Origin of the sequence: Terrabacter sp. Soil811 (genome assembly GCF_001429655.1) — a bacterium.
Classification (GTDB): domain Bacteria; phylum Actinomycetota; class Actinomycetes; order Actinomycetales; family Dermatophilaceae; genus Terrabacter.
This window is the reverse complement of sequence record NZ_LMSX01000012.1, coordinates 113,237-228,579: the sequence shown is the minus strand read 5'-3', so window position 1 is coordinate 228,579 and position 115,343 is coordinate 113,237. Positions and strand designations below refer to the sequence as shown.

Sequence of the window (115,343 nt, the reverse complement as noted above, 5' to 3'; positions counted from 1 at the left end):
CGACCCCGATGGCCACCCACTTGCCCGTGGGCAGCTCCACCCCGTAGCGCCAGCGGTCGATGAGGACGAGCCCGACCTGGAGCATGACGACCCAGCCCATCGTCACGAGAGCCAGCTCGGCGTACCTCAGCGACGACGCATACACCCAGAAGAGGACGAGGAAGGCGCCTGCGCCGAGCACGAGCGCCCGCACGCTGCCGTTCTCGGCCCACTCCTTGGCGAGGACCGCCCCGAGCAGGTCGAGCCCCGCGAGGCAGACCATGGCGACCGTCGCGACGACCGGCACGGGCCAGGCATCTGGTGCCTTGATCAGCGGGAAGACGTCGGTGACGCTCATGGGTCGTCCTTCGGGGAACGGGCCCGCTCGAGCCACGGACCCCTACGCCTCAGAGGGCGCCGGTCCCGCCGCTGATACCCCTCAGGCCTGGCCGCCCTCGAACCAGGCGACGAGCGCGGGGTCGAGCGCCGGCACGTCGACCGCGCCACCGCCGGTGCGCAGCGACGTCGTCGCCGAGGCCCCGGCCGCCACGGCCTCACGCGCCGCGACGGGCGAGGTCATCGTCGGGCCGCCTTCGCGGGCGAAGCGGACGAACTCGGCGATGAGCAGCGGGTCGGCGCCGCCGTGACCCGTCGTGTCGGCCGCCGGGATCTCGATGACCTCGTCGGCGTCGTCGCGGTAGGTGTCGGTGCGGCGGGTCCACACCTTGACGAGCGCGCCGGGGCCGTCGCCGAAGTTCTCGAGCCGGCCCTTCGTGCCGATCACGGTGTAGTTGCGCCAGTAGTCCGGCGTGAAGTGGCACTGCTGGTAGCTGGCGAGCACCCCGCCCTCGAGGACGAGGTTCGCCATCGAGATGTCCTCGATGTCGACGACCGGGTTGAGCTCTCGCTGCTCGGTGGGCGGCCAGTTGTCGAGGGAGTACCAGTCGGCCATCCGCCGGTCGGAGTTGTCGCGGTGGTCGGTGACGTCGCCGTAGACCGCGAGGGCGCCGACCGCGCTGACCCGCCGCGTGTAGGCGCCGGCGAGCCAGTGGATGACGTCGATGTCGTGGGCGCCCTTCTGCAGCAGCAGACCCGTCGTGTTGCGCCGGTCGGCGTGCCAGTCCTTGAAGTAGTAGTCGCCACCCGCCGAGACGAAGTGCCGGCACCAGACCGCCTTGACCTCGCCGATCGTTCCCGCCTCGATGACGTCGCGCATCGCCCGGACGACCGGCATGTGCCGCATGTTGTGCCCGACGTAGAGGCGCGTGCCCGTGCGGTGCGCGGCCTCGAGCACCCGGTCGGCGTCGGCGACGCTCGTCGCGAGCGGCTTCTCGACGAACGTCGGTATGCCGGCCTCCAGGGTGCGCACGGCGTGCTCGGCGTGCGCGTGGTCGGGCGTCAGGACGAGCACCGCGTCGATGTCGGCGCGCACGTCGGGAGCGAGCAGCTCCTCGACACCGTCGACGAGGCGTACGCCGTCGATGCGCTCCGCGGCGTCCGCGCGGCCCCGCTCGGCCGGGTCGCAGACGACCGTGACGCGGCTGCCCTCACCGGGACGGTGGGCGTACCTCGCGAGGCTGGCGCGCAGGCCGAAGCCGATGATCGCGATGCGGAGGTCCGGCTGGTCGGTCTGGTCGGTCATGGGTGGGGCACCTTCCGGGTGGTGGTGGTTCGAGGGTCTCAGCCCTTGGAGCCGCTGAACGCGATCCCCTGGATGAACTGCTTCTGGAGCACGACGAAGAGGAGGAGCACCGGCAGCGTGGCGAGCACCGAACCTGCCATGAGCGTCGTCGTGTCGACGGAGAACTGGCCGATGAGCGAGGCGAGCCCGACCGACAGCGGCATCTTCGTCGGGTCGTTGTTGACCACGAGGGGCCACATGAGGTCGTTCCACGACCAGAGCACGTCGAGCACGGCGAGCGCGATGAGGCCCGGCTTGGCGAGCGGCAGCATGATCCGGGTGAAGATCTGCCAGTGGTTCGCGCCGTCGAGCTTGGCGGCCTCCTCGAGCTCGCGCGGCAGGCTGAGGAAGAACTGGCGCAGCAGGAACGTGCCGAAGGCGCTGAAGAGGCCGGGGACGATGAGCGCCTGGAGCGAGTTGAGCCAGCCGAGGCCCGACACGATCTCGTACTGCGGCAGCAGGAAGAGCTGGCTCGGGACCATGAGGACCGAGAGGAAGAGGCCGAAGAGCAGGCCCCGGCCGCGGAACTCGAAGCGCGCGAAGGCATAACCGGCCATCGAGCACAGCACGAGCTGGCCGAGCACCCGCCCGAGCGTCTGGATCGTGCTGTTCCAGAACATCTGGCCGAAGGGGAGCGTGTCGAAGACGTCGCCGTAGTTGCTCCACCGGGGCGAGCGGGGAAAGACCGTCGGCGGCACGGTCAGCGTCTCGCCGAGGGTCTTGAGGGAGGTCATGACCTCCCAGAAGAACGGGCGGATCATGACGACCGAGCCGAGGATGAGGACGGCGTGCACGCCGAGGTGGTTGCGGCGCAGACGCTTTCGCCCCCGCGCGCGAGGGAGCCGGGTCGCGAGCTCAGACATAGTGCACCCACTTCTTCTGGAGCCGGAACTGCAGGGCGGTCACCGCGACGATGACGACGAGGATGACGAGGGCGATCGCAGCGGCATACCCCTGCTGGTTCTCGACGAAGCCCCGCTGGTAGAACTGCGCGACGATCGTCTCGGTCTGCGGGTAGGCCGGGTTCGTCGGCCCGGTCATGACGAAGATGAGGTCGAACGTCTGCAGCGCGCCGATGACGGCGAGCACCGAGATGAAGAAGACGCTCGGGCTGATCTGCGGGAGCGTGATCGACCAGAACTGCCGGATGCGGCCCGCGCCGTCGAGCGCGGCCGCCTCGTAGAGGTCCTTCGGCACGCCCTGGATCGCGGCGAGGAAGATGACGATCTGCGTGCCCAGGCTGAGCCAGATGCCAACTGCGGCAATGGCATACAGCGCCGTCGCGGGATTGGAGAGCCAGTTCGTGCCTTCGATGCCGACGAGACCGAGCAGGGCGTTGATGACGCCGACGTCGCCGTTGTAGAGCGTGCGCCAGATGAGGCCGACCGCTGCCGGCATCGTCACCACGGGCAGGAAGAAGAGGACGCGGTAGATCCGCACCCCCCGCAGGCCCTCGGTGCTGAGCAACGCCGCGATGACGAGCGCGACGGGGATGCCGAGCAGGGCGACGACCGTGAACTTCAGGGTGTTGAGCATCGTCCCCCACAGCCGCGCGTCGCCGAACAGCTCGCGGTAGTTGGCGAGCCCGACGAACTCCGACCCGCCGAACGGCCCGGTCTCCGTGAAGGAGATGAGCAGCGTGCGCATGACCGGCCACAGGTAGAAGACGACGAGACCGAGCAGGGTCGGGAGGATGAAGACCGCCGCCCAGAAGAGGTCGTTGCGCCGCATCCGCGACATGCCGCGACCGGTTCCGCCGGATCGACCGGATAGACCGGGCCGGCGGCCGGGGGCCGGGGTGTCGCCCCGGCTCCCCGACCCCGACGGGGCGCCGCCGGGCGCGGTCGCGCCGACGGATCCCGACGCCTGCTCCCTACCGGTGAGCACGCCCGCCACGGTCACTTCTCCTTGGCGAGCGCCGCGTTCATCTGCGTGGCGAGGTCCTTGAGGCCCGTCGCCGCGTCGGCCTCGCCGTTCCACACCTTCGTGAGGAGGTCGGTCTGGAGGGTCGTCCACGCCTTGGTGTTCTTCGACGCCGGGTAGGGCACGGCGGTCGCGACCTCGTCGACGTAGGCCTTGAGGTTGAACTGCGGCATCGCCTTGACCCACGCCTCCTGGGTGCCCTCGTAGGCGGGGATGACCGCGCCGGCGTCGGCCTGGATCTGCGCGGCGCGCTCTCCGCCGAGGAAGCCGACGAACTTCTGCGCGGCGTCCTGGTGCTTCGTCTTGGCGTAGATGACGTTGCCGAGGCCGTGGATGACCGAGACCTGGCCCTTGGGCCCGGCGGGGACCGGCGCGACGTTCACGGCGTCCTTGAGCTCGGGGACGCCGTTGTACTCGACCGCGGCCCACGAGCCGTTCCAGTACATCGCGACCTTGCCGGCCTTGAACATGTCGCCGGGGCTCGTGTCGGTCATCTGCTGGACCGTCGGCGACGCCCCGTCCTTGACGAGCGAGGTCCAGAACTCGATGCCCTGGAGCGCCTCGGGGGAGTCGAAGCCGCTCTTGGTGCCGGCGGCGTCGATGACCTGGCCACCGGCCGAGGGGATCGTGTCGTAGAAGCCGGCCTGGTCCTCGACGGGTGCCGCGGCCCCGTAGACGCCCTTGGTCTTGTCGGTGAGTGCCCGCGCCGTGGACTGGAAGTCCGCCCAGGTCCAGTCGTCCTTGGGGTAGGCGAGCTTCTTCGCGTCGAAGAGCGCCTTGTTGTACCAGACGCCGATCGTGTCGAAGTCCTTCGGGATGCCGTACCTCTTGCCGTCGTAGGTGTAGAGGTCGACGAGGGCCTCGGGGTACTTCGCGAGGTCGAGCTTGGCGCGGCTGATCGTCTGGTCGAGGGGCAGCAGCTGCTGGTTCGCGGCGTACAGCTTGACGTTGGGGCCGTTCATCCAGAAGACGTCGGGGGCGCCACCGCCGGCGGCGGCCGTCTGCAGGGTCGTGAAGTACTGCTTGAACGGCGTCACCTGGATCTTGACCGTGACGTTCGGGTTCGCGGCGTGGAACTCGTCGGCGATCTTCTGCATGGCCGGCATCTGGTTCTTGTCCCAGATGCCGTAGGAGATCGTGACCGGCCCCGACTCGGGCTGGGCGTCGGCCGTGGCGCCGCCGGTGGACTGGCCGCACGCGGCGAGGCCGAGCACGAGCAGCGGGGTGAGCACGGCCGTGGCGGCCAGCGTGGACGTTCTGCGCATTCGCGACTCCTTGGGTGGGGGGTCCGCGGCTGGCGGGAGGCCGCTGCGGTCCGGTGCACGTCATCGGGCAACCCAAGCCTGATCGCTCGTTTGTGCTTGGGCGGGACTACAATCGATCACATTCGATCACCTGTCAATCCGTAGGACAGGTCGGATCCAGACCCGGGACAGGCCTGCAGAGCAGACCGCCGCGGGTCCATGTGTGTTGCCCGGAGGCATCCCTGACGGCGTGGGGCGTCGCGCCCGGAGGTCCGCCATGCGGACTCCCCGAGGGGGGGCCTCAGCCCGCCAGGACCTCGCGGAGGCGCTGCGAGACCGGCCACGCGACGTCGCTCCGGTTGGCCAGGACCGACCACGTCAGGTCCCGCGACGGCTCGTGCCGGGTCACCGCCGAGACGCCGGCGTCGTAGCCGTTGAGCACCACCCCGTCACCCGTCCCGTCGAGCCAGACACCGAGGCCGTAGCGCCGGCCGTCGTCCATGACGTCGGTGCGCGGGCGCAGCATCTCGGCGACCCAGGGCGGGTCGACGATGCGACCGCCGAGGAACGCGTCCCACAGCGCGTGGAGGTCGTCGGCCGTCATGTACATCCCACCGTCACCGCTGCCACGGACGGGAAGGTGCAGCACGTTGGTGCGCAGCCCGACGGCGTCGAGGTAGCCGAGCGCAGCGCGCCCCGGCAGCTCGTCGGAGCGGAGGTATGCCGTGTCGACCGTCCCGGCGCGGGCGCAGACTCGCTCCTCGACCGCCTCGTGGAAGCTCGTGCCGGTCAGCCGTTCCACGACGAGGGCGAGCACGACGAAGCCGCTGTTGCAGTACGAGAAGCGTTCTCCCGCAGCGAACTTCGCCGGTCGTCCGCGGAGGGCCGGCAGGTAGCCCTCGGTCGTGGCGAGACGGTGCACCGGCAGGGTCATGACGTAGTCGGAGGCGTCGAGGTCGGCGTCCTGGTCGAGGTAGTCTCCGATGCCCGAACGGTGGGAGAGCAGGTGCTCGATCGTGACGTCCTCCCCGATGTCGGGCAGGTCGTCGCCGACGACCGCGCGCACAGGGGTCTCGAGGGCGACGCGACCCTCGGCCACGAGGCTCACCACGGTGAGCGCGGTCAGGCCCTTGCAGACGCTGGCGGTCCCGAACTGCGTGTCGAGCGTGTTGGGCAGGTCGTGGGCACGGTCGGCGAGACCGTGTGCCGAGGCGTGCACGACCTCGCCGGCGAGGTCGACGCGGACGACACCCGAGAAGCCGTGCTCGCGCACGACATCGGCGACCGCGGCGTCGAGGTCCACGGCGCGCGCCCGGTCAGGCCCCGACGTAGGCGGCGAGGTGCTCGCCGGTCAGCGTGGGGCGGTCGGCGACGAGGTCGGCCGGTGTCCCCTCGAAGACGACGTTGCCGCCGTCGTGACCGGCCCCCGGTCCGAGGTCGATGATCCAGTCGGCGTGCGCCATGACCGCCTGGTGGTGCTCGATGACGAGCACCGACTTGCCCGACTCGACGAGCCGGTCGAGCAGGCCGAGCAGGTTCTCGACGTCGGCGAGGTGCAGGCCGGTCGTCGGCTCGTCGAGGACGTAGACGTCGCCCTTCTCGGCCATCTGGGTGGCCAGCTTGAGGCGCTGGCGCTCCCCGCCGGACAGCGTCGTGAGCGGCTGGCCGAGCGTGAGGTAGCCGAGGCCGACGTCGGCGAGCCGCTCGAGGATCGTGTGGGCGGCAGGGGTGCGCGCCTCGCCTGCGTCGAAGAAGTCGAGCGCCTCGGCCACCGGCAGTGCGAGGACGTCGGCGATGTTGCGCCCGCCGAGCTCGTACTCGAGCACCGCGGCCTGGAAGCGCCGGCCCTCGCACTCCTCACACGTCGACTCGACCGTCGCCATGACGCCGAGCTCGGTGTAGATGACGCCGGCGCCGTTGCAGGCCGGGCAGGCCCCCTCGGAGTTGGAGCTGAAGAGCGCGGGCTTGACGCCGTTGGCCTTGGCGAAGGCCTTGCGGATCGGCTCGAGCAGTCCGGTGTAGGTCGCGGGGTTGCTCCGGCGCGAGCCGCGGATGGCACCCTGGTCGACGACGACGACACCGTCGCGCTTGGCGACGGACCCGTGGATGAGCGAGCTCTTGCCCGACCCGGCGACCCCGGTGACGACGCAGAGCACCCCGAGCGGGATGTCGACGTCGACGTCGCGCAGGTTGTGGGTCGACGCGCCGCGGACCTGCAGCGCCCCGGTCGCCTGGCGCAGCGAGGCCTTGAGGTTGACCCGGTCGTCGAGGTGGTGGCCCGTCGTCGTGTCGCTCTTGCGCAGTCCCTCGACGGTGCCCTCGAAGACGACCTCACCGCCCGCGGTGCCCGCGCCCGGGCCGAGGTCGACGACGTGGTCGGCGATGGCGATCGTCTCGGGCTTGTGCTCGACGACGAGGACGGTGTTGCCCTTGTCGCGCAGCTGGAGCAGCAGCTGGTTCATCCGCGCGATGTCGTGGGGGTGGAGCCCGATCGTCGGTTCGTCGAAGACGTAGGTGACGTCGGTGAGCGACGAGCCGAGGTGACGGATCATCTTGGTGCGCTGGGCCTCACCACCCGACAGCGTGCCCGCGGGCCGGTCGAGCGAGAGGTAGCCGAGTCCGATCTCGGCGAAGGAGTCGAGCAGGTGCTGCAGCCCCCGCAGGAGCGGTGCGACCGACGGGTCGTCGACGTCGCGGAGCCACTCGGCGAGGTCGCTGATCTGCATGGTGCACAGCTCGGCGATGTTCTTGCCCTTGATCTTCGAGCTCAGCGCCTCCTGCGACAGTCGCGTGCCCTTGCACTCGGGGCAGGTCGTGAACGTGACCGCCCGCTCGACGAAGCGGCGCACGTGCGGCTGCATCGCGTCGAGGTCCTTGGACAGCATCGACTTCTGCACCTTCGACAGGACGCCCTCGTAGGTGAGGTTGACGCCCTCGACCTTGATCTTCTCGGGCTGTCCGTAGAGCAGCTTCTGGAGCTGGCGCTCGGTGAACCTGCCGACCGGCTTGTCCATGGGCAGTCCGGCGCCGCTGAAGATCCGGCCGTACCACCCGTCCATGCTGTAGCCGGGGACGAGCAGCGCGCCGTCGGCGAGCGACTTGCTCTCGTCGTAGATCGCGGTGAGGTCGAAGTCGTTGACCGACCCCATCCCCTCGCAGCGCGCGCACATGCCGCCCTGGTAGACCGCCTCGCGGACGATCGAGGTCTCCTGGCGGTTGCCCTTGTCGGTCTTCATGACGCCGCTCGCGACCCGCGTCGGCACGTTGAAGGCGAAGGCGGTCGGCGGCCCGATGTGGGGGGTCCCGATGCGGGAGAAGAGGATCCGCAGCATCGCGTTGGCGTCGGTCGCGGTGCCGACCGTCGAGCGCGGGTTGGCACCCATCCGCTCCTGGTCGACGATGATGGCCGTCGTCAGGCCGTCGAGGTAGTCGACGTCGGGGCGCGCGAGCGACGGCATGAAGCCCTGGACGAAGGCGCTGTAGGTCTCGTTGATCATCCGCTGCGACTCGGCGGCGATGGTCGCGAAGACGAGCGAGCTCTTGCCCGAGCCGGAGACGCCGGTGAACGCCGTGAGCCGGCGCTTCGGCAGGTCGAGGCTGACGTCCTTGAGGTTGTTCTCGCGCGCGCCCTGGACGCGGATCATGTCGTGGACGTCGGCCGGGTGGGACCCGGCGGAGGGGCGCGACGCGGTCTTCGCAGCGGTGCTCTTCGACTCCATGCGACGTACGCTACGGCCCCGCGCCCACCCCGGGCCTCCCGATTCCCGACGACCTCACGCGTGACCGAGCGGCCCTCGACCGGGAGAGAGGGCGTATGCCGTCAGGGGAGGAGGTCGTCGAGGTAGAGCGGGAGCATCGCCCACCACGTCGGCCAGTCGTGGTCGTAGGCCGTGCCCCAGTCGTCGACGCGGTTGGGGATGCCCTTGCTGCCGAGGAGGTGCGCGACGGCACGGGACTCGCCGACGTCCTCCCAGCGGCCGCTGCCCGAGGCGAGCACGATCATCCGCGTGCGTAGAACGTCGAGCGCCGGACCCTCGAGACCGGGCAGGAAGCGCAGCGGCGAGCTGAAGTAGAGGTCGTCGTTGACGTGCCCGCCGAGGAACTGCTCGATGGCGTAGGTGCCGCTCATGCACACGGCCGACTGCACGAGCTCGGGGTAGCGGCACGTGATGGCGAGGGCGTTGAAGGCGCCGATCGAGGCGCCCGCGACGGTGACCGGGATCGGCTGGCCGCCGAGGTCGGAGTGGATCGCCGGGATGACCTCGCGGGCGATCGCCTCGTGGAAGCCGTTGAAGAGGGCGAGCTGGTGGTCGGGCGTGCCGCGCCCCTCGGCCAGGGCCCGCCCCGCGACGCTGTCGACGGAGTAGACCTTGGCTCGGCCGGCCGCGATGAGCGGCTCGAGGTGCGCGATCATCTTGTGCCGCTCGACCTCCTCCGCGTCACCCCCCGCGGTCGGGAAGAGCAGCACGGGCGCGCCGTAGGAGCCCCACCTCGCGACGCTGATGTCCTGGCCCAGACGGTCGGAGTACCACCGGTCGGTGACCTTCATGGGTGACCTGCCTTCTCACTTGCGCTCGTCACTCGTAGACGAACTTCTGGGGTCCGGGGAAGAGCCACGCGAGTCCGTCACCGAGACGGTCGCGCCAGTTCTCCCAGTTGTGGCCGTCGCGCGACTCCGTGTAGCGCACCGTCATGCCGGCATGGCGGAAGACCGGGACCATCGACCGGTTCGGGGTGATGAGCGGCTCGTAGACGCCGCACGACATGAAGAGGCGGTCGACGACCGCCGACGGCTTCTCGCGGAAGCGGTTGACGAACTTCACGACCGGGTCGAAGGCCGGGCCGCCGCCGTGGTCGAAGCCGATGTCGGTGAAGACGAGCGAGGCGGACTGGAGCATGAGCGAGCCGAAGAAGCCGGGGTAGCGCACCGCCGTCGACAGCGACGCGATGCCGCCGAAGGAGCTGCCCATGAGGCAGCGCGCCTCCGGGGTGTCGATGAGGGGGAGTCGCTCGGTGAGCAGCGGCACGAGCTCGCGCGCGATGAACCGGGCGTGCGGCGCGTGGTTGGGGTACTCCTTGAGCCGGTCCCGAGGCGGCACGAAGACCGCGACGAGCGGGTCGACGTCGAGCCGGTGGATGAGGTTGTCGAGGACGGTCTTCATCGCGGCGAACTGGAGGTAGTCGGTGCCGTCGTGGACGACGAGGAGCGGATAGCGCTGCGCCCGGTTGAAGCGCGCCGGCAGGTAGATCTGCACCGGCTGGTCGCGCCGCAGGGCCTTGCTGTGGACCTGCTCCTCGACGAGGGTGCCGGGGCGGGCCTCGGGGTCGTGGGCGACCCAGTCGGGCACGCGGTAGCCGATGGCCGCGCACACCGACGACGACCCCATCGGGCTGTGCGCCAGGCGCGGGTTGAGCGGGTCGTTGAAGCGCTCGTAGTGGTCGCCCTTGCGGATCTCGATCTGGTACTCGACCCGCGACCCCTCGGGCAGCACGGTCGTGACGGCCCAGAGGTCGGACTCGCCGATCCGCTTGAGCGGCAGGGGATCCGGCAGGCCGACGACGCGGTGGCGCACCCACACCTCGTCGACGTCGCCCCGGTAGAGGAAGGTCGCGCGCTCGCCCTCGATGATCGGGCACCCGTAGCGCTCGACGAAGCGGTCGATCGTCGGGCCGTCGAGCGGCAGTCGCTCGCGGAGGCGGTTGACGGCGAGGCGTTCCATGGCGCTCACGCGACCCCCACCACCGAGACGTGACCGGTGCGGTCGATGACGCGCGCACCGACCGGCAGCTCGGTCGCGCCGTCGGGGAAGCGCACGACGGCCCCGTCGTCGAGCAGGAGCAGCCGGTGCTCGGCGAAGCGCCGGGCCAGCACCGACATGCGCTCGTGGTCGTCGAGGAGCAGCCGCCTCTTGGCGTGCGGCAGCGCGACGATCCCGGGCAGCCGACCCAGCCCCCGGTCGTGGAGCTCGGCCGCGGCGACGCCGTGGGGCGTGAAGTCGTGGAAGAGCACGACCTCGTCGGTCAGGGCCATCGCACCGGCCGACCACGCGACCACGGACTGCTCCGGCCGGAGGGTGACGTCGAAGACGCGCAGCGTGCGCAGCAGGGTGCGCACGTTGCCACCCGCGATGACGACCGCTTCGCACTCGTCGAGGAGCGCACCGATCTCGCCCCGGTGCCAGCCGATGGTGCCGCTCTCGTCGAGCGGCGCGGTGGCGCGGACCGAGCCGTAGAGCTCCTCGAGCTCGGCGGCATACCACCGGTCGACCTCGCGCACGGCCTCCATCGCGGACTCCTCGGCGATGGGGCCGACGGCGTGGATCGAGGTCCGGTGCGCGACGGCGTGCACGGCGTCGATCGCCGCCTGGAGCCGTATGCCGTAGAAGGCGCGCAGCTCGTCCATCCGGTCGCGGAACGCGACCGCCGCCGCCGCGAAGTGCTGGTCCTTGGCCAGCACGTCCATCATCCGGTGGTGCAGGCGCAGGTTGACGCCGCGCCCGTCGAGGTGGCCGGCGAGCTCGGCGTCGTCGGACTCGCGCTCCTCCCAGCCGGAGTTGACCATGGCGATGCGGCCGGTCACGCCGAGGGAGCGCACGGTGGCGCCCACGGTCGTCGTGAACCGCTGGGGGCCGAGCAGGATCGTCGTCGACATCAGGACAGGGCTCAACCGCGCTCAGCCCGCGTGCACGTGGATCGTGCGGCCGACGTCGTCGAGCATGGCGCGCGCCGTGTCGAAGTCGGGGTGGCGCAGTCGCACCCACGCGTTGGCCATGTAGCCGGCCTCGACGCCCTGGGTGCCGTGCCCGACCGGCGGGAAGTGGCCGTCGATGACCCACTCGCCGTAGCGCGACTGGATCTCGTCGATGCCGGTGTAGCCGGTGATCGACCCGTCGTGGTCGGGGCGGAGCGCGACGATGCCGGCGGCATACGTGCGCTGCATCTGGCGCTCGGGCGCGCGGTGGGTGATGACGTGCGCCCACTCGCGGTAGACGTCGACCTCGTTGGCCGCGGAGTAGACGTCCCAGGCGCCGACACCCGGGGGGCGGGCGCCGATCTCGCTGAACTTCAGGCCCTTGGGGCCATAGAACCACTCCATGTGCGTGGCCGACGTCTCGATGCCGAGCGCCTCGATGACGCGGCGCCCGAGCTCACGCACCTCGGTGTAGAAGGCGTTGCCCGGCTCGTCGATGCGGTTCGTCGTGATGAACTGCGGGGAGATCCAGCGCTGGCGCATCGCCTCGAGGACGTTGGGGTAGTAGTGCGTCGCCCAGTCGTGCACGACCCGGCCGTCGAGGCTGATCGTGTCGTAGAAGCCCTCGTGACCTTCGACGAACTCCTCGACGGCGATCGAGCTCGCACCCTCGCGGGCGTAGCCCTGGAGCGCCTGCTCGAGCTCGTGGTCGGAGTCGACGCGCACCGTGCCCTGCGCGCCGGCGCCCGCGCGCGGCTTGAGGATGAGCGGGTAGCCCTCGCGCTCGGCGAACGCGCGCGCCTCGGCGGCCGAGTCGACGGCCGCGCTCGCCGCGGTGGGCACGCCCGCCTGGCGCAGCGCCTCCTTCATCGACGGCTTGTCGCGGCACAGCCAGGTCGTGCGGACGCTCGTGCCGGGGATGCCGCACGCCTCGCGGACCTGCGCCGCCGGCATCGTGTGCGCCTCGACGGTCGCCTCGAGCGCGTCGATCCAGACCTTGTCCTGGAAGTAGCGGACCGCCTCGACCATCTGGTCGACGTTCGTCACCGAGCCGACGCGGTAGTAGCCGCGGAGCGCGCCCAGCACCTCGTCGCCGAGGTGCGCCTCGTCGGACTCACCGATGCCGTAGACGTTCGCGCCCACCGAGGCGAGCGCGTGCACGAAGCGACGCTGGTTCGCCGGGAACGACGGCTCCACGAAGATGATGTTCACGGCGTCGACGCTATCGGTCCACCGGGGGGCCCGCCACGGACGGCCACTCGCCCCGTGTGCCGCCGCGCGGGTCGCGGGGCAAAAGCGAGCACCGGGGGCTGATCGGGACGAGACTGGTGGTGCCGCACCTCGGGCAGCACCTCACCCCTTACGGAGGAAGCCATGTCGAGCACCGTCCCGAACGCAGCGTCACCCGACCCGACCGACCCCGCACCCGACGCACCGAGGACGCGCCGCGAGGCCGCCGCGACGTGGGCGTCCCCGGCCACCTCGTCCGGATGGTCGGGCGCCCTCATCGCCATGGGCATCCTGTCCGTCATCCTCGGCATCATGGTGCTCGTCTGGCCCAAGGCGACCCTGCTCATCGTGGCCATCATGTTCGGGCTGCAGCTCATCGTCGCCGGGGCCGTCCGCCTGTCGGTGACGCGCGACCTGCCGAGCGACCCTGGCTGGCTCAAGCCCGTCTCCATCGGGCTCGGCGTGCTCTCGATCATCGCCGGCATCATCTGCCTCTTCCGACCCGGCACCTCGCTCGCCGTCATCGCCATCTTCATCGCGATCGGCTGGATCGCCGAGGGCATCGCCGCGCTCGTCCAGGGCTTCGGCTCCGACCGGACGACCGGCACCCGCGTCTTCCTCATCGTCAGCGGCGTCGTCTCGATCCTCGGCGGCCTCGTCGTCGCGATCTTCCCGGGCTCGTCGCTCGTCGTGCTCACCCGCATCGCCGGCATCGCGCTCATCGTCATCGGCATCGTCGAGCTCGTCGCGGCCTTCATGGCGCGCCGGGCCGCCGGCAGCAGCAGCACCCCGGCGCCGGCCACCGCCTGACCCGCTCGCGCCACCGGACGGCACACGACAGCGTGGAGGTTCGCACCCCGTCCGAGGGGTACGAACCTCCACGACGTCGGTCGGCTCAGGACGGCTGCGGCAGGTCCTCGAACTCGTAGACCCGGCGGACCTCGACCGACACCTCGTCGAAGAGCGAGGCGAACCTCCCGGCCAGCTCGAGCGCCTGCTCCTTGCTCTCGACGTTGACGAGGGCGAAGCCGCCGATGACCTCGCGCGCCTCGCTGAACGGGCCGTCGGTCACCGTGACGCCGGCGCCCTCGGTCTTGCGGAGGATCGCGCCGTCCTTGCTCTGCGTCACGCCCTCGGCGGCGAGCAGGATGCCCGACTCGGCGTACTCCGACATGAGCGCGCCCATCGCGTCCTGGAACTCCTGGCTCGGGTTCCAGGCCTCGGGGCGGGACTCGTCGATCTTGTGGATCATGAGGTAGCGCATCGGTCTCTCCTTGCGTCTCGTGCCGGGTCCGTCCCAGCCTCCACCACGACGTCGAACGGGGGCGACCCGACTCGACACTTCGATCCTCGAAAGATCGGTCAGAGCCAGCCACGCTCCTGGGCCACGCGGGCGGCCTCGGCGCGCGTCGACGTGCCGGTCTTGCCGATGGCCGCGCTGAGGTGGTTGCGAACCGTGCCCGGCGACAGGTGGACGACCCCGGCGATGGCGGCGACGGTGCCACCGCGCAGCGCGACCCCGAGCACCTCGCGCTCGCGCTCGGTCAAGGGGTTGGCTCCGTCGACGAGCGACTCGGTGGCGAGTGACGGGTCGACGACGCGGAGCCCGGCGTGCACGCGCCGCACAGCCTCGGCGAGCTGGCGGGCCGGAGTGTCCTTGACGACGAACCCGGACGCGCCGGCCTCGAGCGCCCGACGCAGGTAGCCCGGGCGGCCGAAGGTCGTGACGACGAGCGTGCGTACGCCGGGGAGCGCGTCGCGCACGGCGGCCGCGGCGGCGATGCCGTCGACGCCCGGCATCTCGATGTCGAGGAGGCAGACGTCGGCGGCCGAGGCACGTGCGGCGTCGACGACCTCGTCACCGCGCCCCACCTCGGCCACGACCTCGAGGTCGGGCTCGAGCGCGAGCAGCGCCGCGAGCGCCCCACGCACCAGGGCCTGGTCGTCGGCGAGCAGCACCTTGATCGTCGTGCTCACAGCACCACCTCCAGCACGGTCCCGTGGCCCTCGGGGCCCGTCTCGATCGAGAGCCGACCTCCCGCGGCCTCGACCCTCTCACGCAGGCCGCGTATGCCGTTCCCCTCCGGCCGCTCGCCGAGGCCGCGACCGTCGTCGCGGACGGTCAGACGGTTCGACTCGAGCTCGACCCAGCAGGCGTCGGCGTCGCTGTGGCGCACGACGTTGGTCGTCGCCTCGCGCAGCACCCAGGCGAGGACCGTGCGGTGGCGGGGGTCGACCGCGCTCGGGTCGTCGGGCACGTGGCCCTCGATGCCGGCGCCGGCGAGCGCCGTCCGCGCCGAGGCCAGCTCGTCACCGAGGCGGGCCACCCGCAGGCCCCCGACGGTCGCCCGGATCTCGGCGAGCGCCTGACGGCTCAGGGCCTGGATCTCGGCGAGCTCGCCCTTGGCCCGCTCGGGGTCGAGGTCGACGAGACGCTCGGCCAGCTCGGCCTTGACCGTGACGACGGTGAGCGAGTGACCGAGCACGTCGTGGACGTCGCGGGCCACGCGCTCGCGCTCCTCGACGATGGCGAGGTCGCGCGAGATCCGCTCGTAGTCCTCACCCCGGTCGGTCATGAGCCGGACCGCCCCGGTCATCGCACCGACGGCGAAGACGATGATGGCCACGACCCAGGTGCCCTCGTCGGGGTCGACGAAGACCGCGACCGCCGTCGCGATCGCCACGCACGCGATGCCCAGGGCGATCGACCACGCGAGCGGCAGCGCGAACATCCCGAACGACACGACGAAGGGCAGGAAGCCGAGGCTGCCGGCGCCGATGAGTGGAACCAGCCCGACCGCGCAGCCGGCCAGCACGAGCAGGTAGCCGACACCCCGACGCTGCGTCGGCGCGCACCTCCGGTGCAGGCGCTGGAGGTGCTGCGCGCCGAGGCCGTAGACGACGGCGAAGGTCAGCACGAGCGCCAGCCCGAGCACGACCTGCCAGGCCGGCAGACCGCTCGAGACGATCGCGATGACGGGGAAGACGAGGAAGACCAGCCACACCGACTGGACGACCCAGCCGAAGCGCTCCCACGGGTTGCGCCCCGGCGCCGGGTCGGTGGCCGGGCCACCCGGGGCGCCCGGGACGCCGGAGACCGACGCCCGCTGGGTCACTGGCGCTCCCGGCCGCGGCGCACGAGGAGCACGGCGGCGGTCCCGAAGATCGCGAGCCAGGCGAGCACGTTGACGATCGGCACCCACAGCGGGTCCTGCGACCCGTCGGGCAGGTAGCCCTCGGTGAGCGGATAGCGCGCCAGGGCGGCGTACCCGTAGAGCGGCGTGAACTTCGCGAAGGCCAGCAGGGCCCCGGACAGCGGGATGAAGACGTTGCCGAGGAAGGCGAAGATCACCATGGTGCCGCTCGCGGCGCCGACCGCGGCCTCGGAGCGGAACGCCGTGCCGACGAGCAGGCCGTAGACGGCGAAGACGGCGGACCCGACGAGGCAGAGCACCGCGCTGAGCACCCAGGCCTGCGCCGAACCGCGAGCGCCGGTCGCAGCACCGAGGGCGAAGGTCAGCAGGATCGGCACGGCCGCCACGGTCATGGCGATGAGCGCCTTCATGGCGATGTAGGACGAGTCGGCGAGCGGCGTGAGCCCGAGCTGGCGCCCCCAGCCCTGCTGTCGCTCGACGGCCGCGTTGCCGCCGATGCTCGTCGTCGCGGTGACGGCGCCGTAGGCGGCCATGCTGATCATGACGTACATCGCGACGTTGCCGTTGCCGATGGTGGCGTCCTTGGCGTCGACCGTCGCGCCGAAGATGAGGTAGAAGAAGGCGGGCAGCACGGCGGTGAAGAACATGCCCGCCCAGTCGCGCGTGATCCGGCGCATCTCGAGCAGCGTGAAGGTGGCGTTCATCGGACGAGCTCCTCGTCGGGGGTCGTGGCGTCGCGGGCGTCCCGGGCGTCGCCGGTGTCACGGGCGTCACGGGCGTCGCGGCCGTCACCGGTCAGGGTCATGAAGGCCTGCTCGAGGCCGGCGGTGACGATCTCGAGGTCGGTGCCGCCGAGCTCGAGCAGGAGCAGCCGGGCGACGGTGTCGGAGTCGCCGGCCGTGACGACGACCCGGTTGCCGCGCTCCTCGACCTGGTGCACGCCGCCGACCGTCCGCAGCCTCGCGACGGACTCGGCGACCGAGCCCGGCGGCAGCGTCGCGGAGACGGTGCGTCCGCTCGCCTGCGACCGGATCTCGGCCGTCGTGCCGTCGGCGACGATGCGGCCGCCGGCGATGAGGACGATGCGGTCGGCGAAGGCGTCGGCCTCCTCGAGGTAGTGCGTGGCGAAGACGACGGTGCGGCCCGCGCTGGCGTCGGCGTGCATCGTGTCCCAGAAGTCGCGCCGGGCCGTGACGTCCATGCCCGCCGTCGGCTCGTCGAGGACGAGCAGCCGGGGGTCGGGCAGGAGCGCCAGGGCGAAGCGCAGCCGCTGCTGCTCGCCGCCCGAGCACTTGGAGACGCGGCGGTCGGCGAGCGACCTCAGCCCGGCACGGTCGATGACCTCGTCGACCGGGGAGTGGACGGCATACGTCGACGCGATCATCCGGACCGTCTCGCGGACGGTGAGGTCGCGCAGGAGCCCGCCCGTCTGGAGGACGGCGGACACGTGCCCGCCGACGACGGCCTCGCGAGGACGCCGGCCGAAGACCTCGGCCGTGCCGCTCGTCGGCTCGGTGAGGCCGAGCACCATGTCGAGGGTCGTCGTCTTGCCGGCACCGTTGGGTCCGAGGAAGGCGACGACCTCGCCGGGCTCGATGCGCAGGTCGATGCCGTCGACGGCACGGACCTCGGCATCCTGGGACCCGCGTCGGGAAGGGAAGCTCTTGATGAGCGAACGCAGCTCGATCGCCGGCGCCCCCGAGGCGCCGTCGACCGGACGAGGTGTGGTGGTCATGACCCAACTCTCCCGCTCGGCGATGCTCCGCGTCAGCAGCAGGCGTCACGTCCTGCGCGTGACAGGTGTCACGGGGCGCCGGACCGGACAGACTGACCCCATGGCCGACTTCGAGGTGCACCTCGACTCCCCCCTGCCCGCACCCGAGGCGTGGCGGCGGATCCTCGACCTGCGCGCGCACACGGCCGTCATCCCGCTCACGACCGTGACGGGCGAGGCGATGGGCGCGAGCGAGCTCGTCGAGGGGTCGCGCTTCGTCGCGCGGACGGGCGTCGGGCCGGTGGGTTTCGACGACGTCATGGTCGTGCAGTCGGTGGTCCAGCCGACGACACATTCGGCCGGGAGCGCCCGGATCCGCAAGGAGGGCAAGGTCGTCCGCGGACGCATCGACCTGCTCGTGACGCCCACGGCCGCCGGGTCGACGGTCCGGTGGACGCAGCACATCGGGGTGCGAGGCGTGCCCACGCTCCTCGACCCCGTCGTCGCGAAGGTCGCCGGGGCGGCATACGGCTCCACCCTCCGCAAGCTGCTCGCGCGCGGCTGAGGGGAGCGCGGCGGTCAGCGCCAGCCGAGCTCCGGAGCGACGTGCGTCAGGAGGCTCTCGATGACGTGGGCGTTGTAGTCGACGCCGAGCTGGTTGGGCACGGTGAGGAGCAGCGTGTCGGCGGCGGCGATCGCCTCGTCCTCCGCGAGGTCACGGACGAGCTGGTCGGGCTCACCGGCGTACGTCTTGCCGAAGCGGGCGGTCCCGCCGTCGATGTGTCCGACCTGGTCCTGGCTCGCCGACTCGCGGCCGAAGTACGCGCGGTCCCAGTCGTCGACGATGGGGAAGACGCTGCGGCTCACGGAGACTCGCGGCTCCCGCTCGTGCCCCGCCGCCGTCCACGCGTCGCGGAAGCGCTGGATCTGCTCGGCCTGCAGCTGGTGGAAGGGCACGCCGGTGTCCTCGGTGAGGAGGGTCGAGCTCATGAGGTTCATCCCCTGCTCGGCCGTCCACTCGGCGGTGGCCCGGCTGCCGGCGCCCCACCAGATGCGGTCGCGCAGCCCCGGCGCGTGCGGCTCGATGCGGAGCAGCCCCGGCGGGTTGGGGAACATCGGGCGCGGGTTCGGCTCGGCGAAGCCCCGGCCGGACAGGACGTCGAGGAAGACCTCGGTGTGCTGGCGGGCCATCGCGGCGTGGTCGCCGTCGGTGGGCTCGTAGCCGAAATAGCGGAAGCCGTCGACGACCTGCTCGGGTGACCCACGGCTGATGCCGAGCTGGAGCCGCCCTCCGGAGATGAGGTCGGCGGACCCTGCGTCCTCGGCCATGTAGAGCGGGTTCTCGTAGCGCATGTCGATGACGCCGGTCCCGATCTCGATCCGGCTCGTGCGCGCCCCGACCGCGGCGAGCAGCGGGAACGGCGACGCGAGCTGGCGTGCGAAGTGGTGGATCCGGAAGTAGGCGCCGTCCGCGCCGAGCTCCTCGGCGGCCACCGCGAGGTCGATGGACTGGAGCAGGGCGTCCGACGCCGACTGCGTGCCCGAGTGCGGCGACGGGTTCCAGTGCCCGAACGAGAGGAATCCGATGTTCTTCACGTGCGGTCAACAACGGCGGCGCCCGTGCTCTTCCCACCGCCGCACGCCCGCCGGCGCCGGGTGACCGACAATCCGGATCGCCCTCTCGCGCCGAACCACGAGTCATGACGCGCCTACGATTTGCCCTCAGCGGGATCCTCGCCGCGGTTGCCGGGATCGCTGCCGGCCACCTCGTCGCGGGCTTCCTCGCCCCCGCATCCTCGCCGGTGCTCGCCATCGGGTCGACCGTGATCGACCTGACCCCCACGCCCGTCAAGGAATGGGCGATCGCGACCTTCGGCACGAACGACAAGCTGATCCTCCAGGGGTCGGTGCTCGTCGTGACGCTCGTCCTCGCCGCTGTGGCCGGCCTGCTCGCCCGCCGCCGGATGCCCGTCGCCGTCGGCTTCATCGTGCTGCTCACCGGCCTCGCCGGCGCCGCCGCGCTGCTGCGGCCCGCGGCCCGCCCGCTCGACGCGCTGCCCGCCGTTGCCGCGATGGCGGCCGGTGTCGCCACGCTCGTCTGGCTCGCCCGTCTCGCCCGGACCGCCTCGGGCGACGTCGTCCGGGAGACCACCGGCCCCCGGGACGCGGTCATGACGAACGCCACCGGGCCCGACAGCTCGACGGCCGGCTCGAAGGCCGGACGCCGAGGCTTCCTCTTCGGCGCACTCGGCGTCACGGCCCTCGCCGCGCTCGCCGCCGTCGGCGGCCAGCTGCGCGCCGGCGCCCAGTCGGTCAAGAAGGTCGTCCTGCCCGCCGCCGCCGACAAGGTCAAGGCGCTGCCGAAGGGGCTCGAGACGACCGTCTCCGGCATCTCACCACTGCGCACCCCGACCGACAAGTTCTACCGCGTCGACACCAACCTCGTCGTGCCCCAGGTCGACGTCGACACGTGGACGCTCGAGGTCGACGGCATGGTCGAGAAGCCCTTCACGATGACCTTCGCCGAGCTCGCCGCCATGCCGCTCATCGAGCGCGACATCACCATGACGTGCGTCTCCAACGAGGTCGGCGGCGGCTACATCGGCTCCGCCCGCTGGCTCGGCGTCAAGCTGACCGACGTCCTCGACCGGGCCGGCATCACCGGCAGCCCCGACCAGGTGCTGAGCACCGCCGTGGACGGCTTCACCATCAGCACCCCGCTGGCCGTCGTCCGCGACGGACGCGACGCGATGATCGCCATCGGCATGAACGGCGCCCAGCTCAGCGACACCCACGGCTTCCCCGCGCGCCTCATCACGCCCGGCCTCTACGGCTTCGTCGGCGCGACGAAGTGGCTGACCAAGCTCACCCTGACGACGTATGCCGCCGACCAGTCCTACTGGACGAAGCGGCAGTGGGCGACGGACGCCCCGATCAAGACGAGCGCGCGCATCGACACGCCCGCGCCCCTGTCGACGATCAAGGCCGGCACGACCGCCATTGCCGGCGTCGCCTGGGCCCAGCACCGCGGCGTCGGCACGGTCGAGGTCAAGATCGACGACGGCCAGTGGCAGAAGACCAAGCTCGGCCCCGACGTCGGCATCGACTACTGGCGCCAGTGGTACCTCCCGTGGGACGCCAAGCCCGGACTGCACCGCATCGCGGTGCGCGCGACCGACCTCGAGGGGCAGGCGCAGATCACCGAACGCGCCACGCCGTTCCCCAGCGGGTCGAGCGGCATCCAGGAGGTGGTGGTGACCGTCGCGTGAACGCATACGGCCAAGAACCCGCGAAAAAACTTCTCCGACAAGCAATCCGGAGCCACAGCGGCACCGAATCCCAGATGACCGTGCACCACACAGCCACAAGGAGTGACTGACATGAAGAGCATGAAGACCCGTACCGGCCTCGTCGCCCTCGCCATCGCCCTGCCCCTGAGCCTCGCGGCCTGCGGCAGCTCCAGCGACAACACCGCCGCCGCCGGTGGCAGCACGCCCGCCGCGACGTCCTCGGACGCCATGACGAGCACGCCGTCCGACACGATGACCTCGTCCGAGTCGATGGACGCCGCTGCGGCCGTCTTCGGTGAGGGCTGCGCCGCGGTGCCGAAGGACGGCGCCGGCTCGTTCAACGGCATGGCCACCGCGCCGGTCGCGACCGCCGCGAGCGCCAACCCGCTCCTGTCGACGCTCGTCACCGCAGTCAAGACCGCCGGCCTCGTCGACACCCTCAACTCGGCTCCCGAGATCACCGTCTTCGCGCCCGTCAACGACGCGTTCGCCAAGATCCCGGCCGCCGACCTCAAGAAGGTCCTCGCCGACAAGCCGACCCTCACCAAGATCCTCACGAACCACGTCGTGGCCGGCAAGCTCTCGCCGGACCAGCTCGCGGGCGACCACAAGACGCTCGCCGGCACCACGATCACGGTCAAGGGCTCTGGCGAGAACTTCACCGTCGGCAAGGCCGACGCCAAGGTCATCTGCGGCAACGTCCCGACCGCCAACGCCACGGTGTACATCATCGACGGCGTCCTGATGCCCTGATCGTCACCTGACCAGGCTGACGCAGACCACGACGACGGGCGACACAATGGACCCCATGTCACGGTTCTCGGTGGTTCCCTCCGGCGATGAGTCGCCGGGGGGACCCGCCCGCCCAGTCACCCTGGAGCAGCTGCTCCGCCGAGCAGCGACGGGAGACGAGACGGCCTTCGCAGAGCTCTACGACGCCGTCTCCTCCCGGCTCTTCGGTCTCGTCCGCCGGGTCGTGCGCGACCCGGCCCAGTCAGAGGAAGTCACCCAGGAGGTCTTCCTCGAGATCTGGCGGCACAGCGCACGGTTCGACCCGAGCAAGGGTGCAGCTCTCTCGTGGATGCTCACCATCGCTCACCGCAAGGCCGTCGACCGGGTCCGGTCGGCGGAGGCAGCCCGTCACCGCGACGAGGGATACGGCGCCAGCAACCAGGACGTCACCCACGACTCCACAGCGGAGGCCGTCGTCGAACGGCTCGATGCGGAGCGGGTTCATCGGGCGCTAGAGACGCTCACACCGGTCCAGCGGCAGGCCCTCGAGCTGGCCTACCTCTCGGGATACACCCATACGGAGGTGGCCACCATGCTCGACCTGCCACTCGGGACCGCGAAGACACGCATCCGTGATGGACTGATCAGACTACGAGACACGTTGGGGGTGACACTGTGAGCGAAGACATCCACGCACTCTCGGGTGCCTACGCCGTGGACGCCCTCGACGACGTCGAGCGTGCGCGCTTCGAGCGCCACCTCGCCGGCTGCACCGCCTGCCAGGCCGAGGTCGAGAGCCTCGTCGCCGCGGCGTCGGAGCTGTCGGTGCTGACCGAGGCCGCTCCGCCGGCCTCGCTCCGGGCCAAGGTGCTCGCCGAGATCGCGACCGTCCGCCCACTGCCGCCCCTCACGGCACCGCAGCACGAGTCCGTCGACGAGGACGTCACGTCGTCCACGCCCCCGGAGCCCGTGCAGGCTCCGGCCGCCACCGCAGCCCCGGCCACCCAGGTCGAGCACGCCGACGACCTCACCGAGCGTCGCCGGTCCCGCTCCACCCGGGGGCTCGCCCGCGGCTGGCGGGTCGTCGTCGCCGCCGCCACGGTGGCCGTGCTCGCCATCGGCGGGTTCACGGTCTGGAAGCAGATCGACAAGGATCCGTCTCGGGCCATCGCCGACCAGGTGCTCGCGGCCCCCGACGCCACGCGCTACGGGCAGCGGCTCGCCGGCGGCGCGACGGCCACGGTCGTCCGCTCCAACTCGCTCCACAAGGCCGTCATCGTCACGTCCGGCATGTCGCAGCCGCCCTCGGGCAAGGTCTTCCAGCTGTGGCTCCAGGACGCGACGGGTCACATGACCTCGGCGGGCCTGATGCCCGGCGGCGGCGACCAGGTGGTCGTGCTGAGCGGCGACGCCAGCCACTCGAAGGGCGCCGGCATCACGGTCGAGCCCGACGGCGGGTCCGACCAGCCGACCTCCGACCCCGTCGCGTTCATCGCCTTCGCCTGAGACAACCGGTCGCCCGGACGTCGGGCGGTCACGAGCTCGCTCCCGGCTTCCCCAGCTGGAGCTCGTGACCGCCCGACTTCCGCGCTCCGGCGGGAATCGCTCCGACCACTCCCGGATCGGTCACCCCAGGTACGGCGGCGCGACGCCCCAGCCCCACCGTGGAGTGGGAGCGCGTTCGACCGGTTCGGCGCCGGGCTGGGAGTTCTCCATGGCGAGCCGGGTGCCCCACTCGAGGTAGCCGATGATCGCGGCCCGGAACTCCGGGTCGGCGGGCAGCTCGGCGTCGTCGGTCGCCAGACTCATCGTGGCTGCGAAGCGGTGCCGTTGCGCTGGCGTGATGGCCAGCCCGAGGTGGTGGCGGAGCATCGACTCGTACCCCCCGTGCCGCTCCGTGTAGGTCGCAGGACCGCCGAGCACCTCGGCCCACCAGTCCGCGACGTGCGCTCGATGATGCTCCGACACCCCGCCCGGGAAGAAGCCCGACAAGGCCTCGTCGAGCTCGACCCGGTCGTAGAAGCAGTCGATCATCCGGCGCAGCGGCGCGAGACCGCCCGCCCACTCGTACAGCGTCGGCAACTCCGGTTCGTGGACTCCACCCATGACGCCAGTGCACCCCACCCGGCGGCCTGCCGCACCCGGATTGATGATCGTGGGCCGTCGGTTGCCGCGATGTCGGGACGTCGGCCGACGTGAGCAGCCGGCTCCGTCGGCGACTCCGGGCCGGTCGTCCCGGTACGTTCTCCTGCCATGGACCGGATCGAGGTGGCGGGCTTCCCCACGGGTGCCGTATGCGTGGCCCTCGTCGTGCGCGGACGATGACCGGGCGTCACGGGCACGGGCTCGTCATCGGGAAGTTCTACCCCTTCCACGCCGGCCACCAGGCGCTCGTGCGGGCGGCGACGAGCTCGTGCGACCGCGTCACCGTCGAGGTCATGGCGCACACCGTCGAGTCGATCCCCGTCGAGGTCCGCGTGGGCTGGGTGCAGGCCGAGCACCCGACGGCCCGCGTCGTCGCGGCCCCGGACGACCACGACGTCGACTTCGACTCGCCGGAGGTCTGGGACCTGCACATGGACGTCATCGAGTCGCACCTCGACGCTCCCGTGGACGCGGTCTTCACGAGCGACGCGTACGGCGAGGAGATGGCCCGCCGGCTCGGCGCGACATGGGTGCAGGTCGACCCGGGACGGGCCTCGACCCCGATCTCGGGGACCGCGGTGCGTGCCGACGTCGCCGGCTCCTGGTGGGCGCTGCCGTCGCCGGTCCGGGCGTGGTTCGCCAAGCGCGTCGTCGTCGTGGGCGCCGAGTCGACAGGCACGACGACGCTGGCCGACGCCCTGGGCGCGCACTACGGCACGACGGTCGTCCCCGAGTTCTGGGGTGAGTGGACCGACCGGCGAGCCGGCGGGCTGACCGGGCCGTGGCACACCGCCGAGTTCGAGCTCGTGGCCCGCGAGCAGGCCGCCCTCGAGGACGCGGGGGCCGCCGCCGCACCGCGACCACTGCTCGTCTGCGACACCGACGCCTTCGCGACGACGCTCCTGCACGAGCGCCACGTCGGCACCCCGTCGCCCAGCGTGCGGGCCCTCGCCGACGCCCGCCCGACTCCGGCCCTCTACCTCCTGTCTGGCGACGAGATCCCCTTCGTCCCGGACGGCATTCGCGACGGCGAGCACGGGCGCGCGTGGATGCAGGGTCGGTTCCGCGAGGAGCTCACGGCCCGCCGCGTGCCGTGGGTCGAGGTGCGGGGCACGCGCGACGAGCGACTGGCCGCGGCCACCGCCGCTGTCGACGAGGTCGTCGCCGAGGGCTGGGACCTCGCCGACCCTGGGCTGACGGGTGGGTTCGCGACCCGGCTGGCGCATCCGCGTGGATGACCACGTCAGGGGAGCAGGCACACACGGGGCTCGGCCACGTCTCGAGCCAGCACGTCGTCGTCGAGCCGGTGCCCGATGCGGCCGCCTTCGGTCCGGGCAAGCCGCGGCGGTTCGCGACGGCCACCTGAGGCGACTCGTCCACCCGAGGTCGCGGACGGCATACGCCATCGGTCGACGCGCGTCAGTGCGGTGGGCCGGCCGCGTCGGCCCAGATGTCGAGCGGGACCGAGCGGACGCTGCGGCCGTCGAGGTCGAGCTCACGACCCATCCGTTTGACTGAACGGAGCACCATCGACCGGTCGTGGATCGTCATCTGCGGCACCTCGGCCGCGAGCCGGGCCTCGACGTGCGACAGCTCGGTCAGCGAGTGGGTCGTCAGGGCGATCATGAGGTTGGGGCGGCCACCGGAGATCCGCCAGCACACGCGGATGCCCGGCAGCCGGCGCAGGGTCGTGGCCACCGCGTCGATGTCGCCGGCGTCGGCGTAGGCCCAGAGCCAGCTGATGACCGGCCACCCCGAGTCCGGCAGAGCCATGTCGCACCGGAGGACGACGCGTCCGTTGCCGACGAGGTCGGCGAGCCGGCGCCGGACCGTGCTCTCGCTGAGCCCCGCCCGCGCTGCCATGGTGGCCACCGGCATCCTCCCGTCCTCGCCGAGCAGCAGGATCAGCTGACGGTCGACGGCGTCGTAGCCCCGGGCGAGGTCGGTCTGCTCGGACGTCAGGCCGTCGAGACGCGGCTGCGGCGCCCGCATCATGACGGCGCGCTGCGAGGCGTCGAGCACGTGCAGCTGCCAGTGGTCGCCCATCGAGTAGACCTTCGTCACCGCATGGCTGCTCGTCGCGACGACGCCCGGGATCGTGCCGACCGACTCGAGGAGGAAGCGGGAGAGGAACGCGAGGTCGCGCACCTCGACGAGGATCGTCAGGGAGCGGGGCCCGCTCGTGTGCTCGACGCTGAGCACGTGGGGCAGCTCGGTGACCTGCCGCGCAATGGCCAGTGTCTGGGCAGCGCTGCAGCTCAGCTCGACGACGGCGAGGCACGACTCGGGGCGCCCCTGCCCGGTCGCCCGCCCGGACACCCAGGCGATGCCCGCCGACGAGAGTCGCTGCCAGCGTCGGGCCACCGTCACCGGGTCGACGTCGAGCGCCTCGCCGACGAGCGTCCACGACGCGCGAGGCTGCAGCTGGAGGCAGTTGACGATCGCCAGGTCCAGCTCGTCGGCGCGTGCGGCGGAATCCTGCGGAATCTCAGCACTCGTCGCGAGATCCTGCGCATTCCGGGCTCTTCGTGGCATGGCTGCCATTCTCGGTCACTGGTGCGGCCCGCTCAAGGCGGCCCGACGCCACACCGTCCTCAGCACGCACGACCGACACAGGAGCGACGCATGCCGCCCGAAGGCGCGACCCGCGAGATGACGCGACCGACCCAGCCGGCCGGTCTCGACTGGACCACGCGGCTCATGGAGATCGACACGACGAGCCGCGACAGCAACCTGCCGCTCATCGACCTCGTCGCCGCGCACCTGCGGGAGCACGGCGTCGAGCCCGTCCTCATCACGAACGACGACGGGACCAAGGCCAACCTGCTCGCCACCATCCCGGCGGCGGACGGCACGACCACCGGGGGCGTGGTCCTGTCGGGGCACACCGACGTCGTGCCGGTCGACGGGCAGGACTGGGCCAGTGAGCCGTTCGTCCCCGAGATCCGCGACGGCCGTCTCTACGGCCGCGGCTCCTGTGACATGAAGGCCTTCATCGGTTCGGTCATGGCCACGGTGCCGGCCCTGAGCACGACGCCGCTCCGTGAGCCGGTCCACCTCGCCCTGTCCTACGACGAGGAGGTCGGCTGCGTCGGCGCCGTCTCCCTCGTCGACGCGATCGTCGAGCGTGGGCTGCGCCCCCGGGCCTGCATCGTGGGCGAGCCGACGAGCATGCGGGTGATCCGCGGCCACAAGTCGCTGACGATGCTGCAGGTGACCTTCCACGGAGTCGCGGCCCACTCCTCGCGGACGCCCTTCGGTGTCAATGCGATCGAGTATGCCGCCCAGCTCGTCCGCTTCGTCCGTGGCGTCGCCGACGGCTTCCGCACCGACGGCCCGTTCGACGAGCACTACGACGTGCCCTTCACGACGGCGACGGTCAACCAGATCGAGGGCGGCATCGCCGTCAACACCGTCCCGGCCGAGTGCTCGCTCACCTTCGAGTTCCGCGCCGTCGGCGCGGTGGACGTCGACGCGACCGTCGAGACCTTCCGCGCCGAGGCGCGCCGCATCGAGGCCGAGATGCGCCGCGAGAACCCTGACGCCCGCGTCGAGGTGTCGATCGGCGCCCAGGCACCGGGCCTCGAAACCGCGGACGACGAGGACGCCATCGACCTCGTGACGAGGGTCGGTGGCGAGGCCTCCACCGAGAAGGTGGCCTACGGCACCGAGGCCGGCCTCTTCCAGCGCGCCGGCATCCCGACCGTCGTCTGCGGCCCCGGCGACATCGCGCAGGCCCACGCGCCGGACGAGTTCGTCGCGATCGAGCAGATCGAGCGCTGCGACACCCTCCTCGCCAACCTCCTCAGCCACCTCAGCGCCTGACGCGCCCCGACCTCCCACGCCGTCCCGAAGGAGCACCATGACCCTGACCGCCACACCGACAGACGTGACTCCCGAACGCTTGGCCGAAGCCCGCAAGGCGGTGCTGAGCAGCTCCATCGGCGCCGCGCTCGAGTGGTTCGACATCATCGTCTACGCGTCGTTCGCCATCGTCATCGCCGAGAACTTCTTCCCGGAGGGCGACCAGACCCTCGGCCTGATCCTCACGTTCGCGACGTTCGCCATCTCCTACCTCGTCCGTCCGCTCGGCGGGATGCTCATCGGCGGTTACGGCGACCGGCACGGGCGCAAGAAGGCGCTGACCCTCACCCTCCTGCTCATGATGGTCGGCACGGTCCTCATGGCGGCCGCGCCCACCCACGCCATGGTGGGGGCGTGGGCCGGGGTCATCATCCTCGTCTCACGGCTCGTCCAGGGCTTCTCGGCGGGCGGCGAGTTCGGCTCGGCGACGACGTTCCTCGTCGAGACCGCGCCGCACCGCAAGGCCTACTACGCCTCCTGGCAGGTGGCGAGCCAGGGCCTCTCGATGTTCCTCGCGTCGGCGTTCGGCTACGTGCTGTTCACCCAGCTGTCCAAGGAGGACCTCTACTCCTGGGGCTGGCGCATCCCGTTCGTCATCGGGTGCCTCATCGGTCCGGTCGGCCTCTATGTCCGGGCTCGCCTCACGGAGCCCAAGGAGTTCACCGAGAGCACCCCGAACGAGGCACCGATCCGTGCGACGTTCACCGAGCACCTGGGTCGGGTGGTCACCGGCTCGGCCTGCGTCGGCGTCGCCACCATCTCGGTCTACCTCATCCTCTTCATGCCGACGTATGCCGTGAAGAACCTCGGCGTCCCCGCGAGCGCCGCGTACCTCGGCGGCGTGGTCGCGGGCGTGGTGACGATGGTCGGAGTCCCGCTCGTCGGTCGGCTGGCCGACCGCGTCGGACCGGCCCGGGTCATGGTGTGGGCCGCCGTGGGCGCGCTCGTGCTCGCGTGGCCGCTCTTCGCGATCGTCATCACCTCGCCGACCGTCCCGGTCCTCGTCGTGTCGATCGGGCTCCTCGGCGTCATCATGGCCTTCTACTTCGGCCCTCTGCCGGCCCTGCTGACCACGCTCTTCCCGAGCGACGTGCGGGCCACCGGCGTCTCCGTCGCCTACAACGTCGGCGTCACGGTCATGGGCGGCATCGCCCCGCTCGTGCTGACCTGGCTCATCGGCCTCACCGGCTCGCTCAACGCCCCGAGCGTCTACTACATGGTGGTCGCCGTGATCTCGCTCGTCGGCCTGACGGTGGCCCGCCGACGCTACGGCGCCGCCTGAGTGCCCGCCGTCCGCGGCGTCGGCGTGCTCGCCCGACGTCGCGGACGGCATACGCCCCCGGTCCGGCGGGTGTCAGACGGAGGCCGGCCAGCGACGGGCGCGCCACTCCGCCCAGGAGGCGAAGCCCGCCGGTGGGTCGTCGACGGGTTCGCTGCCGTCGAGCTCACCGGGCGTCGGGACCTCGATGCTCGTGGCCCACGCGTCGAGCTCCTCGTCGGACATGTGCCACGTCGTGTGCGACGCCTCGGCCAGGCGCAGCTCCAGACGACGACGCTGCTCGCCCCGGGTCAGCTCGAAGTAGTGGATCTCCACCCGTGCACCCCGGTCGGCTGCAGCCTGCCGCAGGGCGGAGCGCTCGTCCCGGCCCCACAGGCCGTAGTCGATGACGACGTTGGTGCCGAGCTCGAGGGCGCGCAGGCCGACCTCGATGAGCCGGCCCTCGATGACGTCCTGGGCCGACGGCGGGTTGTCTTGCCCGTAGAGCGCCTTGACCCACTCGTCCTTCGTCAGTCGGAGGGCCCGCTGCTCGACCTCGAGGCGCCGGGCTGCGGTGGTCTTGCCGGTGCCGGGCAGTCCCACGGTCAGGAACAGGGTCGGGGGGCTCATCGATCACCTTCCGTGCGAGCGTTTCGCCCCATCATCGTCGACCTCTCGCCGGGGTCGGCCCTGTCCGGTCCGTCGCCGACGACGTCGACGACGTCTCTCCCTCCGCGAGCAGCGACTCGTGGCTAGTGTCGACATCGGAGCACTGCCAGCGTCGAAGGAGGCCGCGATGAGATTCATGCTGATGATGCACGTGGGGCACGACGGCGGTCGCGAGGTGCTGGAGTGGAGCCAGACAGACATCGCGAACATGATCGAGTTCCAGCGGTCGTTCGACCGGGAGCTCGAGGAGAACGGCGAGATGGTCTTCAACGCCGGGCTCGCGTGGCCCGACCAGGCACGGATCGTGCGCCACGCCGACGGGGCGCCCGCCGTCAGCGACGGGCCGTTCCCCGAGGGTCGGGAGTTCCTCATCGGCTTCTGGGTCGTCGAGTGCGACAGCGAGGAACGGGCGTATGCCATCGCGGCGAAGGCGTCGTCGTCACCCGGGCCGGGTGGGGCGCCGACCGGCGTCCCGATCGAGGTGCGTCCGCTCGCCGGGCCTCCGCCCGTCGACGCCTGACCGACGGGCGGACCACGGACGACACGTGGACGTCCTTCCCGCACTGACGCTCGGGCAGTCCACCGTGCCTTCCGGGCGCTGACGATCCCGCCGGGGCGCCGGGTCGCGAGGTACGTTGTCGCCATGAGCGACACCCCCGTGTCAGGCGGGTCCACCGGGCCGACGGGCCCGGACGAGCAGTTCACCGTCCCCGTGCCCAACCTGCCGCGCGGTCCGGGGGCCGGCGCGGCCGGACCCACGACACCTGCGGCCGCGGCGCCGACGCAGGCCATCCCCGTCTTCGAGCCGACGCGTGAGCCGCCGACGGCCGACCCGTCGTGGCCCTCCCCACAGCCGTCTGCTCCCCCCGTGCCGCCGAATCCGTATGCCGGACAGCCGGTTTGGCCGGCCACCTCAGCTCCCAGCCAGGTCACCGACGAGACCGTCGACCCGCTGCTCGGGCAGATCGGTGTGGCGCTCTTCTGGATCACGGTCGGCTGGTGGCTCTTCGTCGTGATCCGCGTCCTCGGCTTCCTGACCCGTCACGGCGTCACCGACACGATCCTCATCCGGACCATCGACCTCGGCGCCGAGGAGACGGTCGTCGCAGCCGTCCTGTCGGTCCTCGCGGCGCTGCTGCTCCTCCTCGGTCGCGGGCGATCCGGCCGATCGCCCCTCGGCTGGGCCTCCCTCGCTCTCGCCGTCGTCACGGTCGGCGTCGCCGTCTGGCGCCTCCTTCCGTGACCGGGATCGCCTGAGCGCGAACGGGATCCGATGCTCACCCCTACAGCGGCCCGAGAGGTCGCAGACGCCTACGGTCTCGACGGGACCGCGAGCCTGACCGGCCCGGTCGCGCGCGGTCAGCTCGGCCAGGTGTGGCGGCTCGACACCGGTCACGGCAGCCACGCCGTCAAGGAGTGGTTCGCCACGCCCGACCTGGACGCAGCCTCGAGGGACGCCGACCTTGTCGCGGCGGCCCGAGAGCAGGGCGTCGTCACGCCGCGGATCCTGCGCACGACCAGCGGCGACGTGGCCACGACCGTCGACACCACGGACGGCGAGACGGCCGTCCGGGTCTTCGAGTGGGTCGACCTGCAGCCACGGACCCGCCGACTCGACCCGGTCGCGGTCGGGCGCACGCTCGCGGGACTGCACCGGGCGGGCGCGCCGTCGGACGAGGCCGTCGACAACTGGTTCGCGACGGGCTTCGGCGAGCAGCGGTGGCGCGAGCTGCACCAGCGGGTCCTCGAGGAGGGTGCACCGTTCGCCGGGCAGCTCGGCGCGCTCGTCGACGAGCTCGTCGCCGTCGAGTCGGTCGTCGAGCCGCACGAGTCGCCCATCGTCTGCCACCGCGACCTCTGGGCCGACAACGTGCTCGCCACGTCCGGCGGTGACGTCTGCGTCATCGACTTCGAGAACCTCGGCCCGGCCGACCCGAGCCAGGAGCTCGCCATGGTGCTCTTCGAGTTCGGCGACGACGACCCGGCCCGCGCGCGGCGGCTGCACACGGCATACCGCGAGGCCGGCGGACCGGGGCGGGTCACCCGCCGCGGGCACTTCACGATGCTCGTCGCCGAGCAGGCCCACATCGGCCAGCTCGCCTGCTCGCGCTGGGTCGGTGCGAGCAGCGAGCCGGAACGCGAGCGCCTCGCCGCCTGGTTCCTCGAGATCCCCGACGACCCGGTGACGCTGCCGCGCATCGACCGGGTGCTCGCCGCCGTCACCTGACGTCGGAGAGCACCGCTCCGCGGCTGGGCTCAGGCCCGGACGACCCGCAGGGTCCGCACCTCGAAGGCACCGAGCTCCACCTGCACCGCGCCATCGACGACCGGGACCTCGCCGTCGTCCAGCGGCTCCTCGAGGAGCGTCGCCGTCGTCACCGAGCCGACCGGGAGGTCGAGTCGCACCGTGCCGCGGGCCCGTCCACCGAGCGACTCGTAGACCCGGACGACGAGGTCGCCCGAGCGGTCGGCGGCCTCCTTGACGCTCGACACGACGATGCCCTCACCCGTCGCCGTGACGAGCGGGCCGACGCCGTGGCCACCGGTGACCCGACGGGCCGGCGTCCCCATGAGCGCGCCCTCGCGTGTCGCGACCTCGGCGTCGGCCCCTATGACGAGCCCGTAGCGGTGCGTCTGGACGCCCTGGTCGGTCTCGGGGTCGGGGAAGCGCGGGGCCCGCAGCAGCGACAGCCGCAGCGTCGTGATGACGTCGTCGCCGACGACGTCGCGAGTCACGTCGTGGCCGTAGGTCGAGTCGTTGACGAGCGCGACCCCGAAGCCGCGCTCCTCGGCGAGCACGAAGCGGTGCATGGACGTCTCGAACTTCGCCGCCTCCCAGCTCGTGTTCGTGTGCGTGACCCGGCGGTGGAAGCCGAACTGCGTCTCTGCGGCGACGTGCTCGGCGCGCACGTCGAGCCGGAAGGCGACCTTGAGGAACTTCTCCGTCTCGTTCCAGTCGGTCTCCTGCTCGATCTCGAGGAGCCTCGCTCCCGGTGCGAGCGAGAGCTCCTGTCGCACGGTGGAGTCGGGCGAGATGCGCCGCTCGACGACGACCCGGGCGACCCCCTCCTCGTCGACCGAGGCCGACAGTGCGCTCACGTCGCGCAGGTCGGTGACCCGGTTGCGGTAGTAGCGGTCGACGTCCCACGCGTCCCAGCGGTTCGGGACGTCCTCGTGCAGCTGGAGGAGGTTGCCCTCGCGCCCCGGTGCGATGGCGTCGCGTGCCGTCGCGAGGTCGACGGCCGAGGTGACCAGTCCCTCGGCCGACACCGTCACCGCGACGACGCCGTTGTCGAGGACCCAGCCGCCGTCGCGCTCGCTCAGCGACACGGCATACGCCCCGGGCTCGTCGGTCCGCGACTCCCGCTCGACGACGCCGCCGGCCGGCACCCCGGCACGCTCGAAGGGCGCGGCGTTGGCCTCGAGGGCCGTGTCGCCCTCACCGACGAGCGCCGCGAGGGAGCGCGCGACGATCGCCTCGGCCGCTTCGGTGACCCGGGCGTACTGCTCGACCGCCTCGCGGTGCACCCACGCGATCGACGTCCCGGGCAGGATGTCGTGGAACTGCTGGAGCAGCACCTGCTCCCACAGGGCGTCGAGCTCGTCGTGGGGGTATGCCGTCCCCGTCCGCACGGCGGCCGTGGCCGCCCACAGCTCCGCCTCGACGAGCAGGTGCTCGGTGCGACGGTTGCCCTGCTTCGTGCGGTGCTGCGAGGTCAGCGTCGCCCGGTGCAGCTCGAGGTAGAGCTCCCCGACCCAGACGGGCGCCTGCGGCAGCTGCTCACGGGTGCGGTCGAAGAAGGCGTCGGGGTGCTCCCAGCGCACCCTCGGGCTGCCCTCGAGATCGGCGAGGCGGCTCGCCCGGCCCGTCATCTCGCGGGTCGTGCCGCCGCCGCCGTCGCCCCAGCCGACGGGCGCGATCGAGCCGGTGGCGACGCGGCTCTCGCGGAACTGGCGCGAGGCCAGGGCGACCTCCGCGCCGGACAGCTGCGCGTTGTAGGTGTCCATCGGCGGGAAGTGGCTGAGGACGCGGGAGCCGTCGATGCCCTCCCAGAGGAAGGTGTGGTGCGGGAACGTGTTGACCTGGTTCCACGAGATCTTCTGCGTGAAGAACCACTCGAAGCCGGCCCGGCGCATCAGCTGTGGCAGGGCGGGCGAGTAGCCGAAGCTGTCGGGCAGCCAGACGCCGCGGCAGCGGATGCCGAGCTCGGTCTCGAAGAAGCGCTGGCCGTGGAGGAACTGGCGCACGAGCGACTCGCCGGACGGCATGACGGTGTCGCTCTCGACCCACATGCCCCCGAGCGGCAGGAAGCGGCCGGCGGCGACGGCTGCCTTGACCCGTTCCCAGACCTCGGGCCGGTGCTCCTTGATCCACGCGTACTGCTGGGCGCTCGACATGCCGTAGACGAAGTCGTCGGTCTCGTCGATGAGCGTCGTCATCGACGAGGTCGTCCGGGCCACCTTGCGGATCGTCTCGCGCACGGGCCACAGCCAGGCGCTGTCGATGTGGGCGTGGCCGACGGCGGAGATCTCGTGCGCGCTCGCCTCGGCGGGGCGGGCGAGCACGTCGACGAGGGCGGCGCGCGCATCGGCGGCCGTCGCGGCGACGTGCTGGAGGTCGAGGCGGTCCATGGCGTCGTCGAGGGCCTGGAGCACCTGCATGCGCCGCGGTCCGGGCGGCAGCTCGGCCTGCAGCTCGAGGAGCACCTGGACGTCGAGCGCGAGCTCGAAGACGTCGCGCTCGAAGACCGCGAGGTCGAGGCGACCGGTCGTGTACAGGCGCGTCGACGAGCTCGTGACGATGTCGCCCTCGCGCGTCGGCACGAAGGGGTTGCCCGCGACGAGGATCGGGTTCGAGGCGGCCTCGACGTAGAGCTCGACGGCCTGCCCGGCATCGGCCTCGTCGGCGACGAGGACCCACTGGTTGCGCGGGTTGAGCGACTTCATCGGCGTGCCGTCGGCGCGGTAGACGAGCCCCTCGCACTGGAAGCCGGTCATGTCGCGGTCGAAGCCGAGGTCGGCGACGATCTCGACGCGCCGCCCGGCCCAGTGCGCCGGCACCTGCCCCGTGAGCCGGAACCACGTCGTGCCCCAGGCGGCGCCCCACGGGGTCCCGACGGCATACGGCGTGTAGTCGAGGGCGAGGCCTTCGGCCGGCGACACCGGCTCGCCGGGCAGCTCGTGCCACTCGGCCGTGAGCTGCACCGCCTCGGCGTGCACGGCCGGGAGGATGCGCTCGGCGAGGACGCGCGTCACGCGCCCCACGGTCAGGGGGATGTCGTCGTGCATGGCTGCCTCTCGGGGGTGCGGGGTCGGCCGATCTCGGCACGACGGCCCGACGCGGACCGATCGCCGCACGGGCGACGACCTCCGGCATATCGTGACCGCGTGACGAACATCGGACGCCTCATGCTCGCGCAGGTCAGGTCGATCGGCTCGCGCAACGCCTGCCTGTCGCCGGGCGATGTCCCCGGCGGCCCGTGGGTCGCGCGCGGTGGACGGACCTATCGCACCGGCGCGAGCGGCAGCACGAGCGAGGCCATCACCCGGGCACGCGCGATCCGCTCGGTCACGAGCGTGCGCGGCTACCAGGAGGTGGGCCGGGCCGACCTCTTCATCCAGGTCATCCCCTTCGCGTCACCGGAGGACGCCCGTGCGGCCCTCACCGAGCTGCGCGCGCTCCCGAGGACGATGCCGCAGAGCAAGGGCCTCTCCGACGTCGGCGAGCTGCGGGCGGTCGCGGCGCCCGAGGTGGCCGGCACGACGCACGTGGAGGCGGCCGAGCAGGCGTTCGTCCTCGACGGCGAGCACTCGCGCACCCTCACCGTGTGGTGCGTCGTCGGCAGCACGGTCGTCGTGGCGGCGCTCGGTGGGCGGGCCGAGGCGGTCCGGTGGCCGCAGCTCGCGGCGCTCGTCGAGGCGCAGGCGGCCGCGCTCGGCTGAGCGGGTCGCGCCTGTCGAGGCGTGCGTCAGCCGCGACCGAGGATGCGGCTGAGGAAGCCGGGACCGGACGCCTTCTCGGACTCGGCGTGGCCCGGGCAGCGCTGGCCCGCGGGCACGTTGCGCATGACCTGGTCGACGTGCTGGCCGCAGCCGGCCCACGTCGTCTTGCCGCAGGTCTTGCAGGTGGCCGCTCGGCACATGGTCGATCTCCTTGGTCGATGTATACCCATGGGGGTATGCGTTCGCGACCACGATAGCCGAGAGCGGGCGCGCGTCCAAGCCCGCTCGGCGGCGGGGTGCGGCTCGGGGGCGGGGCGTGGCCCAGCAGCCGGCGTACGGCTCAGAGGTCAGCGCTGCTGCCAGTCGGGGCCGAGGCGCACGACGTCGCCCACGACGACGACTGCGGGGGACCGCACGCCACGCTCGCGGGCGAGCTCGGCGATGGTGCCGACCGTGCCGACCGTGGTGCGCTGGTCGGGCCCGAAGCCGCGCTCGACGACCGCGACGGGGCAGTCGGCCGACCGGCCGTGCCGGGCGAGCAGCTCGGTCGTGCGGGCGAGCTGGGTGACACCCATGAGCAGGACGAGCGTGTGGTCGCCGCCCGTGGGGAGCACCGGGATGTCCTCGTGGCCCGTGACGACCGTGAAGCCGCGCGCGACGCCGCGGTGGGTCACGGGTATGCCGGCCGCCGCGGGCACGCTGACCGCGCTCGTCACGCCGGGCACCACCTCGACCCGTATGCCGTGTGCCTCGCAGGCGTCGCGCTCCTCGCCGCCGCGGCCGAGGACGTAGGGGTCACCGCCCTTGAGCCGAACGACGCCGAGGCCGCGCTGGGCCTCCTCGACGAGGATGTCGTTGATGCGCGACTGCGGCACCGGGTGGTTGCCCGGGGTCTTGCCGACGTCGATGACGCGCACCGACGCAGGCAGCCGGTCGACGACGGCGCGGGGCGCGAGCCGGTCGACGACGACGACGTCGGCCGAGGCGAGCAGCTCGTGGCCGCGGGCCGTGAGGAGGCCGTCGATGCCCGGCCCGCCGCCGACGAGGGCGACCCAGCCGCGACGGCCGTGCGTGCGGGTGCGGCGCAGGTCGAGCGTGCCCGAGACGAGCGCCAGCTCGACCCCGTCGCGGACCGTCACGGCGAGACCGGGGTCGCCGGCGGCATACGCAGCCACGGTGACGCGGCCGTCGGGGGTCGTCACGTCGGCGCGGGCGGCGACGCTCGCGGTCGTGCCGGCGGCGTCCGTGGAGTCGACGCACCAGACGCGCAGGGCCTCGGCGTCCGCGGCGACCTCGCGGTCGACGGACGGCTCGCCCGTCGCCGTGTGGGCGAACCACGCGCCGTCGAGGTCGGCGGGGCCGGCGTAGTCGCGCTCGAGCCACTCGACGCGGCCGGCGTCGGCCAGGTCGCGCAGGTCCTCGCAGAGCCACGGGGCGACGACCCGCACGACGGCGCCTTCGTCGAGGAAGGCCCGGACCCGGCGCGCGGACACGGGCCCGCCACCGACGGCGACGACGAGCCGACCGGTCAGGTCGAGGACGACCGGCAGCGCCGGCTTCAGATCTCCCATTCCTCGTCACCCTCGGGCTGCGTCGGGGCGTCGGCGGCCGTGGGCAGGGTCGCGCCCACCATGCCGGCGGCGACGGTGCGTCCGTCGTGCGCGTCGATGAGCAGGAACGACCCGCCGCGACGCGAGGTCGAGTAGTTCTCGACCGGGACCGGCGCCGCCAGTCGGAGCGTCACGAGGCCGATGTCGTTGAGCGACAGGGCTTCTGCGGGGACGGTGTGGAGTCCGTCGAGGTCGAGGGCGCCGTCGAGCGATCGGACGGCCGTCTGCACCGTGCGCGAGCCGTGCTTGAGCAGCAGGCGCTGGGCCGGGCGCAGCGGGGCGTCGCCGAGCCAGCAGACGACGGCCTTGATGTCCTGGGTCGGCTCGGGGGCGTCGGCCGCGGCCGCGATGACGTCGCCCCGCGAGATGTCGATCTCGTCGGCGAGGCGCAGCGTCACCGACTGCGGCGCAAAGGCCTCCTGGAGCTCGCGGTCGCCGAGGTCGATGCCCGCGACGGTCGTGCGACGGCCCGACGGGAGGGCCACCACCTCGTCACCGACGCGCACGACGCCCGAGGCCACCTGGCCGGCATACCCCCGGTAGTCGCGGTGCGACTCGTCACGGGCCGCGCCCTGGGGGCGGATGACGAGCTGCACCGGAAGGCGGAACGACTCGTTCGCCGGGTCGTCCGAGGGCGGGAGCGCCTCGAGCAGCTCGAGCAGGCTCGGGCCGTCGTACCAGGGGGTGCGCGGCGAGCGCTCGGCGACGTTGTCGCCGTCGAGGGCGCTGACCGGGATGGCGATGGCGTCGACGACGCCGAGCTCGCGGGCCACGGCCTGCACCTCGGACTCGACGCGGTCGTAGACCTCCTGCGAGAAGTCGACGAGGTCGATCTTGTTGACGGCGACGACGACGTGCGGCACCCGGAGCAGCGCGGTCACGGCGAGGTGGCGGCGGGTCTGCTCGAGGACGCCCTTGCGCGCGTCGACGAGGAGCACCACGACGTCGGCCGTCGAGCTGCCGGTGACGGTGTTGCGCGTGTACTGCACGTGACCGGGGCAGTCGGCGAGGACGAACGAGCGGTTCGCCGTCGCGAAGTAGCGGTAGGCGACGTCGATGGTGATGCCCTGCTCGCGCTCGGCGCGCAGGCCGTCGGTGAGCAGCGCGAGGTCGGCGGCGGTCAGGCCACGGTCGCGGGAGACGCGCTCGACGGCGGCGAGCTGGTCGGAGAGCACCGACTTCGTGTCGTGGAGGAGGCGACCGACGAGGGTCGACTTGCCGTCGTCGACCGAACCGGCCGTGGCGAGCCGGAGCAGGGTGCCGCGGGCGGCACCGGCAACGGCGGCCGGGTCGAGGACCGGCGTGGTCTGGGTGGGGGCGGTCACTAGAAGTAACCCTCCTTCTTGCGGTCCTCCATGGCGGCCTCGGAGATCCGGTCGTCGGCGCGCGTGGCGCCGCGCTCGGTCAGGGTCGAGGCGGCCACCTCGACGACGATCTCGGCGTTCGTGCGCGCCGGGGACTCGACGGCCCCGGTGCACGACATGTCGCCGACGGTGCGGTAGCGCACGAGGCGCGTCTCGACGGGCTCGTCGTCGCGCGGTTGGCTCACCGGGCCGACAGCGAGCCACATGCCATCACGCTGGAAGACCTCGCGCTCGTGGGCGTAGTAGAGCGGCGCGAGCGGGATGTGCTCGCGGTCGATGTAGCGCCAGATGTCGACCTCGGTCCAGTTGCTGATCGGGAAGACGCGCACGTGCTCGCCCGGTCGGTGCCTGGGGTTGAAGAGGTTCCACAGCTCGGGCCGCTGGTTCTTCGGGTCCCACTGGCCGAACTCGTCGCGGAGGCTGACGATGCGCTCCTTGGCGCGCGCCTTCTCCTCGTCGCGTCGCCCACCGCCGAAGACACCGTCGAAACGGTGGTCGTTGATGGCGTCGAGCAGCGGCAACGTCTGGAGCGGGTTGCGGGTGCCGTCGGCGCGCTCGCGCAGCCGGCCGTCGTCGATGTAGTCCTGCACGCTCGCGACGACGAGCCGCAGGCCGAGGCGCTCGACGGTCTCGTCGCGGTAGGCGAGGACCTCGGGGAAGTTGTGGCCCGTGTCGACGTGCAGCACCGGGAAGGGGATCGGCGCCGGCCAGAAGGCCTTAGTCGCGAGGTGGAGCATGACGACGGAGTCCTTGCCGCCGCTGAAGAGCAGCGCCGGACGCTCGAGCTCGCCCGCCATCTCGCGGATGACGAGGATCGCCTCGGCCTCGAGGGTGTCGAGGTGGGTGAGGCGGCGGTCGTCGGAGTCGCCCGGGTCACCGGCAGGGGCGGCCGGGGCCGCGTCCAGAGGGGTGGTCGTCGTCATGTGTGGAGTCCGCACTCGGTCTTGGAGAAGCCGGCCCAGCGGCCGGCCCGGGGGTCCTCGCCGGGCTCGACCCGGCGGGTGCACGGCTCGCAGCCGATCGAGGGGTAGCCGTCGGAGAGGAGGGAGTTGACCTCGACCTGGTGCTCACCGGCATACGCGAGCAGCTCGTCGAAGGTCCACGCCGCGAGCGGGTTGATCTTGACGAGGCCGTTCTTGGCGTCCCACGTCACGAGGGGGGTGTCGGCCCGGGTCGGGCCCTCCTCGCGGCGGACTCCGGTGACCCATGCCTCGTAGAGCGGCAGGGTCCGCGCGAGCGGCTCGACCTTGCGCATCTGGCAGCACAGTGCCGGGTCGCGCTCGTAGAGGCGAGCGCCGTACTTCTCGTCCTGCTCGGCGACGGTCAGCTCGGGCATGACGTTGACGAGCGTGATCGGCAGGTCCTCGGCGACGATGTCGCGGGTGACGATCGTGTCGGAGAAGTGGTAGCCGGTCTCGAGGAAGAGGACGTCGACCCCCGGCGCGAAGCGCGAGACGACGTGGGGCAGCACGGCATCGGCCATCGAGCAGGCCACCGCGAGGGTGCCGTCGAAGTGGAAGGCCGCCCACGCCGCGACCTCGTCGGCCGTCGGCTCGTGCTCGGGGTCGGCGCCGAGCGTGGCGTTGAAGTCGTCGACGATCGCCTTGAGCTCGGCATCGCTGCGCCGCCTGCGCGGGACCTTGGGCGTCGCGAGGGGAACTGCGGTCACAGGAGTGCTCCTTCGTCTGCTCGGCGGGTCCACGACGAGAAGCTCTCGCCGGACTCGCGCTGGTCGAGGAAGGTCCGCACGACGCGCTCGACGTAGTCGGGCAGGTCGTCGGCCGTCACCTTGAGGCCGCGGACGGTGCGTCCGAGGCCGGCCTCGTCGCGGTCGACGGAGGCCAGGCCGCCGCCGAGGTGCACCTGGAAGCCGGGCACCTGCTCACCGTCGATCGTCACGAGCTGGCCCTTGAGGCCGATGTCGGCGACCTGGATGCGGGCGCACGAGTTCGGGCAGCCGTTGACGTTGAGGCTGATCGGGGTGTCGAGCTGCTCGGTGACGTCGGCGAGACGCTGCTCGAGCGCGGCGATCGTCGTCGCCGCCGTCGCCTTGGTCTCGACGATGGCGAGCTTGCAGAACTCGATGCCGGTGCACGCCATCGTGTGTCGCCGGAAGGGACTCGGCGCGGTGCTGAGGCCGAGCTTCTCGAGGCGGGTGACGGCGCCCCGGACGAGGCGGCCCGGGACGTCGAGGACGACGAGCTTCTGGTGCGGGGTCAGGCGCAGCCGGTCGGAGCCGACGTGCTCCATGAGGTCGGCGAGCCCGGTGAGCACGTCGCCGCTGATGCGACCGACGGTCGGAGCCGCGCCGATGTAGCGCTTGCCGTCCTTCTGCAGGTGCACGCCGACGTGGTCGCCGGGGCCGCTGGCGGGCGCGGGCGGCGGGCCGTCGGGGAGCTCGCGCTCGAGGTACTCGTCCTGGAGCACCTGGCGGAACTTCTCGGGACCCCACTCGGCGAGGAGGAACTTGAGGCGGGCCTTGTTGCGCAGCCGGCGGTAGCCGTAGTCGCGGAAGATCCGGATGACCCCGTGCCAGACCTCGGCGGCCTCCTCGGGCCGCACGAAGACCCCGACCCGCTCGGCGAGGCGGGGGCTCGTCGAGAGGCCACCGCCGACCCAGAGGTCGTAGCCGGCGCCGAGCTCGGGGTGGATGACCCCGACGAGGGAGATGTCGTTGATCTCGTGCACGACGTCGAGGCTCGGGTGGCCGGTGATGGCCGACTTGAACTTGCGCGGCAGGTTGGCGAGCTCGGGGTCGCCGATGTAGCGGTCGAGGATCTCGTCGATGACGGGCGTCGGGTCGATGATCTCGTCCTGCGCCACCCCGGCGAGCGGGCTGCCGAGGATGACCCGCGGGGTGTCGCCGCACGCCTCGGTCGTCTGGAGACCGACGGCCTCGAGGCGCCGCCAGATCTCGGGGACGTCCTCGACGCGGATCCAGTGGTACTGGATGTTCTGCCGGTCGCTGATGTCGGCGGTGCCGCGAGCGAACTCGTGGCTGATCTCCGCGAGGACGCGCAGCTGGGCGAGGCTGATCGCGCCGCCGTCGAGGCGGACGCGGAGCATGAAGTACTCGTCGGACAGCTCGGTGTCGTCGAGCTGAGCGGTGCGGCCGCCGTCGATGCCGGGGCGGCGCTGCGTGTAGAGACCCCACCACCGGAAGCGCCCCGAGAGGTCCTGGGGCGGGATCGACGCGAAGCCCTCGCGCGAGTAGATCTGCTCGATCCGCTCGCGGACGTTGAGCCCGCCGTCCTCCTGCTTCCAGGTCTCGTTGGCGTTGAGCGGCTCGGTGCCGTCGACCTTCCACTGCCCGTTGGAGCGGCCGGCGCGGGGCGGGCGGGTGCCGGGGCGCACCGGGGCCGTGCCGGTCGCGGAGTCGGTGACGGTCATGTAATCGAATGTATAACCAGCACTTATCTCTGCCCAAACGGGTCCAGAGTGCGGCCCTTTCCCACCCAACCAGTGGGAATGCCGGGCACCCCGCGGCCTGTCAACCGTCGAAAGGCCCACGGACCGGGTCCCGATTCGTGGCCTTTCGACGGTTGGAGGGGTGGCGCGGTCAGGGGCCGGCGAGCTGGCCGGAGTCGACGGCCTGGACGATGCCGACCACCGTCGAGAGATACGCCTGCGAGTGGTTGTAGGAGAGAACCGCCGCCGTGAGGTCGGCCGGGCGCGAGAGGTCGCGGCCACCGGCGCAGAGGTAGTTCGCGGCCGCGAGCGCCGCGTCCTCGATGTTCTGCGGGTCCTTGACGCCGTCGCCGTTGCCGTCAGCACCCCAGATGCGCCACGTGCCGGGGATGAACTGCATCGGGCCGACGGCGCGGTCCCAGACCGGGTCGCCGTCGTAGCGGCCCCCGTCGGTGTCGCGGATCGCCGAGAAGGAGCCACCCGAGAGCGCCGGACCCCGGACCGGCGGGACGGCGTCGTGCGACGCGTCGAGCGTCCGGCCACGGAGCGAGGACGACTCCACCTCGCCGATGGCGGCGAGCAGCATGACGGGGATGTGGCAGGCACGCTGCCGCTCCGCGGCGGAGGCGTATGCCGCCCAGATGATCTCGTCCTTGGTGCGTGCGGTCGGCCGCGTGGTGCCCTTGGGCGGCACGGTGACGACGACGGGGATCTTGATGACCGCCTTGGGTCGCCACGGTGTGGGGTTGGCGCTCGACCCGCCCCCCGGCTCGAGGGTCGCGGCGACGACCGGAGGCGCCTCCTGCGCGAGGGCCGCAGCCGCAACGCGGATCTCGTCGAAGACGGGCAGCACGAGATCGCCTGCGACAGAGCCGAACCCGCTGTCGAAGAGCGGCGGCGCCGGTGGCGTCGAGCCATCACTGCTGGCCGTGGCCGCAGCGCCTCCCGGGACCAGCGGTGAGAGCAAGGGCGCCGGGGTCGGGGTCGGCACGGCCGGCGCGGTGTCGGCCACGGCCCGCGCTGCGGACCCGACCAGGGCCGTCGCCACGACGACGGAGGCGGCCACGGCTCGTGCCGCGGTCAGTCGTCGCCTGGTCGCCCCTGACATGTCCCTGTCCTTCCTCGGGCGCGTGGCCGCCCACTCACCAGTACAGCGCGAAATCCTCGACCGCGGCGACGAACGCCGAGTCCCACAGGACCACGGGCCATCCTGCCCTCCGGCCCGACTCGTCGCGACGGGCGGGCCCCACGCCCGTCACCGACTCGCGGCGGATCGTGGGGTGACAGTGCCGGTCGAGTCCTGAGCCGAGTCGGTGCTGCCGGGGACGGCGGACGCCGCGGGCCGGGCAGCGGACGCCGCGGCCCGGGCGCCCCCGCGCTCGGCCACCGCGCGCGTACGACCCGGTGCCGGAGCCGGACGGCGGCGGCGCCTCCAGAGCAGCCAGGCGGCCCCGATCACGGCGGCCACGGCGAGCGCGGCGGACGCCGAGGCCAGCAGCCCCGAGATGGGCGCCCGCGACACGACCGGGGCCGGGTCGGAGGCGCTCGGGCCGACCACCCAGTGCACGGTGCTGCGCACGTCGTCGAGACCGCGCCGGTGCACGACGACGTCGACGTCGACCGGTCCACCGGCCGGCAGCTCGAGCGCCGCCGACCAGCGCGACGGCGTCACGGCGGTCGCCGTCACCGGGGCCTCGGCCGCGGCGGGACGAGCCTCGACACCACCGGACGAACCGCCTCGGACCGTGACGGAGACACCCGTGACGGGCCCGGGGGACGGCCGACGGGTGTCGAGCACGTCGATGAGGGCCACGCTGGCGCCGGGACGGTTCGGCCGCAGGGCGACGGTCTGCTGGAGGTCGGCGACCGGTCGGTCGTCGATGACGCTCGGTGCCTGCGCGCTGACGAGACGGGGAGAGACGGCGGGCTGCCCCGTGGCGAGGAGACCACCGAGGGCGGCGACGACGAGCAGTCCCAGGGCCTCCGCTGCGATGAGCCGCCGGCGGACCCGACCGTCCTGCAACCCCCGAGGGTGCAGGGCACGGGTGGTCGCGAGGGCGACGAGACCGACGAGACCGGCCAGGGCGACCTTGGCCAGCAGGACACGACCGTAGGTGGTGAGCAGCACGGCATCGACCGAGACGACGACGTCGCTCGTGAGGTAGACGCCGGTGACGGCGACGACGACGACCGAGACCGTCGCGGGAGTGCGGAAGCCCCGCAGGATCCCGCGGACGTCCGCACGGGAGAGTCCCAGCCGCGCGCCGCGCGCGCCGAGCAGCGCGAGGGCGGCCACCGAGCCCGCCCACAGGAGGGCGGCGACGAGGTGCGCCGTCGAGGTGACGACCCACGTCGGGCCGCCGCGGACCCCGAAGTGACCGATGCTCACGGAGAGCAGACCCGCGCCGGCGAGCGCGGTCGTGGCTGCGAGGTCGCGCGACACCCTCCCCGGTGCCGGACGGTCCGGTCGGAGGGCGAGCGCCGCTCCGAGCAGGGCCGCCTCGCGCAGCCCCCACCGCAGCACGTAGCCGGGGGTGAAGGCCCCGGCGCCGAAGCGGACGAGGTCGACGAGCGCGACGGCCAGGGCGGCCGTCGCCCCGACGACGAGGAGACGGAACGCCTGACGGCGCAGCCAGGCCCGCGGCATACCGCTCGTCGCCTCCGGCACGCGGCGCAGCAGGCGCCCGACGACGACGGCGCCGAGCCCGGCCCCGATCCCCGCGAGGACGGCCCACCGGCCGACGAGCTCGAAGAGGTCCGGGTTCGTCTCGCTCGGACCGGCCGCCTGCACCTCGCTCTGGACGCCGAAGGCGAAGATGCCCGCAGACTCGTGGAGGTCGTCGCTCGACAGGGTCCGCCAGGACACGTGGTAGGCGCCGACGCCGAGCGCGGGGATCGTGGCCACGACGGTCGCCGGGGCCTCTTGGTCCTCGTCGCTCTCGACGAGCGTCATCGCCGTCGGCGCCACGCGGTGGCCGTCCGGCTCGGTGATGACGATCTCGGTCGAGGCGAGGACCACGTGCTCGGTGAAGCGCAGCTCGATGGTGCGCGGGGCGGCCGCGAGGCTGGCCCCGTCGGCCGGGCTGCTCGACGCGAGGTAGGCGTGGGCCGAGGCCGGGCCGGCACCGAGCGCGACGAGCAGGGCCGAGCCGAGCGCCACCGCGAGGGCCAGCAGGGCCCGTCGCAGTCCCATCAGGCTCATCAGAGCACCGGGACGTGCTCGAGGCGGAGGCCGCCGTACTCGATCGTCACGTCCTCACCGGCACGGAGCGCGCCCCCAGTGTTCTGGTAGACGAAGTAGTATGTCGCGCCCGCGCGGTTGATGTGCCCCTGACGCATGACCGAGACGCGGTTCGTCGAGCCGTCGCGGGACTCGCTGCGCAGCACCGGCGGGTGCTTGACGTCGGCCTGGAAGCGGCTCGCCTTGTCCACGTCGAGGACGACGTAGCTGACGGTGACGAGGCCACCGTCGCCGACGACCGCGACCCGCGAGATGCGGACGCCGAGGGCCGTCTCCATCGCGGCGGAGTGCGGGACCGGTCGCCCCGGGTCGTCGCCGCCTCGCAGCGCACGGGCCCCGAGGAGACCGAGGACCGCGACGACGAGGACGGCGACGACGGCGAGCGCGACCCTGGCCCGACCCTGCCGACCCGTCCGGGTGGACGGGGCGGCGGGGCCGGAGGGACCGGCCGGCTGGACCGGCGGAACTGCTGTGGTGGTGCTCATTCGGACTGCCCTCCGATGCTGCCGGCCGGGGTCACGGGCAGGTGACCCCGGCACGAGGTGGGACCGGATCAGGGGATGCTGTTCCGGGTCGAGACGAAGCTGTCGAACCAGGCCGTGCCCGCCGTGGTCGACGTGGTGCCGGCGATGACCCCGAGACGAGCCGTCTCGATCTGCAGGGCCGTGCCGGTGTTGTTGCCGAGCCGCTGGTCACGCTGGGTGCCGTCGACGCGGAGGGTCAGAGACCCGCCCGTCCCCTGCACCCAGTCGATGCGGATCGTGTGGCTGCCCGTAGCCAGGCTGAGCGCGTTGCTCGTCGTGGCGCCGAACGCAGCGCGGTTCATCACGGTGCGGAGCGTCACCGCCCCCGCGCCGACGCGGTGGTACTGCACCGCGAACGACTGCCCCGTGGCGCCGCGCCCCTCGAACACCGTCAGCCACGCCGTCGTGCTGTTGCCCGACGAGAGCGTGTTGGCGTTGAGGGAGAACTGCGCGCGGTAGGTCGTCTCGACCGACGGCGTGGTGTCGGTGACGTACGCCGGGGTGGCCGAGCCGGTCGCGACCATGCCGTAGCTGCCGGTGCCGAACGGTATGCCGGCAGCCAGGCTTGTCGAGACTGCCCCGCTCCGCCCGAACCAGGCGAGCAGGTTGCCGCTGTTGAACGTGTCGTTGAAGATCGCGTTGGGCCGGGTCACCTGGACCGTGACCGCGGACGCGTTGCTCCAGCTGCCCGCCGCGTCCTGGACGCGGAGGTTGAACTGGACCGTGCCCGGCTGGATGCCGGTCAGCGGGATCGCCGCCGTGACACCCGTGCCCGAGTCGGTGACCTGGACCCGCGTCGCCTTGCCGGCACCGGGGTCGGTCGTGCCGATCCAGAACTCGGCGCCCTGGAAGCGCGGCCCGACGTAGGTCGGGACCGGGGCCTCCGTCACCGGCGCGGAGAGCGTGACCGTGGCCGAGCCGTTGGTCGGGTTCGGCGAGGCCGACGCGGCCCCGAGGACCGGTGCCGTCTTGTCGACGAAGAGCCGCACGAGGGCGTTGCTCGCGGTGAGGCTGCCCCAGTTGCCGGCGGCGTCCTTGCCGTGCACGTAGACCTGGTGCTCGCCCGGTGTCATCGCCTTGACCTGGGTCAGCGGGATGAGGCCGTAGACCTGCTCCGTCGGCGAGTCGAACGCACCGTCGACGGCGATGAGGCTGAGTCCCTTGCCGAACGTCGGGGTCGTGCTCGTCGGGTCGACGAAGGCCTCGCCGGCGAGCACCGAGCTCTGGAGCCCGTTGCCGGCGTCGCGGTCCTGCAGCTCGGCAGAGATCACGAGGTAGCCGGGGTAGGACTTCGAGCTGAGCACCGCGTTGGTCGGGTTGGGGCCGACGGTGGCGGCGTTGACGGCCGGCGCTGTGAGGTCGACGGTGAGGTCGACGGGCACGGCCGGGCCCCAGATGTTCTGGGAGTTGCGGCTGTGGACCCACACCTGCGCGGTCCCCTCGCCGAGCGCGAGGACGTCCGCGGCCGGGATGGTCCCGGTCTCGGCGACCTTCGTCGCGACCCGGTTGAGGGTCATCGCGTGGCCGGTGCCGTTGGCGCCGGCGGCCGCACCGAGGAAGTACTCGGCTCCGGTGATCGTGCCTCCGGCCGCGGTGTCGTCACCGGTCGCGTTGACCGTGACGGTGCCCTTGCCGCTGGCGGGCGACGGGCTCACCGAGAGTGCGACGGTCTGCGGGCCGGACTTGGCGACGTTGAGGATCACCGACCCGACGACGCCCCAGTTGCCGGCGGCGTCGAGACCGCGCACGAACACCGTGTGCTTCGTCGACGTCAGGCAGTGCAGGTCGACGGGAGGCACGGGCGCTACACAGTCTGCTGCGGTCGCCACGGCCGGGATCGCGCCACTGACCGTGGTGGTCTCGACCCCCCAGGTCCCGGTCATCGGGACGCCGCTGCCGACACCGACGGTGACCGCGTCGTCGACGACGAACTCGGCCTGGCTGACGGTGCCGTGACCTGTGGTCGCGTCACTCACGGTCGCGGTGACGGTGACGGGGCCGGTGGCGTCCGTCGGGTTCGGGGTCGCGGAGATCGCTGTCGAGACCGGGCCCACTCCGTCGGTCGAGGGTGCAAGCGCGTTCGTGTCGAGGAAGGTCATCATGCCGCCGAACGCCACCGCCAGCGGGTCGGCCGTGGTCTGGCCCGCGTTGTCGAGCCGGGCCGAGGACTCGTAGACCGCGACCTTCGACTCGGGTCCGGTGGGCACGGTGACGAGCGCGTCGACGCTGACGCCGGGGTCGACCGGCACGACGACGGACGGCTCCGGGAACGCGAGGCCGTGCCCGTCGTGCGACAGGACGACCTGGTCGGCGCCGAGCGTGCTCATCGAGTGCAGCTCGGACCCGACGTTGACGTAGCGCAGGAGCACGGTGTGGCCCTGGTCGGTCGGCACGGGGTCGCTCGACGGGAAGGGCTTGCCGTTGATGAGCCGGTAGGCCGGGTGGAACTCGCGCATGTCGAAGGTCGTCGGGTGCGCGTTGAGGGCGGGGTCGATCTCGCTGAGCACGAGCACCGCCTCGTCGTTGTACGCCTGGCCGTATGCCGTGCCGTCGCCGAGGACGACGAGCGCGCCGGCGAGACCCATCGCCACCTGACGGGCTCCGCCCGAGGTGTGGCCGGCCTCGTAGAGGAACGTGCCGGGCCGGCCGGCGGTGAAGACGTAGCGCGCGGTGGCGCCCGGCGCGATGCCGGTCGTCGCGGCCGCCGTGGGCAGCCCCTCGGTGATGGACGCCGCGGGCTGCCCGGGCAGGGCGAGCGAGGTCGGCTCGTCGAGGCCGTTGTGCAGCGTCAGAACGACTCGGTCGCCCTGGCGGGCGATGATGGCCGGGCCGGGCGCGGTGGCCGCCCCGGCCGAGGTCGTCGAGTAGCCCCAGATCGGGATTGGTTGTCCGAGAACCTGGTTCGTGCCGGGCTTGGCCCAGAGGTCGCACGCGACGATCTCCGGGTCGGGCGCGGACGCCGGCGTGACGGTGCAGCCGGGCGTGTTCGGGGTCAGCTTGCCGACCGGTGCCGCCGGCGCAACCGCGGGTGCGACAGCCGGGGCGACGGAGGAGGTGACCGCGGAGGCCGACGTGGCCACGGAGGCCGGCGAGACGGCATACGCAGTCGTGGCGGCGAAGGGGACGGTCGCGAGCGCGGCGGCGACGGCGGAGACGCCGAGGCGGTGCCGGAGGCTGGGTCGAGAGGTCATCGTTGTCGTCCTCAGCTCGTCGGGCAGCCGGCGGGCGGGTCGATGCGGAAGACCGTCATCATGCCGCCGAAGGCTGCGCCGTAGTTGGTCGCCTGCTGGAGCGCGTGGCTGTGGGCCACGTGGTAGTACTCGCCGCACTCGTTGTTCACGGTGATGTTCGACGGGAAGGTGCCCTTCGTGCCGAGGTAGGGGCTCTCGCTGAACCACGTGTCGGCGCCCACGAGGAGCTGGTCGGTGATGACGGGCAGCTGCGTCGGGATCGGGTTCGACTTCGCGTCCCAGTGCTCGACGTCGCGCCAGTCCATCAGCGCGTCGACGGTCTGCCCGGGCATGACGTCGATGTCGTACTTGAGGTACGAAAGATCCTGTGGCGCAGTGGCGCTCGTGCCCTGGAGGGCATGACCGTCCTTGTTGACGACGCGTTCGTCACTCCCGTGCGGGTGGAAGGGGTAGTTGCCCCGTCCCGCGTTGAGGTAGCGGATCACCGCCGGGAGCGGGTTGCTGGTCGGGTCGTACGGCTTGATGTGCACGAGGGCGCCGTAGGGCTGGCTCGGCAGCCACGAGGCGTTGTTGGGCGCCAGGGTGTCGGGCATGCTGCGGCCGTTGATGAGGTAGTAGCGCGCGTTGTAGGCGCCCCAGTCGACGGGCTGAGAGCGCTCGACGGCCAGGTGCACCTCGGGGTCGATCTCCGAGAGGAGGAAGACGTACTCGTGCTGTGGGTTGAAGGCCGAGTCGGCGCGGGCGTTGACCTGCCCGGCCGCCCCGGCGGGGCGCACGACGAGCGCTCCGTAGAGGCCCATCTGCTGCTGCTTCGTCACGTCGGTGCCGCTCGAGTAGAGGTACGTCCCGGGCGAGCCCGCCGTGAAGGTGTACGTCACGGAGCCGCCAGAGGCACCGGCCGGCTGGACCATCGAGGTGAGGGAGCCGCCCGTGTCGAGCTGGGGCTGGGCCGGGTTGCCGTTCGCCTTGACCGCCTTCTGGCCCGGGAAGAGGATCGAGGTCGCCTCCGGCAGGTCGTTGTGCAGGATGACGGTGACCGGCTGGCCCGACGTGACGCAGAGGACCGGCCCGGGCAGCTGGAACTGCCCGGAGCTCATCCCGTAGCCCCACATGTAGATCGAGTTGCCGTCCGGCGTCGAGACGTAGCCCGTCCGCGCGGTGAGCGAGAAGGTCTGCTGCGGGTCCGTCTGGCAGAGCAGCCCCTCGGACGTCGCGGCCTGGGCACCGGCGGTCGAGCCGACGGCCACCGCGGCGACGAGGGCGCCGACGGCCGCGAGGATGCCCGTGCGCCGTCGGGTGCGCGCGGCACTCGCCGCGTCGCCCAGGTGGCGTCGTGATCGGTTGAGTCGCATGATCGTCCTCCGTCGGCTCGTCAGGTGTTGGGCAGGGTCTGGGGCCCGTAGGTGCCGGGCGCGCCGACGCGGAGGACGGTCATCATGCCGCCCCAGCCGGGTCCCCCGCCGTTGCCCAGATAGGCGTAGTTGCGGTCGTAGAGCAGGTACTCGCCGGGCTGGTGGGGCGTGACGAGCACGTCCCGGCTCTCGCCGGGCCCCACGTCGACGGTGTTGGTCTCGAGGTAGTTCGTGTAGCCGTCGCGACCGCGGAGCAGGGTCGCGTCCTTGGCGATGACCTGCATGTCGACGTTGTCGAGCGTCAGGGCATGGTTCTGGTAGCCGAGGTTCGACATCCGCAGCAGCACCGTCTCGTTGACGTTGCAGGTGATGAGCGAGCTGATCGGCTGGTACTGCAGCCGGCCCGCCGCCGTCGACGTCGGGTTGCCCCCTGGCGCGATGGTGTCGGGGTAGCCGCGGCCGTTGAGCAGCCAGAAGCTTGGCGCGTAGTCGGTCCAGTCGCTGACCTGGATGTGGGCGTCGCGGTAGTGGGCGGCCGACCACAGCTCGGTGATCATGAAGGCGAACTCGCGGTCGTAGCGCGTGCTGCCGTCGCCGTCGTTGTACGCGTACTTGGTGCCCATCGGGTGGCCGGCAACCGGCGTCCTGTTCTGCTTCGGCCGCACGAAGACCATGCCAGTCATGCCCATCTGCACGTGCTCGACGTCCTCGAAGTGGCAGTGGTACATGTACGTGCCGGCGTCGCGGGGGCGGTAGAAGTAGGACAGGTCGCGCCCGATCGGCACGGCGAGCGAGAGCTCCGGCACGCCGTCGAAGAGCGGGATGGCGTTGACGAAGCCGTGCCAGTGCAGCGTGTGGCCGTCGAAGAGGTCGGGCCGCATGACGAGTCCGAGGTTCGACAGCGTGATCGTCACCTCGTCCAGCTCGTCGAAGGCGAGCATCGGCGCAGAGATCTGCGCCTTGCCGCGCGTGGCCGCCACCTGCGTCGCCGACATCCCCGTGACGTCACGGAAGCCGAAGACGTACGTGTCGAAGGGCGACGGCGCGAGCGAGTCCGGGAAGAAGGGCAGGTCGTCGGGCGAGCCGGCCGGCATGCTGACCCAGCCGTCGGTGCCGGCCAGGTGCACCGTCTTGGCGGGGCCGGTTGCGGCGGCCTGCACGACGGTCGGGCGGGCGGCCTGCTGTCCGAAGCTGAGTCGCGTGCCGAGGAAGACGCTGCCCACGGCGCCCGCCCCACCCAGCATGACGGCTCGCCGGCCGAGACCTGAGCCCGCCGTGCGCCGTGCGGCGTCTGAGCGTGATTCGTCGGTCATGAGGTGCTCCTGAGGTCGGTCCGGCTCCTGGGCCGGACGGGTGGTGAGTGGGTTGGCCCCCGGGGCCCGGGGGATCCAGTGGGAGTGACTGGGGTGCCCCGGGGGCCGGACTGGGGGTTACGGGTAGTACTGGTCGGAGCCGGAGTCGTACCGTGCGGCAGTCCCGGATCCGGTCGGCCTCGCCTGGTTGTCGATGTCGCGCGCTGCGGCGGTGACGGTCGCGGTCCACTGGGCGGTGATGCCCAGGAACGTCTGGCTTCCGTAGACGACCGAGGTCTTCCCGCGGCCCTTGGCGTAGGCCGTGGCTGCCGTCCCCGAGAGGTGGTAGTCGGCCCGCAGGCGAGGGGGCAACAGAGCCGTGACGATGGCCGCCTCGCGGAAGGCCGGGAAGGTGCGTGCGGCGAGGACGGTGACCGTCAGCTCGGGCGTCGGGTCCTTGAAGCCCGGCGTGTCGCTGATCGTGACGTGGTCCCCGCCGTCGGTGCCCGCCGTCGTCTGGATGACCCCACCCACCGGGTGGAGCGTCCCCGGGCCGCCGACGACCGCCATGTCCCAGGGGTCGACCGAGTTCGTCGAGCCGTCGGGCAGGGTGCCGCCGATGCCGTAGACGTAGCCGCCTACGTAGGTGCCGGCGCGGTTGTCGTTGAAGACGTTGTCGAGGAGCACCGGCTTGCTGAACGTCGACTGGCCGGTGACCCTGAGGAGCGCGAAGGCACCTGCGCCGCCGCTGTTGAGCCTCGCCATGAGCGGGTCGCTGTTCGGCCCGGTCGCGAGGCCTGCCGGGGCCGGGAGACCGTCCGAGGTGACCGCGGTCGCCGTCGTCATGTTGCCCGCGACGGTGTTGTCGACGAAGTTGACGAACGGCGCGTCGTCGAGGGCGATGCCGCCGCCCTCGTGGGCCGACACGTTGTTGGTGACGGTGTTGTTCGTGATGGTGATCGTCTGCGGGTCGGCCTTGGTGACGTGCGTTCCGGCCACCTGGAGCAGTCGGATGCCGCCGCCGTCGTCGCTCGCGAGGTTGGCGTCGATGACGTTGGCGTCGATCGTCGCCTCGCCCGTACCGGGGCTGAGGCCGGTGGGGCTCGACGGCAGCTCGCCGGCGAGCATCACGGCGCCACCCTCGTCGTAGGAGCTGTTGAACCAGATGGTGTTGCCGGTGATGGTGCCGCCGTTGTTGCCACCCGTGTTCGACATGTAGCCGAAGGCCGTCATCGCGCCGCCGTACTCCGCGGAGAAGTTGCCGCAGATGGCGTTGTGCAGGACCTTGTAGCCATCGCTGCCGGTGAAGAGGCCGATGCCGCCGGCGAGGTTGGTCCCGCCGTTGTTGAGCACCTGGTTGTCGGCGATGAGGGTGTCGTAGTTGCGGTTGTCGCCGGTGTAGGGCGTGCCGACGCGGATGCCGCCGCCGTAGCTGCCGCTGTTGCCGACGATGACGTTGTCGGTGATGCGGACGCTGCGGTTGTTGTTGTGCAGGTAGATGCCGCCGCCCTGGGTGACGAGCGCGCCGGCCGCACCGTACGGCGTCGTGACGCCGCCGGTCAGCACGTTGACGTTGCCGGGGAAGTCGGACTGGGCGCCGCCGGTGACCTGCAGCCCGTCGATGGCGACGGGGTATGCCGTGTCGCCCACGTTGGCGCGCGCCGGGTCGTCGAGCACGGTGATCGTCGCGGCGTCGGGCACGTCGAGCTCGCCGCTGTAGGTCAGCGTCCCGAGCCGGGTGATCCACGCCGTGCCGCCGGGCAGGTCAGGGCTGAAGCCGGACCCGTCGATGATCGAGCCGGGCACCCACCGCTGGGAGCCGTCGGCGTTGGTCGTGAAGCCGCCGGGACCGACACCCTGGATGGCGACACGGTGGTGGACGAGGAGGTTCTCGTTGTACTCACCGCGCGGGTTGAGCGCGGTCGCGGCGCCCGGCCACACGACGACGAGCCAGTGCCGCCTCGTCGAGGACGGCGTGGCCGCCTCGAGCGCGGCCTGGACGGTGCCGTACGCCTTGCCCGGCCCCACCTCGACGACGCGCGGGTTGGTGGCGGTCGTGCCACTGGTACTCGTCTGGGTGCCGAGGTTCCAGACCGTCAGGCCGTTGTACGTCGAGCGCTTCGACCCGTTGGTGACGGTCACCTTGAGGGCGCCCGCTGTCGTGGTCGACAGCGTGGGCACCGTGAACGTGATGCTCGTGTCGGACCACGGCCCGACTGTCACGGGGACGTTCGTGCCGGCGCTGTTCGTCAGCGTCACGGTGCCGGTGCCGCGGGTCGCCCCGAAGCCCGTGCCCGTGACGGTCACGGTGCGGTCGGCGGCCGCCGACGAGGGACGCACATACGGCCGGCTCACGGCGAGCAGCTGCGGGTCCGTCGTGCCGAGGTTGCAACGCGCCGGGTTCGACGCGGTGGTCCCGGGGGCGAGCACCGTCGCGGCGGCCTGGGTGGGCGCTGTGTCGGTCACGGTGTAGAGACCGGGCCAGCCCTGGAAGTTTGTGCTGATCGTCCGGTAGGCCGGGTTGTAGTCCGGGTTCGGGTCACCCGGTCCTCCCGGGTCGTTGCCCGTGAAGCGGTACATGTTCGGGCAGGGACCGGCCGGGACCGGGCAGTTGTACGTCCCGGTCGAGGGCTCGAGGGCCTCGTAGAAGCCGTTGAAGTCGGTGTGCGTCGTGTCGACGAGACGTCCGCTCCAGTCGTAGAGGCCGACGGGGACGTTGGGCAGGCCCTGGGCCTCGCCGTAGTTGGCGCTCCGCTTGTCGAGGGACAGGCCGAGGTCGTTGATCGTCAGGCCCCAGAAGTGCGTGGGGATCGGGACGGGCGTGTAGAGGTTGAAGTTCGGGGCGACGGTCTGGCCGCTGCGGACGGTGATGAGCTTGGAGTCGCACAGGGGCCGGTCCTGGCCCTCGAAGGGGCTGCCGCCGCCGTCGAGGAAGGCCGGGTTCGTGACGCGCACGGTGTGGAGCGCGCCCGCGCAGCCCGAGATGATGCCGGCTCCCTGCGACGGGGGCTGCGACGGGGGCAGCGGGTCGTTGCCGGTGCCGGGGCCGTCGGAGGCCGCCTCGGCCACGGTCGGCGGGAAGTTCTCCTGGGAGAGGTAGCTGTCTCCGTCGAAGACGTTGACGTCCTCCTCACGGGTGACCTGGTACATCGGCTTGCCGTCGACCGGGTCGGTCGGGATCTCGACCGAGGTGATGTAGTCACCCGCGGGGAGGTCTCCGAAGCCGTAGTTGCCGTTGACCGTCTGGCCGGCTGCCCCGGGCGTGCTGTCGGACGGGCCGACCTGCACTCCCATCATCGGCGCCTCGACGCAGAGGTTGTTCGCGTCGGGCCCGGACTCGGGCAGGGCGAGCTGGTCGGTCAGCTCGGTGCCGTCCCACTGGCGAGCGGTGCAGCCCCGCGGCGGGGCCCACTCCTCGCTCGGGTACTGGTCCTGCACCTCGGCGCCCTTGACGAGCGCGCCGCGCTCGGGATCGGCGTTCGCGATGGTCGCTGGGGCCGTGGGGTCGGTCTCGTGGGCCGGGTTGGGCACCGACAGCGGCACGATCGCCTTGCCCTGGCGGCACGCGTTCGCCTTCTCCTCGGCCGTCGTGGCCGTGCAGGGCACGGAGGCGTAGACGTGGACGTTCACGTCGGGGATGCCCGGCTGGTAGTCCTCGCTCACGGCGTCGGCGGGGTCGAGCTCGTTGCGCGTCACGTCGTAGGACACGGTGGCGGCGATGCCGCCGTTCTCGTGCGTCGCGTACGGCTCGACGCCCCAGTCGATGCGTCCCGAGAGGCCGATGACGGGCAGGAAGTCGATGTCGACGAGCCCGCCGAGGATGGTCGTCGGGGAGTCCTCGTTGTCCGCCTGGTAGGTCACGCCGGTGGTCCGGTAGCGGGTGTTGAACGCCTCGAGGACGAGCCACTTGCTGAGCGGGTAGCCCTCCTTGATGTCGTAGACACCGTCGTCGCCGGTGTTGACGAGGTTCGTGTACTGGTCCATGAGCGAGTTGTCGCGCTCGCGGACGGTCAGCGTGAAGCCGGGGACCGGAGCCTCGCCCGGGTCGCGCTTGCCGTTGCCGTTGTCGTCGACGAAGACGGTGCCGCGCACGTGCGTGAACCAGCCGACGAGCATCTTGTTGCCGACGTCGACGAGGTCGCCGCCGGACACCTCGACGTTGAAGCTCCAGAGGATGTAGTCCTGCGCGTCATCCCAGATCGTCAGCTGGTAGGTGCCGTCCGGGACGTTCTTGATGTCGAAGGAGCCGTTGGCCGCGCCCCGCCCGACGTAGACGGCCGCGTCCCCACCGGTGAGGTCCGAGAGCGCCACCCACGGCGACGCGATCGGGCCGGCGTACTTCGACCCGGCCCAGCCGGTCTCGGGGACGACCTGGCCGTTCTGCCCACCGACGTAGGGCAGGCCGGCGACGGCGACGCCCTTGACCTCGCCGGTCGCGGTGGACGTGGGCATGGCCTTGACGCGGACGAAGCCGAACTGCGTCGCGGGCACGGGCTCGGCGCCCTTGATGAACTCGGTGTCGAGGCCGGTGTCGCCCTCCTGCACCCAGATGTCGTGGTCGTGGCCGCCCTCGAGGGTCGTCGTCTGGACCCAGCCCGACTGGCCGGCGGGCGGGGAGACGGTGGCGCCGTAACGGTTCGGGCCGAGGTTGGGGATCGTGATGACGCCCGAGGCGTCGCTCGTGCACTTGCCGGTGGAGCGGGTCGTGTCGACGACCGGCTTGCCGTCGGTGCCGAACGTCATCCGTCCGGCGGCATCGTGACGGTAGACGGTGCACAGGGCGTTGCCGTAGTAGTCGGTGCTCACCGGCCCGAGGACGTCGGAGAGGTTGCCGGTGAAGCCGGACAGACCCCGCTCGGCATCGGCCTCGTAGGTGCCGTCCGCGGGGACGTTGTCGTTGAAGACCTGGATCTTGATCGTGGCGAGCGGCAGGGGCAGCGGCTGCATCGCGACGTCCACGAGGCCCTTGAGCCCCGCCTTGACGGTGAAGTGCGCGCCGTCGATCTTGTAGCCGTCGGCCGTGACGGAGATGAGGTACTTGCCGGGGGCCAGACCCTCGAGGACCTTCGCGGAGTCGAGGTCGGCCTCGGAGCCTTGCGCGACGATCTTGGAGAATCCGGACGTGGGCCGCACCGACGGCCACGGGCAGCTGTCGGCATAGGGCTCGGTCGGGTCGCCCGCCTGTGGGCTGGCCGGCTTCGTGCTACCGCCGGGCGCCCGCGACGGCAGGCACCGGTCGAGGAGCGGCGCGTCGGCCGTGCCCGGGTCGCCGGTGCTGTCCTCGTTGACCATCCACTGGTATGCCGTGACGTGGTCGCCCTTGTGGATGAAGCCCGGCCCGGCGCCCACGGAGCGTGCGCTCGCGACGGTCAGGGTGATGCAGCCCTTCCCCGCGGCAGTCGTCGTCGGGCAGGGTCCACCCGTCGGAGTGGTCACCGCCGGTGCCGCGGCCGGTGCCGCGGCGGGCGCCGCGGGCGCGACCGCCGGTCTCGGCGCGGCTGCCGCTGCAGCCAGCGGTCCACCGACCTGGGCCACCCCCGCGATGGCGAGTGCGGTCAGTCCGGCGATGATCGGGACGCAACGCCTACGCAGCCTTGGCATGTCCACGGCAACCCCCACGTGATGCTCTGCAGGGCTCGGTGCGAGCCCGTCGTCCCGAGAACGTCGCACGCGCCGTCATGGCGCTCTGCCGAGATGGGTCGACGGCTCAGGCAACTGTCATCGACGGGGTTGGTCTCGGCTCAGGGACCTGTCATGCCGTTGCCAGCCCGCCGTCATGTTCCTGTCATGTTGGCGCCCGATTTGCGCTGATAGATGCGGGTCTCGACCACGGATTTCCCAGCTCTGTGACCTTTCCCACTCCGCCGTCACACGCTCGGATCCATACTTGGCGACAGATCGGGGAGGGGGGACTTTCATGGCAACTGTCATGGTGGTCGACGACGAGGAACGCGTACGCACGTTGCTGGCGAAGTCGTTGTCGTCCCAAGGACACTCGGTGGTGACCGCTGCCTCGGCCAACGCCGCGATAGACCGGCTCGCGTCGAGGGACGTCGATCTCGTCGTGCTCGACCTCGTGATGCCCGGGCTCAACGGCATGGCCGTGCTCAACGCGATCAAGGAGCGCAAGCAGACGACGCCGGTGATCGTGCTGTCGGGCGTCACCGACGTGGGAGCCCGGGTGGAGGCGCTCGACCGCGGGGCCGTCGACGTCGTGTCCAAGCCGTTCAGCCTGACCGAGCTCATGGCTCGCGTCCGACGCAACGTCGGGGCGGCGCGCGCTCCCGCTGACGACGGCTTCCTCGAGGTGGCCGGCATACGCCTCGACGTCGGGCGCCGCCGGGCGACGTTCAGGGCGCGCAGCGCCGCCCTCACCGAGCGCGAGCTGAGCCTGCTCGCACACCTCATGCGGCGCGCCGGCCAGGTGTGCCACAAGGAGGAGCTGCTCCACGACGTCTGGCACCTCGACTTCGACCCGGGCAGCAACGTCGTCGAGGTGTGCGTCGGCAGGCTCCGCGCCAAGCTCGGCCAGGACATCCCGGTCGAGACGCTGCGCGGCGTCGGGTACGGGCTCTACGAGGACGCCTGATGGGACGGCACCGGATGGTCCTCGTCTGGAGTGTCATCGCGGCGCTCTGCTCGGCCGCGATGATCGCGCTGCCGGGCAGCGAGACCGTGCCGTACCACATCGCCTGGGCGGCCTTCGCGCTCTGCTTCGGCCTCGAGCAGTGGAGCCCGCGGTCCACGTGGGTCGGCCTCGGCGTCTTCACCTTCGTGACCGGCGCGATCCTCGTCTACCGCGTCATGACCGACGTCCTCGAGTGGCAGGAGACCACCGAGATCCCGCTCATGCTGTTGCTCATGGCGCTCATGATCTGGCACGTGCGCCGTCGTCAGCAGGCGCTCTCGGATCTCACGGTCAACGCGGCCCGGGAGCGCGCCGACTCGACGATGCGTGAGCTGCTCACGCTGCGCACGTCGCACGAGATGCGGTCGCCACTCATGATCTCCCGCGGCTACCTCGAGATGCTCATGGACCGCACGCCACCCGGGGAGGACCACGCCGACCTCCAGGTCGTCGACGAGGAGCTGGCGCGGCTCACCCGCGTGTGCGAGCGGCTCGTGCGGAGCATGCGCGTCGGCTCCGACCTCGAGGTCACCGAGGTCGAGCTCGACTCGGTGCTCCACCAGACGGCCGAGCGGTGGTCGGCCGTCGCCCAGCGAAGCTGGAAGGTCGAGTCGTCGGCGCTCACGCTCCAGTGCTCGAGCGAGCGGCTGCGGGCCTGCCTCGACACCCTCATCGAGAACGCCTTGCGCTACACCGCGCACGACGACGACACCGTCCTCCTCTACGCCCGCCCGATGCGCGGCGCCATCGCTATCGGGGTCGCCGACTCCGGCCGCGGCTTCACCACCGACATGCTGCGCTCGGCCGCCGGTCAGGACCTCCCGAGCAGCGTGCTCGACGGCGTGCGCGACGACCTCTCCCAGACCGGGCTCGGCCTGTCCCTCGTGCGCGACGTCGCGACGCGACGCGGCGGGTGGGTCCAGCTCGGGGTCTCCGCGTGGGGCGGTGCGGACGTCGCGATGATCCTCCCGGTGCGTCCCGCGGTGCCCGCCCTGCCCGTCGCGCGCCCGACAACGGTCATCGCCCCGGAGGCCGCCGAGCAGGTGTCGTTCTGGCGCTCCGGAGTGCGGCGCGAGCCGGACACCGGGACCGGGGCACGCAGCGCCTGAGGGTTCAGTCCCCGCGCGACCACCGCAGCCGCACCCGCTGGCCGGGGCGCAGCTGCGCGGCGAGCGCGATGGCTCGTGAGGTGAGCACGGCGACGACGGGGTAGCCGCCGGTCACCGGATGGTCGGCGAGGAAGACGACGGGCTCGCCACCGGGTGGCACCTGCACCGCCCCGGGGACCATCCCCTCGCTCGGGAGCTCGCGGTCGGCATACGCGGGCAATCGCTGGATCGCGTTGCCCTCCAAGCGGATTCCCACGCGGTTGCTGCGCGAGGAGACCGCCCAGGAGGTCTCGTCGACCCCGGTGAGGTCGCACCAGCCGGCACGGGGGCCGGGCACGACGTCGAGCACCACCTCGCCGTCGGTGAGGCTCGGTTGCGGTGCCACCTCGACGACGGGGAACGTGGCTGGTGGCGGCCCGATCGGGAGCAGGTCACCGGCGCCAGGCAGCGGCGGACCCACGCGCGCCAGGGTGTCGGTCGCGCGTGAGCCCAGCACCGGCGCGACCGTGACGCCGCCACGCACCGCGAGCCACGTGCGCAGGCCGGCAGCGGGCACCCCGAGGGTGAGCACGGCCCCGTCGACGAGCGCGACGGGGGCGCCGTGCGGGACCGGCCGTCCATCGACGTCAGCGGGGCAGGGCGCGCCGGTGAGCGCGACGAGCAGGTCACCATGGGCGCGCACCGAGAGCCCGCCGAGGGTGACCTCGAGGGACGCGGGCGCCGGCCCGCTCGCCTCGTGGGGGGCGAGCAGGTGCCCGACGAGCCGCAGACCGAGGAGGTATGCCGTCGGGTCGGCCGCACCGGAACGGCCCACCCCCGCGTCGGCGAGACCCGGGCGGCCGAGGTCCTCGACGAGGGTGAGCGGCCCGGTGGCCAGCACCTCGAGCCCCCGCCGCCCGACGTCCCCACCCACCCGAGGCCCCCCAGAGTCGAGTGGCCCCGTCGTCCCCTGAGCCCCACCCACCCGAGACCCCCCGGAGTCGAGTGGCCCCGTCGTCCCACCCATCCCCGTGACGGGTGGGACGGCCGGAGTCACGGGGCCACTCGAGGAGGTCTGGTCGACGTCGACGAAGCGGACCGACGTGCCCGGCGCGAGCAGCGCGGGCGGGTCGCGGTCGACGTCCCACAGCACGGCGTCGGTCGTGCCGATGAGCTGCCACCCGCCGGGGGAGTCCTGGGGGTAGATGCCACTGAAATCGCCTGCGAGAGCGACGGATCCGGCTGGGACACGTGTGCGTGGCTCGCCGCGACGCGGCACGTGCAGGCGCGGGTCGCCGTCGACGAGATAGGCGAAGCCGGGCGCGAAGCCCCCGAACCCGACCCGCCACGTCGTGCCCGTGTGGGCGCGGACGACCTCGTCGCGGGTCAGTCCGGTGAGGTGGGCGACCTCGTCGAGGTCGGGCCCGCCGTAGTGCACCGGCACCTCGACCACGACCTCAGCCGCGTCGGTCGGCGGGGCGACCGCCACGGTCAGGCGGGTCGCCTCGTCGAGGCACGCCAGGCCGACGTCCGACCGCCGCCCAGGGTCCCGGAGCACGACGAGGACGGTGCGCGCCCCGGCCACGAGGTGGTCGACGGCCTCCCAGACACCTGCGGCACGCTCGACCATCGGTGCCAGGTGGGCACGCAGGGCGAGCGCGGCATCGGTGTCGGCCACCTCGACGAGCAGGGCTGCGCCGCCCATCGGCAGCAGCCGGGCCTCCACGCTCAGCCTGCGAAGGGGCGGATCTCGACGCCGGACTGCTCGAGCGCAGCGCGCACGGCCCGCGCCATCGCCACCGCGCCGGGGGTGTCGCCGTGGATGCACACCGACTCGGCCCGCACCTCGACATCGGCGCCGTCGACGGCGGTCACGAGGCCCTCCTGCGCGAGCCGGACGACGCGGGCGGCCACCTCCCCAGGGTCGTGGAGCAAGGCTCCGGGCTCGGTCCGCGGGACGAGGCGCCCGTCGGGGGTGTACCCGCGGTCTGCGAAGGCCTCGGTGACGGCGCGCAGCCCCGCGTCCGTCGCGAGCTCGAGCACGAGGCTGCCGGGCAGGCCGAGGACGGGCAGCGACGTGTCGACGGCCACGACGGCGTCGACGAGCGCCCGGGCCTGCGCCTCGTGGTGGACGACCGCGTTGTAGAGGGCGCCGTGCGGCTTCACGTAGGCGACGTCGGTGCCCTCGACCTGGGCGATCGCGGAGAGGGCGCCCAGCTGGTAGATGATGTCGGCGGTCAGCTCGTCCGGAGGGACGTCCATGAAGCGGCGCCCGAAACCGACGAGGTCGCGGTAGGCCACCTGCGCGCCGACGACGACACCCCGCTCGGCGGCATACCGGCAGGTCGTGCGGAGGGTGAGCGGGTCGCCGGCGTGGAAGCCGCACGCGACGTTGGCGCTCGTCACGACGTCGAGCACGGCGGCGTCGTCGCCGAGGGTCCAGGCGCCGTAGGACTCCCCGACGTCGGCGTTGAGGTCGAGTCGCACGACCCGATCCTCCCGCACGCCGGCCGGCTCCGCCGCGGCGTTCACCGCAGGCCTGCGTAGTGCTCGGGCAGGCGTGCCGAGTATGCCGTCAGCAGCTCGCGCGCGACGGTGACCGAGTCGACGAGCGGGTGAAGCGCAAAGGCTTGCACCGCAAGGGATCTCGACTGCTCGACGGCGGCCCGGATGACGAGCTCGTCGACGGCCTTGACCTGCTGCACGAGCCCGAGCGCGTGGCCGGGGAGCGGGCTCACGGTGACTGGGACCGGCCCGGCCGCGTCGACCCGGCACGGCACCTCGACGACGGCGTCGTCCGGGAGCCCCACGACGGCGCCGCCGTTGCGGACGTTGAGGATGAGGCGCGCCGGCTCGTCGCGCGCGATCGCGGCCATGAGCGCGAGCGCCACGCCCTCGTAGCCCCCTCCCTCGACGTCGGCCTCGGCGCGCTCCTGCGTGTGCCCGTCGTCGGTCTCGCGGGTCTCCTGCATGTAGGTCGCGTTGCGGTCGCGTCGCACGGAGTCCCAACGCTGCCAAGCCTGCTCGGGCTCGGCGGTCACCCGGGCGTAGAAGTCGGCCTGCTGACCGACGAGGTACTCCCCGCGCGTCTGCGGCGCCCCGGTGATCTGGGCGATCGCGTCACGGGTGAAGTAGTAGTAGAAGAGGTACTCGTTCGGCAGGGCACCGAGCGTCCTCAGCCACTCGGTGCCGAAGAGCTGGCCCTCCTCGATGGCTCCGAGCGCGACGTCGTCCGCGAGGAGGTCGGGGAGCAGGTCGCGGCCGTCGTGGCGCAGCCCGGCGAGCCAGCCGAGGTGGTTGAGCCCGGCGTAGTCGATCTCGAGGTCGTCGAGATCGTGGCCGAGGGCCCCGGCCGCGCGCTTGGCGAGGCCCAACGGGGAGTCGCAGATGCCGACGACCCGCGCACCGAGCACCGACTGCATCGCCTGGGTCACGAGCCCGGCCGGGTTGGTGAAGTTGATGACCCACGCGTCGGGCGCCAGACGGCGTACGCGTTCGGCGACGTCGAGCGCCACCGGCACGGTGCGCAGGCCGTAGCCGACACCCCCGGGGCCGGTCGTCTCCTGTCCGAGGAGGCCGAGGTCGAGCGCGATCCGCTCGTCGGCGGTGCGGCCCTCGAGACCTCCGACCCGCATCGCGGAGAAGACGAAGTCGGCACCCGCGAGCGCCGTGTCGAGGTCGGTCGTCGCCGTGACCGTCGGCGGTGCGGTCGCCGCGCCGGCGTCCCGGGCGGCCTGGGCGGCGAGCACCCGTCGCATGACGTCGAGCCGCGCGCCGTCCGTGTCGTGCAGGACGACCTCGGTGACGCGCCGGTCCGCGGGGTCGCGCAGCAGCGCGCCGTGGACGAGCGGCACGCGGAACCCGCCCCCGCCGAGGATGACCAGCTTCATGGCAGCACCACCCTCGGACCGTACCAAGGTGTGACGACGGGGCCACTCGACGTGGGCGACATGGGGACGAACTGCGCCGACACGGCATACGACCGTGGGAAAACCCGGCGAGTCGCGGACGGCAGTGCGGGATCATGGGGGCGTGCCGCCCCACCACACGTTCGACCCGCTCGCGTCTCGTCGCACCGCCGACGAGCCGGCTCTCGACGTGTTCGTCTGGGGCACCGTCTTCCTCGACATGATCTTCGCGGGGCTGCCGAGCGCGCCGAAGCCGGGCACCGAGGTGTGGGCCGAGGGGCTCGCCTCGTGCCCCGGCGGCATCGCCAACCTCGCCGTCGCCACCCGTCGTCTCGGCCTGCGCACGGGTCTCGCGGCCGCCTTCAGCGACGACGACTACGGCGACTTCTGCTGGCGCACCCTCGAGGAGCAGGAGGGTATCGACCTCGCCCGGAGCCGCCGCTTCGCCGACTGGCACAGCCCCGTCACCGTCTCGATGTCGGTCGACCGCGACCGCAGCATGGTCTCGCACGGTCACCCGTCACCCGTCGCCGCCGCCGAGCTCATCGGGACGCCCCCGCGGTCTCGCGCGGTCATGGTCGACCTCGGCGAGGACGAGGCCTTCGGCGCGAGCGGCCGGACCTGGGTCGACCGGGCGCGCGACGACGGAGCGCTCGTCTTCGCCGACGTCGGCTGGGACCCCAAGGAGGAGTGGTCGCCGCACGTGCTCGACCGGCTCGAGCGCTGTGACGTCTTCATGCCCAACGCCGTCGAGGCGATGGCCTACACGGGCACCCGGTCGCCCGTCGAGGCCGTCTACGCCCTCGCCGACCGCGTGCCCGTCGCCATCGTCACCGACGGCGCCAACGGGGCGCTCGGCATCGACGCCCGCACGGGCGAGGAGTCCCAGGTCCCGTCGCTGCGGGTGCAGGAGGTCGACCCGACCGGCGCCGGCGACGTCTTCGGGGCCGCCCTGCTCGTCGGCACGCTCGCGGAGTGGCCGCTCGAGCAGCGGATGACCTTCGCGAGCCTCTGCGCGGGCCTCGCGCTCCAGCAGTACGGCGGCTCCCTCGCCGCACCCGGTTGGGGTGACCTCGCCGACTGGTGGACCGCCCTCGTCTCCGACACGAGCGGCGACGCCTACCACCGCTCGCTCCGGCGCCGGTTCGGCTTCCTCGACGAGATCGTGCCGCGGGTGCCGGTCACGGCGTGCCGTCGCGCGACCGCGACGATCGCCAAGCGCGCCGATGTGCAGGACCTCGACTGACCGTCGTCCGCTGCCACGCGGCACGATGGTGACGTGACCGAACTGCCCGCCGAGCTCCCCGCCGAGCTCCCCGCAGAGCTGCCCGTTGACGTCGGCGACCTCGCGGCCCTCGACCTGCGTGCGGCGCAGGTGCAGCACTGGTCGATCGCCGGCGACTCCTTCACGTGGACCCTGCTCGCCGGTGACACCGGCCGGGGCCACGAGCTCGCCAGCATCACCTACGTCGGCGCCGTCGTGCTCCACACCAACCGCCGCGACCTCGACCGTGCCGTCGCGGCCGCCGCCGAGGTCGAGCGGTCCGAGGTCGTGCCCACCACCGACGGCGGCTTCGAGCACCGGGTCACGCTCGTGCCGGCCTACCCGCTCGTCGTCCGCTTCTGGAGCGTCGAGGTGCGCCGGATGCCGGCACCCGACCACCTGCGGCGCCTGCGCTGACCCGGAGACCGCGCCACCCGGCATACGCCATCAGGGGCGACGGCACCATCGACGACCGGGCCCCGGGGTGCCATGGTGAGTGGATGGAGAAGTCGTCGTTGACCGCCCTCGCCCGGGAGCTGCTCGAGCACGCCAGGACGACCTCGAGCGGTCGCGGCGCCGACACGGTCTACGGCGGCCACGAGCACGTGCTGCGCCAGACCGTCGTCGCGCTGGCGGCAGGTCGGTCGATGACCGAGCACGAGAACCCCGGCGAGGCGACGGTGCAGGTGTTGCGCGGACGGGTGCGCATCAGCACCGCCGACGCGGCCTGGGAGGGCGCGCCGGGTGACCTGCTCGTCGTCCCGCAGGCGCGCCACTCGCTCGAGGCACTCGAGGACTCTGCCGTGCTCCTCACCGTCGCCAAGCTGCCCTGACCCGGGCTGCACGGCCCACGCCGTGGGTGGCCGTGACGCGGCGGTGCGCGGTGGATCACCGGCAGCACACGCCGGCGATCCACCGCAGTCAGTCGCCGCCGATGCCGGTGCGCTCGACGCCCTCGACGATCCAGCGCTGGAGGAAGAGGAACATCAGCAGCAGCGGCACGATCGCGACGAGCGCGGCCATGAACAGCTGGCTGACCTGCACCGACTGCGCCGTGAGGAAGGTGGACAGCGCGATCTGCACCGTCCACGACTCCTGGTCGCGGCCGATGACGAGCGGCCAGAGGAAGGCGTTCCACGAGCCGATGAAGGTGATGGTGCCGATGGCCGCGACGAAGCCGAACGAGTTGGGGACGACGATCTTCCAGAAGGTGCCCCAGTAGCCGAGCCCGTCGATGAAGGCCGCCTCCTCGATCTCCTTGGGGAAGCCGAGGAAGAACTGCCGGAAGAGGAACGTCGCGAGCGCCTGGAAGAGCCCCGGGATGATGAGGCCGCGCAGCGTCGAGATCCACCCGAGCGTCGACACGAGGACGAAGCTCGGCACGAAGGTCACGGCCGCCGGGATGAGCAGCGTGGCGGTGATCGTGTAGAAGACGGCGTTGGACCAGCGGTACGGGATGCGGGCCAGGCCGTAGCCGGCGAGACCCGAGACGACGAGCACCCCGATCGTCTGGGTCACCGCGATGAGGCCCGAGTTGAGCAGGCTGCGGGCCATCGGGATCGCCGGGTTGTCGAAGAGCCCGGTGAGGTTGGAGGTCTCCCAGACCGGCGGCAGCCAGTGGAAGTCGGGCGACCCGAGGTCCTGCTCGCGCATGAACGCGCTGCGCACGAGCAGGTAGAAGGGGACGAGGAAGAGCAGCGCCGCCGCGACGAGGGCGCTGTAGCGGGCCCACCCCGTGATCCGGGACTGCCGCTTGCTCCGGACGATCGCCATCAGTCGCCCCTGTCGCCCAGTCGGAGGATGCGGCCCTGCACCACGGCGACGATCGCGATGATGAGGGTGAGGATGACGGCTCCCGCCGACCCGTGGCCGAAGTCCTGGCCCGAGCCGAGCGCCGTGTAGTAGAGGTAGACGAGCGGCGGCCGGGCGTACGGCGGGTAGGTGCCGAACGTCGACAGGATGTTGTAGAACTCGTCGAACGCCTGGAACGCGTTGATGAGCAGGAGCAGCAGCACCGCCGTCGACGTCGCGCGCAGCTGCGGCAGGGTGATGTGCCGGAAGACCTTCCACCCCTCAGCGCCGTCGATCGCAGCAGCCTCGTAGAGCGTCGGGCTGATCCGCTGGATGCCGGCGAGGAAGAGGATCATGTAGAAGCCGACCTGCAGCCAGAGCCGCGCCGTGACGATGACGAGCCAGTACCACGGCGGGTCGGCGAGGCTGAGCCACGGGATCGAGTCGGCGCCGAACCAGCCGAGCACCGCGTTGGCCAGGCCCGAGCGGATGCCGCTGAAGATCGACATCTTCCAGACGAGCGCGGCGACGACGTAGGAGCACGCGGTCGGCAGGAAGAAGACCGACCGGAAGAACGACTGCATGACCCGGGTGCGCGCGACGAGCAGCGCCGCCCCGAGGGAGATGACGAAGGTCGTCGGCACGATGAAGACGGCGAAGGCGAGGAAGGTGACGAGGCTGCTGCGGAAGGCCGGGTCGCGCAGCATGTCGAGGTAGTTGCCGACGCCGACGAACTTCGTGGGCGTGACGGTGTTGTAGGACTCGAAGAACGACAGGTAGATCGACCAGGCGATCGGGACGTAGACGAAGACGATCAGCCCGATGACGAACGGCCCGACGAAGACCCAGAACCACAGGTTGCGGTCCTGGCGCCCGCGCAGGCGGCGACCGAGCGACGGCCTCCCCGCGGTGGGGGGTGGCGTCGCCCGGTCGGCTGCCTTCCGCTGCGCGGCGCTGTCGTATGCCGCCGGGTCGGCCTGCGCTGTCAGGCGAGGACCCGCTTCAGCTCGGCGTCGGCCACGGTCTTGACCTTGGCGATCTCGCCGGCCGGGTCGGCGCCCTCCTTGACGATGCGGTTCATCGCGTCACCGAAGGCCGTGGCGCACTTGGGCGTCCACAGGATCGGGCTCTGCGCGTGGCCGACGTCGGTGGCGAGCTTGGCCGCCTCGGCCGCCTGCCCGCTCGTGAGCGTCGAGGCCTGGCCGATGAGGCTCGTGCGCGACGGGATGTGGAAGCCGTAGGCCGTCGCGAAGTCGAGCTGGTAGGCGGTCTGGTCGATCCACAGCCACTTGGCGAACTTCTTGGCGGCCTCGACGTCCTTGCTCTTGGCGCTGACGCACGAGCCGTAGGCGCCGACGGGGACCGACGCCTTGCCCTGGCCGTCGAGCGCGGGCCAGGCCATGACGCCGAAGTCGTCGCCGAGGCCCTTCTTGAGGTCGGGGAAGGTCCACAGGCCGGTGAACTGCATGGCCGTGAGCCCAGCGGTGAGCGCCGACGGGTCGAACCAGTCCTTGGGCGCCCCGAGGAGCAGCACCTTGGCGTCCCACATCTCGCGGAGCTTGCCGAGCGCGGTCGCGGCTCGCGGGTCGTCGAAGCCGAACTGGTTGTCCTTGGTGAGGTAGTCGAGCCCGGCCGACCACAGCATCGGGCCACCCATGAGGCCGGCACCGCCGTCGTTGCCGAGGAAGAGGCCCTTGACGTTGCCCTGCGTCAGCTTCTTCGCCGCGTCGATGAGCTCGTCGATGGTCTGGGGCGGCGTGATGCCGGCCTTGTCGAGCATCGACTTGCGATAGACGAGCAGCTGCATGTCGACGACCTGCGGGATGGCATACGTCTTGCCGTCGTAGGTCATCCGCTCGAGGATGCTCGGGTTGAAGTCGGACTTCGTGTCGCCGATGAGGTCGGTGAGGTCGACGACCTGGCCGCCCTTGATCATGTCGATGGTCGGGCCGTTGCCGTACTCGAAGACGTCGGGCCCGGCGTCGGTGAGCAGCGAGGCCGCGGTGGACTGGTCGTAGTCGCCGGGCTTCCAGCTGACCTTGACCGTGGCGTCCTTGTAGGCGGCGGCGTACTTCTCGACGGCCTGCTGCGTGCCGGCCTCGCCGTACTGGTGGTACCACTGGTTGAGCGTGGTCCCGCTGCCGCCTCCGGTCGCGCCACCGGTGGCTGCCGGCTCGCGTCCCGTGTTGCTGCCGCACGCGGCGAGCGCACCCGTGACCGCAGCGGCACCGCCGAGCGCGAAGAGCGAGCGCCGGGTGAGGTTGGCCCCGAGGGCCTGGCCGATCTCGCGACCGATCTGCTTGTCAGACATAGGTTCCCCTGCGTCCCTCCTGCCCGGGTGTGCGGGCACCGTTCACGACGGCGGGCGCTCGGCCAGTCTGCTCGACCTCGCCCACCCGGCGATCGTATGCCCGTTACCTCCGCGTATGCGGGATGGGCCACCCCCGGAGGTCAGCGCGGCTCAGATGGTGGCCGGGGAGTTGAGCGGGTTGTCGCTCAGGGTCTCGGGGGCCGTCTGGAGCAGCTGCTCGACGAGGAGCAGGGTCTGCTCGTCCTCGAGGGTCATGCGGCGGCCGAAGTGGCCGCGGGCCAGGGCCACGCCCGCACCGACGCGCAGGATGCTCGACCGGACGTCGGTCCGCGTGTCGGTGTCCATGCGTTCGAGCAGCCGGCTCACGGAGAGCAGGCCCGAGACGACCGGTCGGCCGTCGAGCTCGAACTCGTCGAAGAGCCAGAGGCGCTCGGCTGCGGCGGTGCCGAGCAGCTCGCGCCCGGGACCCTCGCTGCGCAGGGCCGCGTCGGTCACGGCGTCCCAGAAGGCGCCGCGCTCGTCGTCGTCGAAGCGGATGCGGCCGGCCAGGGCGCTCAGCACCCACACGGGGGCGAGCCGGAGCGTGAACCACTCCTGCTCCGACCACTGCTCACGCCACTGCGACACGACCGCCACCGCCTCTCACGCGCTCGGGGCACCTCCAGCGTACGACCGCCCCGCCCGTGAGGTCGTGGAGTCCACCGCTGGTAGACAGGAACCGTGCTCGACGACAACGCCGTCCTGACCGCCCCCACGGTCCTCACCCTGGTGGGCAGCTCCGGGCTGTCCGCCGAGGTCCTCGCCCACGGTGCCCTGCGCCGTCTCGAGGCCTTCGGCACCAGCCTGCTGCTGCACCCCGCGACCGTCGCAGAGGCGGGTCTGACGAACGTCCACCTGCGCGTGCACCGGCCGGACGGCATCCGTCGTCGGGCCCTGCTGGGTCCCGGCAGCGGCTCGGTCGTCACCTTGGTCGACGGCCAGGGAGACGGCGCCGTCGTCGTCACCGGCCGCCACGAAGGCCTCGACTACCGCCTCGTCCTCACGGTCGGCGACGGGTCACCCGAGACGCCGACGTGGCACTGGGACCTCGAGCTCACGAACACGACGGGCGAGCCCGTCACCGCCGACGCGGTGCTGACCCACGACCCCGCCCTGGCGCCCCTCGGCAACGTCCGGATCAACGAGTACTACGTCAGCCAGTACCTCGACCTCACCCCCGTCGCGACGGACGGCCACGGCACCGCCGTCGCCGTCCGCCAGAACATGCCCGGTGAGCGCGTCCCGTGGCTCATGGTCGGCACGACCGGCACGGGCACCGGCTGGGCGACCGACGCCCTCCAGCTCGCCCGCCGCACCGGCCCCGGTGTCGACTGGGCCGGGCTCGAGGCCGTCGACCTGCCGAGCGCGCGCCTCCAGCACGAGCACTCGCTCATCGCCCTGCAGGACGCCCCGGTCGAGATCGCACCCGCCGACACCCACCGCACCGGCTTCTGGGGCATCGCCCTCGAGGACCACCCCGAGGCCACGTCCGACGCCGACGCCCGCTGGGCCGACGTCGCGATCGCGGCCACCCCGACCCCGTGGGCGCCGGCGGGCGACGGCGCCCACGGCCAGGCTCTCGACGGTGCAGACGACGCCGCGACGCCGGCGACGCTGTGGTCGTCCAGCCCGGCCTTCGCGTCACGGGCACTCCACCGCGCCGAGCTCGGCGACGCCGGCCTGCTCGAGCACCGCACCGACGTCGAGACAGCCGACGACGGCACCGAGCTCGCGTGGACCGTCCGCGGCGGGCAGCTCGTCACCCCCGCCAAGGAGCTCGCGGTCCTGCGCCCGCACGGCCACCTGCTCCGCACCGGTGACACCTTCACGCCCGACTCGCGCTCGCTCGCGTCGACGGTGTGGATGGCCGGCACCTTCCACTCGCAGATCACCCGCGGCCACGTCGGCCGCGACCCGGTCGTGACGGGCCGCCGCACCTACCTCGGCCTCCAGCGGGCCCACGGCATGCGCCTCTTCGTCGAGGACGCCGACGGCACGTGGAGCCTCCTCGAGACCCCGAGCGCGTGGTTCACCGGCCTCGACCACTGCACGTGGTGGTATGCCGCCGCGTCGGGTCCCGTGCTCACCGTGACCTCGAGCGCGCCTGCCGACGAGCACGCCCTGACGCTCTCGGTCGGCCAGCACGGCGCGGCTCCGCGACGGGTGCTCCTCGCCCTCCAGGTCGCCGACGACCTGTCCGACGCCCCGTCGGTGGCGACGGCCGACGACCACCTCGACGTCACGACGGCGAACGACCCACGGCCGTGGCGCGTCTCGTGGACCGGGCCCGGCGACCCGAAGGTCGGCGACGCCCGGCTCCAGGCCGACGGCGTCGGTCGCGGACCGGGCTGGAGCACCGTGCTCTTCGACGCGAGCGAGCAGCTCGAGGTCGTCGTCCGCTCCTCCCCGGACGCCGGTGAGGCCGCGGCCGGCGAGGTCGTGCCCACGGGTGAGCACCTCGGGGCAGCCTTCTGGGACAAGGCCGGTCATGCCGTGACCCTCGACGGGTCGTCGCTCGGCGAGGCCGGCTCCCAGGCCGCGAACCTCTCGGCGGCGCTGCCGTGGTTCACGCACAACGCCTTCGTCCACTACCTCTCGCCGCGCGGGCTCGAGCAGTTCTCGGGCGGCGCGTGGGGCACCCGCGACGTCTGCCAGGGTCCGGTCGGGCTGCTCACGGCGCTCGGGCGCCAGGACGCCGTCCGCGACGTGCTGCTGCGCGTCTTCCGCGCCCAGAACGCCCGGGGCGACTGGCCCCAGGCCTTCGAGTTCCTCCCGCCGCTGCCCGAGACGGGCCAGCAGGACTCGCACGGCGACGTCGTCTTCTGGCCCGTCCTCGCGGCCGGTGACTACTTGCGCACGACCGGTGACGCGAGCCTGCTCGACGAGGCGGTCGCCTTCGTCGGCGACGACGCGCTCGGCGAGCCGGCCAGCGTGGCCGAGCACCTGCGTCGTGCGGTCGCGCGGATCGCGGAGTGCACGGTCCCCGGGAGCCCGCTGCCGGCATACGGGCACGGCGACTGGAACGACTCGCTCCAGCCGGCCGACCCGCACCTCGCGGCCCATCTCGTGTCCACGTGGACGGCCGTGCTCCAGACGCAGTCGCTGCGCACCCTCGCCGAGGGGCTGCACGCGGTCGGTGCGCCCGACGGCGCCTCGGCCCTGGCCGCCGACGCGGACGAGCTCGCCGAGCGCACCCACGACGCCCTGCTCGACCAGCTCGCGGCCGACCCCGTGCTGCCCGGTTACCTGCTGCAGCACGAGGACGGGCACTTCGAGCCGCTCGTCCACCCGAGCGACGAGCGCACCGGGCTGCACTACGGCGTGCTGCCGTGGATCCACGCGATCGGTGCCGACCTGCTGACGCCCGAGCAGGCGCGCCACCACCTCGACCTCATCGAGGAGCACCTCCTCGGACCCGACGGGGCGCGGCTCTTCGACCGGCCGGTCAGCTACGTCGGTGGGCCGATGACCGTCTTCCAGCGCGCCGAGGCGAGCACCTTCTGGGGCCGCGAGATCGGGCTCATGTACATGCACGCCCACCTGCGCTACGCCGAGGCGCTGGCGCGCGTCGGTGACGGCGCAGCCCTGCTCACGGCTCTCGCCAAGGCGAGCCCGGCAGGCCTGGACTCGCTCGTGCCGCAGGCCCGCCCGCGCCAGACGACGTGCTACTACTCCTCGTCCGACGGCGCCTTCACCGACCGCTACGACGCCTCGGAGCGGTATGCCGCGCTCATGGCCGGCGACGTGCCGCTCGAGGGAGGGTGGCGCGTCTACTCCTCCGGCCCCGGCCTCGTGCTGCGGCTCGTCACCGAGGTGCTCCTGGGCATCCGCCAGCGCGGCGACGACGTCGAGATCGACCCGGTGCTGCCGCCGAGCGGCGACGCCGGCGCAGGCGCCTCCGAGCTGACCGCGCGGCTGCCGCTGGCCGGGACCGACCTCACGGTCCGCTACGTCGTCGGGCCCGTGGGTCACGGTGTCCGCCGGGTCACCGTGAACGGGCGCGAGCTGAGCCTGCGACCGCTGACCAACCCCTACCGGCGGGCGGGTGCGGCCGTCCGGACCGCCGACCTGCTCGGGCTCCAGACTGCCCAGGCTGGCCGGACTGCCGAGACCACCGACGCCACCGCCCCGACCAGCGAGATCCTCGTGGAGACCCACTGACATGACCGACGTTACCGCCACGCCGCCCACCCGGCAGCGGCCGTGGCTCGATGCCACGCTGCCCGTCGAGGAGCGCATCGACCTCCTCATGGCCGAGATGACCCTGGCCGAGAAGGTCGGCCAGACCCACCAGGTCGCCAACATCAACCCGGACGACGACGCCGGCGAGATCGCGTCGGGCCGGATCAGCTCGAGCCTCTACGCCTCCGGCGCGACCGCCGGCAACGAGCGCGACGAGGGCGTCCTCGTCGGCAACATCGACGCCGCCCAGCGGCACGCCGTCAAGGGCAGCCGTCTCGGCATCCCGCTGCTCTTCGGCCGCGACGTCATCCACGGGCACCGCACCGTGGCGCCGATCCCGCTCGGGATCGCGGCGTCCTTCGACCCCGACGTCGCCGAGGAGATCGGCGAGATCGCCGCCCGCGAGGCCGCGGTCGACGGGGTGGCGTGGACCTTCACGCCGATGGTCGACATCTCCGAGGAGCCGCGCTGGGGCCGTGTCGCCGAGTCGCTCGGCGAGACGCCGGTGCTCTCGGGCCGTCTGGCGGCCGGCCTGATCCGGGGTTTCCAGGGCGACGACCCGAGCGACCCAGACCGTCTCGCGGCGTGCGCCAAGCACTTCGCCGGCTACGGCCTGGCCGCCGGTGGCCGCGACTACGACACGGTGAGCGTCGGCGAGAACACCCTGCGCAACCTGCACCTGCGGCCGTTCCGGTCGGCCGTCGATGCCGGCGTCCTCTCCGTCATGGCCGCCTTCAACGACGTCGACGGCATCCCGATGCATGCCCACGAGCACCTCGTCCGCGAGGTCCTCAAGGGCGAGTGGGGCTTCGACGGTGTCGTCGTCGCCGACTGGAACGGCATCGGCCAGATCGTCTTCCAGGGCGTCGCCGCCGACAAGCGGGAGGCCGCGGCCCTCGCGATCCGCGCCGGAGTGGACCTCGACATGGTGAGCGGCGCCTACCTCGAGCACCTCGAGGAGCTCGTCGAGTCCGGCGAGGTCGACCTGGCGCTTGTCGACGACGCGGTGCGCCGCGTGCTGCGCCTCAAGTTCCGCCTCGGGCTCTTCGAGCGTCCGTATGCCGCCCGGCCGGGTGCGTCGAACGCGCCGACCCCTTCGACGCGGGCCGTCGCGCTGCGTGCAGCTCAGGCCGCGCACGTGCTCGTCAAGAACGACGGCGTGCTGCCGCTCGACGACGACGCCGGGAAGGTCCTGCTCTCGGGGCCGTTCGTCGACGACGGCGACGCGCTGCTCGGCACGTGGGTCCTCGACGGCCGCGGCGAGGAGGTCGTCACTCCCGAGGCCGCCCTGCGCGAGCGACTCGGCGACCGGGTTACCGTGGCCGACGGCCGCTTCCCCGACGTCACCCTCATGCAGGCGCGCGCCGCCGACACGTCGGTGCTGCTCCTCGGCGAACACCGGTCCCGCTCCGGCGAGGCGCAGTCCGTCGTCGACATCGGCCTGCCACCGGGGCAGCTCGAGCTCGTGCGCGCCGTGGCGGCGTTCGGCAAGCCGCTCGTCGCCGTCGTCTACACCGGCCGCCCGCTGGACCTCACGGAGGTGCTCGACCTCGCCGACGCGGTGCTCGTCGTGTGGCACCCCGGGGTCGAGGCCGGCACTGCCCTGGCCGACATCCTGCTCGGCGACGCCGAGCCGCACGGCCGGCTGCCGATGACCTTCCCGCTCTCGACGCGCCACATCCCGACGAGCACCCACCAGCGCCCGACGGGCCGGCTCATCCGCGCCGACGTCGACCACCAGGAGGGCCGCTACGTCGACGCCCTCACCTACCCGCGGCTGCCCTTCGGCTTCGGCCTGTCCTACACGACCGTCGACTACGGGGCGCCGGTCCTGTCGTCGGCGACGATGACGACCGACGGGTCCACGACCCTCACCGTCACGGTGACCAACACGGGCGAGCGGCCCTGCCGCGAGGTCGTCCAGCTCTACTTCCGCGACCCCGTCGCCCAAGTGACCCGTCCCCTCGTCGAGCTGACCGACTGGGCGCTCGTCGACCTCGAGCCCGGCCAGGCGCGCGTGGTCACCTTCGACGTGCAGGCCGAGCAAACGGCATACGCAGGCCGTGACCTCACGACGCGCGTCGACGAGGGCGAGATCGTCCTGCTCACCGGGCCCGACGCGGCCCGCCTCCAGCCCGTGTCCGTCACCATCACGTCCCCGAAGGCCTCCTCAGCATGTACAGGGCGGCCCGAAGGGTGACAAAGGAGTCCCACCCTGGCCGCTCTGCTGCTGAAAATGAGTCGTCTTCGACTAGCGCCGAGCGCATCAAGAAACACGCCGGCAACGGAGCCCATCCCGCCCACTTTGACGCGATGCAACTCGACCCAGCCGCGAGAGATGCGGTAAGCATCGGACCAACGCCTTGGGGGCCCAACTACAGGTTTGCTGAGCCAGGGGACTTCAGGGGCATGCCGCCGGCATGATGTTGCCTATGAAGGCGCTTTCGGACGGGGAGGAGCGGAGCATTCACTGGCCCCCCGGACCGGTTCAGCCTTGGGTTACGTGGAGTGGGAGGCGGCAGACTCACCACTATGGGGAGCCGAGCGCACCGGGCGTAAGCGGATACAGATGCGCTCCTAGGCAGCATGTCGCACGAGGCACGAATCAACTCCTGCGCCAAGCGTTTCGGCTCCACCTCACATATTCGATCTGCTCCCCTAACGCCGAGTTGCGCTGCCCCAGGCGGAGTCCCTCTTCCGCCGAAGTTAGCAGCTCAGCGGATGGGTGGGCATCCTGGCCATTGGTGAAACCGGCCGCGCGAAGCATGGCGAGCTGCTGCACCACTCGCACACTCTTCAAGATGGCGAACAAAGCATCGGGATCCTTCTCGAGCCTGTCCGAACTAGCATATCCATGGCTTAATGCATTGCGGACCTGCCCCGTACGAACCGCCCACGCATGAACATCGCCCAACAGCCAGGCTGCTGACGACGGCCCTAAAGTTAGTGCTAGAGCCTCCAAGCGTTCGGCGAGCGTGTCCCGAGCAATTTCGAGAGCGCGTGCCGCCTTCTCGCGGGTGCGCCGCGGTAAACTTTGGACAGCGTCGAGAATCGCTTGCTCTCGCTGCGTAGGGTCGTTCTTGCCGAGTTTCAGACTTCGCGCCAGAGCCTCGGCGGCGTTAACGGCTTCTACTAGTTCGGTCTGCAGGTACCCCTGCGCTCCAGGGGGTGGACCCAACGCTGGCCAGCTGTCCACAGACACATGCAGATCGATCCATCGAGGCAGGAATTCAGACAAGTCTACTTCGTTGGTCCCGAAATAAGGTTGGGGGATCCTGGGGCTGGCTGTCAACGGCTCCCGAGCAGGAAGCTCATAGGCCTGAGACGCGCCAGGCGTTTCTGATCCCGACTGGGTCAAAGCATAGCCTGCTGGAACCGTCGAGCCTCCATAGAGGAGACGATGGAGGTTCTCCACAGCTAAGATTGACTGTTCCATTTGGCGCAGAGTGAATCCTTTATTGGACGTAAAGGCATAGCCACCCTTTCCCCTCCTCTCGAGTTTATCTCGCCCAGAAGTTACACTCAGTCCTCGCCACACGGACGCCGTAACGTCAGGCCCAAGCTCAGCAGTAATTTCTTCAAAGAAGCCGTCGGCGAGAGGATCAACATCCTTCCTTGCTCCCTCGAGTCGGGTCGGAGAAAACCAGTCCCACGTTAAAGGGAGCTCGAACGAAAGATTCGACCACAAATGATTCTCATTGAAATGGCCTCCTAAACACACCGTGAAGGCGTGCCACACCTCTGACTGATTAGGCTTGCCCTCTAGCTGGCCACGTGATTGCCGAGAACTTTGCCAAGAGGCAGACTGCATCGTGATTAGGCCCTCAGAGGTCTCACCAAACAAGGTCTGAGCGTCCCCGATGTCATCGTCCCCTTGGTCTCCACCAAGCGTTCCCGCAACCTGCAGCGTCCAGACACCGACTCCGGCATTGCGGCGCAACACGCCGGCCACCTTGGCCTCAGGCGCGCCCGAGCGCCACCAATGGCCAGGAGCCGCATCAAGCTCATCTGCCCGTGCATTTAGATCCACCGGACTCACCTCTCTTGCGGTACGAAGACGCGGACGCGCTTATCGGTCCGAGCCGCCAAGAATCCACCCCGAGTTGAGTACGGCTTCGCGGTACGGAGCCAGAAGTGCGCGCTCTACGACGGGATGCGTCGTCTTCTCCCAATTGAGTCTTGACTCGCCACGGCTCGGGCACTTGCTGATCATCGGCGATCTCCTTCTACTCGTGCGCCATACCACCGCGTCGCGGACCCCCACTCCAAACTGTCACAGGCCGAGCACCAGTGGCCGGGCGTGCTTGGCGATTGTCGTCACCCAAGTATGGGCGAAGGCGAGCCTCCGCCCGCTGGACGATTCGTAGCAGAAGGTCCGTCAACTGGATGTCCTCGGCAGCCTCCGTTGCGTCCTCGAACTGAACGGTGCTGTGGCTAGCCGGCTTCTTGTAGGCCCCGATAGCCCCCACGAACAGGTCCGCCGTCGCCTGTTGCTCTCCTCTCCTCCTTCTGCTTGCGGATCGCGAAGTACACCATCCTTTGGGCTGAAAGCCTTTCGCACCAGCGCAACGCCGAGCAGTTCGTTAGGGAGTTGCGTCACCCTGCGCACTTCAACCTCGACCGCCTTCATGGCCGCGAAGGATGCTGTCTCACAGTCCCCGAAGGCAAAGTTCGATCGAGCGGAGCTTAGTGCTGGGTTGAGCTCCCCAGCCAACCGATCTGCGGCCTTTGCTACAGCCTTGAGGTCGTTCCTGATTCTGCCCCAGCCGCGGTTACTCGGTACCAGCCCCCACAGGGGTTGTGGGCCGAGGGCCCAATGAGGGCGTGCGCCTCAAGCCAGGCCCACGCATCAGACAACCGCTCCAGCATCGCCTCGAGTTCAGACGGTTCAGGCTCACCGTAACCACCCCTCTGTCTGAAACCCTGAACGAGTTGTTGAAGTCGGGATCCGAATGCAGGGATCGCAGTAATTGCAGGCTCAAGTCAGGGGACCCGATCCGGCCCACGGGGCGGCGAAATACATCGGCCAGAGTAGACTTCGACTTTTCGGGCATGATCGGAAGCAGGTACAGGGCCCGATCATCGCGCCCCATTCGTAGTTTCGACCGTCCCAGCCACCTGCTGTTTCCGACAGCACGATCGATCCACCGCCACGCGGGGGCGTGTTGCGATTTTCCGTGACCCACGCGTCGGGACCGCGTCAGGAGTTTCTCCAGGCCCTTAGGAGCGGTAGTAGGTTCTCTGGGGGTGACTCGATCCCTGAGTATGCTCGCCATTCTTTTCTCGCGAACTTAGAATCACGGCATACCCTCCAAAGCTTGATTAGGGCTCACCCCCGTAGCTAGCGTGAGCGGCTTAGCGCGATCCGCCGACAACACGTCGCAGGCCAAGAAGGCAACGCTCTTCAAAACTTCGACAGGCGTCCTCGTCTCGTCCAGCAGATCGACGCTCCAAGTCGCCAGCACATCCAGAAGACCATCAAGCAGGAGGAGGGCTCCCGACGCAAGGAGTTCCACACCGAACTCGACTTGCTCTCCTGAGTGTTGGCTCAAGTTGCGAAGGGCATAGATTTGCAGCAGGAGAAGGCGAATAGCGTTCGATCTCGCAGTGAAGTAGCTGGCCAGCTGATCGGACCTCAGCAGACTAGACGCCTCGTAGACCTTTGCCTGAGCGAGGGGCGATGCTCCCTTAAGGACTTGCCACAGCAACTGCTCGGTCTTATCGCCTGAGTTCCAATCCGCTGCGCGCGCGAGATACGCTTCCCATTCTCTGTGGTCGGCGAGCCAGACACGTCGGCCCAGGGTGGCATTGAGGTCGGGGTACTTCTCGATGAAAGGCAGGGATGCCACCCCTGCCCGTAACACCTCGAGGTTCGTTTCGGAGGTACGCAACTCTTCCTCGAGTTGAGCTTCCTCGTATGCCATGGCCGCAAGGGCCGCCTCACTTCGACTCTCGAGGCTCTTCTGCACATCTGGTGCCAAGTCGTGGGCCGTGGCCAACCTCGCCAGCCATCGGGATCGACGACGCCTGAGTTTCGTGAGCGCATCCCGAGCATGCTTGGATCGGCGGCCTCTGACAGGCGCCTCGAGCATGAATGACGAGTAGGCGTTGAGGCACGTCTGGCGCAGCACCAAGAGGGACAGAGCCGTAACCAGATCGTCCCGGATGCTTGGATCCGATACATCGAGGCCTTCCAAGACACTCCACGCTAACGAGGCACGAGTGCTCGGGATCGGTTGGCGTCGCGCGTTTGCTGCCGCAGCAAGAATGTACGCCATCGACGACGACCAGTGACGTGTTACTGCACCCATAGTCTCGTAGGAGTGACGGCTCAGCGCGATCCTGGCCGGGCCGCTGCTTGCGTGTCCAGCATGCAAGCCGACTAGGCAGTATTCAAAGATGATTGGCGAAATGTCAGGCTTCGCCACCATCAGTTCGCTAAGGGCTTCCTCTACGAGTGACGCGGCCTTCGTGGCGGCGTCGTCGGAGTCCACCGCCCACACGTCGCGGACCACCACGAACTCCTGCACTACTCCTGCGCGTTCGTAGCCGACAGGATCGTCGGCTCGCGTCGCAACGCGCACGAACTCGGCCCAGCCGGGTTGGTCAGCCGCCACCCAGGCCGGCGGGCGAGAGACCACGACTCGTCCGATTTCACGTTCGGCGAACGCTGGGATCGGCTTATCGGGCAGTTTGACGCCGCAGACCCCCAGCAACACCGCGTGCTTGTCTGAGTGCCGATTCAGCGCCAGCGTCAAGGCGTCGCCAAATGACACCACAGGTGACGCGGACAGGGAACGTCGAAGTGCGAACTCGAAGGCAGTGGGCGGGTATGGCGCGACCATGAGTGCCGAGGTCGCCAACTCACGGCCCAGCGTCACGGCTACGCTCAGATTGCCCGGATCAGCGGTTTCGTTCACATGCTGCATGAACTCGGCACGCATCGCCTCGAGTAGCCGATCGCACTGGGGCAGTGGGTCTAGGTGCAGGGGGGCTCCGTTCGCCTTGGCTCGCAACTTGGCGAGCCAATCACTGCGTCTCAGTTCGTCGGACAAGGAATCGTCGAAAATAGCTAGTGAGCTCTTCACTGTCTCTAGGGTCAGGCCCTTCTGGGGCTGTCGCTTGGGTCGGTCCATCTGATGCTGGCGCAGAACGTAGTCACACCAGTAGACCGTGAAGGTCAGGTTTGGCGCCGCCAACGGCTCACTGCCGAGAATCAGTCCACCCTCGAGGGCCTCCAAAATGGACTGGGTGACGGCCACCTGAAAGTCGGTAGCGGGCGTCTCGTTACGGAGCCAATCGGCCATTGGTAGCGCGTTGTGCACAGAGTCGCCCGCCTCGCTGACTGTCGTTGTGGACTCCCACGCCGAGAGCCCATCCTTCGACTCGACTTTCGAGCCGGGCCTAATGTAAGGGCTTCAGCCCATGAGGGGCGCGGTCAACAGCGGTCGTTTCTCCTAGCCGGCGCAAAGGTGAGGGAGATGTCTCGGGAATCGAGCCACAGTCAACAGCGGTCGCCGGGGGCGCTTCCGCGGATATGCGTCCTTCCGCCGCGTCACGGCGCCCACGTAGAGGCATGGACCGGCTCGCGCGTGTCTTCAGCGTTGCCGACTGTGGTGTATCACCAGGCGCGTCCGTCGGTGGACAGGTCGTCGTCGATGTCACGCAGGATGTCCCTGTCCGCGGACTTCGCCATGTCGCTATAGAACTTCTTCTCGATCGAACCGGTCGGAAGGTCCCTGGCGATATCGCGAGACTTGTCGCGCTGTTGAACCGTCTCGGGGAACGGTTCACCCGGGGTGCCGCTGCGCATCCCAGAGATCGTCGCGCCCCACAGCGCGCCGATCATGTCTCGTAATACATGCTCGCCCAGTCGGTCGGCGGCGTGCAGCGCTGTGCGTACGAAGTCGGGTCGGTCCCAGATGAAGGTCCGGGGTGCTTGGCGGAGCACAGCGGCAACTGCGAGGGTCGTCTCTGCTGTGCCGAAAGCGAGCGCGTTCGCCAAGAGCTCGACGACCTCGGTGTCGTACCCGTTTGCCACTGCGGCGAAAAGGTCCGCGCCCATTGTCCGCCGCGGCCAGGAGCCGAGATCTTCCGCCACCCAAGCCAGGATGCCGTTAAGGCTCGGTAGGAAATCCGGGGTGTCGCGGATCTGAAGCTGGTTGTCCCAGGAATGCGGCAGCGCCTCATAGCCGCGGACCGGATTCAAGGACTCGGCGAGTTGGACCCGGTCCTGAAGAAGCCCGATGACCCATCCCGGGGCAATCGCCGACCGGGTCGCGAGCGCCCCGGACACCGAATAGCCACCGATCCCGGGCAGGGTGAGAAGGTCTTGGCGGACGAGTTCCAGCTCGGGGTCGGAGAAGTTGCTCCACGAGATGCCGAGGTCTAGGCGGAAACACGCGAAGATGTTGTCGGCCAGGCTCTCGTCGTCGCCGAATCGGAGGGCAGCGAGCAGACGGGTCGCCTCAGCCGTATGGGTTCGTGCCAGAAGTTGGGCCGCTCGGGCGACGTTTCGTCGGATCACCACGTCGGGGTCAGCGGCGAGTTGCAGCAGCAGGTCGAGCTCCCCGGCGTGCAGTTCACGAGGGCCGCGGTTCCAGCCGATCGCCTGGGACACGGCCCGTCGCCGATCTTCTGGTGCGCTGGCGAGTAGTTCCTTGATGTCCGTGAGTGCAGCTGCCGGGTCCTGTTCGGCGAACGTGCCGAGGATGACGGGCAGGACGGGGTCGAGATCGTTGGGGACGGGGGTTGTTCGAAGGTTGTCCAGCACCGTGTGTGCGAGGGTCGGGCGGGCGTTGATCAGGCCAGCTACGACGGGGCCTGGGTGACCGTCGGTAGGTCCGTGAACTTCCCGGTCGGCGCGGAGGCGCGCGACAATCAGGTCAATGACCTCGCGGTCGGTGAGGCCGGTGAGACCGTCAACGACGGCTTGGATTAACCCCAGTCGCTTCGCCTCCACCGCTTCGAAGCTGTCGCTTCGGTCGCGGAGGAGGTGGCCCCAGCCGTCGTGGACCGTCAGCGCCAGAAGGTGCTCGACTCCACCCGGCAGGGACTCCACTACCCTGACCGCGGCGTCATGGGTAGGTCCGTCGCCGTAGTTCTCGTTCCAGTACAGGGCCTCCCGGATGCTGACCAGCACCGCCGGGTCCAGACCGCCGGCAGCAGCCACCGCGCCAAGCCTCTCGATGGTCTGGACGAATCCTGGCGTCCACCCGTCCCGTTCGCTACTGGACACTGGGCGCCCGAAGAGGCCTGTCGGGTAGCGCAAAGCCGACTTCAGGAAGTTCGCCGCTGCTCCGGCACGCCGAAGATCGGGTGATCCGAGTTCCTCGAAGGCAAGGTCGATGACCCGCTGACGGACACGCATGATGGTCTGCGGGTTGAGCGAGTAGGGCTGGAAGGTGATGGTGTGATCCCGGAACGTTGAATCTTGTCCTTCGGTGGCGAGCATCGGCTCGAGTACATCGAATGGTGAGAGTCGCTGGCCGTCTGCGAACCAGGTTGAGGCGACGTCGACGATCTGGTCGTGGAACCAGATCGGCTTCGTCACCCCGAACTCCGCCAGTCCGCACAACACGCGAAGGGCGTGCTCGGGATGCTGATTGGTCGGGCGCTCATCGCGTTGAGCAAGCTCCCACAACTGGTTGAGAGCCTCTGGAAGGGTGTCGGGGTCCATTGCCGCGAATTTGAGCACAGCCGGCAAGGCTTGAAGCACGCTGCTGTAGTCGGTTGCGAGAAAGGCCCGCCAGGCGGCGTGTTCACCGTCGAGGCGATCGGTGGGGTTGTCAATGAGCCAGCGGGTCGCCTCGAGTGCGCGCTCCGGCTGAAAGTACGCGACCTTGGCTAGGGTTTCGGCCAGGGTGCGTCGGTCGATCATGTCGGCCGCCTCGATCCGGCCCCGGAATGCGGCCCACAGGGAGTCGGCCAGACTCGGCGCACCGTCGTGCTTGTTGCGAACCTGCCAATCGACCCGGCTCACGTTGATGAACAAGTGCTCAGCGCCGCTGCCGGTGACCATGGGCTCTATTCGTGCAAGGTATCCGGTGCCCAGTGGATTGGCGCCGTCGAAGGCGGCTTCGGTGAGGACCACGTCGCCGAGCAGATCGGGCACGATTCTCAGCGACTCGCCGCGGCGACGCAGGATCCCGGCGTTCTCCAGGCTGCGCAGATGCTTGTGCAGCTCGTCGTAAGGGCGCCCGACGATCTCGCTCAACGACTCGCGCGCAGTTGCTTCATTGGTCCGGAACGGCTGCAGGGCAGCGAGTGCATCGAGCACTGCTCGACGGGTGGGCGGGTCGTACGCGAGCGGATCGTTCACGAGCGCGTCGCGAAACCCCCGCATGATGTGGAAGCGGACGTCGTCGTCCTGTTCCAGCGCACCGGGCTCCAGCTGGCCCTGCCTGATCAAGACGCCACCGACGACGGTGGCCAGTGGTGAGTCGGTAGTCAGGGCGGCGAGCCGACGCACGACCGCCTCCGGCGCTTTCCCCCCCACGGCCTCACGCCCAAGGGCGATGGCGTCGTCAATGTCGAGGTCCTCAAGCTCGACCTGAGTGTGCGGCATGGGGAGGAGGCCGTGGCGCGCCAGTCCCGCCTTAAGCGTCTGCAGCCCGTACGGCCTGGTTGCAAGCACGACCTTGGCGTTCCGGTTGCGGCGCCAGATGCCAGCCACGATCCCAGTGACTTCGGTGAGCTCGTGAGCGTCATCGATTAAGACGGTGAGGTTGCCTTCGTGAGGGAGTAGTTCGAAGTCTGCCGCGGATACTTGTGCGTCGCCAGACTGGATCCGGACTTGGGTAGCGGGTGGCGCGGCGTCCGCGAGGGCCTTCAGGAGCCGGGACTTCCCCATGCCACCGGCACCGGTCACGAAGGTCAGAGACGCGTCCGGCTGATACGCGGCGCTGACGAGTTGGTCGAGTTCATCCTGCCGCCCGGCCAGGCTCCATTCATGGTTGAAGATCGTGGACCGAGTGGCGTCAAAGTACTCCTCTGGGGGGAGCCATGGTCCGGGGACGGGTACACCGAGGAACGATTCCCGGTGCCCGGGGAAGTAGGTGTCGACGATCCTCACGGCCTGCTCGCTGGGCAGGCCCCGGATGTAGCGGGAGATATCCTCGCCGTCCCACAGCTCCCAGCTCGAGTACTTCCCAGCCTCCTTGCGAGCAGTAGGAGTGGCCGTGATTCGGGCCAGAAACAAGTAGTTCTTTGGCGCAGCGATCGTCACTTCCATGATCGCCTTACAGACCGCGGCCGGTCCGAACTCCCGGTGTCGCTTGCACTGGCCCGTAGCGAGGTTCATCCCGCCGGCGGTGACGAGGATGTCGATGCCGTGCTGCTTGTGGCCCCGCCCGCCGTACCGGCTCGCGTGCCCGTCGGGGTGCAGCACAGTCATCAGTTCGGCGAGAAGGTCCTCAAAGCGCTCTTCGGTCAGCTCCTCGAGCGGAAGCGCACGAGTCAGGGGCCGGACCGGGAGTCGGACGGCCGGCGACGGCGACCTGTACTCCCCAGCATCCAGAAGCGCTCCCTCCTCGACGGCGAGGACATGTGCCAGCTCGCTCAGCATCGCGCGCCTCGGCCTCGAGCGACCGCGTTCCCACCCGCTCACAGCCTGCTGACCAACCGCCAGTCGAGCGGCGAGCACCGCCTGATCGAGACCGAGTGCCTCACGCCGTTCCCGGATGAGCAGACCCAGTGCGTCGTACATGGCCACAGCCTACGCATGTAATGCGTGTGATGCCACTTCCACACGCATTAGGTACGTACGTTGGCGTTCGGTCAGGCCCTGGCGAAGGACCACCGCCAGCGTCTTTTCGCCGCGAAGCGGCAGCGTCCTTCCGGCACCCGAGCCCGCGGTCCGGTCCATTGCAGGTCCAACGTGCGCTCAGCTGCGACTGACCCGGATGGCCTAGCCCCCACGGCTTATCCAGCGGGGCTAACTCGACGTCCGTTGATCATGGCCGGGAGCGTTGAGGCCCTGGGAGCTGAAGTAGGTAGGTTTTAGGAGTGACCGTCGGCACCCCAGTACTCGACACAATTGAGAATTTCTACGGTTGGCCCGTGGAGGCCGTCGCGCAGAGGCTTTCGGCGCAACTTGCGAACGCTCAGGCCGGCGGTGCATCGCTCACGACGACGCTCGATGCGCTTCGTTGCGGCGAGTTCCTGGAGTTGTATCTGGACCAGATCCAGCAGGTGCCGCTGGACCAGTGGCTCAGCTACTTGGATGTGACTGATGGGGTCGTCCGGGCCTCGATCGTGGGCCGTGAGCTTGCCACGGACCCAAGCCTGAGGCGCAGGTCGATGATCATCGACGGTGAGCACCTCGGTGCAGATCACCTGCCATTGCGGGGCCTACCTCCCGGACAGATCAAAGCGGCGCTTTGCTACGCCAACGACGTCACCGTGGAAGACCCATTCGACGAGGAGCAGGTCCTGCGGGACTTTATTTCGAGCGTCGCGGATGCGATGCCGCACGCGCCGATCCAGATTGCCCCTGACCCAGCGCACTTCGTATCGACCGTTCAAGCATTGGCGAGGATTGCGCCGGTCATCCGCGCTGGTCACATCGCCTTTGTACCCCGACGCTTGGCGATGGATGCAGGCCTGTCCGGAAAATTCGCTAGCAATGCATGGGAAACGTCCGGGGCCCAGCGACAGGAACTGGCCCTGCGGAGCCTGCGACTCTGGCTGGCCTCCGGTGGGCTTGTGACTCCACTGTTTGGTAGCGACGACGAGGAGGGTGCATTTCGGGAACAAGCCGGGCTTCTGGCACCTCTGACGGAGAGCATCGATTCGTTCCGGCTGCAACGCGTCGCAAGACTCGCCCTTCCTGCCGCCGATCGCCTGAGCCCGGAGCAGATGGTTAGGATTCGGGAGGACGACGCGTTTGAGTCGTTCCGTGTGACCCAGCGGCGCGCCCTCGCCGCCATCACTGAAGAGTCAGATTCGGAGCTCGCCGACTATCGGGCGGAGATGGCAGAGGCGGCCCGATCGCTTGGCAAATCGGTCGCCAACCGCTCCGCCTTCAACAGCCTGTTCAGTAAGGCACTTGGTTGGGGCGTTGGAACAATGATCCTGGCCCCACACTCTGCCGCCGCCGCCATCGCCGCGCTCGGAGGCATCACCACCCAGGTCGTAGCGGAGCGGGTCTTCAATCGCGACAAGAGCGGGAAGCGAGCGCTGCGGCACCACTACGCCACCCTCGCCGAAACCGACTAACCGCATCGATTCGATTCTGGGATGACGTGTCCCCTGCCTGCGAGGGAGTGGCGCGGCATGCGCACCATATCCGTCCGCCATGTCGAGGAGCGCGTCCTTCCGCCGCCTGCGGACGCTTGGACGCCACGTGGATTGATCATGCCTCAGCAAAAGTAGAGTCCGCCTCGGGCAGCCCCGCACGATTTGGCTTAGGCCTCCGGGTGTCAGCCACACAAGAGCGTCGGCTCTGTTCACCAAGTCATGTCGAACATGCAGAGTGAACCGCCCCGGTGAGTCGGGAGACTCAGTGGTTGAGAGCTCCAGATCCTGCTGGGCCTCGTTTTGAGCGTAGTAGGCCGCTTCGAGGTCGGCCGGTGGGATGTCGCCGCAGTACTCGTAGAGGCGGCGGTGGTTGAACCAGTCGACCCACTCGGCGGTCGCGATCTCGACGGCGTCGAGGGTGCGCCACGGACCGCGTGGTTTGATCAGCTCGGTCTTGAACAGGCCGTTGATCGACTCGGCCAGCGCGTTGTCGTAGGACGATCCAACCGAGCCGACCGACGCGGCGATGTTCGCCTCGGCCAAGCGTTCGGTGTAGCGGATCGCAGTGTACTGCGACCCGCGATCCGTATGCGCCACAACGGAATCCAGCGAATGACCCTCACGTTCCCGCGTCCAGACGGCCTGCTCCAGCGCGTCCAGGACCAGCTGGGTAGACATGCTCGACCCACACCGCCAGCCGATGATCCGCCGCGCGAACGCGTCAACGACGAACGCGACGTACACCCATCCCGCCCATGTCGACACATAGGTGATGTCGGCGACCCAGAGCCGATTCGGAGCGAGCGGGGCGAAGTCGCGCCGGACCAGGTCACGCGCCCGCGGGCCGGCCGGGTCCGCGATGGTGGTGCGCTTGACCTTCCCGCGGACCGCGCCGGTCAGGCCGTCCTCGCGCATGAGTCGTTCGACCGTGCACCGGGCCACTGGGATCCCTTCGCGGTTGAGCTGGAGCCACACCTTCCGCGCGCCGTACACCCCGTAGTTGCCGGCGTGGACTCGTCGGACCTCGTTCAGCAGCAGCGCATCCCGGTGCTCACGAGCCGTGGCGGGCCGGTTCACGTGCGCGTAGTACGTCGACGGGGCGATCGGCAGCCCGTGCTCGCTCAGCACGGTGCAGATCGGCTCGACACCCCATCGCAGGCCACCGTTGTCGCACTCCTCACGGTGCCCTGCGTGCTCGCGGATGAACTCCACGATCAGCGGGAGGGCCGGTCGAGCTCGGCTCCGAAGAAAGCCGCCGCGGCCTTCAGGATCGAGTTCGCGCGGCGTAGCTCGGCGTTCTCTCGTCTCAACCGTTTGACCTCGGCCGACTCCTCGCTGGTGACGCCCGGACGGGCGCCTTGGTCGACCTGGGCTTGGCGCACCCACTTGCGGACGGTCTCTGCGGTGCTCACCCCGAGCAGCTGCGCGACCTTCGTCATCGCCTCCCAGTCCGTGGCGTGATCGCCGCGGATCTCCTCGAACATCCGCACCGCCCGAGCCCTCAGCTCAGGCGGGTACCTCTTGGACGTGTTCCCCGGCATGACTCCAACCTTCCCAAGGTTTGGAGTCTCCCGACATGCCGGGGCGGTTCAGAGTCACATGTCCGTCAGGTTCGCGATGGCGGATGGTGAATGATGCGCTTGGCGACCGAGAGGCTGTTTTGGTCCTTGCCGAGTGCGCCAGAATCGAACTGAATGCGCACCGCTTGCTGAATGCGCTTTCGGGGCCATTCTCGGACGTCGGGTAGCGCGAGGTATCGCTCTGCCAGGAGTAATGCTTGGTACTGGTCAAACATCTGGTCTGGGCGTATCACCGCCTCCAGAACAGCTCTCACTGTCGCGAGCTGCGGTCTTTCTTGGAGAACGCCTAGGGCCCAAACCCGGGCACCCTCCGAGCCCGTCCACAAGAGGCCCAGCACGCGCTCCTCATCCAGGTCTGGGTCGTGCGCGTCGGCACGCGCTTCCCTGATGATCTGGTCCATCAGAGCAGTACGTTGTGCTCCAGACGGCATGTTGGTTCGGACTGCCTGGTATGAACGTTGAATTTTCTTCGCTCGGCCGCTGATACGATCCGCCGCCCTTTCCAGGACCTCGGCGGTCTCCGTTTCGCCCTTCTTTGCCGCTTCTTTAGCCTTGCGGCGCAAGACCACCTCGAGGTCGCCGTACCGCAGGGACTCCAAGCGGTCCCCCATCGCGCCGAGCACAAAGAGGACGCCCCCAAACGAGAGGAGCGCTGCTGAGCCGACGTCGTTCGTCGTGCGGAACACCGCAACCACACCAGCACCAATGAGAACGATTCCCAGGCAGATCAGGGCAGACGTCACCACCGCTTTACTCTTCGTCGAGGAGGTGGAGCTGTCTTCACCAGCGCTAGTCACGCTCTCGGTCATAGGAAACCCACCACTCACGTCGCCCGATGCTAGCCGCTCCGGTATCGCCAATATTGACAGAAATCAGAGTAGACAAGCAGCGTCAGGGCATAGCCCTATTCAGTGAGACGTCCGGAGGCGTGTTGCGCTCCTGCGGCCTCGAGCCCTCCAGGAGCGCACAGCGGGCTTAGATGCCTTGGCGATTGTCGGTCCTCGAGGTGCTGTCGGCGCAACCCCAGACACCCGCGGCGTGCAATGGCGAAGTGGGTCAGTTGTCGTTCCTACTGCTCAGGTAGCGGGGACCCGTGTCGTGCGTCTTGTAGCCGCCAAAACACTAGACGCACGGCCTATTGGGTTCTGGAAGGTCGCCCTACTGATGCGGTTCACCTCCGGCCGCCGCGGCGATGGCGTGGCGGAGGCCGTCATAGGACACGGCTTCGCCGCACACCCGCGCCAAGGTGACGAGACCCATGCGGGCACCAGCCTGAGCTTCCACCGCCTTGCGATTGGCCACGTAGAACATCCACTGCTCGACCTGGAGAGGGTCGTACTCTTCGTGTGACTTGGCGGTCTGCAAGGCGAACACGTAGACGTCTGCGTTGAACGTCTGCTCGACAGACCAGGCACCGGCCGAGGAATCCCAACCGTATGCGGCCGCAACCCGATAGATCGGTGTGCTGAGCTTCTGTTGCGTCCAGGCCTGCAGGTACCCCGACGACTTGACCTCGATGCGCGTGCCGTTCGGAGCGGTAACGTCCCACGGGTCCCATTCCACTCGCCGCGTGACGGACCCGACTGCTTGGGCGACAAGAAACTCTGCCAGGTATCCCCGAACGTTGTTGGTGCGGAGGTCGCTCATCGCGAACCTCCAGAAATCGATGACTGAGGCGTGCAGGCCCTCGAAAGGTTCGTCACCCGAGAGGTTCGGCGGCGGGGGCGGCGCGAAGCTCATGCCGCTATGGAAGCAGAGAGACTCGGGCAGGACCATCGTCTTGGCGCGAGCCCGCCTAGGGAGCGTCACTACGCCGCTTGTCGGGCGCACGGATCAGTCGAGCCGAGCCCTTGTTCATGCGGTTGCCTGAACCGGTGGGGCCTCCAGCCTCTCGACCTCGGCGATCAGCTCGCTGACGGCTTGGTAGCGCTGGTCGACGTTGTGGATGGCGCACTGGTGGATGATGCGGCCAACCTCATCGGTGGCGACGGGGAGGGACTCCCGGCCGGTGAAGATGTAGGCGAGGACGTGGCCGATAGCGTAGATCTCGTTCACGACCCCATAGTCCTTGAAGCTGCCGAGCGTGGGATCCCGGATGGTGCCCTTCATCTCGGTCTGGGTGCGAGTGAACTCGCTCGCCTGGTCCTTCACGAGTCCGAAGTCCGACAGCTTCACCAGCACAGCACCCGACTCGAAGACCTTCAGTAGGATGTTCTGGAGGCTGATGTCGCGATGCAGCAACTTCTCGTGATGGAGGTAGTTGACGCCGTAGAGGAACTGGAGCGCGATTCGTTTCCGAGCGGCGAAGCCCAGCTGCGCATTCCTTTTCGCGATGTAGTCGCGCAAGGTGGTGTCGCAATATTCCATGCGGTACTCGTTGCGGACCTCGTCGTAGCGGTAGACCTGTACGACGTAAGGGAAGCTCAGGTTCTTCAGAACCACGAACTCCTGCTTGAAGCGTTCTAGGTCCCGCTCACTTAGGTCCCTCTTGGCGCGCTTCACAGCGAACTTGATGCCGTAGTCCGGGTCCACGTAGGAGTACACATGGGCGAAGGACCCGCTTCCCACCATCTGCAGCTCGACGGGCTCCTGGTGCTTCTTCAAATTCACGTTCTTATCCGCATGGGAGAAGACTGGCTCGTACCTGATGACCTCGATCGGTTCGAAGTCTTCCGGGATCGGACTGTCGCTGCTCATTGCGAGCCAGGGCCGACAACGGTCCAGCGCGTCCTCGTAGGCGTCTGCCAACTCCACTTCGACGCTGGCGCGCTTGAGGGTGTGCAGGTCCGTCTCGATGTCCTTTATGAGAGCCAGCATGTCCCTGCTGTTTTCGGCCCAGTAGTGCCGGGTCGTCGCGGCCCGACCGTTGATGGCAGTGAAGTGCTCGTTCAGCTGCTTATGGAGAACGGCGAACATATGCGCCCACACGGGGTCGTCGTACAGGCGGTCGAAGGCTCTGGACGAGGGCACAGCCTCGTACTTCTCCCGAACATCGGTCAGCATGAACTCCAACGGATTGACCATCGCGTCCCCTCTCGCAGTGGCCTTCATGGTCCCATCGCGCGACGACCGACCGAACGGAGCGCCGACAGCACCTTCGGCCAGACAATCTGGATCAGCGTCACACCGCCGCGCGACGCCATCCGCATTTGTCCTCGGGTCGCGCCGGCGGCACCATGGCAGCTATGCCGCCCGACGTGCCGAATGGCTCGCCCGACCCGTCAGTTCCTCCTGGCAACGGCCAGCGTGCTAACCGACCAGCGTGTATTCAGCGCCGCCAAAGGGCCCAGCGATCGACCGCAGCCGACGGCGGCGACGTGATGCCCGAAGACCCGATCGAGCGCCAGCCCGGCAAGGTTCGACGGGCAGAGCCTCGACGCCTCATCCAGCGGGCGCCAGTCAAGCGCGCGATCCAGCGAGCGCCAATCCAGCGCGCCGTTCAACGTGCTCCACTCCGCCGCGGCCCGGAGGGCGCTGGAGGTGCAAGCGGCACCGACGACGCCACGGGCGCCAGCAGCACCAACGACGGAGCATAGGCCCCGCGCCATATCTGACGTTGATGCGTTGCCTTAAGCAAGCAACAGGGTCGCGGGAGAGGTCGTAAGGTCCCCCGGAACCGGTCCGATCCGGGTGAGGTACACATCGCCCAGTTTCACGAATCGCTGCGCCAGTCGGAGCGACAGCCGTATGGTCATGTCCCCGTGCACCGAGACGAGGAGTGAGCAATGGGGCTGGCAGACCGCGTGGCGCAGTTGGAGGGACGAGTCGCGAACCTCGAAAACCGGGTCGGAAGCGTCGAGGAGACGATCGCGAGACACTTGGACAACTTCTCCGGGTACGCGTCGAAGTCCAAGCAGGAGCTCGCTGAGATCGAAAGTCAATTGAACCTTATGATCGACGCGCTCGAAGGTCTGGTCCGTGCAGCGGAGTCCTCGGCAGACGTTGAGAGCGCCAAGGGTTTGCTGCGGCGCGTGCGGAACAACGTTACGAGGGCGCGGAACGCAACTCGTAAAATCGCCTGATGCCAGACCTAAACGATTTGTCTGCCCGGGCGCGGCGCCTGGGCGACGATGCCGACCGTGAATTGTGGGCTCTCGTTGCTGAAACGGCATCTGTCCTTAAGGAGTTGCGTCCCGGACCGCCTCGAAGGCTTTGGCTGGCGTCAGTCGTGAACGAGATGTGGGACGGCCAGTCTGGCCTGTGTGCTTTGTGTGAAGAGCCGATGCAGCGTGACGACGTCGACGTGGACCACAAGATCCCCTTCAGCTACGGCGGGGGCCACGAGCGAGCGAATCTTCAGTTGGCACATTCCAGCTGTAACCGCAGCCGACGGAACAGCGTGGACCCCCGGGATCTGCTTCGCTATCTCGAAGACCGATACATGAACCGGTAAGGCATCGCACCCCTTGTGGGCGGCCATTAGAGGGCAGCGCCATTGGCGGTCTCGTCGTTACCACGCCGACCAGGTGCTGGTAGAGCCGCACGAAATCTTGGGGTGTCCGGCCAAAGAAACACCGCGATCGAGCGGGCCGCGGCGCGGCAATCGGCGTTGCGTCATTTCGCCGCGTTTGGGCGCACCGCACACGACGAGCGATCGCGTTGCGTCGCGCATTTCATGCCTGCACGCTTCGGGGCGGACTCCTCACCGGGGTAAGAGGCGCCCCCACTCCCTGCGTTCAGGAGTGGGGGCCGCTCGTACTGGAAGCCGGCGCTAGGGACTAGCGACCGCGCGTGCGCGGCGTATCACCGGGGCCAGAGGGTCTCGTCCAAGTCGGGCAGGGTGCCCTTCGCCAGGTTGTCGGTGTCCTTGGCGGTCAGGCGCCCGGGTGCGAAGCCGCTCATCGAGCCTGAGACCGGCAGGTTCAGCCGCGTGGAGCGCAGGTCGACGGCATACGTCCCTGAGCTGGTGTCGACGGCGATGACGCCGTTGCTCGCTCCGCTAACGACGAGTCCGAGCTGGTGTCCGGCCGGGACGACGATGTCGTTCGCGGCCAGCTCGACGGTGACCTGGTGCCTGCGTGCGCCGTCGAGACGGGCCCAACCGCGGGCCAGCACCTGCAGCTGGGTGGTCTGCAGGCGACGCGTGACGTCCTTGTAGCAGGCGTCGTCGGTGGCGATGGACTCGCCCCAGCAGGTCTCGGTGGCCAAGGTCAGGGCCCCGTCACCGGTGGTGCTGACCCGGTCCATGGCGCCGTAGTCGACGAGCATGACCGACACCTGCCCGACCGGAGCCGAGCGGGTTACCGTCAGGTCGACCGTCGGCGTGCCCGAGATGCGGACGTCCTTCGTCACCGCTCCGGTGAGGAACTGCACCCGGTTCGGGTTGGCAGTCAGCGAGACGGCATTGGTCTCCGACAGGCGGGAGTTGTTGACGTAGGAGGCGGTGCCCGGGTCCTGCTTGCCGAGGGCCAGCGTGCCGTCCTCGCGCGGGTTGAGCGACATCGTGCGCGCGGACTGGATCGGCCACGTCTTCGACGTCTCCCACTGGTTGGGGGCGGTCTCGACGCGGACGGCCGGCTCGCGGTCGATGCCGTTGTCGATCCCCATCAGCTCGTGGTCGAACCACCGGTTGAGGGTGGTGACCCACTCCTGCCGGTCGTGGTCGAACGGGTCGACGTGGCCGAGGCGGCTGAGCCACATCTTGCGCTCGACCCCGCTCTGCCCCAACGCCTCCCACCACTTGGAGGCATTCATCGTCTTGACGTTGTTGTCCTGGAGGCCGTGGACGATGAAGACGCTCGCCTTGACGTTGGACGCGTCGTAGAAGGTGCCGTCGCGGTAGTCCCGCTCGGCCCAGAAGTCCGTGTAGGCGCCGGTGGCGTCGGCGTCGTTGGCGTCCATGTATGCCAGCCGCGCCGAGCAGTCCGTCGGGATCGTGCGGCGCTGGGCGATGGTGCGCGAGAGGCTGCTCGCGTAGTGGCGCGACTTCACGGCGCCCTGCCAGCGGTTGTAGTCGTACCACGAACTGATCGCGCTGATCGGCACGATCGTCTTGAGCCCGTCGACGCCGGTGGCGGCGACGCCGTTGGCCAGCGTGCCGTCGTAGGACTTGCCGATCATCCCGGTGCTGCCGTTGCTCCAGGTCGCCTGGACGAGGGCGCCGCTCGAGTCGTGGGCGCTGCCCTTCCCGTCGAGCCACTCGACGACCGCCTTGGCCGACTCGACGTCGGAGCGGCCGCCCTCGTCGGTGCACCCGGTCGAGCGGGCCGTGCCGGCCATGTCGACGGCGACGAACGCGTAGCCGCGGGGGACGAAGTAGTTGTCGTAGTAGAGCGGAAACTTCGTCGGACTGCCGTCGGACGCATACTCCTTGAACTCGCCGTCGTTGCCGCGGCCGAGGCTCAGGTAGTAGGGGCTGGCGTCCATGATGACCGGCACCCGTGCGGTGCCGTCGAGCTCGCGCGGCCGGATGATGTCGGTCGCGATCCGCTCCGGCTGGCCGTCCCCGTCGAGGTCTGGCGTGTCGACCCAGACGGTCTCGCGGATGGCAGTCGCGTAGTCGTACCTCGGCGAGGTCATCCCGTCGACCAGACTGACGGGCGGGGTGTCGGTGGCGCTCGTCGGTGCGGCGTCGGCCTCGCTCAGTGTCCCGATGGCCAACGGTGCGGCCACGGCGAGTGAGCCGGCGAGGGCAAGGATCCTGGCTTTCATGTGAGTCCTTCCTGCCCCCGGAACCGGCGATGTCCCTTGAGGGTGAGGGGCGTTCTCAACGTAGCGACGAAGATGCCCCGAAATGGAGGCACGACGAGCCCAGATGCTCGCTGTCCACTTTTCTGTCCGACTGTCATGGACAGTCCGCGGACGCCGCCGGGGCAGCAGCCGACCTGCGGCGCTGCCCCGGAGGCGTACGGGTCACTTCGTGATGAGCACCGAACCGCTCAGCGCGGGCACGGTCAGGGTGAGCTGGCCCTTGACCGGCTGCACCGCGCGGCCCGTCATGGCATCGGTGTACGGCTTGTCGCCGTAGCCGACGGGCAGCTCGACGGTGACCTCGCGAGGCGACGTCGAGTTGTTGAAGGCCGTGACGGCGCGGACGCCCTGGTACTTCCTCGTCAGGACGATGATGTTCTCGTCCAGCTGCACCGGTGCGTCGATGGAGCCGCGCTTGAGCACCTCGTTCTGGTTGCGCAGACCGATCATCTTCTGGAAGTCCGCGAGCAGTGCGGTGTCCGGCTTCCCGCCCTGGTCGGCCCAGGGGTAGGTGGCGCGGTTCAAGGGGTCCGCTCCACCGGTGACACCGACCTCGTCGCCGTAGTAGACCGCAGGTGCTCCGGGGAAGGTCATCTGGAAGAGCACGGCCAGCCGGAAACGCGCCTTGGCCTGCTCGACCTGGGTCGGCGTGCTCGTGCCGGTGTCACCGAGCTCGTTCAGCGTCCGCGCCACGTCGTGGGTCGACAGCAGGTTCATCAGCGCATAGAAAGCCTGCGGGGGGTAGGCCTCGCGGATCAGCTCGATGCTCTGGTAGGCCTGCTTGGCGTTGCGGCCGCTGGCGTAGTCGATGACCGCGTTGCGGAAGATGTAGTTCATCGTGGTGTCGAACTCGTCTCCGAGGAAGTACTTCGAGGAGTCGAACCACGTCTCCGCCACGGTCAGCGCGTCCGGCCGGTGCGCCTTGATGGCCGTACGCCACTCCCGCCAGAACTGGTCGCTCACCCAGGGGGCGACGTCCATGCGCCATCCGGCGGTCCCGTGGTCGAGCCAGGTGTTCATCACCGAGTCGGGCTTGCGGAAGGCGAAGTCCTTGAAGGCGTCCGACTCCGTCAGCTCAGGCAGTGAGGGGCCGCCCCAGCCGGAGTACTGGTTGTCCGGGTTGGTCCTGTCGGGGAAGAAGGTGTACCAGTCGGCATACGGCGAGTCGGGCTGGATCTTCGAGTTCTCGAACGCCCCGGTGCCCGGGAAGTTGGCGTAGCGGTCGAAGTAGACCGAGTCGCTACCCGTGTGGTTGAGCGAGGTGTCGAGGATGACGCGCATCCCGCGGGCCTTGGCCTCCTTGGTCAGCCGGCTGACGTCCTCGTTCGTGCCGAAGCTGTCGTCGACCTTGAGGTAGTCGGCGGTGTCGTACTTGTGGTTGCTGCCCGCCTCGAAGATCGGGTTGATGTAGAGAGTGTTGACCCCGAGCGTCTTCAGGTAGTCGAGCTTCTCGATGATGCCGGCGAGGTCGCCGCCGAAGAAGTCGTTGTTGTAGGTGTTGTCGTCGGTCGTGGACCCGTCGGCGTTGCCGGGGACGTAGGGCTTGTCCAGCCAGTTGGTGTGGAACTCGATGGGGCCGTCGAGGTAGGTGGCACCTCCCGGCTGCGGGTCGTTCGACGTGTCCCCGTTACGGAAGCGCTCCGGGAAGATGTAGTAGTAGACGGCGTCCTGGGCCCAGTCCGGCACGGTGAAGCGCGGGTCGTAGACCGTCTGCCGGTAGCGCCTCAGCTGCTTGGGGTCCGACGGTGCGAACGCGATCTGGCCGACTCCGAAGGAGCCGCGCTCCGTCGTCCAGTAGATCGAGTCGTCGTTGTTCTCGTAGACGTACTGCCGGCCGCCGATCGAGAGCTCGAAGTGGTAGCCGTAGACGCTCTTGGCGGCGAAGCGGTAGGACGCGCTCCACTGCTCACGGTCCCCGTCCTTGGTCCGCTTCATGGGCACCGTGACCGGGTCGAGGTACTCGATGACGTCCTGGTTGCCCTCGAGGCGGCGGGTCTCCACCACCAGGGCGGCCGAGGTCACGCCGGGGGGAGCGGTCAGCGAGAAGCGGGCCTTCTGCCCCGTCGTCATCGCGCCGTACGGCGTCTTGAACGCGGTGTCGCGGGAGTCGTACTTCACCTGCCGGGCCACGGAGTCGGTGACCTGGGCGGGGAGGCCGGGGTTGACCCACGTCTTCGGCGTGATCGTCAGGATCGGGTGCTGGTCGGCGCCCTCGAAGCTCACCCGCAGCGTGTGCTCGCCGGTGAAGTCGAAGCGCAGCCTGGCGATGGCTCCGTCCGCCTCCGACGCCAGCGGGAAGGGCTGGTTCGCCGTCACGACGTCGTTGCCGGAGGCGGGCGCACCCAGACGCGTCGTGGCCGGGCCGATGGGGTCGAGGATCGTGAACTCGTGCGTGCCCTGGAGGTCGACGTTGAGGTAGTAGCCGTCACAGCTGTACTGGAAGAAGTCGGCGGGGCGCGGGGCGTAACCGTTGAAGTCGCCGCTCAGCCCGATCAGGGCGGGGTCGAGCGGGTTCTGCGCGCACGAGCTGATGGTCAGCGTCGGCGTCGTCTTCGACGTGGAGACGTCCAGCACAACCTTGTGCACGCCGGAGAAGGTGTAGGTCAGGTTGGAGCCGCGCAGTGCGAGCCGCAGCGGGACGCCGGGCTGCACCCGCCCACCGCCCGCGCCCCCGCCGAAGTCGGCGTCGGCGGACCAGCCGGCGTCGGCGACCTTGAAGTCACTGCTGCCGCTGAGGTTGACCGTCAGCTCGAACCGGTTGCAGTTGTAGGCAAACTGGTAGTCGGGGCTGGCGGACCAGCCGTTGAAGCCACCCTTGAGGTAGAGCGGGCGGCTCCCGAAGGGGTTGTCGACACACGGCGCCTCGGCAGCCGCAGCGGGTGGTGCCGCACTCGAGAACATCGCGGCGGAGCTGAACACCAACGCGAAGACGGCGGTGACCGCCGCCAGCAACGCTCGTCTGGACCTGCGCATACATAGCCTCCCTGCTAGGCGCGCCGACGGCACGGATGTGCCCTGCGTCGCACCCTCGCCCTCGGAAGCACGTCGGCGAGCGGAGTTACGCAAGCGCTTACGCGCCAAGAGCATGGCGGCCCATGTCCGGACATGTCAAGGGTTGCGGCGTTCGCGCTATCTCGTCGTGCGAGGGGGGCCGCTCGTGCCCCTGACGACCAGCTGGGTCGGCAGCGTCACGTGCTGCTGCTCCACGCGCTGCCCGCTGAGGAGCCGGTGGACCAGGCCTCCCGCAGCCTCTCCCAGCTCGAGGACGGGCTGGCGCACCGTGGTCAGCTCGACGACATCGGCCATCTCGTGGTCGTCGATGCCCACCAGCGAAACCGTCTGCGGGACAGCGATGCCGGAGCGACGCAGCGTCCGCAGCGCGCCGAAGGCCATCTCGTCGGAGAAGGCCACCACCGCGGTCGGTGGCCGCGGAAGGCTGAGCAGGCGGGCCATCCCCTCGGCCCCTCCGGCAGTACCCCACTGCGCGTGCACGACTAGCTCGCCCTCCACCGGGAGGCCGGCGTCCTGAAGGGCGTTCAGGTGCCCCTGCAAGCGGTCCTGCGGCCCGGCATAGGGCAGCCGCCACCGTCCCGAGGCGTTGATCAGGGCCACGCGCTCGTGCCCGGCGAGGACCAGGTGGTTCGTGGCCTGCCGAGCCGCCTCCACGTCGTCGACGCGGACATGAGGCTGGTCCGCCAAGGTGCCGCCGGCCATGACGACGGTGACGCCCATCCGGTCGAGCTGGAGCTGCTCCTGCTCACTCAGCGGGAAGGCGAGGATGATGAGCGCGTCGACCTGGCGTCGGGCCGGCAGCTCCTCGAAGAACCTCCTGCGCTCCTCCTCCCGCTTGACCTCGTAGAGCAGCACGTCGAGGTCGGACCCGCGCAGGGAGCTCATGATCCCCTCGAGCATGGACGCGTAGAACCAGTGCGCGACGTCGGCGGTCACCACGGCGACCCGTCCTCGGGAGCCCTTGGCCAGTCGCGCAGCATCCGGGGAGACGGTGTAGTTCAGCTCGGCGGCGAGCCGGCGGATCCGCGTGCGCGTCGCCTCGGAGACGCCCGGCGAGCCACTCAGCGCCCGGGACACCGACGCGATGGAGACACCCGCCCGGTCGGCGAGGTCGGACATGTTGAGGTCTCCGTGCCGCGCCACGTGCTGAACGTAGCAAAGGTGGAACGAAAATTTACGTTGTCTCTCGAGAACGCGTCCCGTCGCACCAGCCCGGACGGCTCAGCCTCGGACGGCTCGGACGACTCAGCCGGTGAAGCCGGTCGGGCGGATGACCCTCGCCGGCACGCCGGCGGCAACCGAGTCCGCCGGCACGTCCTTGGTCACGACCGCGCCGGCGCCGATGACGGCACCGTCGCCGATGGTGACACCGGGCACGACCGTGACGTTTGCGCCCAGCCACACGTTACGGCCGATCGTCACGGGCGACGGCTCCATGTCGGCGCGCCGGGCCGGGTCCATCGCGTGGTCGAGCGTCGTCAGCGTGCTGCCGTGCCCGATGAGCGACCCGTCGCCGATGGCGATGCCGCCCGTGTCCTGGAAGCGGCATCCCATGTTGATGAAGACGCCCTCGCCGAGGGTGAGGTTCTTGCCGAACTCGGAGTAGAACGGCGGGAAGACGGTGACCGACTCGGCCACCTCCCGACCGGTCAGCCGGGACAGCAGCGCCCGCACCTCGTCCGGCGAGCGGTAGGCGCCGTTCAGCTCCGCGAGCGTCCGCAGCGCCTCCTGCGACGCCTCGTGCATGAACGCGTGCACCTCCGAGCCGCCCTCGATGAGGCGTCCGCTGTTCACGTGGTCGAGGAACTCCTCCAGCGTCACCGCGATCACCCGGCCTCGACGGTCGCCGTGACGGGACCGCGTAGGTCGGCGATCTGCGCCGCGGCGCCCTCATCCAGGCGGCCCAGGACGACGATGCCGGGGTAGTAGGACTGGTCGCCGTAGTAGAGGACGAGGTCGTTGCCGGGGGCGTAGTAGCCGACGTCTCCCACGTCCGGGTCCGCACCGTCGGGCTGTCCGTCGAGCGAGAGCGGTGTCGGCAGCGGTCCCGTCTTCTCCACCCCGCCGTGGTCGACCATGCCGACGGTCACCGGCAGCTGTCGCAGCAGGTCCCGCGCGGCCGCACTGTCGGTGAGCACAGCACCGAAGCCCTTCTCTCCCACCGTGATCACGATCTTCATCTGGCCCTCCACGGGTTCAGTCGATTGAGCGGAAACGGATGGCGTATGCCGCGTGGTGGCGGCTGGGCTGGTTGGCGCACGGTTGGGCGCCTCCCGGGCGTCGCCGGTCTCGGCCGTCGAGCAAGAGCCCACAGCCAGGACCGACGTCAGCCCGAGGGCCGCGACCGCGCCGTGCGTCCTTCTCGACAGCAAGCCGATGCTCACAGCGTCAGCAGCACCTTGGTCGCCCGGCGCTCGTCCATCGCCGCGTAACCGGCAGCAGCCTCCGAGAGCGGCAGGGTGAGGTCGAAGACCTTGCCGGGATCGATCGTGCGGTCCCAGATGAGCTGGATGAGCTCGGGCAGGTAACGACGCACCGGCGCCGGCCCACCGAGCGTGTGGATGCCGGCGAAGAACAGCTCGATGCCGGGGATCTGCACGTCGTAGTTGACGCCGACGTAGCCGAGGTGCCCACCGCCACGGGTCGCGCCGACGGCCTGCATGAACGACTCGCGAGTGCCAACCGCCTCGACCACCGAGTGGGCCCCGAGGCCGCCGGTCAGCTCCTTGACCTTCGCGACACCGGCCTCGCCACGCTCCTCGACGATGTCGGTCGCGCCGTAGTAGCGCGCGAGCTTCTGCCTCTCGGGATGACGCGACATGGCGATGATCCGCTCTGCGCCCAGCTGCTTCGCGGCGAGGATCGCCATGAGTCCGACGGCGCCGTCACCGACGACCGCGACCGTCTTGCCCGGGCCGGCCTGCGCGGCGTCGGCCGCGAACCAGCCGGTGCCGAGCACGTCCGAGGCGGCGAGCAGTGAGGGGATGAGGTCCTCGTCCGGCTGCCCGGGGGTCGCCACGAGCGTGCCGTCGGCGTGCGGGATGCGGGCCAGCTCGGCCTGGGTGCCGATCCCGCCATGGACGAACTCGGCGTGGACGCACTTGGACTGGAAGCCGGCCCGGCAGATCTCGCACGTGTTGTCGGAGATGACGAACGACCCCACGACGAAGTCGCCCGCCTTGACCGTGCTCACCTCCGAGCCGACCTCCTCGACGACCCCGAGGTACTCGTGGCCCATGAGGGTGTGGTCGACCGGCTCGACGCCGCGGTAGGGCCACAGGTCGCTGCCGCAGATGCACGTCGCCGTCAGGCGGACGATCGCGTCCGTCGGCTCGATGATCCTCGGGTCCTCGCGCTCCTCCACCCGCACGTCGCCGGGTCCGTACATGACAACTCCACGCATCGCGTGAACTCCTTCAGCTCGCTTCTCGCGGGCAGACGCCCGCCGGGCCAACGGCCCACCACACGAGTGAACCCGCCGGCGAGCGGCCGAGGAAGTCCCTGTGGAGGCACGTACTGACAGGGCACCTCTCACGGCTCGGCCCATCCCTCGACGCGGCCTAGTCTCGAAGGCGTGGACAACCGCCAAGAGGTGCGCGAGTTCCTCATGACCCGCCGCGCCCGCATCACCCCCGACCAGGTCGGGCTGCCCGTCAGCGGTGGCCGACGCGTGCCCGGCCTGCGCCGCAGCGAGGTCGCGACCATCGCCGGGCTCAGCGTCGAGTACTACGCCCGGCTCGAGCGCGGCCAGATCGCCGGCGCCTCGGCCGGCGTCCTCGACGCGCTCGCTCGCGCCCTGCAGCTCGACGACACCGAACGCGCTCACCTGCTCGACCTCGCGAGGGCAGCGGACGGCATACCCACGTCCGGGCGCCCGCGCCGACGCGCGGCCGGCAAGCCCGCGTCCCGACCCAGCCTGCAGTGGGCCCTCGAGTCGATCCGCGACGCCGTCGCCTTCGTACGCGACCCCCACCAGAACCTGCTGGCCACCAACGCGCTCGGCCGCGCCTTCTACTCGCCCGTCATCGGCGAGGGCGGCCGCCTGCCCAACCTCGCCCGGTTCCAGTTCCTCGACCCGGCCAGCCGCGACTTCTACCCCGACTGGGAGCTCTTCGCCGGGATGTGCGTCGGCATCATGCGCTCCGAGGCGGGCCGGGACCCGCACGACCGGGGCCTGCAGGACCTCGTCGGCGAGCTCTCCACGCAGAGCGAGGTCTTCCGCCGCCTGTGGAGCGCGCACGACGTGCGCACCCACGGCACCGGCACCAAGCGCTTCACCCACCCCGTCGTCGGCGAGCTGACCCTCGCCTACGAGGAGCTCGCCATCACCGCCGAGCCCGGCCTCGTCCTCATGGTCTACACCGCCGAGCCCGGCTCACCCTCGGCCGAACGCCTCCAGCTGCTCGCCTCCTGGGCCGCCGACACCCCGAGCCCCACCACGACCACCGACAGCTCGATCCCCAACAGTCAGAAGGAAACCCATGCAGATCACCCGTAGCTCCGTCGCCACCGTCAAGGGCCCGAGCGACTGGTTCACCGGCGACGTCTACATCGACGCCGTCGCTGCCGCCCCCAGCCCGTCGCGCGTTTCGGCCAACCTCGTGCACTTCATGCCCGGCGCCCGCACCCACTGGCACCGCCACCCCCTGAGCCAGACCGTCTTCGTCACCGAGGGCGTCGGCCTCTGCCAGCGCCGCGGCGGCCCGATCGAGGTCATCCGTCCCGGCGACCGCGTCCTCTTCGAGGCCGACGAGGAGCACTGGCACGGCGCCGCGCCCACCCGGCTCATGGTGCACGTCGCCATCAACGAGGGCGACGCGGACCACGACGTCGTGCACTGGCTGACCCCCGTCACCGACGAGGAGTATGCCGCCGCCCCCTCCCTCACCGACTGACCGACCCAGCCCTGCCGCCGACACAAGCGGCCCGGAACGGGACGCCCTCAGGCGACGACCCCGGACTAGTAGGAGCGGGGCACCGCCGCGGCCAGGTCGGCGAGGGCGCGCTCGCTGAACAGCTCACGAGGGAGCACGACGGTGGTCTCCGGGCGGCGCCGATCGCGCCGCAGCAGCACCGCGTCCGAGGTCAGCCGCCGGGAGACGAACTCGCTCCACCGTGAGTGCACCGTCCCTCCCCGGCTCTGGAGCACGAGGTGGTCCGGCGTCACGTTCGCACGGATGGTCGCGCCCACCGGATACTTCGCAAGGCTGGTGGTGCGCGCCGCGTGGCGAGCCTCCAGGTAGATGCCGATGCACACGAGAAGGAAGAAGCCCGCCGCCAGAGCGACGATCCGCGACCGGGTCAGGGCCGTGAGGGCCAGCAGCAGCGCGGGCGTCAGGAGCGGGAAGAGCACGTCGGCCGACCGGGCGCGCACCCGCACGGCGGCGGCCATGACCCGCGCCTGGACCTGCTCGGTCACGACGAGCTCGAGCGGCAGCACCGGCACGGGCGCCGCGGAGGGCGCCGGCGCTTCGCCCGCACCCTCGAGGAAGGCGATGTCGTCGTCCGTGAGCAGCTCGGTCGGGAGCACGAACGAGGTGGTGCGAAGCCACGCGATGACCCGGTCCCGGGTGCGGGTCACCGACGCAGCGGAGCCGCGACCCAGGCAGAGCGTGCCGGTGACGTCGGTGACCGTCAGCTCGCCCCACGCCGTGTACCCGGTGGTGACCGTCTGGCCGATGGCGAGGCCGGAGCGCAGGCCCGCACGGATGCGGACGCACCAGTGCGTGACGATCACGACCACCGCCGCCGCCGTCACCACCACCCCGACGACCCAGCGGCCGCTCAGGCCCCAGCAGAGCAGGGCCAGGAACGCCGCGTACAGGAACCGGGTGACCGAGGTGCTCGACGCGAGCGCATCGAGGAGAAGGCCACGGAAGAGCAGTCGATAGCGGTGCTTGGTGATCGTCATGGTGCGCAGCGACCCGGGCACGGGTGCGGCGAATCGGCTCATCGACGTCCCCTGATCCTCCGACGTGTGCGTGAACGACGTTCCACGCGCTGCGGAGTCTAGGCGGCACAGCCGCTCGGCCGGACGAGAACGACGAGGGTCCTTGCCGCACATGGTCGCCCGCGGAGTCGACCGGCTAATCGATGTCGGGTGAGCCCTCGAGGGAGCGCTTGAGGGAGGCGAGGGTGTGTGACCGCTCCCGCGTCACGATCCGCGCGGCCACCGGCTTGAACGCGCGAGCCACGCCGTAGAGCTCCGCCTCAGCGGTGTGGTGGATGACCGTGGAGTCGCCGTCGACCTCGAGCAGGTAGCGCGGACGCGCCTGGGTGAGCGAGTGGCCGAAGATGCTGAACGTCTCGCTGAAGGCGAGGCGCGTCGACGGCACGTGCTCGGTCACCTCCCCGACGAAGCGACCCATCCGCGTCCGGTCGACGTACGTCGTGCCGGCCCGCACCGGCAGCGCGGACGTCAGCTCCGTGCCGCCGAACACCCCGTCACGGTGCATCCACTGCCGATAGCCGGGCAGGTCGGCCAGCCGCTCGAACACCTCGCTCGCCGGCCGACGGATCACCGTCTGCGCCTCGAACCGAATCACGCTCCCAGCCATGAAGCCTCCTCGATCGGTGCGGCGACCACTCAAGCGTAGGCAGGCCGGGGGTGATCCGCCTACAGCATCATCGGGGGCGAGTGCGGACCGCACGTCCCTGGCGCGGTGGCGATCGCCGCGCAGGGGCGAGACCCGGGACACCCCAGAGCCTCAAATGAACCCGGGACGGGGCAGCTTGTAGGGGCCCTCGATCGCGAGGAACTCGACCGGGTTGGTGACGCAGAGCCTAGGGCGGGAGGATGTTGATCACCCGGGACAGCACCACGACGAGAACGGCCAGGGAGATCATCGACTGGATCGCCATCAGTCCTTTGACGCGATGGGTCAGTGGGAGCGTGTCGGTGGGGCTGAACGCGACCACGTTGGTGAACGCCAGATAGAGGTGGTCTGGGAATCGTGGCTTCCAGTCGGGTGGCGCGAGTCCCTCGATGCCGGTTTGGGGGAACTGGAAGTCTGGATAGCGCGCGGCACCGACCCGGCGCACGTCGGGGCCGCCGCCGTCGATCTGCCAGTAGAGCAGCCCGAAGGTCACGATATTCGTGGCGAGCAAGGTGACGGCCGTGACGAGTAGCTGTGTCACGGTGGGAGGCGTCTCACCTTCGGGCGTGCTTCGCAGGACGAGTGCCACGAGCCTCACCGCGGCGCCCGTGTTCGCCACGATCAGGACGGCGACGAGCGACAGGACCAGGGGACGAGCAGCCCGGGGGACCGGCCCCGGTTTCGCAGCCACAGCGAGCAGTATCAGGACCACTGCCGCCTCGGTCGCGGGCACGACGATCGGTGGTCCTTCGCGCATTCTCGCCGGCACCAGAACCTGCGGAAGGATGACGACGACGAGAGCGACCAGAGGCCACACGTACGTCTCCGGCGCGACACCCATCTGTCCGGAACCGGCGCCGCGTGGTGGCCCCGGCTGGGGATCCGGCGACGGCTCGTTGGGCATGGGCCCATCATGCGCCAGCCGATGTCGGTCGTCAGCAGATCTGGGTGGACCCGAATGGCGACGTGCGGCCCTTCGCCGCCAGTCGGCCTCTCCGTTGGCTGCATCTTCGGTTGGGCCACCAACCGTCGTCAGCGCCTGACGCCACGGTCGTCACGCGGCTCGGCTGACCTCGCTCAGTAGGCGACGCCGATGTGCGCTCGGTGGTGGACCGGGCGGTCGATCTCGTCGACGATCGCCGAGGCGAAGTCAGCGCCGGATATGAAAGAGCCTCCCTCGGCGTCGAACAACGCGACATCATCACCGACCCGGAAGCTGCCGGTACGCTCGCCCGCCGCCCACGCGCCGTAGCCGCCCGCGGGGCTGACGAAGACCCAGTCCAGCCCTTCGGGCGCCTCCTCGGCCAGCAGGACGCGGGTCGCCTCCCCTTCGAGAGCCTCGTCGCGGAACTGCTCGGGGATGTCCCCCTCGACGAAGCGTGGCGCCCCTGGAGCCGGACGCAGCGAGCTGAAACCGCCGACCTGGACATACCGCGCGCCAGCCGCGGCCGCCTGCTGCGCGAGACCACGGTAGACCTCTACGAGTCGCCCGGACATGTCTCCACGCGGCGACAGCGCCGCCACGACCGCGTCGGCGTCCGGGACGAGCCGCCCCGCGACCTGCTCGACGTCGCCGGTCTCGTACCGAACGCCCCGCACCAGGTCCTTCGGCTCGGTCCGGCTCACCGACACCACCTGATGACCGCGCGAGGCTGCCTCTCGGACGACGTTGGCACCGGTGTAGCCGGTGCCTCCGAAGACCACGATCCTGGTCATCAGATGCTCCTCGCGTTGGGCAGGTTGGTTGAGCCTTCAAATCTACAGCGGCGCCCCGGGGTAAAGGACTGCGGATCACCGAACCCACGTCATGATCCGCGGTCGACAACGGCCCCCGAATTCTGCACGCAGCGCGTTCGCGCATCCCGGGCGCGCTACAGGGCGTCCCGGAGATGCGTCACTGCGCTGCCTGTCAGGCACATCTCCATGGCACGAGTCGGGATCAGCCCTGTATGTCGCGCAGCGCACAGACAGCCCCGAGCCCCCGGCGCACTCTCAACTCATGAACACGAAGAACCACCGTCGCGGGCATGCGCGAACGGGTCTGCGTTCTCTGCGGTCGCAACCACTTCGACGCCTCGGTACATCCAGACCGAAGCTCGGGCGAGAACACACCCTTCCACTTCATTCCCTGGGGCGCCGGAGGAGGCGGGGGCATCTTCTGAATCGCCACCGACAACATCGGCGACGCGCCTGAACGCTGGCGCTGCATCCCCAGGTGATGCAACCGTTTCACGGGATGCTGCACCATGATTCGCGTGTCGGGAAGGAGCAGACGAGGTGTTCGGACATGTGAAACAGGTCGGATTCGTCGGCGTCAGTGACCTGGATGCCGCCGAGCGGTTCTACGGTGGCGTTCTCGGCCTCGATCTCGTCGACGCGCGACCGTTTGCGTTGGTCCACGACACGCCCACCAGCCAGCTTCGCATCACAGCCGTGGAGGAGGTCCGCACAGCGCCCTACACGGTACTGGGGTGGATCGTCGCCGACCTGGACGGCGAGATAGACCGGCTCACCGCGGCTGGCGTCACCTTCAACCGCTACGACGGCATGGCCCAGGACGACCGCGCTATCTGGACCGCACCCGACGGCGCCCGGGTCGCCTGGTTCCACGACCCCGACGGCAACAACCTCTCCCTGCAGTCCTGAGCATTCTGCGACACGAGCGTCGCGCCCACGCGCCCCAGCGGTCGCCGCGGAACCCGTCGTAGGGTCGGAGCGTGGAACCGGGACAACCGAGTCGGACGGCGGTCTTCGTCTGTCAGGGCCGTGCCGTGGCCGACGGGCGAGCAGGGGTCGAGCCGTTCGCTGACCCCGTCGCCGAGCGGCTGTTGTCCGAGGCGGAGCTCGAGCCCGTCCGGCTGGCTCGACGCGGTGAGCTCCCCGACGACGGCCGCGCCCGGTTGGTGGTGCAGTCGGTCAGCGCCTGCGCCGCGGTGATGGCGCCGCGCACCGTGCTCATCGACACCGCGGTGAGCAGGACGCTCGAGCAGAGCGGGGCCTGGCAGGTCGTCCTTCTCGGCGCCGGGCTGGACGGCCGGCCGTGGCGCCTGCCCGCGTTGCGCGGGATCACGGTGTTCTCGCTCGACCACCCCGCATCCCAGGCCGACCTGCGCCGTCGAGCCGAGACCCTTCCTTCCCCGGTGTGCGACCTGAGGTTCGTGGCCGTGGATCTGACCCATGAACCGCTCGGTCCGCGGTTGGCCGCCGCCGGGCACGACCCGCTCCGGCCCACGGTGTGGATCTGGGAAGGCGTCATCCCCTACCTCTCGCGCCCGCAGGTCACCGCCACCCTCGACGCCCTCACCGGCATCTCCGCCGCCGGCAGCGTCCTTGTCGCGCAGTACCAGTCGCGCTCCCTGTCGGCACAGGTGGGGCGGCGCGTGGCCGGACTGGTCTCCCGCCTGTCGGGTGCCGTGTCCCCGTTGGCCGGCGAGCCCTGGCGGTCGCTGTGGTCCGAGCGACAGATCTCCCGGCTCCTGGCCGATCGCGGCTGGGTCGTCGACAGCGATGTCAGTCTGCTCGAGAGCACGACTCGGTGCGACACCCCGCACGCCAGTGCCGGATCACTCGCCAACGGTCGAGTCGCCGTGGCTCGACTCGGAGCGCGATCGAGCTGACGAGCGGTGAGTCCGCTGGAAAGTCGCTGGGCAGAGCCCGCAGACGACCGGTTCGTCCACCGCACCTGCGTACCGTGTAGGCACCGCTCCTCCCTCCCGTGAAGGGGTCCGCACCATGACGGCACCGACCGCGGCGGCCATCGGCCCCGCACGCACCGCCCGACCGGGCTGGCTGCCGCCCCGGTGGCTCGTCGTCACCGCGGTGCTCGTCCTCGCCCTCGTGCTGACCGACGCGGTGTCGCAGGCCGTCGTGCCCTTCATCCGCCGCGACGACTGGCCCTTCCTCCTGCCGCCGCACACCCCGTTCGCCACGAGCGTCTACGCCAAGAACCTCTCCGAGGGCCGCTGGCTCAACTGGGCCTGGTGGGTCGGCGTGGGCCAGCACAGCACTCCGCTCACGGCGTCGCTGACGTACGTGACGGCATACGTCGTCTTCGTCGCGGGCCTGTGGCGCGTGCTGCGTCCGGTCGACCGCGCGCTGCACTGGGCGGTCGACGCGCTCCTCGGCGTCACGGTCTTCGCGTCGGCGCTCTGGGTGCAGCTGCTCTACTGGCCCGGCACCCTGACGCCGTCGGTCCTCATCGCGGCCGCCGCGGTGTGGACGCTGCCGTGGGCCTCGCGCACCCGGCCGAGGCTCGCGGTGTGGCTCCTGCTCGCCACCGTCCTGACGACCCTGACCTACCCGCCGGTGGGCGTCGTCCTCTTCCTCGCCGCCGTCGTCCAGCTGCGGACCCGCCCGTGGAAGGACGTGCTGCTGCTCGCCGGCGGTTACGTCGTGGCGTACGCCGTGGGCGTCGCCGTCATCTACGGCCTCAACGGCATCTTCTTCGGGCACCTCGGCCTCAAGATCGCCGCGTGGCGACACCCCAACCCGATCCACGACCTGCACACCCTGCGGGTCAACGCCGGCCGGTTCGCGCGCGAGGCGCTCCGCCTCGGCTCCGCGCTGTGGATCGCCGCCCTCGTCGGGATCGTCGCCGTCGTCGCCGCCTGGCTCGACCGCACGATCCGGCCGTTGCTGGTGCGCCTCGTGGCCGGGCTCGCGGTCGTCGTCGCGCTGAGCGCAGCGCAGACCGTGGTCACCGGCGTCGTCACCGACCCGCGCGGCGAGCTCTGGGCGTGGATGGCCGTCCTCGTCCCCGCGGCCCTGCTGCTCGGTGGCGCCGGGTGGTCGCCCCGCATCGGGATCGCCTGCCTCGCCGCGCTCACCGTCTTCGGCGTCCTGACGTGGCGGGCCAACATCGGCGCCCACCAGCAGACCCGGAGCGAGTATGCCGCCCTCGTCGACCGCGCGACCGTGCCGGGGCCGTCGGGCACCCGCCGCCCCGTCGTGCTCTACCAGGACCCGGCGCAACGAGCCACGAGCAAGGGCTCGATCATGGCCGGCACGCTGCGGATGATGGTGCGCCAGGCCCAGGGCGGCGTCGTGCCGCGCTGGTGCGCGCCCGCGGAGTGCGTGCGCATCAAGGCGGCCGGGACGCAGGTCGCCGACCTCGGGTCGGTCGTCGGCGTCGTCGTCCCGCCCCCACCGGCCTGGATCTGAGACCGGCCGACGGGGACGCGTCGACTACTTGACGGAACCCGCGGTGAGGCCGCCGACGAGGTGCTTCTCGATGATCGCGAAGAGGATGACGACCGGCACGACGGCGATGACCGACGCCGCGAAGAGCTGGTCCCAGTGCTGCTCGTAGCCGGTGATGTAGGCCCGCATGCCAACGGTCAGCGGCTTCTTGTCGTCGTCGATCATGAGCGTCAGGGCCACGACGTACTCGTTCCACGCCGCGATGAACGTGAAGATCGTCGCGGTGACGAGGCCCGGCAGCGTCAGCGGCAGCATGACCCTGCGCAGGATCTGCCACCGGCTCGCACCGTCGAGGGCCGCCGCCTCCTCGACCTCGAGCGGGATCGAGGAGAAGAAGCCGTGCAGGATCCAGATCGCGAAGGCGAGGTTGAACGCCGCGTTCGTGAGGATGAGCGCGCCGTAGGTGTTGATCATGTTGAGCTCGAAGAACTGCCGGTAGAGGCCGACGACGAGCGAGGTGGGCGCGAACATCTGGGTCACGAGCACGAGCAGCAGAAAGAGACCGCGCCCCGGGAAGCGGTGCCGCGCCGTCATGAAGGCCGCGGGGATCGCGACGAGGATGACGATCACCGTCGAGCCGGTCGCGACGATGAGCGAGGTCTTGAGCCAGTTGAGGAACCGCTCGTCGCCGAGGATCTGGGCGTAGGTGTCCCACTGCCAGACCTTCGGCAGGATGCTCGGCGGCGTGCTCTTGACGTCGCTGCTCGTGCGCAGCGAGTCGAGCACCATGACGAGGTAGGGCGCGATGAAGACGAACGCGACGAGCGCGCCACCGATCGCCATGAGGATCCGCTTGCGCCGCTTGGGATCCCGGTTGTATGCCGTGGGGTTGCCTTGCGGCGCAGGCGTGCCCGCAGCGCTGGGCGCAGGAGCCGTCGTCGTGCTCATCGGCTCGTCTCCTCGCGCCAGTTGATGATCTTGAGGTAGATGCCGACGACGACGAGGATCAGCAGGACGTTGAAGATGCCCGCGGCCGCCGACATGCCCACGTCGTGCTCCTGGCTCTTGAAGGCCAGCTTGTACATGAACGTGATCGTCGTGTCGTGCAGGTAGCCCGGGTTGCGGTCGTTGAGGGTGTAGATGATCGGGAAGCTGTTGAAGACGTAGATGACGTTGAGCACCGTCGCGATCATGAGCGCCGGGCGCATGAGCGGGAGCGTGATGTTCCAGTAGCGCTGCCACGGGCTCGCACCGTCGACGGTGGCCGCCTCCATGACGTCGTCCGGGATCGCACCGAGGCCGGCGATGAAGACGAAGATCGTGAAGGGCAGCGACACGAAGACGCCCACGACCACCATCGAGAACATCGTCCAGCTGTCGTCACCGAGGAAGTCGATGGGCGTGCCGATGACGTGCAGGCTCAACAGGATGTGGTTGATGATCCCGTAGTTGTAGTCGTACAGCAGGACGAAGAGCTGGCTCGTGATGACGAGCGAGGCCGCCCACGGGATGATGACGGCCCACCGGACGAAGCGTCGTCCCGGGAAGCTCTTCACGAGGAACTGGGCGAGCGCGAGGCTCAGGACGATCGTGATCGCCACGACCGCGACGACCCACACGACGGTGTTGCGCAGCACGGTGCCGAGGTCGGGGTGCTCGAGCACCTTGACGTAGTTGTCCCAGCCGGCGTCACCCTTGCGCAGTCCGGTGATGGAGTACTCGCCGCGCGAGGCGTCGAAGAGCTTGATCGCCGGGTAGAGCACGACGCCGAGGATGAGCGCGAGTGCCGGCGCGAGCCACAGCAGCGCGACGAGGGGGTGGACCTGGCCGATGCGTCCCGCACGGCGCCGACGACCGGCGCGGGACGGCATACGCGAACGACGGTCCCCCGACCCCGCCACGGGGGCGGGATCGGGGGACACCGTGGTGCTGTCGCTCATCGGGGCTGGTGCCTCAGCCGCCGCTCTCGGCGGTCCGCTGCAGACCGTCGAGGGTGGCCTTCGGGGAGCCGTTCATGGCGCCACCGAGGTTCTGCTGGACGGCGAGCTTGACCTTGTCCCACGTGGGGTCGTCGGTCGGCGTGAGCTTCGCGTTGGGCAGCGTGTTGAGGTAGACCTGCAGCGCCTTCTCGTTGGAGAAGTACGCGACGCCCGACTTCGTGACCGGGAGGAAGCCCTCGGCCTTGATGAAGGTGTTGACCTGGTCGGGGGTGTAGTAGAGGTTGTAGAAGGCCTTGACCGCCTTCTCGTTGCCCGGCTTCTTGAAGGCCATGAGGTAGTCGGTGACACCGAAGGTCTTGCTCTCGGTCCCGTCGTTGGACGGGAACGGCGCGACGGCGTAGTCGACCTTCTTGTCCTTGTCGAGGTCGGCCGCGAGCGGGCTGAAGCCGATGACCATGCCGGCGGTGCCGGACTTGAAGAGGTCGAAGGCGTCGGCGCGGTTGGTGCGGGCCGGGTTGTTCTGCGTGACCTTCTCGTCGGCGAGCTTCTTGAGGAAGTCGAGGGTCGCGACGTTCTTGTCGGAGTTGATGACCCAGTTGCCGTCGGTCTTCCAGTCGCCGCCGTTGTTGAACAGCCACATGGAGAACTCGCCCTGAGCCTCCTCGGGGCCGAGCGGGAGGGCGTAGCCGACCTTGCCGCCACCGAGGGCGGTGATCTTCTTGGCGTCGGCCTCGAGCTCGGTCCACGTCTTCGGCGGCGCGGCGATGCCGGCCTGCTGGAAGAGCGTCTTGTTGTAGAAGAAGGCGCGGGCCGAGGACAGGTCGGGGAAGCCGTAGAACTTGCCCTGGTAGGTGCCGTACTTGACGAACGTGTCGAGGATGTCGTCCTTGACGACGGCCGGGAGCACCGCGTCGGAGTCGTAGAGCAGGCCGTCCTTCGCGTAGCTGGCGTACGCGTTGAGGTTGAGGATGTCGGGGGCCTGGTTGTTCTGGATCATCGTCGATGACTGCTGGTCGATGTTGTCCCAGCTGACGACCTGCACCTCGAGGGTGTATCCGGTCTTCTCGTGGTACGTCTTGGCGAAGGCGTCCCAGAACGCCTTCGTGTGGTCCTTGGAGTACTCGGCCGCGACGAGCTTGATCGTCTTGGCCTCCTCGGCGGTGCCGCCGGCCGTGCCCCCCGGTGCCGTACCGGCACCTGTCCCTCCGCCGCATGCGCCGAGGGCGAGGCCTGCGATGGCCAGCCCCGCGACGACCACAGACTGCTTCGTCGACCTCATGTCTCTCCTTGGTTCGGTGCCGGACGTGGTGGCAACGTGATCACGCGCCGACCCGGTCACACAATTAGGCCAACCTAGAGGGGCGTCTTTGCCATCCGCAAGAGCAATTCTGACTGGATGTTCATCAATTCGATCACAATCACGCAAGGGGGCGTCGATCGGTCAGACCTGGTGAATCTCGACACCGGCCTCGCGCAGCGCGTCCACCTCGTCGCGGTCAGCGCCCACCGTAGTGACGAGGTGGTCGATTCGCTCGGCGGGACAGATCGAGGCGAAGGTCCGCACTCCGAGTTTGTCACCCGTGGCGACGCAGATGACCTGTTTCGACCGTTCGATCATCGTGCGGATGATGGCGGCCTCCTCCTCGTGCCGGCACGTGGCGCCCTCGCGGGCCGACAGACCGTTGACGCCGACGATGGCGACGTCGAGCCACAGCTGCTGGAGCACGAGCGTCGCGAGCGGCCCGGTGACCTCGTAGGACTCGGGCCGCGCGACGCCGCCGAGCGAGACGCACTGGACGTGCGGCCGGAGCACCGCTTCGGTCGCGATGTTGAGGGCGTTGGTGACGATCGTGATCTCGCCGTCGGCCGCGAGGTCCTCGCGCGCCGTGATGGCCCGTGAGGTCGCGGTCGTCGTCGTGCCGCCGTTGAGGCCGATGACCTGGCCGGGCAGGACGAGCGCGGCCGCCGCCTCGGCGACCCGCGTCCGGTCGTCGTCGGCCATGCTGCTGCGGTAGCGGTAGGGCAGCTCGTAGGCGACGTTCGTCGCGACGACACCACCGTGGTTGCGGGCCACGAGCTGGCGTTTGGCCAGCTCCGAGAAGTCACGCCGGATGGTGGCCTCGCTGACGCCGAGCAGCTCGGAAGCCTCGCCGACGCCGAGGCGGCCGGTCGTGGCGAGGCGGTCGAGCATGATCGACCAACGGCTGGCGCGGTTGCGGGCGAGATCGCTCTCTTCGGTCACGCGCTGACGATACCGCGCAGTTCGAGCAATGGACATGTGCATCTCTGCGCGTTTACGCTGTGTTTCGCGCAAACACAATCACCACCGTCACGGCGAGAGCCGTGTGACCGCCGAACCGTCGGGAGCCACCATGCCGCAGACCACGCACCTCGCCCAGGAGATCGCCACGCAGCCGGACGACTGGGAGCGCGTCGTCACGCGCCTCGACGACGTCGCGCGACACCTCCCGCGGCCCGGTGAGCGGGTCGCGACGATCGGGTGCGGCACGTCGTGGTTCATGGGTCAGGCGTATGCCGCCCGCCGCGAGGCCCTCGGCCAGGGCCCCACCGACGCGTATGCCGCCTCCGAGCACCAGCTCGCGCGCGGGTACGACCGCGTCGTCCTCATCAGCCGCTCCGGCACGACGACCGAGGTCATGGCCGTCGTCGAGGAGCTGCGCGCCTCGGGCACGCCGCACGTGTCGATCGTCGCGACGGCCGGCACCCCGGTGGCCGAGCGCTCCGACGCGACGGTGCTGCTCGACGACGTCGACGAGCAGAGCGTCGTGCAGACCCGCTTCGCCACGACGACCCTCGCGCTGCTGCGCGCCTCGCTCGGCGACGACCTGGGTCCGGTGGCCGAGCAGGCCCGAGCCGTCCTCGCGGAGGACGCGTCGGCGGCATACGGCCACCTCGCGCTGGCGGAGCAGGTCACCTTCCTCGGGCGCGGCTGGTCCAACGGCATCGCCAACGAGGCCGCGCTCAAGCTTCGCGAGTCGGCGCAGTTCTGGTCGGAGTCCTACCCCGCGATGGAGTACCGCCACGGACCGATCAGCATCGCGGCGCCGGGACGGGCCGTGTGGGCGTTCGGTGAGGTGCCGGAGGGGCTGCCCGAGCAGGTGCGCGCGACCGGGGCCCACTTCGAGCACCGCGACATCGACCCGCTCGCCGACCTCGTGCGCCTGCACCGGCTGTGCCTCGGCAAGGCCGACGCCGCCGGCCTCGACCCCGACGCCCCCCGCAACCTCACGAGAAGCATCGTCCTCACCTGACACCGTCGAGAGGCCAAAGTCTGCGGGTCTCGGCGACTCGAGAGGCCAAAGTTCGCGACGCACTTTGGCCTTTCGACGTGCGCCCACCCGCGAGCTTTGGCCTCTCGACGGTTGGGGAGCGGCCAGACGTGGCGGCCTTTCTACGGTCAGTGGAGGGCTAGGAGCTGCATCAGGCGGGCGGCCTCGTCCGTCACGGCGTCGCGGGCTGCGCCGAGGTACTTCCTCGTGTCGACCGTCGGCGACGCCGCGAGCCGCTCGGTCATCGCCTGCGTGAAGACCTGGTTGAGGTGCGTCGCGATGTTGACCTTGGTCATCCCGGCCCGCACCGCGGCCACGAGCCCCGCGTCGGGCACCCCGGACGAGCCGTGCAGCACGAGCGGCACCGGGACCGAGCGGCCCAGTGCCGCAATGAGATCCGTGTCGAGCTGCGCCGTGCGGTCGGTCATCGCGTGGCTGCTGCCCACGGCCACCGCGAGCGCATCGACGCCCGTGTCGGCGACGAACCGGGCCGCGTCGTCCGGGTCGGTGCGCACGCCCGGCGCGTGGACGCCGTCCTTGCCGCCGACCTCCCCGAGCTCAGCCTCGACGCTGACCCCGGCCGCGCGGCAGAGCTCGACGACGCGACGGGTCACGGCGCGGTTCTCGTCGTCAGGCAGCGTCGAGCCGTCGAACATCACCGACGTCAGCCCGAGCCGGACCGCCTCCTCGACGAGCGAGACGTCCTCCGCATGGTCGAGGTGGACGACGACGGGCTGCGCACACGCGTCCGCGATGGCGAGCGTCGCCGCCGCGATCGGCGCGAGCGACCCGTGGTAGCGCACGCAGTTCTCGGAGATCTGCATGACGACAGGCAGCCCGACGCGCTCGGCCGCCGCGGCGTAGGCCTCGGCGTGCTCGAGCTGGATGACGTTGAAGGCCGCCACGGCACGGCCGGCGGCTGACGCCTCGGCGAGCAGGGGCGTCAGGGCGGAGCGGGTCACAGACGGATCTCCTCGATCTCGACGGTGGGGAGCAGACGGGTGACGTCGGCCGGGTCGACGGCGCCGGCGACGGGTTGGAGCACGGCCGCGGCCGACCAGGCGACGCCGCGGCGAAGGACCGAGGCCCACGCCTCGGGCCCCTGCGGCAGGTCGCCGTCGCCGTCGAGGTCGGCCGCGAGCGAGG

93 protein-coding genes and 2 pseudogenes (2 of these 95 running past the window's edge) are annotated in these 115,343 nt (G+C 70.3%); 30 read left to right on the top strand and 65 right to left on the bottom strand.

Annotation, left to right across the window (positions count from 1 at the left end; all coding sequences use genetic code 11):
• The 11 genes from ASH01_RS21090 to ASH01_RS21040 all read right to left on the bottom strand — a co-directional run.
• Window positions 1-337, bottom strand: partial view of a hypothetical protein gene (locus ASH01_RS21090; protein WP_056780846.1) — the 5' portion only. It extends 77 nt beyond the left edge of the window; only the first 337 of its 414 coding nucleotides appear in the window; its start codon is at window positions 335-337; its stop codon lies beyond the left edge, outside the window.
• Between the two features lie 81 nt (window positions 338-418).
• The gene (locus ASH01_RS21085; protein ID WP_056780843.1) at window positions 419-1,621 is read right to left on the bottom strand and encodes a Gfo/Idh/MocA family protein; all 1,203 of its coding nucleotides are present in this window, start codon (window positions 1,619-1,621) and stop codon (window positions 419-421) included.
• A gap of 38 nt (window positions 1,622-1,659) precedes the next feature.
• Entirely contained in the window at window positions 1,660-2,523 is an 864-nt protein-coding gene (locus ASH01_RS21080; protein WP_056780842.1) for a carbohydrate ABC transporter permease, read from the bottom strand.
• A complete protein-coding gene (locus ASH01_RS21075) occupies window positions 2,516-3,400 on the bottom strand; it encodes a carbohydrate ABC transporter permease (protein ID WP_056780839.1) in 885 nt (294 codons plus the stop codon). Before ASH01_RS21075 ends, ASH01_RS21080 begins: the two co-directional genes overlap by 8 nt.
• 158 nt (window positions 3,401-3,558) lie before the next feature.
• Window positions 3,559-4,848 carry an ABC transporter substrate-binding protein gene (locus ASH01_RS21070; protein WP_056780836.1) on the bottom strand — a complete coding sequence of 430 codons (1,290 nt, stop codon included), beginning with the start codon at window positions 4,846-4,848 and terminating at the stop codon, window positions 3,559-3,561.
• A gap of 280 nt (window positions 4,849-5,128) precedes the next feature.
• Window positions 5,129-6,130, bottom strand: a complete 1,002-nt coding sequence (locus tag ASH01_RS21065) for a serine hydrolase domain-containing protein (protein WP_056780833.1) — start codon at window positions 6,128-6,130, stop codon at window positions 5,129-5,131.
• 13 nt (window positions 6,131-6,143) lie between these two features.
• Window positions 6,144-8,546 carry an ATP-binding cassette domain-containing protein gene (locus ASH01_RS21060; protein WP_056780830.1) on the bottom strand — a complete coding sequence of 801 codons (2,403 nt, stop codon included), beginning with the start codon at window positions 8,544-8,546 and terminating at the stop codon, window positions 6,144-6,146.
• 101 nt (window positions 8,547-8,647) lie between these two features.
• A complete protein-coding gene (locus ASH01_RS21055) occupies window positions 8,648-9,376 on the bottom strand; it encodes an esterase family protein (RefSeq protein WP_056780827.1) in 729 nt (242 codons plus the stop codon).
• 28 nt (window positions 9,377-9,404) lie between these two features.
• Window positions 9,405-10,547 (bottom strand): alpha/beta hydrolase-fold protein, encoded by a 1,143-nt coding sequence (locus ASH01_RS21050; RefSeq protein WP_056780932.1) that lies wholly within the window; start codon window positions 10,545-10,547, stop codon window positions 9,405-9,407.
• A gap of 5 nt (window positions 10,548-10,552) precedes the next feature.
• Entirely contained in the window at window positions 10,553-11,479 is a 927-nt protein-coding gene (locus tag ASH01_RS21045; protein ID WP_056780825.1) for a hypothetical protein, read from the bottom strand.
• Between the two features lie 21 nt (window positions 11,480-11,500).
• Window positions 11,501-12,730, bottom strand: coding sequence for an ATP-grasp domain-containing protein (locus ASH01_RS21040; RefSeq protein ID WP_056780823.1), 1,230 nt, complete (start codon window positions 12,728-12,730; stop codon window positions 11,501-11,503).
• A gap of 162 nt (window positions 12,731-12,892) precedes the next feature.
• Between ASH01_RS21040 and ASH01_RS21035 the strand changes: the two genes are divergently transcribed.
• On the top strand, window positions 12,893-13,558 hold the full coding sequence (locus ASH01_RS21035; RefSeq protein ID WP_056780821.1) for an HdeD family acid-resistance protein: 666 nt from the start codon (window positions 12,893-12,895) through the stop codon (window positions 13,556-13,558).
• Between the two features lie 85 nt (window positions 13,559-13,643).
• Here the strand turns inward: ASH01_RS21035 and ASH01_RS21030 are convergent, their stop codons facing one another.
• The 5 genes from ASH01_RS21030 to ASH01_RS21010 all read right to left on the bottom strand — a co-directional run bounded on the left by ASH01_RS21030 (window position 13,644) and on the right by ASH01_RS21010 (window position 17,638).
• Entirely contained in the window at window positions 13,644-14,012 is a 369-nt protein-coding gene (locus tag ASH01_RS21030) for a YciI family protein (protein ID WP_082620062.1), read from the bottom strand.
• A gap of 98 nt (window positions 14,013-14,110) precedes the next feature.
• A complete protein-coding gene (locus ASH01_RS21025; protein WP_056780819.1) occupies window positions 14,111-14,725 on the bottom strand; it encodes a response regulator transcription factor in 615 nt (204 codons plus the stop codon).
• Complete coding sequence (locus ASH01_RS21020; protein WP_056780816.1) at window positions 14,722-15,864, bottom strand: sensor histidine kinase; 1,143 nt, start codon at window positions 15,862-15,864, stop codon at window positions 14,722-14,724. The genes ASH01_RS21025 and ASH01_RS21020 overlap by 4 nt, the downstream gene beginning before the upstream one ends.
• Window positions 15,861-16,607: an ABC transporter permease gene (locus ASH01_RS21015; RefSeq protein ID WP_056780814.1), complete on the bottom strand. Its 747-nt coding sequence runs from the start codon at window positions 16,605-16,607 to the stop codon at window positions 15,861-15,863. The genes ASH01_RS21020 and ASH01_RS21015 overlap by 4 nt, the downstream gene beginning before the upstream one ends.
• Entirely contained in the window at window positions 16,604-17,638 is a 1,035-nt protein-coding gene (locus ASH01_RS21010; protein ID WP_056780811.1) for an ABC transporter ATP-binding protein, read from the bottom strand. Before ASH01_RS21010 ends, ASH01_RS21015 begins: the two co-directional genes overlap by 4 nt.
• On the opposite strand from ASH01_RS21010, the gene ASH01_RS21005 reads away from it, so the two are divergent.
• Window positions 17,637-18,182 (top strand): SRPBCC family protein, encoded by a 546-nt coding sequence (locus ASH01_RS21005; RefSeq protein WP_235509687.1) that lies wholly within the window; start codon window positions 17,637-17,639, stop codon window positions 18,180-18,182. The two genes, ASH01_RS21010 and ASH01_RS21005, sit on opposite strands and share 2 nt — an antisense overlap.
• Before the next feature lie 14 nt (window positions 18,183-18,196).
• On the opposite strand, the gene ASH01_RS21000 is transcribed toward ASH01_RS21005, so the two are convergent.
• Complete coding sequence (locus ASH01_RS21000) at window positions 18,197-19,213, bottom strand: LLM class flavin-dependent oxidoreductase (protein ID WP_056780808.1); 1,017 nt, start codon at window positions 19,211-19,213, stop codon at window positions 18,197-18,199.
• 104 nt (window positions 19,214-19,317) lie between these two features.
• On the opposite strand from ASH01_RS21000, the gene ASH01_RS20995 reads away from it, so the two are divergent.
• The 4 genes from ASH01_RS20995 (at window position 19,318) to ASH01_RS20980 (ending at window position 23,145) form a co-directional block, all read left to right on the top strand.
• Entirely contained in the window at window positions 19,318-20,886 is a 1,569-nt protein-coding gene (locus tag ASH01_RS20995; protein WP_056780804.1) for a molybdopterin-dependent oxidoreductase, read from the top strand.
• A 111-nt stretch (window positions 20,887-20,997) separates the two neighbouring features.
• Entirely contained in the window at window positions 20,998-21,660 is a 663-nt protein-coding gene (locus ASH01_RS20990; protein ID WP_056780801.1) for a fasciclin domain-containing protein, read from the top strand.
• A 46-nt stretch (window positions 21,661-21,706) separates the two neighbouring features.
• On the top strand, window positions 21,707-22,318 hold the full coding sequence (gene sigK / locus ASH01_RS20985) for an ECF RNA polymerase sigma factor SigK (RefSeq protein WP_156415698.1): 612 nt from the start codon (window positions 21,707-21,709) through the stop codon (window positions 22,316-22,318).
• Window positions 22,315-23,145, top strand: a complete 831-nt coding sequence (locus ASH01_RS20980) for an anti-sigma factor (protein ID WP_056780798.1) — start codon at window positions 22,315-22,317, stop codon at window positions 23,143-23,145. Before sigK ends, ASH01_RS20980 begins: the two co-directional genes overlap by 4 nt.
• A 120-nt stretch (window positions 23,146-23,265) precedes the next feature.
• Here ASH01_RS20980 and ASH01_RS20975 read toward each other — a convergent pair whose 3' ends face one another.
• Complete coding sequence (locus ASH01_RS20975; RefSeq protein ID WP_056780795.1) at window positions 23,266-23,745, bottom strand: group II truncated hemoglobin; 480 nt, start codon at window positions 23,743-23,745, stop codon at window positions 23,266-23,268.
• A gap of 215 nt (window positions 23,746-23,960) precedes the next feature.
• Between ASH01_RS20975 and ASH01_RS20970 the strand changes: the two genes are divergently transcribed.
• Both ASH01_RS20970 and ASH01_RS23885 read left to right on the top strand, forming a co-directional pair.
• A complete protein-coding gene (locus ASH01_RS20970; RefSeq protein WP_056780792.1) occupies window positions 23,961-25,022 on the top strand; it encodes an AAA family ATPase in 1,062 nt (353 codons plus the stop codon).
• Window positions 25,019-25,150: a hypothetical protein gene (locus tag ASH01_RS23885; RefSeq protein ID WP_268807415.1), complete on the top strand. Its 132-nt coding sequence runs from the start codon at window positions 25,019-25,021 to the stop codon at window positions 25,148-25,150. Before ASH01_RS20970 ends, ASH01_RS23885 begins: the two co-directional genes overlap by 4 nt.
• 53 nt (window positions 25,151-25,203) lie before the next feature.
• On the opposite strand, the gene ASH01_RS20965 is transcribed toward ASH01_RS23885, so the two are convergent.
• A complete protein-coding gene (locus ASH01_RS20965; protein WP_056780789.1) occupies window positions 25,204-26,319 on the bottom strand; it encodes an Lrp/AsnC family transcriptional regulator in 1,116 nt (371 codons plus the stop codon).
• A gap of 90 nt (window positions 26,320-26,409) precedes the next feature.
• On the opposite strand from ASH01_RS20965, the gene argE reads away from it, so the two are divergent.
• Together argE and ASH01_RS20955 are read left to right on the top strand one after the other, a co-directional pair.
• Window positions 26,410-27,609: an acetylornithine deacetylase gene (gene argE / locus ASH01_RS20960; protein WP_082620061.1), complete on the top strand. Its 1,200-nt coding sequence runs from the start codon at window positions 26,410-26,412 to the stop codon at window positions 27,607-27,609.
• A gap of 37 nt (window positions 27,610-27,646) precedes the next feature.
• Window positions 27,647-28,930 (top strand): MFS transporter, encoded by a 1,284-nt coding sequence (locus ASH01_RS20955; protein ID WP_056780788.1) that lies wholly within the window; start codon window positions 27,647-27,649, stop codon window positions 28,928-28,930.
• A gap of 72 nt (window positions 28,931-29,002) precedes the next feature.
• On the opposite strand, the gene ASH01_RS20950 is transcribed toward ASH01_RS20955, so the two are convergent.
• The gene (locus ASH01_RS20950; protein WP_056780786.1) at window positions 29,003-29,536 is read right to left on the bottom strand and encodes an AAA family ATPase; all 534 of its coding nucleotides are present in this window, start codon (window positions 29,534-29,536) and stop codon (window positions 29,003-29,005) included.
• Window positions 29,537-29,702: 166 nt separating this feature from the next.
• Between ASH01_RS20950 and ASH01_RS20945 the strand changes: the two genes are divergently transcribed.
• The 3 genes from ASH01_RS20945 to ASH01_RS20935 all read left to right on the top strand — a co-directional run bounded on the left by ASH01_RS20945 (window position 29,703) and on the right by ASH01_RS20935 (window position 31,802).
• Window positions 29,703-30,095 carry a YciI family protein gene (locus tag ASH01_RS20945; protein WP_056780784.1) on the top strand — a complete coding sequence of 131 codons (393 nt, stop codon included), beginning with the start codon at window positions 29,703-29,705 and terminating at the stop codon, window positions 30,093-30,095.
• Between the two features lie 123 nt (window positions 30,096-30,218).
• Entirely contained in the window at window positions 30,219-30,818 is a 600-nt protein-coding gene (locus ASH01_RS20940; RefSeq protein WP_056780782.1) for a hypothetical protein, read from the top strand.
• Window positions 30,819-30,848: 30 nt separating this feature from the next.
• Window positions 30,849-31,802 (top strand): phosphotransferase enzyme family protein, encoded by a 954-nt coding sequence (locus tag ASH01_RS20935; RefSeq protein ID WP_056780778.1) that lies wholly within the window; start codon window positions 30,849-30,851, stop codon window positions 31,800-31,802.
• A gap of 29 nt (window positions 31,803-31,831) precedes the next feature.
• On the opposite strand, the gene ASH01_RS20930 is transcribed toward ASH01_RS20935, so the two are convergent.
• Window positions 31,832-34,864, bottom strand: coding sequence for an alpha-mannosidase (locus ASH01_RS20930; RefSeq protein ID WP_056780775.1), 3,033 nt, complete (start codon window positions 34,862-34,864; stop codon window positions 31,832-31,834).
• A 99-nt stretch (window positions 34,865-34,963) separates the two neighbouring features.
• Between ASH01_RS20930 and ASH01_RS20925 the strand changes: the two genes are divergently transcribed.
• Window positions 34,964-35,518, top strand: coding sequence for a hypothetical protein (locus tag ASH01_RS20925; RefSeq protein ID WP_056780772.1), 555 nt, complete (start codon window positions 34,964-34,966; stop codon window positions 35,516-35,518).
• Window positions 35,519-35,544: 26 nt separating this feature from the next.
• Here ASH01_RS20925 and ASH01_RS23500 read toward each other — a convergent pair whose 3' ends face one another.
• From ASH01_RS23500 to ASH01_RS20865, 13 genes are all read right to left on the bottom strand, one after another.
• Window positions 35,545-35,718 (bottom strand): hypothetical protein, encoded by a 174-nt coding sequence (locus tag ASH01_RS23500; protein ID WP_156415697.1) that lies wholly within the window; start codon window positions 35,716-35,718, stop codon window positions 35,545-35,547.
• 147 nt (window positions 35,719-35,865) lie between these two features.
• Complete coding sequence (cobA, locus tag ASH01_RS20920; protein ID WP_056780769.1) at window positions 35,866-37,089, bottom strand: uroporphyrinogen-III C-methyltransferase; 1,224 nt, start codon at window positions 37,087-37,089, stop codon at window positions 35,866-35,868.
• Window positions 37,077-38,453 (bottom strand): sulfate adenylyltransferase subunit 1, encoded by a 1,377-nt coding sequence (locus ASH01_RS20915; RefSeq protein ID WP_056780767.1) that lies wholly within the window; start codon window positions 38,451-38,453, stop codon window positions 37,077-37,079. Before ASH01_RS20915 ends, cobA begins: the two co-directional genes overlap by 13 nt.
• A complete protein-coding gene (gene cysD, locus ASH01_RS20910; protein WP_082620059.1) occupies window positions 38,453-39,415 on the bottom strand; it encodes a sulfate adenylyltransferase subunit CysD in 963 nt (320 codons plus the stop codon). Before cysD ends, ASH01_RS20915 begins: the two co-directional genes overlap by 1 nt.
• On the bottom strand, window positions 39,412-40,161 hold the full coding sequence (locus ASH01_RS20905) for a phosphoadenylyl-sulfate reductase (RefSeq protein ID WP_056780764.1): 750 nt from the start codon (window positions 40,159-40,161) through the stop codon (window positions 39,412-39,414). The genes cysD and ASH01_RS20905 overlap by 4 nt, the downstream gene beginning before the upstream one ends.
• The gene (locus ASH01_RS20900; protein WP_056780763.1) at window positions 40,158-41,882 is read right to left on the bottom strand and encodes a nitrite/sulfite reductase; all 1,725 of its coding nucleotides are present in this window, start codon (window positions 41,880-41,882) and stop codon (window positions 40,158-40,160) included. Before ASH01_RS20900 ends, ASH01_RS20905 begins: the two co-directional genes overlap by 4 nt.
• 169 nt (window positions 41,883-42,051) lie before the next feature.
• Entirely contained in the window at window positions 42,052-43,008 is a 957-nt protein-coding gene (locus tag ASH01_RS23770) for a lytic transglycosylase domain-containing protein (RefSeq protein ID WP_235509686.1), read from the bottom strand.
• Between the two features lie 147 nt (window positions 43,009-43,155).
• The gene (locus ASH01_RS20890) at window positions 43,156-45,093 is read right to left on the bottom strand and encodes a copper resistance CopC/CopD family protein (protein WP_235509685.1); all 1,938 of its coding nucleotides are present in this window, start codon (window positions 45,091-45,093) and stop codon (window positions 43,156-43,158) included.
• Window positions 45,094-45,101: 8 nt separating this feature from the next.
• Window positions 45,102-45,626 (bottom strand): hypothetical protein, encoded by a 525-nt coding sequence (locus ASH01_RS20885; RefSeq protein WP_056780753.1) that lies wholly within the window; start codon window positions 45,624-45,626, stop codon window positions 45,102-45,104.
• 68 nt (window positions 45,627-45,694) lie between these two features.
• Window positions 45,695-48,856 (bottom strand): multicopper oxidase domain-containing protein, encoded by a 3,162-nt coding sequence (locus tag ASH01_RS20880; RefSeq protein ID WP_056780750.1) that lies wholly within the window; start codon window positions 48,854-48,856, stop codon window positions 45,695-45,697.
• Window positions 48,857-48,867: 11 nt separating this feature from the next.
• Window positions 48,868-50,208, bottom strand: a complete 1,341-nt coding sequence (locus tag ASH01_RS20875) for a multicopper oxidase domain-containing protein (RefSeq protein WP_056780747.1) — start codon at window positions 50,206-50,208, stop codon at window positions 48,868-48,870.
• 20 nt (window positions 50,209-50,228) lie between these two features.
• Complete coding sequence (locus ASH01_RS20870) at window positions 50,229-51,521, bottom strand: multicopper oxidase domain-containing protein (RefSeq protein WP_056780744.1); 1,293 nt, start codon at window positions 51,519-51,521, stop codon at window positions 50,229-50,231.
• Window positions 51,522-51,638: 117 nt separating this feature from the next.
• A complete protein-coding gene (locus ASH01_RS20865) occupies window positions 51,639-57,101 on the bottom strand; it encodes an IPT/TIG domain-containing protein (RefSeq protein WP_156415696.1) in 5,463 nt (1,820 codons plus the stop codon).
• 316 nt (window positions 57,102-57,417) lie between these two features.
• Between ASH01_RS20865 and ASH01_RS20855 the strand changes: the two genes are divergently transcribed.
• Both ASH01_RS20855 and ASH01_RS20850 read left to right on the top strand, forming a co-directional pair.
• Complete coding sequence (locus ASH01_RS20855) at window positions 57,418-58,089, top strand: response regulator transcription factor (protein ID WP_162263914.1); 672 nt, start codon at window positions 57,418-57,420, stop codon at window positions 58,087-58,089.
• On the top strand, window positions 58,089-59,237 hold the full coding sequence (locus ASH01_RS20850) for a sensor histidine kinase (RefSeq protein WP_082620057.1): 1,149 nt from the start codon (window positions 58,089-58,091) through the stop codon (window positions 59,235-59,237). Before ASH01_RS20855 ends, ASH01_RS20850 begins: the two co-directional genes overlap by 1 nt.
• Before the next feature lie 4 nt (window positions 59,238-59,241).
• Here ASH01_RS20850 and ASH01_RS20845 read toward each other — a convergent pair whose 3' ends face one another.
• Genes ASH01_RS20845 through ASH01_RS20835 form a run of 3 tightly spaced genes read right to left on the bottom strand, consistent with a single transcriptional unit; the run spans window position 59,242 to window position 63,106 of the window.
• Complete coding sequence (locus tag ASH01_RS20845; RefSeq protein WP_056780732.1) at window positions 59,242-60,942, bottom strand: carboxyltransferase domain-containing protein; 1,701 nt, start codon at window positions 60,940-60,942, stop codon at window positions 59,242-59,244.
• Window positions 60,943-60,944: 2 nt separating this feature from the next.
• Window positions 60,945-61,703 carry a LamB/YcsF family protein gene (locus ASH01_RS20840; protein WP_082620068.1) on the bottom strand — a complete coding sequence of 253 codons (759 nt, stop codon included), beginning with the start codon at window positions 61,701-61,703 and terminating at the stop codon, window positions 60,945-60,947.
• Between the two features lie 41 nt (window positions 61,704-61,744).
• Complete coding sequence (locus ASH01_RS20835; protein WP_056780729.1) at window positions 61,745-63,106, bottom strand: 6-phospho-beta-glucosidase; 1,362 nt, start codon at window positions 63,104-63,106, stop codon at window positions 61,745-61,747.
• Window positions 63,107-63,248: 142 nt separating this feature from the next.
• Here ASH01_RS20835 and ASH01_RS20830 point away from each other — a divergent pair, with 142 nt between their 5' ends.
• The 3 genes from ASH01_RS20830 to ASH01_RS20820 all read left to right on the top strand — a co-directional run bounded on the left by ASH01_RS20830 (window position 63,249) and on the right by ASH01_RS20820 (window position 65,221).
• On the top strand, window positions 63,249-64,370 hold the full coding sequence (locus ASH01_RS20830; RefSeq protein ID WP_056780726.1) for a carbohydrate kinase family protein: 1,122 nt from the start codon (window positions 63,249-63,251) through the stop codon (window positions 64,368-64,370).
• A 33-nt stretch (window positions 64,371-64,403) separates the two neighbouring features.
• Window positions 64,404-64,805, top strand: a complete 402-nt coding sequence (locus tag ASH01_RS20825; RefSeq protein WP_056780724.1) for a hypothetical protein — start codon at window positions 64,404-64,406, stop codon at window positions 64,803-64,805.
• A gap of 83 nt (window positions 64,806-64,888) precedes the next feature.
• The gene (locus tag ASH01_RS20820) at window positions 64,889-65,221 is read left to right on the top strand and encodes a cupin domain-containing protein (RefSeq protein ID WP_056780721.1); all 333 of its coding nucleotides are present in this window, start codon (window positions 64,889-64,891) and stop codon (window positions 65,219-65,221) included.
• A gap of 88 nt (window positions 65,222-65,309) precedes the next feature.
• Here ASH01_RS20820 and ASH01_RS20815 read toward each other — a convergent pair whose 3' ends face one another.
• The 4 genes from ASH01_RS20815 to ASH01_RS20800 form a co-directional block, all read right to left on the bottom strand.
• The gene (locus ASH01_RS20815; RefSeq protein ID WP_056780718.1) at window positions 65,310-66,161 is read right to left on the bottom strand and encodes a carbohydrate ABC transporter permease; all 852 of its coding nucleotides are present in this window, start codon (window positions 66,159-66,161) and stop codon (window positions 65,310-65,312) included.
• On the bottom strand, window positions 66,161-66,886 hold the full coding sequence (locus ASH01_RS20810; protein ID WP_082620056.1) for a carbohydrate ABC transporter permease: 726 nt from the start codon (window positions 66,884-66,886) through the stop codon (window positions 66,161-66,163). The genes ASH01_RS20815 and ASH01_RS20810 overlap by 1 nt, the downstream gene beginning before the upstream one ends.
• Before the next feature lie 278 nt (window positions 66,887-67,164).
• The gene (locus ASH01_RS20805; RefSeq protein WP_056780713.1) at window positions 67,165-68,490 is read right to left on the bottom strand and encodes an ABC transporter substrate-binding protein; all 1,326 of its coding nucleotides are present in this window, start codon (window positions 68,488-68,490) and stop codon (window positions 67,165-67,167) included.
• A gap of 150 nt (window positions 68,491-68,640) precedes the next feature.
• Complete coding sequence (locus ASH01_RS20800) at window positions 68,641-69,117, bottom strand: hypothetical protein (RefSeq protein WP_156415695.1); 477 nt, start codon at window positions 69,115-69,117, stop codon at window positions 68,641-68,643.
• Between the two features lie 93 nt (window positions 69,118-69,210).
• Here ASH01_RS20800 and ASH01_RS20795 point away from each other — a divergent pair, with 93 nt between their 5' ends.
• Together ASH01_RS20795 and ASH01_RS20790 are read left to right on the top strand one after the other, a co-directional pair.
• Window positions 69,211-72,690: a GH36-type glycosyl hydrolase domain-containing protein gene (locus ASH01_RS20795; protein ID WP_056780709.1), complete on the top strand. Its 3,480-nt coding sequence runs from the start codon at window positions 69,211-69,213 to the stop codon at window positions 72,688-72,690.
• Between the two features lies 1 nt (window position 72,691).
• Complete coding sequence (locus tag ASH01_RS20790) at window positions 72,692-74,911, top strand: glycoside hydrolase family 3 N-terminal domain-containing protein (RefSeq protein WP_056780707.1); 2,220 nt, start codon at window positions 72,692-72,694, stop codon at window positions 74,909-74,911.
• 405 nt (window positions 74,912-75,316) lie between these two features.
• On the opposite strand, the gene ASH01_RS23145 is transcribed toward ASH01_RS20790, so the two are convergent.
• The 4 genes and pseudogenes from ASH01_RS23145 to ASH01_RS20780 all read right to left on the bottom strand — a co-directional run bounded on the left by ASH01_RS23145 (window position 75,317) and on the right by ASH01_RS20780 (window position 84,418).
• A complete protein-coding gene (locus ASH01_RS23145) occupies window positions 75,317-76,741 on the bottom strand; it encodes a HEPN domain-containing protein (protein WP_156415694.1) in 1,425 nt (474 codons plus the stop codon).
• 196 nt (window positions 76,742-76,937) lie between these two features.
• Window positions 76,938-77,425: pseudogene (locus ASH01_RS24100) on the bottom strand (TIGR02391 family protein).
• Between the two features lie 583 nt (window positions 77,426-78,008).
• Window positions 78,009-80,018 (bottom strand): hypothetical protein, encoded by a 2,010-nt coding sequence (locus ASH01_RS20785; protein ID WP_056780704.1) that lies wholly within the window; start codon window positions 80,016-80,018, stop codon window positions 78,009-78,011.
• Between the two features lie 314 nt (window positions 80,019-80,332).
• Complete coding sequence (locus tag ASH01_RS20780) at window positions 80,333-84,418, bottom strand: helix-turn-helix domain-containing protein (protein WP_156415693.1); 4,086 nt, start codon at window positions 84,416-84,418, stop codon at window positions 80,333-80,335.
• Between the two features lie 299 nt (window positions 84,419-84,717).
• Between ASH01_RS20780 and ASH01_RS23135 the strand changes: the two genes are divergently transcribed.
• Window positions 84,718-85,929, top strand: coding sequence for a hypothetical protein (locus tag ASH01_RS23135; RefSeq protein WP_156415692.1), 1,212 nt, complete (start codon window positions 84,718-84,720; stop codon window positions 85,927-85,929).
• A gap of 315 nt (window positions 85,930-86,244) precedes the next feature.
• On the opposite strand, the pseudogene ASH01_RS22740 reads toward ASH01_RS23135, so the two are convergent.
• From ASH01_RS22740 to ASH01_RS20755, 4 genes and pseudogenes are all read right to left on the bottom strand, one after another.
• A pseudogene (locus ASH01_RS22740) lies at window positions 86,245-87,491 on the bottom strand (IS3 family transposase); the annotation flags it as partial.
• Between the two features lie 65 nt (window positions 87,492-87,556).
• On the bottom strand, window positions 87,557-88,339 hold the full coding sequence (locus ASH01_RS20765) for a hypothetical protein (RefSeq protein WP_056780694.1): 783 nt from the start codon (window positions 88,337-88,339) through the stop codon (window positions 87,557-87,559).
• A 349-nt stretch (window positions 88,340-88,688) separates the two neighbouring features.
• Window positions 88,689-89,270 carry a hypothetical protein gene (locus ASH01_RS20760; protein ID WP_156415691.1) on the bottom strand — a complete coding sequence of 194 codons (582 nt, stop codon included), beginning with the start codon at window positions 89,268-89,270 and terminating at the stop codon, window positions 88,689-88,691.
• A gap of 114 nt (window positions 89,271-89,384) precedes the next feature.
• Complete coding sequence (locus tag ASH01_RS20755; protein WP_235509684.1) at window positions 89,385-90,581, bottom strand: protein kinase family protein; 1,197 nt, start codon at window positions 90,579-90,581, stop codon at window positions 89,385-89,387.
• 674 nt (window positions 90,582-91,255) lie between these two features.
• Here ASH01_RS20755 and ASH01_RS20750 point away from each other — a divergent pair.
• Together ASH01_RS20750 and ASH01_RS24095 are read left to right on the top strand one after the other, a co-directional pair.
• Window positions 91,256-91,552, top strand: coding sequence for a hypothetical protein (locus ASH01_RS20750; protein WP_056780689.1), 297 nt, complete (start codon window positions 91,256-91,258; stop codon window positions 91,550-91,552).
• Window positions 91,552-91,923 (top strand): HNH endonuclease signature motif containing protein, encoded by a 372-nt coding sequence (locus ASH01_RS24095; RefSeq protein ID WP_082620055.1) that lies wholly within the window; start codon window positions 91,552-91,554, stop codon window positions 91,921-91,923. Before ASH01_RS20750 ends, ASH01_RS24095 begins: the two co-directional genes overlap by 1 nt.
• Window positions 91,924-92,273: 350 nt before the next feature.
• On the opposite strand, the gene ASH01_RS20745 is transcribed toward ASH01_RS24095, so the two are convergent.
• The 6 genes from ASH01_RS20745 to ASH01_RS20720 form a co-directional block, all read right to left on the bottom strand.
• Window positions 92,274-94,181 carry a CocE/NonD family hydrolase gene (locus tag ASH01_RS20745; RefSeq protein WP_082620054.1) on the bottom strand — a complete coding sequence of 636 codons (1,908 nt, stop codon included), beginning with the start codon at window positions 94,179-94,181 and terminating at the stop codon, window positions 92,274-92,276.
• A gap of 201 nt (window positions 94,182-94,382) precedes the next feature.
• Window positions 94,383-97,193 (bottom strand): alpha-amylase family glycosyl hydrolase, encoded by a 2,811-nt coding sequence (locus ASH01_RS20740; RefSeq protein ID WP_162263911.1) that lies wholly within the window; start codon window positions 97,191-97,193, stop codon window positions 94,383-94,385.
• Between the two features lie 156 nt (window positions 97,194-97,349).
• Window positions 97,350-98,375 (bottom strand): LacI family DNA-binding transcriptional regulator, encoded by a 1,026-nt coding sequence (locus tag ASH01_RS20735; protein ID WP_200961841.1) that lies wholly within the window; start codon window positions 98,373-98,375, stop codon window positions 97,350-97,352.
• Window positions 98,376-98,477: 102 nt separating this feature from the next.
• Window positions 98,478-99,053, bottom strand: a complete 576-nt coding sequence (locus ASH01_RS20730; RefSeq protein ID WP_056780899.1) for a sugar O-acetyltransferase — start codon at window positions 99,051-99,053, stop codon at window positions 98,478-98,480.
• A 5-nt stretch (window positions 99,054-99,058) separates the two neighbouring features.
• Window positions 99,059-99,412, bottom strand: a complete 354-nt coding sequence (locus ASH01_RS23765; RefSeq protein ID WP_082620051.1) for a cyclophilin-like fold protein — start codon at window positions 99,410-99,412, stop codon at window positions 99,059-99,061.
• Between the two features lie 200 nt (window positions 99,413-99,612).
• Window positions 99,613-100,635: a zinc-dependent alcohol dehydrogenase family protein gene (locus ASH01_RS20720; RefSeq protein WP_056780675.1), complete on the bottom strand. Its 1,023-nt coding sequence runs from the start codon at window positions 100,633-100,635 to the stop codon at window positions 99,613-99,615.
• A 171-nt stretch (window positions 100,636-100,806) separates the two neighbouring features.
• Between ASH01_RS20720 and ASH01_RS20715 the strand changes: the two genes are divergently transcribed.
• Together ASH01_RS20715 and ASH01_RS20710 are read left to right on the top strand one after the other, a co-directional pair.
• Window positions 100,807-101,730, top strand: coding sequence for a helix-turn-helix transcriptional regulator (locus ASH01_RS20715; protein WP_056780673.1), 924 nt, complete (start codon window positions 100,807-100,809; stop codon window positions 101,728-101,730).
• Window positions 101,714-102,127: a (R)-mandelonitrile lyase gene (locus tag ASH01_RS20710; protein ID WP_056780670.1), complete on the top strand. Its 414-nt coding sequence runs from the start codon at window positions 101,714-101,716 to the stop codon at window positions 102,125-102,127. The genes ASH01_RS20715 and ASH01_RS20710 overlap by 17 nt, the downstream gene beginning before the upstream one ends.
• A gap of 65 nt (window positions 102,128-102,192) precedes the next feature.
• Here the strand turns inward: ASH01_RS20710 and ASH01_RS20705 are convergent, their stop codons facing one another.
• The 4 genes from ASH01_RS20705 to ASH01_RS20690 all read right to left on the bottom strand — a co-directional run bounded on the left by ASH01_RS20705 (window position 102,193) and on the right by ASH01_RS20690 (window position 105,544).
• Window positions 102,193-103,185 carry a hypothetical protein gene (locus ASH01_RS20705; protein WP_156415690.1) on the bottom strand — a complete coding sequence of 331 codons (993 nt, stop codon included), beginning with the start codon at window positions 103,183-103,185 and terminating at the stop codon, window positions 102,193-102,195.
• 133 nt (window positions 103,186-103,318) lie between these two features.
• The gene (locus ASH01_RS20700; RefSeq protein WP_082620050.1) at window positions 103,319-103,789 is read right to left on the bottom strand and encodes an SRPBCC family protein; all 471 of its coding nucleotides are present in this window, start codon (window positions 103,787-103,789) and stop codon (window positions 103,319-103,321) included.
• A 226-nt stretch (window positions 103,790-104,015) separates the two neighbouring features.
• A complete protein-coding gene (locus tag ASH01_RS20695) occupies window positions 104,016-104,732 on the bottom strand; it encodes a hypothetical protein (RefSeq protein WP_235509683.1) in 717 nt (238 codons plus the stop codon).
• A 173-nt stretch (window positions 104,733-104,905) separates the two neighbouring features.
• On the bottom strand, window positions 104,906-105,544 hold the full coding sequence (locus ASH01_RS20690; RefSeq protein ID WP_056780658.1) for an NAD(P)-dependent oxidoreductase: 639 nt from the start codon (window positions 105,542-105,544) through the stop codon (window positions 104,906-104,908).
• Window positions 105,545-106,105: 561 nt separating this feature from the next.
• On the opposite strand from ASH01_RS20690, the gene ASH01_RS20685 reads away from it, so the two are divergent.
• The 3 genes from ASH01_RS20685 to ASH01_RS20675 all read left to right on the top strand — a co-directional run bounded on the left by ASH01_RS20685 (window position 106,106) and on the right by ASH01_RS20675 (window position 108,988).
• A complete protein-coding gene (locus ASH01_RS20685; RefSeq protein ID WP_056780655.1) occupies window positions 106,106-106,474 on the top strand; it encodes a VOC family protein in 369 nt (122 codons plus the stop codon).
• Between the two features lie 71 nt (window positions 106,475-106,545).
• Window positions 106,546-107,445, top strand: coding sequence for a class I SAM-dependent methyltransferase (locus ASH01_RS20680; protein ID WP_056780652.1), 900 nt, complete (start codon window positions 106,546-106,548; stop codon window positions 107,443-107,445).
• Window positions 107,446-107,560: 115 nt separating this feature from the next.
• Window positions 107,561-108,988: a hypothetical protein gene (locus tag ASH01_RS20675; protein ID WP_056780649.1), complete on the top strand. Its 1,428-nt coding sequence runs from the start codon at window positions 107,561-107,563 to the stop codon at window positions 108,986-108,988.
• 24 nt (window positions 108,989-109,012) lie between these two features.
• Here the strand turns inward: ASH01_RS20675 and ASH01_RS20670 are convergent, their stop codons facing one another.
• From ASH01_RS20670 to ASH01_RS20655, 4 genes are all read right to left on the bottom strand, one after another.
• On the bottom strand, window positions 109,013-109,915 hold the full coding sequence (locus ASH01_RS20670; RefSeq protein WP_056780646.1) for a carbohydrate ABC transporter permease: 903 nt from the start codon (window positions 109,913-109,915) through the stop codon (window positions 109,013-109,015).
• Window positions 109,912-110,907: a carbohydrate ABC transporter permease gene (locus ASH01_RS20665; protein ID WP_235508551.1), complete on the bottom strand. Its 996-nt coding sequence runs from the start codon at window positions 110,905-110,907 to the stop codon at window positions 109,912-109,914. The genes ASH01_RS20670 and ASH01_RS20665 overlap by 4 nt, the downstream gene beginning before the upstream one ends.
• Window positions 110,908-110,920: 13 nt before the next feature.
• On the bottom strand, window positions 110,921-112,186 hold the full coding sequence (locus ASH01_RS20660) for an extracellular solute-binding protein (RefSeq protein ID WP_235508550.1): 1,266 nt from the start codon (window positions 112,184-112,186) through the stop codon (window positions 110,921-110,923).
• A 162-nt stretch (window positions 112,187-112,348) separates the two neighbouring features.
• Window positions 112,349-113,149, bottom strand: coding sequence for a DeoR/GlpR family DNA-binding transcription regulator (locus ASH01_RS20655; protein ID WP_082620049.1), 801 nt, complete (start codon window positions 113,147-113,149; stop codon window positions 112,349-112,351).
• Window positions 113,150-113,279: 130 nt separating this feature from the next.
• Between ASH01_RS20655 and ASH01_RS20650 the strand changes: the two genes are divergently transcribed.
• Window positions 113,280-114,179, top strand: coding sequence for an SIS domain-containing protein (locus tag ASH01_RS20650; RefSeq protein WP_056780888.1), 900 nt, complete (start codon window positions 113,280-113,282; stop codon window positions 114,177-114,179).
• Between the two features lie 146 nt (window positions 114,180-114,325).
• Here ASH01_RS20650 and ASH01_RS20645 read toward each other — a convergent pair whose 3' ends face one another.
• Window positions 114,326-115,159, bottom strand: a complete 834-nt coding sequence (locus ASH01_RS20645; RefSeq protein ID WP_056780639.1) for a class II fructose-bisphosphate aldolase — start codon at window positions 115,157-115,159, stop codon at window positions 114,326-114,328.
• Window positions 115,156-115,343, bottom strand: partial view of a 1-phosphofructokinase family hexose kinase gene (locus ASH01_RS20640; protein WP_056780636.1) — the 3' portion only. The gene runs 769 nt beyond the window's last position; the window shows 188 of its 957 coding nt (coding positions 770-957); its start codon lies beyond the right edge, outside the window; its stop codon occupies window positions 115,156-115,158. The genes ASH01_RS20645 and ASH01_RS20640 overlap by 4 nt, the downstream gene beginning before the upstream one ends.

Excerpts from the sequence above, each read along its gene's own strand:
- ASH01_RS21085 (WP_056780843.1), bottom strand. The coding sequence starts at position 1,621 with ATGACCGACCAGACCGACCAGCCGGACCTCCGCATCGCGATCATCGGC.
- ASH01_RS21080 (WP_056780842.1), bottom strand. The coding sequence starts at position 2,523 with ATGTCTGAGCTCGCGACCCGGCTCCCTCGCGCGCGGGGGCGAAAGCGT.
- ASH01_RS21075 (WP_056780839.1), bottom strand. The coding sequence starts at position 3,400 with ATGTCGCGGATGCGGCGCAACGACCTCTTCTGGGCGGCGGTCTTCATC.
- ASH01_RS21070 (WP_056780836.1), bottom strand. The coding sequence starts at position 4,848 with ATGCGCAGAACGTCCACGCTGGCCGCCACGGCCGTGCTCACCCCGCTG.
- ASH01_RS21060 (WP_056780830.1), bottom strand. The coding sequence starts at position 8,546 with ATGGAGTCGAAGAGCACCGCTGCGAAGACCGCGTCGCGCCCCTCCGCC.
- ASH01_RS21055 (WP_056780827.1), bottom strand. The coding sequence starts at position 9,376 with ATGAAGGTCACCGACCGGTGGTACTCCGACCGTCTGGGCCAGGACATC.
- ASH01_RS21050 (WP_056780932.1), bottom strand. The coding sequence starts at position 10,547 with ATGGAACGCCTCGCCGTCAACCGCCTCCGCGAGCGACTGCCGCTCGAC.
- ASH01_RS21045 (WP_056780825.1), bottom strand. The coding sequence starts at position 11,479 with ATGTCGACGACGATCCTGCTCGGCCCCCAGCGGTTCACGACGACCGTG.
- ASH01_RS21035 (WP_056780821.1), top strand. The coding sequence starts at position 12,893 with ATGTCGAGCACCGTCCCGAACGCAGCGTCACCCGACCCGACCGACCCC.
- ASH01_RS21030 (WP_082620062.1), bottom strand. The coding sequence starts at position 14,012 with ATGCGCTACCTCATGATCCACAAGATCGACGAGTCCCGCCCCGAGGCC.
- ASH01_RS21015 (WP_056780814.1), bottom strand. The coding sequence starts at position 16,607 with ATGAACGCCACCTTCACGCTGCTCGAGATGCGCCGGATCACGCGCGAC.
- ASH01_RS21005 (WP_235509687.1), top strand. The coding sequence starts at position 17,637 with ATGACCCAACTCTCCCGCTCGGCGATGCTCCGCGTCAGCAGCAGGCGT.
- ASH01_RS21010 (WP_056780811.1), bottom strand. The coding sequence starts at position 17,638 with ATGACCACCACACCTCGTCCGGTCGACGGCGCCTCGGGGGCGCCGGCG.
- ASH01_RS20995 (WP_056780804.1), top strand. The coding sequence starts at position 19,318 with ATGACGCGCCTACGATTTGCCCTCAGCGGGATCCTCGCCGCGGTTGCC.
- ASH01_RS20990 (WP_056780801.1), top strand. The coding sequence starts at position 20,998 with ATGAAGAGCATGAAGACCCGTACCGGCCTCGTCGCCCTCGCCATCGCC.
- sigK (WP_156415698.1), top strand. The coding sequence starts at position 21,707 with ATGGACCCCATGTCACGGTTCTCGGTGGTTCCCTCCGGCGATGAGTCG.
- ASH01_RS20975 (WP_056780795.1), bottom strand. The coding sequence starts at position 23,745 with ATGGGTGGAGTCCACGAACCGGAGTTGCCGACGCTGTACGAGTGGGCG.
- ASH01_RS20970 (WP_056780792.1), top strand. The coding sequence starts at position 23,961 with ATGACCGGGCGTCACGGGCACGGGCTCGTCATCGGGAAGTTCTACCCC.
- ASH01_RS23885 (WP_268807415.1), top strand. The coding sequence starts at position 25,019 with ATGACCACGTCAGGGGAGCAGGCACACACGGGGCTCGGCCACGTCTCG.
- ASH01_RS20965 (WP_056780789.1), bottom strand. The coding sequence starts at position 26,319 with ATGCCACGAAGAGCCCGGAATGCGCAGGATCTCGCGACGAGTGCTGAG.
- argE (WP_082620061.1), top strand. The coding sequence starts at position 26,410 with ATGCCGCCCGAAGGCGCGACCCGCGAGATGACGCGACCGACCCAGCCG.
- ASH01_RS20955 (WP_056780788.1), top strand. The coding sequence starts at position 27,647 with ATGACCCTGACCGCCACACCGACAGACGTGACTCCCGAACGCTTGGCC.
- ASH01_RS20950 (WP_056780786.1), bottom strand. The coding sequence starts at position 29,536 with ATGAGCCCCCCGACCCTGTTCCTGACCGTGGGACTGCCCGGCACCGGC.
- ASH01_RS20945 (WP_056780784.1), top strand. The coding sequence starts at position 29,703 with ATGAGATTCATGCTGATGATGCACGTGGGGCACGACGGCGGTCGCGAG.
- ASH01_RS20940 (WP_056780782.1), top strand. The coding sequence starts at position 30,219 with ATGAGCGACACCCCCGTGTCAGGCGGGTCCACCGGGCCGACGGGCCCG.
- ASH01_RS20935 (WP_056780778.1), top strand. The coding sequence starts at position 30,849 with ATGCTCACCCCTACAGCGGCCCGAGAGGTCGCAGACGCCTACGGTCTC.
- ASH01_RS20930 (WP_056780775.1), bottom strand. The coding sequence starts at position 34,864 with ATGCACGACGACATCCCCCTGACCGTGGGGCGCGTGACGCGCGTCCTC.
- ASH01_RS23500 (WP_156415697.1), bottom strand. The coding sequence starts at position 35,718 with ATGTGCCGAGCGGCCACCTGCAAGACCTGCGGCAAGACGACGTGGGCC.
- cobA (WP_056780769.1), bottom strand. The coding sequence starts at position 37,089 with ATGGGAGATCTGAAGCCGGCGCTGCCGGTCGTCCTCGACCTGACCGGT.
- cysD (WP_082620059.1), bottom strand. The coding sequence starts at position 39,415 with ATGACGACGACCACCCCTCTGGACGCGGCCCCGGCCGCCCCTGCCGGT.
- ASH01_RS20900 (WP_056780763.1), bottom strand. The coding sequence starts at position 41,882 with ATGACCGTCACCGACTCCGCGACCGGCACGGCCCCGGTGCGCCCCGGC.
- ASH01_RS23770 (WP_235509686.1), bottom strand. The coding sequence starts at position 43,008 with ATGTCAGGGGCGACCAGGCGACGACTGACCGCGGCACGAGCCGTGGCC.
- ASH01_RS20890 (WP_235509685.1), bottom strand. The coding sequence starts at position 45,093 with ATGGGACTGCGACGGGCCCTGCTGGCCCTCGCGGTGGCGCTCGGCTCG.
- ASH01_RS20885 (WP_056780753.1), bottom strand. The coding sequence starts at position 45,626 with ATGAGCACCACCACAGCAGTTCCGCCGGTCCAGCCGGCCGGTCCCTCC.
- ASH01_RS20880 (WP_056780750.1), bottom strand. The coding sequence starts at position 48,856 with ATGACCTCTCGACCCAGCCTCCGGCACCGCCTCGGCGTCTCCGCCGTC.
- ASH01_RS20875 (WP_056780747.1), bottom strand. The coding sequence starts at position 50,208 with ATGCGACTCAACCGATCACGACGCCACCTGGGCGACGCGGCGAGTGCC.
- ASH01_RS20870 (WP_056780744.1), bottom strand. The coding sequence starts at position 51,521 with ATGACCGACGAATCACGCTCAGACGCCGCACGGCGCACGGCGGGCTCA.
- ASH01_RS20865 (WP_156415696.1), bottom strand. The coding sequence starts at position 57,101 with ATGCCAAGGCTGCGTAGGCGTTGCGTCCCGATCATCGCCGGACTGACC.
- ASH01_RS20855 (WP_162263914.1), top strand. The coding sequence starts at position 57,418 with ATGGCAACTGTCATGGTGGTCGACGACGAGGAACGCGTACGCACGTTG.
- ASH01_RS20850 (WP_082620057.1), top strand. The coding sequence starts at position 58,089 with ATGGGACGGCACCGGATGGTCCTCGTCTGGAGTGTCATCGCGGCGCTC.
- ASH01_RS20835 (WP_056780729.1), bottom strand. The coding sequence starts at position 63,106 with ATGAAGCTGGTCATCCTCGGCGGGGGCGGGTTCCGCGTGCCGCTCGTC.
- ASH01_RS20820 (WP_056780721.1), top strand. The coding sequence starts at position 64,889 with ATGGAGAAGTCGTCGTTGACCGCCCTCGCCCGGGAGCTGCTCGAGCAC.
- ASH01_RS20815 (WP_056780718.1), bottom strand. The coding sequence starts at position 66,161 with ATGGCGATCGTCCGGAGCAAGCGGCAGTCCCGGATCACGGGGTGGGCC.
- ASH01_RS20810 (WP_082620056.1), bottom strand. The coding sequence starts at position 66,886 with ATGCTGCGCGACCCGGCCTTCCGCAGCAGCCTCGTCACCTTCCTCGCC.
- ASH01_RS20805 (WP_056780713.1), bottom strand. The coding sequence starts at position 68,490 with ATGTCTGACAAGCAGATCGGTCGCGAGATCGGCCAGGCCCTCGGGGCC.
- ASH01_RS20790 (WP_056780707.1), top strand. The coding sequence starts at position 72,692 with ATGACCGACGTTACCGCCACGCCGCCCACCCGGCAGCGGCCGTGGCTC.
- ASH01_RS20785 (WP_056780704.1), bottom strand. The coding sequence starts at position 80,018 with ATGGCCGATTGGCTCCGTAACGAGACGCCCGCTACCGACTTTCAGGTG.
- ASH01_RS20780 (WP_156415693.1), bottom strand. The coding sequence starts at position 84,418 with ATGTACGACGCACTGGGTCTGCTCATCCGGGAACGGCGTGAGGCACTC.
- ASH01_RS20765 (WP_056780694.1), bottom strand. The coding sequence starts at position 88,339 with ATGACCGAGAGCGTGACTAGCGCTGGTGAAGACAGCTCCACCTCCTCG.
- ASH01_RS20760 (WP_156415691.1), bottom strand. The coding sequence starts at position 89,270 with ATGAGCTTCGCGCCGCCCCCGCCGCCGAACCTCTCGGGTGACGAACCT.
- ASH01_RS20755 (WP_235509684.1), bottom strand. The coding sequence starts at position 90,581 with ATGAAGGCCACTGCGAGAGGGGACGCGATGGTCAATCCGTTGGAGTTC.
- ASH01_RS20750 (WP_056780689.1), top strand. The coding sequence starts at position 91,256 with ATGGGGCTGGCAGACCGCGTGGCGCAGTTGGAGGGACGAGTCGCGAAC.
- ASH01_RS24095 (WP_082620055.1), top strand. The coding sequence starts at position 91,552 with ATGCCAGACCTAAACGATTTGTCTGCCCGGGCGCGGCGCCTGGGCGAC.
- ASH01_RS20745 (WP_082620054.1), bottom strand. The coding sequence starts at position 94,181 with ATGAAAGCCAGGATCCTTGCCCTCGCCGGCTCACTCGCCGTGGCCGCA.
- ASH01_RS20740 (WP_162263911.1), bottom strand. The coding sequence starts at position 97,193 with ATGCGCAGGTCCAGACGAGCGTTGCTGGCGGCGGTCACCGCCGTCTTC.
- ASH01_RS23765 (WP_082620051.1), bottom strand. The coding sequence starts at position 99,412 with ATGAAGATCGTGATCACGGTGGGAGAGAAGGGCTTCGGTGCTGTGCTC.
- ASH01_RS20720 (WP_056780675.1), bottom strand. The coding sequence starts at position 100,635 with ATGCGTGGAGTTGTCATGTACGGACCCGGCGACGTGCGGGTGGAGGAG.
- ASH01_RS20710 (WP_056780670.1), top strand. The coding sequence starts at position 101,714 with ATGCAGATCACCCGTAGCTCCGTCGCCACCGTCAAGGGCCCGAGCGAC.
- ASH01_RS20705 (WP_156415690.1), bottom strand. The coding sequence starts at position 103,185 with ATGAGCCGATTCGCCGCACCCGTGCCCGGGTCGCTGCGCACCATGACG.
- ASH01_RS20700 (WP_082620050.1), bottom strand. The coding sequence starts at position 103,789 with ATGGCTGGGAGCGTGATTCGGTTCGAGGCGCAGACGGTGATCCGTCGG.
- ASH01_RS20695 (WP_235509683.1), bottom strand. The coding sequence starts at position 104,732 with ATGCCCAACGAGCCGTCGCCGGATCCCCAGCCGGGGCCACCACGCGGC.
- ASH01_RS20690 (WP_056780658.1), bottom strand. The coding sequence starts at position 105,544 with ATGACCAGGATCGTGGTCTTCGGAGGCACCGGCTACACCGGTGCCAAC.
- ASH01_RS20675 (WP_056780649.1), top strand. The coding sequence starts at position 107,561 with ATGACGGCACCGACCGCGGCGGCCATCGGCCCCGCACGCACCGCCCGA.
- ASH01_RS20670 (WP_056780646.1), bottom strand. The coding sequence starts at position 109,915 with ATGAGCACGACGACGGCTCCTGCGCCCAGCGCTGCGGGCACGCCTGCG.
- ASH01_RS20665 (WP_235508551.1), bottom strand. The coding sequence starts at position 110,907 with ATGAGCGACAGCACCACGGTGTCCCCCGATCCCGCCCCCGTGGCGGGG.
- ASH01_RS20660 (WP_235508550.1), bottom strand. The coding sequence starts at position 112,186 with ATGAGGTCGACGAAGCAGTCTGTGGTCGTCGCGGGGCTGGCCATCGCA.
- ASH01_RS20650 (WP_056780888.1), top strand. The coding sequence starts at position 113,280 with ATGCCGCAGACCACGCACCTCGCCCAGGAGATCGCCACGCAGCCGGAC.